Consider the following 115343-nt stretch of genomic DNA (forward strand, 5'->3'; position numbering starts at 1 on the left):
TTGTTTGTTCTGTGCTATCCACGCCTTATGTTCGGTTAAGGTTAATGGTTCAGGCTTCTCGGTAAAGAAGAGCTGCCATGTTCCTTCCTGTAAAAGGTCTTCGTACTCGTCAGATATGTACACATTGATGGAGTTGTCGCGGTCGGCACGGCGTATTCCGTCTTTAAAAGGTAGGTTCATGACCTTAGGACACTGACGCAACCACCATTCGTCTGCTTTATTGCCTGCCAGACGCGTGCAATGAATACGACTTTGTTGTCCAGCCCCTATACCAATGGCTTGTCCGTCTTTAACATAACACACAGAGTTGCTTTGCGTATATTTTAGCGTAATAAGTGCTATGACAAGATTACGACGAGCCTCTTCCGGGAATATCTTGTTTGTAGTAGGAATATTCTCGAAGAGTTTAGGCTCATCGAGTCGAATTTCGTTTCTGCCTTGTTCGAAAGTTATGCCGAACACTTGCTTGCGTTCTATGGGAGCTGGTTTATAGGTAGGGTCTATCTTTATGACATTATAGTTGCCTTTGCGCTTCTTCTTCAGTATATGGAGAGCCTCTGGTGTATAGTCAGGGGCTATGACACCATCGCTTACCTCGCGGTTGATAAGTCGGGCGGTAGCTTCGTCGCAAGTGTCGCTCAGTGCACAGAAATCACCATACGAACACATACGGTCGGCACCTCTGGCACGTGCGTACGCCGAAGCGAGCGGAGTAAGTTCGAAGTCGTCTACGAAGTATATCTTCCTTAATGTATCGCTCAATGGCAGACCAATGGCTGCTCCAGCCGGGCTGACATGTTTAAACGATGCTGCGGCAGGCATACCTGTGGCTTCTTTCAGTTCTTTCACTAATTGCCAACTGTTGAGTGCATCAAGAAAGTTTATATAGCCGGGACGACCATTCAGCACTTCGATGGGCAACTCTCCTTCGTCTACGAATATGCGCGAAGGCTTTTGGTTGGGATTGCAACCATATTTAAGTTCCAATTCTTTCATAGTTCAATGATGTATATATGAATGACAGACCTTTATTGAAGTTGCAAAGATAGACAAATAAAACGATATTTCTAAACTATAGTTCCATATTTTTATAGATTGTTTGTCAGGCGACTAATATAAAAGAAATTAAACTATTGTTTAGTTTTTTTAGAAAGCAATCTGCCACAGTGTGGGCATTTATGTATATCTTTGCCGACAAAATGACTTAAACATTACGATATGCGACGAAGAATATTGCTTGATTATCTAATGTCCATGCTTCCTGTAGGCTCCATGTTGCTTGTAGGTTGCGCAGGGTTATCCAAGAAAGGCGGTGCAGCAAATGACGATACCCTTAGTGTGATGGGTCGCTGGACTACCGAGATGCCTGCTGACTCGGCAGCAGAGATGGGCATCGAGCTGAAGGCAGACGGCGTGGCAGCCTCTGTCAATATGCCGACCTTGCCTTACGACCGTTGGCAAAAGGTGAACGACAGCACCGTTGCCATTCACGGAACAAGTATCTTCGATGGCGAGAGGACAGAACTTACCGACACTTTCCACATAGACAAGGAAAAGCAGACACTTAATCAACAAGGTACCGATATAGTGTATAAGCGTGCAAATTAATTAACAACAATAATATAGAAACGATGAAGAAATTATCTAATTTTGTGTGGCTCCTGGCGATAGCCTTAGGTGCTGCAATTGCATTAACAGCGTGTAGTAAAAACAGCGATGGTCCGGACGGAGGCGAAGACAAAGGTAAAGTAGAGGTAAACCCTACAAAGGTCTTTGTCAATGGTATGCCTAAAATAGTTGACGGCAGCGTCTTCACACGGGATTTCAAGGGGCGGTTGTCTTCCATATACAACAGAGAGGAGAATGTCTTAATTGCATTTGCCTACACCAGCAGCATCTTAGGTACCAAAGATGTGCCTAACGTGGTGATGACAGTAACCGATGCCGATGAAAGAACCGTGTACAACTTGTTCCTGAACAAAGATGGATTCGTGAAATACTGCGACGAAATCGACTACGAAAAAAAGGGCAATACTCCCAAGACGACAACATGGAACTTTGAGTACAATTCTGACGGACAGCTCATTAAGGCAGTGGAGTCAAAAGATGGCGTTAAGACATCGTCTACCATTGCTTACAATGACGGCGACGCCGTAGAAACAGTAACCATGTCGGAAAAGGACGGCAAGGAGACAGACCATTACAGGATTTACTATACTTCTAAAAAGGTAACTCTGCCTATCGAAAACAGAGGTTGCATAATGTCTTTCGACGTAGCTTTGGGGTTAGACCTGGACCATTTGCATGGTGCCTACTATGCAGGAATGTTGGGAAAAGCTACCAAGCATCTGCCAATATACAATATGGATAAAGACAACGACAAGACTACTTTCGATTGGATCCTCAACGGCAACGGATTCCCAACCAAGATTGTGGTTAAGGACGATGAAGGAAGAGAAGAATCAAACATTGTCTGGTAGAGATATATAAGGCTGAAGTCGTATAGAAAGAACCAAGGGCAACGAAGCGAATGTTTCGTTGCCCTTGTCGTTGTGTGGAGCCGAGTGGTACGTTTTGTTCTGCAAGCGGAGTCTTTGTCAGCGTTCCTTGTCGCCTCCCTTCCTGATTACGCGGAGTTCCACCGAGTTGGCAGCGGCGCGCATGGCTGCCTTTGGCGTGAAGATGATTTTGGGCGTCTTCAGGCTTTCGGCTGTTACTTCCTTCTCGCTGTCCATCATCTTCGATGGTACCATGATGCGGAACGAGCCAAGGTCTGCCAGGTCTACGCTCTGCCCCGATTCGAGTGCATCGCGCACGACTGCACTGAGACTGATGATAGCGTTGCTCACGTCGCCTGCCGAGAGCGATGTCTCGCGCACAATGCGGTCTATCACCATATTGCTTGTCAGGTGTTGTTGTGCTGTGGCTTGGGCGAAGTACACCGTCTGTCCCTTGCGCTTACCGATAAGTTGCATCTTTGACTTTATTTCAAATTCAATCATAGCTCTTAGTTGTTTATGTTATCACTTACTTAACGTTGTTCTTTCCCGTTTATTGTTCTCGTTCCTGAATACCCTCACGAGGGTATTGGTTGATACCCTCACGAGGGTGTTGATTGATACCCTCGTGAGGGTGTCCTAAGTCGCTTCCCCGTATGGGCAATCGGAGGTGTTATGTGTTTGCAACTGGAAGTCCCTCGTATATCTGTAGTCCGAACTCGTTGGCATAGGCATAGATGTGCTCGAGAATGTCGGACGTCTTCTGCTCGTAGCTCACCCAGTCGGTAGTACCGATGAAGAAGTATAGCTCTATGGGCACGCCGCTTTGCGTGGCTTCCAGCTGGCGGACAAGGAGAGTTGCCGACTTGCTTACGTCGTCGCGCTTCCTCAGGTAGGCTTCTATGTAGTGGCGGAAGAGTCCGATGTTCACCACTTCGCCCTCCGTTTCTTCCGGCGCGACCATGTTCTTGTCGGTCAGGTTCTGCCTTGTCTCACTGTTGAGGAGCCGGATGCTGTGCACGTCGAAGTATATTCTCTTGACTACCTGTCGCATGCCGCTGTCCGTCATTCCCTGCCAGTTCTTGAACGAGCCATTTACCAAGGTGAGGGGCGAGACGGTAGTATAGGTGTTGTCGAACTGCCGCACCTTCACCGTTGTAAGGGTAATGTCCACCACGTTTCCGTCAACGGGTGTGCCGGGCACGGTAATCCAGTCGCCCACGTGCACCATCTCGTTGCTCGTAAGGCGTATGCCGGCCACGAGCCCCTCTATGGTGTCCTTGAATACCAGCATCAGAACGGCTGACGTTGCACCCAGACCTGCGAACAGCGACATGGGGTTCTTGTTGAGCAAGATGCTGATTACCACGATGACGGCTATGAAAATGACGATGATGCGGAGCACGCCCAGAAACGAACGGAGGTACTGGCTGCCAGCACTGCCTTCTGACTGTCGCAGGTCGCGAAGGCGGTCTACAATCTGAAGGACCAGACGGGTGGAGTTGATGGCTATATAGACAGCCGTCAGCCGCAGCAGGGCGTCTTCCACAAAGGGATACTGGAAGAACACCTTGGGCAGCAGTTCCCAGATGACTACGGCAGGGACAATGCTGCAGGCCGTGTACAGGACGGTCTTGTCGAACAGTACGGAGTCCCACTCGAGACTTGTCTTCGAGGTGAGCTTTGTTACCAAGGGCACAAGCACCTTGCGGCAAAGGAAGCCCGCAAGGAACGCAAGGAGGAAAACGATGATTACTAACAACGCGTGGCGTATGACGTAGGCAGTGGTGTGCTCTACGTTGAGCGAAAGCAATGCGTGCTCTATAAATCTGCTGATGGTATGCATGACGTTATGTTTTGGTTGTTTGTTTTATGTTTGTTCTTTTCTGTGTCACTGGCTCAGTGCCACGCACACCTTGTTCTGCAAGTTGCGCATTGGTCTCTGGCGCATGCCGCCATTTACGATGATGGAGAAGCAGAGCCTGTGCCCGTTAGATGCTGTAAGGTAGCCTGCCAGCGAGCTTACGCCAAACACCGTGCCCGTCTTCGCATGCACGTTGCCCTGTGCGGGCGTGCCACGCATGCGCTTTCTCAGCGTGCCGTCCATGCCTGCAACGGGCAGTGCAGGCAGCAGGGTGTTGTAAATGTCTGGCTGGCTGTAGGCGAAGCGCAGCAGCTGCACTTCGAGCTCGGCACTGACATAGTTGTAGAGCGAAAGCCCGGAGCCGTCGGCTATGTTGTAGTCCGACGGCGACAAGCCCAACTTGCGTATCAGTGCGTTCACCTCTCTGCGTGCCTGCCTTGCCGAGTTCCATCTGCCTCCGTTGGCGGCTGCCAGCTGGTAGAACATCGACTCGGCATAGAGGTTGTTGCTCTTCTTCATCATGGTGTCCATCACCTCGCCGATGCTGTGTGTGCAAGTAGTTATGAGCGTCGTGCCGTCGGCAGGCAGTGTGCGTTCGCCCATCACTCCACCGGGTTCTACGCCTGTCTCGCGCAGCCGGCGGTAGAGCGTGCCGACAAAGTTGTCGTGGCTGCCCAGAAGCAGCGGGACGAGCTTGGGGTTCTTGTCGTCCCAGCACCAGCCGCTGCCTAATTCGTCTCTGTCCTTAAACGACAGGTCGGCGTAGATGTTGCCATTTATCCTGGTTATGTTCAGGGCTTTTATGGCCTGCGCAATGGCTGTGATGTCGGTGTTGGAAACCAGCGGGTCCATGCCCCCGACGCAGTAGATGTCGCCATTGAGCACGTGGGTAGAGTCGTCTATGCTGCCCGTATGGTATATGTCTGTGCGGTAGTTGTAGTTCGGTCCTAATCGGTAGAGGGCTGCAATTGCCGTTACGCACTTCATGGTTGAGGCTGGTCGCAGGTGCACTCGTTCGTTGGAGGCGTAGAGCAGTTTGTCGTCGGTCAGGTCCCATACCATCAGTCCCACCTGCATGGTAGACGCAATGTCTGCCTGCAATATGCTGTTCAGGCGTGTCGTAATGTTCTCTTGCCACGACAGGCCATTGTCTTCTTGAAAGGGGAGTATCGTGTCTTCTCCTTCGTCGTCGCTGTCGTTAGGCTGCTCGTTGCAGATAGTGGGCGTCTTGGGCGGCACACCTTGCAATATGCGCGCCACTTCTGTGCTGTCTATGTGCACTTGCGCCTGCAGCGGGAGTGCCAGCAGCGCACCAAGCATCAGGAGCTGTAAGTGTTTCAGTTTCATAACAAATTGTGTATTGTGGCAATGAAGGCTCTGCAATTGTCGGGTTGCAAGCTCATCACCTTGCCGTTCTTTAGTTCTATCAATATATAGCTGCCGAGATGGAAAGCCAGGGGAAGTTCGCTTATGTTGGCAATCTCTGCAATGTCTATGTACTTGGTCTTGGACACTCTGCCCTGTTTTACAGTCAGACGTTTGTCCGCCACAACATAGGTGGTGTGCAATGCGCGGTCTAAGGCAGTGGTTGTAAGTACAAGGAAGAGTACTCCCAGAACCACCAAGGCTGGATTGCTGCGATGCCAAAATCCGTAGAGCGTACCCATCAGGAATAACAGAATGGCACACCACTCTAACGGCATCACACGATGATTAAATGTTCTTGTCATTGTCTTAAGGGGCACGATATGCCCATCTTGAACAGATTATAACACTGCAAGCGCTCTGTCGAACCTGCGTTATTGAATAAGTTTCTCTTGCTTTAAGATTGTTTCGATGACACGAGGGAAATGCTCCATTTCCAAGATGTGTTCCTTGCCGGCAATATCGTCGGGTGTATCGTCGGGTGTAATGGGAGTACGGAACTGCGCAATGATTTCGCCACCATCGCACACGGTGCTTACCCAGTGGACGGTCATTCCGGTCTCGGTTTCGTTTGCCTTTCGCACAGCTTCATGTACATGATGTCCGTACATGCCCATGCCGCCAAACTTAGGCAGGAGGGCAGGGTGTAGGTTTATCATGCGACGTTGATAGACGGAAATGAGCCAGTCGGGTATCATCAGCAGAAATCCAGCCAGAACAATGAAGTCTATTCGATAGTCTGCCATAAGCTTCAACACTTTGTCCTTGTTGTTAAAGTCGGCTTTCGGCAATACAGCCGTTGGTACATTCAGCTTCTTGGCACGTACGAGTGCATACGCATCGGAACGATTGCTGACCACTAAGGCAATATGAACTTGTTTGTTGTGCTGGAAATACTGAATAATGTTTTCGCAATTACTGCCACTACCTGATACAAAGATTGCAATGTTCACCATATTTATATATATAATCTGTTTGTTTACTCTTCCTCGTCGTCGAAGTCATCGAAGCCGAAGAGTGCAGGGTCTACAAAAGCATCGAGCTTCCGCCTGTCTTTCTTGGTGGGACGACCGGTGCCACGTGCACGGTCTACGAAACCACTGATGCGGCTCATCTCTAAAAGTTCGTATTGCTTGGCATCGGTAACGTTCTTATATACTTCGGACACCAACTTAGCCCCGACGCGTTTCTCGATAGTCTGCAAAACCTCGAACGAATAAGTAATAGGAGGTTTCTTGACGCTTATCACTTCGCCTGCCTTAATGGTGTGCGACGGCTTCACATTAATGCCTTTAATGGTAACGCGCCCGTTCTTGCATGCGTCAGCAGCTATGCTTCTTGTCTTGAAAATACGTGCAGCCCAAAGCCATTTGTCTATTCTTGCAACGTCTGTCATTACTTTTTTCCTAACTTGTTGTATTGGTTCATTGTGATGTTGATACCAGCGAGAACGAAACTTTTAATGATGTCCACAGCGAGGTCTATGCTGGGTTGAAGTATTTTCATGTCGGCTTCGGTGTACTTTCCTAATACCCAATCAACCTGACCTCCTTTGGGATAATCGTTTCCGATACCCATACGGAGGCGCGCATAATTCTGACCAATTAGCTGCTGAATGTGCCCCAGACCGTTATGACCGCCATTAGATCCATTCGCTTTCAGGCGAAAAGCACCTAACGGCAGGGCAAGTTCGTCGGATACGACAAGCAAGCGGTTTTCGTCTATCTTCTCGTTGTTGAGCCAATAGCGCACGGCATTGCCCGATAAGTTCATGAATGTGGTTGGCTTCAGTAATATTATCTTGCGCCCTTTGAGGGTAGTTTCTGCAATAAAACCGTAACGCTTATCCTCAAAAACAATATTGGACGCCTTGGCAAAGGCGTCCAATACCATAAATCCTGTGTTGTGGCGAGTTCCCTCGTACTCACGCCCGGGGTTTCCCAAGCCACATATTAGAAACTTGTCCAATATTGTCTGTTCTGTTTAAAATGTATATTCAGATAGCCACAGTCTTGTCCCACATCTGTTATTCTAAGTTGCTATCCAAACTTGATGTAGCCTTATTCAGCTGATTCGCTTGCTTCTTCTTCCTCGTCGGTAGATGCAGAAGCAATGGCATTACGTGTATTCTTAATTGAACAAACGACTACGTCTTTAGGCGTTACAAGTTCAAGACCTTCGAAGCTCAAATCGCCAACCTTGATGCTCTTGCCAATACGAAGATTAGTAACGTTGATATCAAGAGTTTCCGGAATTTGTGCGTATGGAGCCTTAACATTGATCTTGCGGATAGACTTGTTCATACGACCACCATCGCGAACACCTTGTGCAAGACCTACATACTTAACAGGAACCCCCATAACAATTGGCTTAGTCTCATTTACTTCATAGAAATCGATATGCAAGACGGCATCAGTTGTTGGGTGGAACTGTATCTCCTTCATGACAGCTGCATGGTTCTTACCATCGATGTTCAACTCCACAAGGTAGATGTGAGGGGTATAAACCAACTTGCGAATCTCTGACATCGGAGACGCAAAAGACAAAGCGACTGGCTTGCCGTCTGCAGTAGCCTCACCATAAAGATTACATGGAATCATTCCTTCCTTACGAAGTTCCTTTGAAGCTTTTTTGCCTGTAGCTTCACGTTTCTTACCTGAAATAAGAATCTGTTTCATTTTTCTGTTTGTGTTACTCTAAATTAATAAATCATTTAATTCGCCATCACACACTGATATTGCTAAAATAACAAGTCGAAAGACCTTAAGTTTGCCATTATCAATTTGCAAAAAGCGTTGCAAAGTTATATTATTTCGATGAAATGAGCAAATATAATAATAAAAAACAAGAAAATAATGGCATTCTCTTGCAAGTAACAAGGAATTTTTCTACATTTGCAGAACATAATAGATTCACACAAAACACAACTTTAATACGGTAATGGTAAATAGAGATTTAATAAGAATAAAGGTCGTTCAGCTAACCTACGCTTACTATCAAAATGGAGAACGTAATATTGATAAAGCTGAGAAGGAACTGCTTTTCAGTCTGTCAAAGGCGTATGGACTTTATAATTATCTGTTATCTCTCATTGTTTCAATTACACAGGAAGAGCGCCGTCGTGTAGAAATATTGACGAATAGAGCACGACGCGAAGGTACAGAAGTTCCTTCTGACCGTTTTGCTTACAATAAGTTTGCTGTACAACTTGAAGAGAACAAACAACTAAATTTGTTTATTGATGGACAGAAATATCGTTGGGAAGACGATATGGAGACCGTAAGAAAACTTTGCGACCAAATAGAAGAAAGCACTATATACAAGGAATACATGGTAAGCGATGATGTCTCTTACGATGCCGACAGAGAGATATGGCGGAAGATATATCGTACACTTATACAGGGGAATGAGGACTTAGATGCTGTCCTCGAAGAAAAAAGCCTGTATTGGAACGATGATAAAGAAATTGTAGACACATTCGTTATTAAGACCATCAAACGTTTTGATCCTGTAAATAAAGCTAATCAGGAATTGCTGCCAGAGTTTAAAGATGAAGAGGATAGAGAATTCGCTGTAAAGCTTTTCCGTGCTACGATATTGAATGCTGATGTCTATCAGCGATATATGAGCGACACTAGTAGGAATTGGGACTTCTCACGTTTAGCCTATATGGACGTTGTTATTATGCAAATCGCCATTGCCGAAATGCTTACCTTTCCAAACATTCCACTCTCGGTTACTATAAATGAGTATGTAGAGCTTGCAAAGCTTTATAGTACTTCACGAAGCGGCGGCTACATCAACGGAATGCTCGATGCTATTGCACGTTATCTTATTGATACGGGTAAGTTATTGAAACAGATACCTGGACATAGACAACAACGTCGAAATAACGATCGGTGGGAGCGGAATAATAATTCTCGGAACGAAGACAATATGCGAAACGATTACCAGGAAGGACAGTTCCCACAAGGTGAGCATGATAAAGACCAATAATATAATAGGTAAATAAACGAAATTAAATAAAATAAGAAGAAATGAATACAGCTATTTTACTCGCTGCTCAAGCTGCAGGCAAGCAAGGAAGTGCAATGCCGATGATTGTTATGATGCTTTTTATCGGAGTTATTATGTGGTTTTTTATGATTCGTCCACAACAGAAAAAGCAAAAACAAATTCGCGCGTTCCAAAACGCACTTAAAGAAGGAGACTCTGTTGTTACAGGTGGTGGAATCTTTGGCAAGGTGAAGCGTATAGATATTAACTCTAATAAAATTGAAGTGGAAATTGCACGTGGCGTGGTTATCACTGTAGATAAAGGCTATGTGTTTGCCGATGCAGAGGCTATGCGTATGGGGCAGAATAAGTAATTGCTTGCAAATTAATAGTGGTAGATTCCATAAATGATAGATAGGAGACTACATATAACAAATTTAATCAGATATTTCTTGTCGAAATTAATCAACAAGGAATTTCTGGTTTTTTTGTTTTTCCTCCTATTGAGCGGATTGTTTTGGCTTACAAATGTGCTCGATGATTATTATGAACACGAATTTACCGTAGGTGTTAGATTGACCAAAATACCTAAGAATGTTGTTTTGACAAGTGAAATGGACTCTGTTGTCCGGGTTGTTGTACGCGACAAGGGGTATGTCATAGCCAGTTATATGTTTTACGGTGCCTTTCGACCATTGTCTTTCGATTTTGAAGCTTGTAGTCGGTCAGACAATTCGGGCGAGATTTCTGTTACCGATATACAACGATTGCTCTCTCAGCAGATGTATTCTAGCACGAAGGTAGTAAGCGTAAAGATGAATAATCTTACTTTTACTTACAATCATGGAAGACATAAGAAAGTACCTGTACGATTTCATGGGGTGGCAACTCCTGCAGAAGGCTATTATCTTGCTCGAATCCAGGTCGTACCAGAGAGTGTTACTGTCTATGCCACAAAACAAAAGTTAGATAGCATTAAATATGTGTCTACCGAACCATTAACGATATCTAACTTTGCTGAACCGAAAGCACAACAAGTTAGGATTGCGAAGATTAAAAATGTAAAGCCATTGCCTAATCATGTGAAGGTGCAGCTTTTCCCAGACATTCTTACTGAAGAATATGTAGAAGTGCCTATCCATGCCATTAATGTTCCAGCTGATAAAACTATGCGAATATTTCCAGGTAAAGTGAAAATAAGATTTGCCGTGGGAGCACAACGGCTGCGAACAATGCCTATAAACATTGAAACAAGGGAATTGTTACCCGAAGGCTTTAAGCTTATAGTAGATTATAAAGAGGTTGCCGACCGTAGGGCAGATAAATGCCATGTGTATCTTCAAGCTGCACCAAATGGAATACGCAATGCCCGTCCCATTGTAAATGTTGTAGACTATCTTATTGAACAAAAATGAAAGTTGCAATAACAGGCGGTATTGGTAGCGGAAAATCGTTTGTTTGCGAACGATTGCATAAGTTCGGCATTGCTGTTTATGATTGCGATGAGGCTGCAAAACGATTAATACGTACTTCAAATGATATCCAGGAAAGACTTTCTGATTTGGTAGGAGCAAAGGTTTTTGTTGGAGGAAAGCTGCAAAAAGCTGTGTTAGCATCTTTTCTTCTGCATGATAAGGCAAATGCACAAGCCGTTAACGATATTGTCCACCCAGCTGTCGCTGCCGATTTTGAACATTCAGGCTACGACTTTATTGAAAGTGCCATACTCTTTGATAGTGGTTTTATAAACCGTGTATCTATAGATAAGGTAATATGTGTAACGGCACCAATAGAGGTTAGAGTGCAACGCATTGTATATCGCGACCAGATAACGCCAGCAAAGGCTCAAGAGTGGATAAATCGTCAGTTGCCACAAAGTGAGATGTTGAAACTTAGTAATTATGAGATAGTAAACGATGGACAGCGCAACTTAGACTCACAAATACAAGCAATTATAGATGATATGGCGAAATTGAGTAAGTAATATATTTAATAAAAACATAATGAAACAAACAATTCTTTCGATTGCGGGCAAACCAGGACTCTACAAATTGGTGAGCCATGCAAAAATGAACTTAATAGTTGAGACTATTGATGAAAAGAAAAAGCGTATTCCAACTTTTGCAACCGACCGAGTAACGAGCCTTTCTGATATTTCAATGTTTACTGAAGGCGACGATGTTCCTTTGTACGAAGTATTAGTAAAAGTACGTGAAAAGGAGGGAGGAAAAGTTTCTTCGCTCGATTGGCGTAAGGCATCTGCTGAGCAACTGCAGAACTATTTTGCAGAAATTCTTCCCGATTACGACCGCGACCGTGTGCATAACAGTGATATTAAAAAGCTATTGCAATGGTATGATATTCTAATAAAGGGTGGTATTTCAAACTTCGAAGAAATTCTGAAGTCCGATAATGGAGACGGTACCAACGAATCCCAAGGTGACGAAAAGAAGGAAGGTTAAGAATATTTCTTCAACAGAGTTATAACAACGTTGTCTCTGCACTTTTCGCACAGAGACGACGTTGTTTTTTGTGATAAATCTAACATTTTGAATAATTTAGTGTAACTTTGTACTATTAAACTTAAACACATAATTATTATGGCATCAAAAACAGATAAAGTTCTATTTGGTTTAGTTATGTTGTTGCTTAGTAGTTGCAGCGTTTTCCGTGGGCTCACACTCGATGGTCCTTCTGGTCCGGATATATACGAATATCAGAAGTTGGAACGAGACACTATTTTCAAAGGAGACAATCCGTTTCATTTTCCACTTGCTGCATCGCATCGTTGCATAGATAGAAGTATGCATATAACTTACAAAAAGGCAGGAAATATAGGGAAGGCACGAATAGACTCTCTTGTTGAACAATGGTTTGGAAAAGATGGGCAATTGCTTATTATTCATAACGACAGTGTTGTTTACGACCAATGGACAGAGCCTTTTTATCCAGGAAAGAATGCTACCATTTTCTCTGTTTCCAAATCATTGACGGGTCTTCTTTGTGGTATTGCCGTAGACGAAGGTTATATCAAGAGCGTAGACGACCCTGTAACCGATTATATTCCAGGATTGGCGAAATACAATGCGACATTCAAAAAGTTACGGATTGTCCACCTGCTGAATATGCAGGCTGGTTTCGATTTTTACGAGGACTATGAATTGACTCTAAAAGGTTTGTTTAAAATATTCAAGATAACTCAACTGCAATATGGGCACGACTTCACCCGACTTTTCCGACACATAAAGTTTAAAAATCAACCTGGGGAGAAGTATGAATATAACAGTCTGACAACAGCCTTGCTCTCTTGGATTATTGAACGAGCTACGGGTAAAACCTATGCGGACTATATGAGTGAGAAGGTATGGAAACCATTAGGTATGGAACGCGATGCATGGATTACAATAGACAGCCGTAAGCATCATCACACACAAGGCTTTGGAGGTATTGCTACAAATGTATATGACCTTGCAAAAATAGGAAGATTATATTTGAATGGTGGTACGTGGGATGGGAAGCAGATTGTCAGCAAGGAGTGGATAGACAAGAGCTTAGAAAAGACTACCGAGAATAAAGGTTATCATTATTGCTGGTACCATCAGTATCACGATAACGATGCCGATAACTCTTCTTTCTATGCGTTTGGTGTCGGACACCAATTCATTTATATTAATCAGAAGAAGAATGTGATTATTGCCCGAATAGGAAACAACTACAATTGGATGGGTTGGGAAATGACATTCTTTGACTCCTTGTGCGATAAATTGTTCTGAAGCAATAGAATATACTAAGTTAAAGTCCACGAGCTTTGAAAATTTGCTCTTTGGCATTGTTTAATTCTTGGAACTTCTTTTCGGCAGCTTTGCGAACATCTTCGCCCAAGGTGCTAACGCGGTCGGGGTGGTGCTTTAATGCCATTTTGCGGTAAGCAGCTTTCACTTCATCGTCGGTTGCATTGGGTGATATGCCGAGTACTTTGTAGGCTTCGTCGAGTCCCATTTGCTGGTTAGGCGCTGCTTTCATATTCAGCATAGAGTCTACGTCTTGTGCTGAAAGTCCAAGATAAGTTGCCACTTCTTTAAGGGCAGACACTTCTTCAGGACTTACGGTGCCATCTACCTTGGCTATTATAATAAGGTAGTCGAGCAGTTGCAGTCGCTGACCAGTATTCATGTGGAATTTCATTTCAATACAACTCTTGCGTATCGTTTCTTTGAACGTTATGGAACCTTGTTGCTTTTGCATTTCGAAGAGCTTCAGCAAGATGTCTTCACCCTGCCGGACGGCTTGTTCGCCAAAGTTGTTGCGTAGGAAGTTTCTTACAAATTCCATTTCAGAATGCATGATTCTTCCGTCGGCTTTTATAATATACGACGAGAGTACGAGCATTGAGAAAAGGAACGAGTTACGGTCTTCTTCGAATGGACGATGATTGAATTGAGTGCCGGAGTAATCGTTTCGGAATGTACCGTTGTCTCCGTTGAACCCGTTTCCTTCGTCTGATGCGTTGAATGCATCACCCAACAAACTTCCAATGCAGTATCCTGCAATTGCGCCTAACACGTTACCACCGGACAATATCCAGCCGAGTGCACCGCCAATCCATTTTCCTAATGCCATAATTCTGTGCTGTTGATTTGCTTTTATGTATGTGCTAAAAGCGTGCCAACTTGCTAAAATCCTATTGTGTTCTTAATTTCTATGTACTTTTTGAATAGCCATAGATGACTATCGTAGATTACGTTGGTAAGTACAGACAGCAGATACAAGCCAACGAATACAAGTATGATAAAGACGAAGCTGCCAACAAAGAATATCCACAAATCGCCGTCTTTGTATTTCTCTTGGAATGCTTTTAGTTTCGACGATGACCTGGCTATATATTCAGAAGTAGCAGCTGTGGTACTTGCAGCCAATGCTGTCATTTGGTGCGACTGATTGTTTAGTCTGTTCTTTGCCGCCTGAAGCATTTCGGCTGTTGCCATTTTAAGGAATTTCGCCTTTGCTGTTGGTTGTGTCTCTGCTGCTTTTGCGGTAACCGTTCGTGCTTCTGTGATGGGGACAACTGCTCTGGCTCGTGTCCGGAAAGGTTTACCATCGCCCAATTGGCAGTTCAACACACTGCCGCAATAGGGGCATCGCACTTTCTGCAAGCCTTGGCGTTCTGTGCTTGCTTTAAAAACATCGCCACATTTGTTACACCTTATCTTATATTCCATGATGCCGCAAAATTATAAAAAAACTTTTATTTAAGAAAGAAAGCAGGCAATAAGGTTACAATCTTGTGCACCGACAGTTTCAAAACTTTGCTCTACTGCGGAATATTCAGACATAAAATAGCTGTATATAATTGTTTTATTCTAAGTAAATAAGTACCTTTGCACCGTTAAATTACAATTTATGGACTGGTTAATTAAATTATTTACTACTGACGATAGTGTAGCCCATGTTGTGTTACTCTATTCTTTGGTTATTTCGTTAGGTGTTTATCTTGGTAAAATAAAGATAGGCGGTATCTCTCTCGGTGTAACCTTTATTCTTTTCGTTGGCATTCTGGCGGGTCATGTTGGCTTTACAGGACCAACGGGAACGCTGAACTTCTTGCAAGACTTCGGTCTTATTCTGTTCGTATTCATGATAGGTCTGCAGGTAGGACCGGGCTTTTTCGAGAGTTTCGGCAAAGGCGGACTGAAGCTGAACATGCTTGCCTGCCTTGCCATTCTGCTGAACATTGTGGTGATGTTTGCCTGTTACTACGTCTTCTTCGACACTGCCGACCACAAGAACTTGCCCATGATGGTGGGCACGATGTATGGTGCCGTAACAAACACACCTGGTCTTGGTGCAGCTAAAGAAGCTTTGCACAGCGTGTTCCCTGACGGAATGAACTTCGATATAGCTTCAGGCTATGCTTGTGCCTACCCTTTGGGCGTTATCGGCATCATCGGAGCAACATTGGCGATACGCTTTATCTGCAAGGTAGATATTGATAAGGAGAACGCCATATTGACCGAAGCTGAGGCAGAAAACCCGAATGCCAAGCCACACATTATGTATCTCCGCATTGAGAACTCATACATTGGCGGTCGCACTTTGCAGGAGATTACCGACTTCCTGAACCGCGATGTTGTCTGTACGCGCTTGATGCACGACGGTGTGGTGTCGCTTCCTTCAAAAGACACCGTGCTGCACCTTAACGACGAGGTGCTCATAGTGTGTGCAGAGGCTGATGCTGAAGCTGTTTCTGCATTCATTGGTCCTCAGATAGAGGTGGACTGGCACGAGGAAGACCAACCGCAGCAGATGGTGAGCCGCCGTATTGTCGTTACGAACAGTTCTATGAACGGCAAGGTACTGAGCAAGTTGCACTTCCGTTCTGTATATGGCGTGAATGTTACGCGCATCAGCCGCCAGGGCATGGACCTGTTCGCGAGCAACAACTATCGCTTCCAGGTGGGCGACAGAATTATGGTTGTAGGTTTCGAAGAGAATGTGCAGCGTGTTGCAGAACTGATGGGTAACTCCGAGAAACGACTGAATGCACCGAACATAGCCACCATTTTCGTTGGCATCGTGGTAGGTATTCTGTTCGGAAGTCTGCCCTTTGCAGTTCCTGGAATGCCCGTTCCATTGAAGTTAGGTTTGGCAGGTGGTCCGTTAATCATTGCCATTCTTCTTGGTCGCTTTGGCCATCGCATGAGGCTTGTAACCTACACCACCACATCTGCCAACATGATGCTGCGCGAAATAGGTCTGGCACTGTTCCTCGCATCGGTCGGAATTAAAGCCGGAGCCGGGTTCTGGGATACCGTTGTGCAGGGCGATGGCTTGAAATATGTGTACACGGGCTTCTTGATAACCATCATTCCTATTCTTATTGTCGGAACCCTTGCCCGCATGAAGTATAAGCTCAACTATTTCATCATCATGGGTGCAATATCAGGCGCCTACACCGATCCTCCTGCATTGGCATACGCCAACTCTGTCTGTGCGGTTGAAGCCCCTGCTCTGGGATACTCTACGGTTTATCCGCTGAGCATGTTCCTCCGAATACTTGCAGCACAGCTTATTATACTTTTCTGCTGCGGAGCTTAGCCAGATGCTTTCGTTAAGCCTGCTGGCAATGCCGGAATGGTTTGAGTATTGCTGCGGCACGATGGGACAAGTTTCGGGAAAACGATAGAGAAACTAATTTTTTTCATTTTTATATTGATTATCAGGGTATGCTGGACAAATGTCTGGCATGCCCTTTCTTTTTGTAGATTTCATATCCTTCTTCCGCTTTACAGTATTCGTATTCAGTATTCTGCCATCAGTTGTCCGCAATTGGTTCATGACTTCGTGCCGAAACAGACCACACAAATTTGGAAAAGCTTATAAGCTATTTATAAAAAGCTTTAAGAGCTTTCTTAAATAAATCATGCCTGAAACGGCGACAAGTCCATGCAGTTCGCTCTGTTTGTCTGGCACAATGCGTCAATGCGCAGGGAGCAATGCGTTTGCATGCCATTATAAAACCGTTGGGAAGGCATGCCTTATGGGCAACTTATAGCACGTGTCTGCATGCCTTTCTGCCATTGTTCTTGCCGATTGGTTCTTAGCCAATATTTGCAAAAAAATGGGCTATTATATCGCAGTATAATATTTTTTATCTAAATTTGCACACCGTAATGCACGTGCGCATTACATATTTTGGACAAGAACAAGAAGAAAGAATAAAGTATAAAAGATGGCAAAGAAAATTCAATTTAGTCTCATTTATAGAGATATGTGGCAGAGCTCTGGAAAGTTCCAGCCACGCAAAGACCAATTGGTACGCATTGCTCCAGTATTTGTAGAAATGGGCTGTTTTGCCCGCGTAGAGACAAATGGCGGTGCATTCGAACAAGTAAATTTGCTCGCAGGAGAGAATCCAAACGAATCTGTCCGTGCCTATACAAAGATATTGCACGATGCCGGCATACAGACACACATGCTCGACCGCGGTTTGAACGCACTGCGTATGTATCCCGTGCCCGACGATGTCCGCGCTTTGATGTATAAGGTGAAGCACGCACAAGGCGTAGACATTCCTCGTATTTTCGACGGTTTGAACGATATTCGCAACATTGCACCTTCCATTAAATGGGCTAAGGAGGCAGGCATGATACCGCAGGCAGCACTCTGCATAACCACTTCGCCCGTACATACCTTGGAATACTACTGCGAACTCGCCGACAAGGAGATTGAGGCAGGTGCCGAAGAACTTTGTTTGAAGGACATGGCAGGTATCGGACAGCCCGCTTTCCTTGGAAAGCTTACCAAAATGATTAAAGACAAGCACCCAGAAATCATCATCGAATATCATGGTCATTCAGGTCCGGGCTTGTCAATGGCGTCTATGCTCGAGGTAGCAAAGAACGGAGCAGATATACTCGACGTAGCCATCGAGCCACTGTCATGGGGTATGGTGCACCCAGACCTTATCTCAGTGCAAAGTATGTTGAAGAACGCAGGCTTCGATGTGCCCGAAATAAATATGGACGCATACATGAAGGCGCGTGCCATGACACAGGAATTTATCGACGAATGGTTGGGCTACTTCATCAATCCGAAGAACAAAATCAGCAGTTCTCTGCTTCTCGGTTGCGGTCTTCCCGGCGGTATGATGGGTTCTATGATGGCAGACCTCGGCGGTATTCACGCCACTATCAACAACCTTCGCAAGAAGAAAGGCGAAGTAGAGCTTTCTCTGGACGACATGCTGGTGAAGCTGTTCGACGAAGTTGCTTACGTCTGGCCACGTGTAGGCTATCCTCCATTGGTAACACCGTTCTCTCAATACACCAAGAACATTGCCTTGATGAACCTTCTTACCATTGAGCAAGGTAAGGGTCGTTTCGTTATGATGGACGATTCTATGTGGGGTATGATACTCGGAAAGAGTGGTAAGGTGCCCGGCAAGATAGCCGACGAGATTGTTGAACTTGCCAAGCAGAAAGGTCTTGAGTTTACAGATGCCGACCCACACACTTTGTTGCCTAACGCATTGGACGACTTCCGCAAGGAAATGGACGAGAACGGTTGGGACTACGGACAGGACGACGAAGAACTCTTCGAGCTTGCCATGCACCCAGAGCAGTATCGCAACTATAAGAGCGGTCAGGCTAAAAAGAACTTCCTGGCAGACTTGCAGAAGGCTAAAGACGCCAAGTTGGGGGCGAAAGTAAGCATGGAAGAGGCAACAGCGTTCAAGCACGCAAAGGCTGACGCCATCGTTTCTCCCGTTAAGGGACAAGTGTTCTGGGAGTTCCAAGGTGATGGCGAAGCTGCTCCTGCAGTAGAACCGTTCATTGGCAAGGAATACAAAGAAGGCGAGAAGTTCTGCTATATTCTTGCTCCGTGGGGCGAGGTTGTAGAAATTCCTGCTGCATTGGGTGGTAAATTGGTAGAGATAAACGCAAAGCAAGGCTCTAAAGTCAGCAAGGGCGACGTGCTTGCATACATTCAAAGAGACGAAAAGTAAGGACTTTAGTTAAATAAGATAACTACGATTCATTCACGAATTATAAGACTTAAACGCTTTCATGTTCTGTGAATGAATCGTTTTTCTTTTTATACGAGCAGGGAAATAGCATTGTAGACAGGAACGGATACAGGTCTGTTGGAAGCCAAGTTTTCTGCCCTTGTTGTTTTAAGAGTATGGATTTACGCAGTCGGTTAATAAAAAGAATACACGAAGAAGAGGTCAGACTCTTTGCCTCTATGGCTCAATCTTCCTTTGACGACCGTGAATTTGGCGAGTTCTTCCAACTCTTATACGATGAAGAAACAAGAGTTGCAGAGAATGTAGCTTGGATAATGAGCCATTTTAACAAAGCAGGACGGGAACGGCTGAATAGCAGAAAACAACTCATTATGGCAGAAGCAATGCGTACTTCCAATGCTACGAAACTGCGTTTGTTGCTTGCAATTATTTTAAGACAGCCTTTTTCGGAAGAGGAAATAGCAACCCCTTTCCTCGATTTCTGTTTCGATAACATCACAAGTTCTGCTCAACCTATAGCCATAAAGTCGCTTAGCATCTATCTTTCTTTCCAGCAATGCAAGTTCTTCCCCGAGCTTTTGCAAGAGTTGGAAGCGACATTGCATTCCTGCGATGGTATGCCTTTGTCGCCAGGACTGAAGAGTGCACGGACAAAAGTATTGCAGGCAATAGCAAAAACAAGAAAAGACATAGACCGCAATGAATTACCAAGATATCATAGACAAGTATTATCCTGAAGAAAACGAACTCAAGCACATCTTGCTTGTACACAGCAGAAGTGTGGCAGACAAGGCTCTCTCTATTGTAGACCGACACTCCGACCTGCATCTCGACCGACAATTCGTGGAAGAGGCTGCAATGCTGCACGACATAGGCATATTCAAGTGCAATGCTCCGAGCATTCAGTGCTTTGGCGAAGAACCTTATGTGTGCCATGGACGCATAGGTGCTGAACTGTTAAGGCGCGAGGGCTACCTACGCCACGCACGTGTCTGCGAACGCCATACAGGTGCAGGACTTACCAAAAAAGAGATAGTAGAGCAGGGGATACCCTTGCCTCCGCAAGACTTTCTGCCCGAAACGGAAGAAGAAAAGCTGATTTGCTATGCCGACAAGTTCTTTTCCAAAACCCATTTAGATGTAGAAAAGACATTCGAACAAGCTGTAAAGAGTTTGGAGAAGTTTGGCAGCGATGGGGTAGAACGGTTTACAGCTTGGCATCATTGCTTTGAGTCCTAAGCGTTCCTAATGGTCGATTGAGGTTGAACCCATGAAAAGTTAAAATAAAGAAATAGCCCCTATTTATTCTATTATTTGCTTAATTTTGCAAGCTATTAGGCAATGAAGGCAAAGTTTCTCATATTCGTTTTTATGTTTGTCATCGCGTTTGCAATGGCAACTTCTTTTGTATCTGCTCTTTTTCCGCCTTTCGTCGGTGTTGCCGGTGATGCCAATGTTGCCACTGTGCAGCAGACAAAACCAGCGAAAAGGGGTGGCGATACTGTGAGGACGACGGTAGACACCACGCAGATGGACTCGTTGCAGCTTGCCATCTTTAAGCACAATAAGGCGGTTGATGACTCTATTCGTGTGGATAGCATCATGAAATCGAAGTCGAACGGTTTTGAAGCACCCGTAACTTATTCGGCTGAAGACTCTCTCGTCTACGATGCAAAGACACGTGTTGCGCATCTGTACGGTTCGGCAAAGATGGACTATCAGAACATGAAACTCAGCAGCGACAACGTTTCTATGAACTTGGACAGCAACCTTGTGCGTGCCAACGGAACAACCGACTCAACTGCCGAGGGTGGCATAAAAGGTAAACCGGAGTTTTCGCTCAGCGGACAAGAATATACCAGCGACTCAATGGCTTTCAATATCAAGTCGAAAAAGGGAATGATTAAGGGCGTCTACACGGCACAAGACGATGGCTTTCTTACGGGCGAAAGAGCCAAACGCGACTCGTCGGGCATTGTCTATATCCAGCATGGACGATACACAACCTGCGACAAGCCGCACCCCGACTTCTACATTGCGCTTTCGCGTGCAAAGGTCCGTCCCGGGAAAGACGTTGTCTTCGGTCCTGCCTATCTTGTCGTTGCCGATGTTCCGCTACCTTTAGCCATACCCTACGGCTTCTTCCCATTCTCCAAGAAATATTCCAGCGGCTTCATCATGCCGAGCTATGGCGAGGAGAACGACCGCGGCTTCTATCTTCGCGATGGAGGTTATTACTTCGCCATCAGCGACAAATGGGACTTGAAACTCTTAGGCGAAATCTACACACGCGGCTCGTGGGGTGTGAGTGCAGCCAGCAATTACCGCAAGCGATACAAGTATTCTGGCTCTTTCCTTTTTAGCTATCAGAACACCAAGACGGGCGACAAAGGTTTGCCAGACTATGTTTCTGAAAGAAGTTTCAAGCTGCAATGGAACCATCAGCAAGACCCAAAGGCAAACCCTAACAGCACTTTGGCTGCCAGCGTGAACTTTGCTTCGTCCAGTTACGAACGCAACAACCTGAACAGCATGTACAATCCGCAGACCCTAAGCCAGTCTACGCGTACGTCATCGGTTAGCTGGTCGAAGCAGTTTCCGAACATTGGTCTTTCTCTTAGCACGACAATCAACCTGTCGCAGAGCATGCGCGACTCTACCATCAACCTTACTTTGCCCGACCTGAACATTAGTTTGAGCCGCCTCTATCCGTTCAAGCGCAGGAAGGCTGTGGGCAAAGAGCGTTGGTACGAGAAGATAGCAATGAGCTATACGGGGCAGTTGTCCAACTCCATTGCAGGGAAAGAGAACCGCATCTTAAAGGCTAACTTCGCCAAAGAGTGGCGGCACGGCTTCCAGCACAACATTCCTGTGCAAGCCAACTTCACGTTGTTCAACTACATCAACCTTAATCCATCGTTCAGTTTCACCGACCGAATGTACACCAACAAGGTTATGCGCAGCTGGGACAACGTGCACTCGAAAGAGAAACGCGACACCATAACAGGCTTCTATAACGTCTACAACTGGTCGCTGAACCTTGCTGCCAGCACGAAACTATATGGCTTCTGGATTCCGAACAAGAAACTCTTCGGCAATAAAATACAGGCAATACGCCACGTTGTTACCCCACAGATAACCTTGTCGTACTCGCCCAACTTCGGGGCACGACGCTACGGATACTACGACAGCTACCAGTATACCGACGCAAGCGGCAATGTGAAACTTGTTGAATACTCTCCGTTCCAGGAGGCTATGTTCAGTGTTCCCGGCAAAACCAAGACGGAGATGATAACGTGGGACGTCAGCAACAACATCGAAATGAAGATACGCAGCGACAAGGACTCTACAGGGTATAGGAAGCTCAGCATCATCGACGAGCTTGGAGCCTCCATGTCGTACAACGCTGCTACCGACTGGCACAGGTGGAGCGACCTCAGCGTGCGCCTCCGACTGAAGTGGTGGAAGAACTATACCTTCTCCATGAATGCCCAGTTTGCCACATATGCTTACGAGTTAGATGCGAACGGAAAGCCTTTTGTGGGCAATCATACCGAGTGGGGGTACGGTCGTTTGCCACGCTTCCAGGGCATGTCGCAGAACTTCTCGTTCACGCTTACGCCAGACAAGATAAAGAAATGGTTTGGTGGCGGCAAGAATACGTCTGACAGGAAAGAACAAGACGACGACGGACCCGATCCTAAGATAGAGTCGAATATGGACGACACGATGGAAAAGGGCAAGCATGCAGCCAAAAAGAGCAGTGGAAGCATTGCCGAAACCGATGCCGACGGTTACATGCGCTTCAATATGCCGTGGTCGCTGACCTTCGGTTATGGCATTACGATGCGCGAGAACCAGCAAGGAACATTCAACAAGAAGCGTATGCGCTATCCCTACAAGTTCTCGCAGACGCTGAACGTAAGCGGCAATATCCGCATCAGCGACGGTTGGAACATCAACTTCTCGAGCGGTTACGATTTCGACAACCATGCCATGAGCATGACGACGGCAAGCCTTTCGCGCGACCTGCACTGCTTCAACATGAGTGCTTCCATCGTGCTTGCACCTTACACATCGTACAACTTCACCTTCCGTTGCAACGCAGCAACGCTTACCGATGCTCTTAAATACGACAAGCGGAGCGGCATTACTCCAGCCGTCCAGTGGTATTAGGCATTCTCCTGCGACACACTCCTGACCTTTTTTAACGTGAGTTCGGCGAATTGTCTATGTGCGAACTCACGGCTCTTCAAGCATCAGAACATGGTTTTTCGCTGTATCAGAGAACAGATATTTTTGTCTGTTCCGAAGCGGCATTTGCCGTAACCCCGAAGCGGCATTTGCCGTAACCCCGAAGCGACGATTGCCGTAACCCCGAAGCGACGATTGTCGTAACCCGAAGCGACGTTTGCCGTAACCCCGAAGCGATGATTGCCGTAACTCCGAAGCGACATTTGTCGTAACTCCGAAGCGACGTTTGCCGTAACCCCGAAGCGATGATTGCCGTAACTCCGTTGCGGTTTTAGGACTCATTCTGAAGATGGTTATCGCTGAACCTGCATCATCTTAAATTCATCGAACTGACACTGCTTAGGTTGGATTTCTTTATAAAAAGAAAGAACCTTGTTGAACATGTGCATTCAACAAGGTTCTTCCTGTATGGGTTGGAACTGTTTATTTGTAAATCTCTGCCAACCTCTTCTGCAAGTCTTCGCCACGTAAGTCGCTTGCAACAATCTTGCCTTGTGGGTCTAACAAGATGTTTGAAGGGATAGAGCGAATGCCATAAACCTTTCCGGCTGCACACTGCCAGCCCTTCAGGTCGGACATTTGTGGCCACTCCATGCCAAGGTTCTTCACTGCAGCAGTCCATGCATCTTTCTTCTGGTCGAAGCTGACACCTACAATCTCCAGACCCTTTGAATGGTATTTCTTGTAAGCCTCTACTACGTTTGGCATCTCTGCACGGCATGGACCGCACCAGCTTGCCCAGAAGTCTACAAACACATAGTTGCCTTTGCCGGCATATTGGCTCAGCTTAATCTCCTTGTCGTTCATGTCCTTCATGACCAAATCGGTGTACATCAGACCCGGACGGCGAAGCTCCAACATTGCAAGATACTCTTTGGCTGGCTTTAAAGACTCCTCTTTATAGTAGCCGCTTGTTGGTGCCAGCGCGTCTTTCAGTTGTTCGTAAGTGAATCCCGAGAATGCGTCGGCAATATACTTGGCAGGATATTTCGTGTCTCTGAAGTTCTTTACAATCTCAAGCGTAAGGGCGGTATGTACCTCGGAGAGCGAGTCGCCTTTAGCCATGATGCGTTCAATGTTCTGCTTGTCGGCATCGGTCATGGTCTTCGGGTCCTTTTGCCGCAACGCTGCATACTCGTTGTTTAAGGCGGTAAACTCTGCATAAAGCTTGTTCATTTTCTCTTCGTAAGGCTTGAAGTCTTGCGACTGGGCAAAGCCTGTAAGTACTTGTGCAGCTAAAAGTGCAGCTAAAAAAATTTTCTTCATATAGTCTTTATCGTTTAATGGTTTGTAAATAACACTCTAAATAGACTGGTGTGTCTGTGCAATTCTGTTGCAAAAATAAAGAAATGTATTGATAAAACAGCTATCCTTTAAGATTTTTTTGTACCTTTGCCGCACTTTTTATGGACAGGGGTACTTGCTAAACCCTCTTTAACAAAACAAGGTAATGATAAAGACAAGACAACAAGTGAGTGTGCTGTTTATGCTTTTCAGCATTCTCTTCTGTGTTTGCTTGATAGCAGCAAACATTCTCGAAACAAAGCAAATCTCTGTGTTGGGTATCTCATTGACGGGCGGGCTCATCGTCTTTCCAATCTCCTACATCATCAACGACTGTGTCTGCGAGGTGTGGGGATTTCGGAAGGCACGACTGCTGATATGGACGGGGTTCGCCATGAACTTCTTCTTCGTGTCCATGGGAGCGTTGTGCGACTGGATTCCGGGTGCCCCCTATTGGACGAATGATGCAGGTTTCCACGCCATCTTTGGTCTTGCACCACGCGTTGCCGCAGCTTCCTTCGTGGCTTTTATAGTAGGTTCGTTTGCCAATGCCTACGTGATGAGCAAGATGAAGATTCGCGACGGCGGCAGACATTTCTCGTGGCGAGCCATCTTGAGCACCATTGCAGGCGAGGGCTTGGATTCTCTTATCTTCTTTCCGCTGGCTTTAGGTGGGGTTGTTCCAGCCGAGGAATTGCCAAAGTTGATGCTCTGGCAGGTATTGCTGAAAACCCTTTACGAGGTCATCGCGCTGCCTTTGACCATACGTGTTGTGAAGAAGCTGAAGCAACACGAAGGCGAAGATACTTACGACAATGGCGTGAACTACAGCATTTGGAAGATATTCAGCTTAGGTTAAGGCACCTTGCACAGACAGCAACCCTATAAAACGAAACGTTAAGAAGATGGAAAGAAACAACGACGGACTTACCCAGTTGGGTAAAAAGACGACTTATCGTATGGACTATGCACCCGAAGTATTAGAAACGTTTGAGAATAAACATCAGGAAAACGACTACTGGGTGCGCTTTAATTGTCCTGAGTTTACGAGTCTCTGTCCTATAACAGGGCAGCCGGACTTTGCCGAAATACGCATTTCGTATGTGCCTGACGTGCGAATGGTGGAGAGCAAGAGCCTGAAGCTCTATCTGTTTAGCTTTCGTAACCACGGCGATTTTCACGAAGATTGCGTGAATACCATAATGAAAGACCTTATAAAACTAATGGAGCCGAAGTACATTGAGGTAACGGGCATCTTTACGCCACGTGGCGGCATCAGCATTTATCCGTATGCAAACTATGGCAAACCTGGTACGAAGTACGAACAATTGGCAGAGCATCGTTTTGCCAATCATGAGTAAAGTAGGGTAGAAACAATGCGAGTTAGTAACGAGAAATCCCCGAATGTGTGAGCATCCGGGGATTTTTCTATTCCTAACAATAGTCATTTATTATACTATGAACAAACTTCTTGTCATTTTTCTCCATTCATCTTATGTAAGACTACTTCTGTCGTGAAGCATCGAAGTGATTGCTGAAATCATATCATGGTATGGAATTAACCAACCTCAATTTGTCTTGCTACTTTCTGAACGCTCTTGTTTAGCTTCGGAAGAGTAATGTTCAGCACGCCATCATTCATCTTTGCACCAACCTCGTCTTTATTCACGTCGTCTGGCAAAATAAGCGTCTGCTCGTATTTGCTGTATGCAAACTCTCTGCGCAAGTAGTGTGCTTTCTCGTCTTTCACTTCGTTTTTCTTCTCCATCTTAATAACTAAGTCTCCGTCGTTATTAATGCTAATGTCGAAGTCTTCCTTTCTCAAGCCTGGTGCAGCCAGCTCTACAGTATATTCGTTTTCGTTCTCTAATACGTTGATAGCTGGTGCAGTTGCATTTGCCTTAGGCATATTGTTGTTGTAGAAGAAGTCGTTGAATACTTCCGGCAACCATGAATTCTTATACATCATAATCTTTTCTCCTATTTTTGTTTATTTATTTTTATGTTTACATCAGGTATAATACAATACTTATGCCAGTACAGTATGAATGACATTATGTCATAGATACATGACAATATGTCTTGTTCTATGCGATGAGTTCCTTCTCGTTGGTTAGAATAAGCAGGGTGTTACAGACTATACCGAAATGGGTTGATTAATAGTTGGTTAGCATTTTATGTTACGATACCCATTGTTTCGCTCATCAAAACAATGGGTTTTACACGGTAAAAGGGCTTGTTTTACCCGACAAAAGAGCCTGTTTTGAAAAGCAATAGCGGCTACCTTGCATCACAAGGCAACCGCTATGGTGGAATTGAACCAGTGTCATAACTTCTTTGCAGTTGTCTTTTACTGCCATTCAGTGCATTTCCGTTTGTTTATGCATGGCTTATTAGATAAGCAATATATCCTATGAAAGTGGCGCTAAGAATAAGTCCTTCCCATCGTTCGATGATGTATTTGGTGAACGAAAAGAACCAAATCATGATCATGGATATAACCAACATAGACAGGTCGGTATCGGTAATGCCTTGCAATTGCATGGGGCAAATAAGTCCGGTAACGCCCAATATGCCGAGAATATTGAACACGTTAGACCCCAGTACGTTGCCAATGGCTATACCACTGCTGCCCTTCCGGGCCGAAACAATACTGGTGGCAAGTTCGGGCAGCGATGTTCCACCAGCTACAATGGTTAGTCCTACGACGGCTTCGGACACTCCTAACGAGGTTGCAAGCTTTGAAGCACCTTCTACAAACAACGTACTGCCACCTATGAGGCAAGCTAAACCTGCCAAAATCCATACAACCGACATGGCAGGACTCATTTTGGGAACACTCTTTAGTGCTTTTTCGGCAAGCTTGTTCTCCTCTTCTAATTCCTGCTTATTAATCTTTGCACTTTTCAAAGTCATGAACATAAAGATCATGAAAAGCGAAAACAGTACTGCTGCATCTATGCGTCCGATGCGTCCATCGAGGCACATCATCAGCAGTATGACCGATGCTACAAGCGCAAACGGAATGTCTTTCATTACGGTAGCGCGCAAAATAGCCATGGGTGCAATGGCTGCTGTAATGCCAACTATGAACAACGAGTTGAAGATATTGGACCCTACGACATTGCCTACTGCCAAGTCTGGTGTGCCTTTTAGTGCCGATATTAGGCTGACACAGAACTCGGGCATACTCGTTCCCATGGCTACGACGGTGAGACCGATAACGATTTGCGGAATATTCATGCGTTCTGCAACTGCTACAGAACCTTCGGTTAGACGGTCGGCTCCCCATAATACGAGAACGATACCTACAATAATGAAGATTAAATTCAATAACATACTTGTTTTATATTAGCTTTATAACACATTGGGAAACATCTTCCAACCTATTCGTTAGTGCCCTGAATTTGTTTTATATTCTCTTTTTCACCTACCACCCACAATACGTCGCCTACTTCTAAACAATGCGATGGACTGATAAGCGTAATGTGCATTTGTCCTTCGTCTATACCAACAACCAAACAGTTGTATTGGTCGCGTATGCCACTTTCTTTTAATGTCTTGCCTATAAATGGGCTTTTATCTGATAGAACAATCTGGCGTAAAATCATTTCGCGTTTCTCTATATCGTTGTCTTCGGGACGAATTTCGTTGCGAATGGCTGTCGAAATGGCTGCTAACTGCTGGTCGTTGCCAATAACTTGTATCTTGTCGCCAGGGAAAACCACAGTATTGCCACGTGGAATGTTCAGCCGGTGCGACCCACGGAGTATGCTGCTGACGTGTGTGCCAAAGCGATTGCGCAGCTTTAGTTGGTGAAGCGTCTTGCCGGTCCATAGCGAATCTTCTGGAATGTCGAACTCGCCAATGTGTATGTTCCTGTCTAATAGATGTCCTTCGAAGAGTGGTTTTCTGTTACCACGTACCTGTGCGGCAATCTCACGGCTGTGAAGATTTTGCACAAACAACCGTTCCAGTCGGATACTGCGTTGTTTCATGCTGCGCGACAGTATCATTAGTGCGAGCAAACCAATTGCAATAACTATCATCAGGGCGTTAGTGAAGCGGGTAAGATAGTTGCAGATGTAGAAAATAAACGTTAAGGCAATGACTATTCGTACCAGAATGGTGAAAACAAGCGGCAAACGGTTCATGCGATTGACGGTCCACAAGGTCTTAAACTCTTCAGAATGGTTTTTCTTCATTACGAAAGCACGTAGGAATGGAGCTATAAGGAGAACGGTAAGCAGTCCGCACACCACGTTGCCGGTCCAGTGCGTACCAGTTATCTGCACCGATAGACGGCGCATAATAGGCAATGCAAGCGAAAACATGATGGTAATGGTTGCAGCCGAAAGTATGCCATAGATAAGCGTATTGGCTATCATCGCCTTGATAAGAGAACGCCAAAGGTTTTCGGACGCCATGTTTTGTGGTGTTCCAACATCGATATGCGAAATCCGTCGTGCCCATTGTTTGGGCAAGTGTCGTAGCAAGAACTCGTAAGTAGGCTCTGCAGCGCGTATCATATAGGGGGTAAGGAAAGTTGTAATAACCGAAACCGCTACTACAACAGGGTAAAGAAATTTGTTGATGACACCCAGCGAAAGACCTAAAGTGGCTATAATGAAAGCAAATTCGCCCACTTGTGCCATAGAAAAACCACATCGCAATGCGTTTTTAAGCGATTGTCCGCCAAACATATATCCCATTGTGCCAAACACAGCCTGCCCAACCAGAATAGTAATGACAAGAACAAGGATTGGTACGGCATAGCTGACAAGAATATGTGGGTCTACCAACATTCCCACAGAAACAAAGAATATGGCACCAAACAAGTTCTTAATAGGTTCTACAACCTTTATAATCTTCTCGGCTTCTATGGTTTCAGCCAAGATGCTGCCCATAACAAAAGAACCAAAAGCAGCACTGAAACCCACCTTCGTGGAGATTACTGCCATAAGAAAGCAAAGTCCTAACGACACGATAAGCAAAGTCTCGCTATTTAGAATGCTCCGGGTTTTACGCAAAAAGGAAGGAATGGCGAACAAACCAATAACGAACCACAAGACAAGAAAGAACCCTATCATGAGCACGCTTTCTAATAGTTGTCCACCATCAGGGCTATTTCCGCTGGCTATTGCACTGAGCATTACCATCATGACAATGGCGAGAATGTCTTCAAGAATAAGAACGCTCATGACGGTAGAGGCAAAACCTTGTTGTAAAAGCCCCATGTCGGCAAACGCTTTATATATAATGGCGGTAGAACTCATGGCTAACATTCCACCAAGAAATATACAATCCATTTGTTTCCAGCCAAAGCCGTGTCCGACAGAAACACCTAACGCCATCATGGAAAATACTATCGTACAAGCAGCAATAATGGGAGAAGCCCCCATTTTCAATATTTTTTTGACCGAGAAATCTAATCCTAACGAAAATAAAAGGAAAATGACGCCAATATCTGCCCATGTTTTTATGTCGGACTCATCTATCACGCTCATGATGTAAGGCATGTGTGGAGATACCAAGAAGCCCGCAACGATGTATCCTAAAACAAGTGGTTGCTTGAGTTTCTTGAATAGCAAAGTAACGAAACCTGCCACAACAAGAATCAGAGCAAGGTCTTTTACGAGTACGGGAAGTTCTGACATAAGCAGCGTTGTAAGTGTGTGGGTAGTTTGAATTGATGTGTTAGCTAAATCTTAAATGCATTGATGCAGTCTCGCTAATGCGTTGATATAGTCTCACGAATATGTTGATATGATACTGCAAATACGCTATTATAATAAGGTACAGATATTACAATACCATTGAAAGCATGAATGCTTCTATAAAAAAGAATGAACACTATAAGCGTTCTCTTATTTCTTTCGGACTAATTGAAGCATAGAAAGAATGAAAGAGCAAGCCTTATAGTGTTCATTTCTGTTTTTATAAATAATCGAAAGCCGTTAAATTAACATCTAATTAATCGTTGTAGCCTGCTGTAAGGCGACTGATATTAATGATTACCTGCATGGCCTTTTCCATTACTTGGATAGATACAAACTCGTAGGGACCATGGAAATTGACGCCACCGGCAAAGATATTAGGGCAGGGAAGTCCTTTAAAGCTAAGTTGTGCTCCGTCCGTTCCACCACGAATAGGTTGTACCAATGGTGTAACTTCTGCTTCCTGCATAGCCTTTACAACAAGGTCAATAACATGAAAGTTAGGGTCTATCTTCTCCTTCATGTTGTAATACTGGTCGTTCATCTTTATTTTAACCGTACCTTCGCCATACTTTTCGTTCATTGCTTTTACGCACTTCTCCATTATTCTTTTGCGTTCTTCGAACTTGTCTCTGTCGTGGTCACGAATAATATAGCTTAGTTTAGCTTCTTCGCAACGGCTTTCAATTCCGAGTAAATGGTAAAAACCTTCGTAGCCTTCGGTTGTTTCAGGAATCTCGTCTTGTGGTAACATCTGGTTAAACTCAATTGCTAAGCGGCTTGCATTAACCATTCTGCCCTTCGCATAACCTGTATGAACGCTCAAACCTTTGATGTAAATCTTTGCACCGGCTGCGTTAAAGTTTTCGTATTCCAATTGTCCAAGATCGCCACCGTCCATAGTGTAAGCCCATTCGCAGCCGAATTTCTCTACATCAAAGTGATGTGCACCGCGTCCAATCTCTTCATCAGGGTTGAAACCAACACGAATTTTACCGTGTTCTATCTCCGGGTGGTCGCGCAAGTAGCACATAGCCTGTACTATTTCGGCTATTCCAGCCTTGTCGTCAGCGCCAAGCAAGGTAGTTCCATCGGTAACAATAATGTCTTCTCCTTTATGTTTTAGCAACTCTGGGAACTGTTTAGGCGACGAAACCATATTTTCATTAAGTTGTATATCGCCACCATCGTAGTTCCTGACAATGCGTGCCTTAATGTTAGCACCACTTGCATCGAGGGCTGTATCATAGTGTGCGATAAATCCAATGGTAGGAACTTTCTTAGTTGTGGTAGCTGGAAGCGTTGCGTAGATATAACCTTTCTCGTCCATTTCTACTTCTTTCAATCCTTCACGCTCGAGTTCTTCCTTTAAGTATTTAGCGAAAACGAGTTGTTTCGCAGTACTCGGCACAGTTTCAGATTCGTCTGCCGACTGTGTGTCAAATTTGGTATAGTTAATAAATCTTTCTGCTATTTCCATGTTTAAATTTTATTTTATTGAACTATTAGTTGCAAAGATAGCTAAAAAGCAAGGTTTATCAAAACTTGCAAAGCTCTTTTTTGTAATTGTTATGTTTTTTCTATGTTTTAATAAATAAAAGCAAATAGCACGAACATAAATAAAAGAAAACGTGCTAATTTAGGAAGAATTATAACTTGATATATTGTTCTTTAAGTTTAATTTCGTATCTTTGCAACCTAAATTTATGCGTAGCGTGAAGATTAAGGAAGTTATTGATGCCCTTGAGAAGTTCGCGCCTCTGCCCTTGCAGGAGAGCTATGACAATGCTGGCTTGCAGGTTGGATTGACAGAGGTGGAAGTGTCAGGGGCTTTATTGTGCCTTGACGTTACAGAAAAAGTTTTAGACGAAGCGATAAAACTTGACTGTAACTTGATAGTTGCACACCATCCACTTATTTTTAATAAGCTTTCGCAGATATCCGATAAGGATTATGTGCAGCGAATTATTATTAAAGCAATTAAGAACGATGTTGTTATTGTGGCGATGCATACCAATATTGATGCGGCAGCAGGCGGCGTGAATTTTAAGATTGCAGAAAAGATGGGCTTGCAGAATGTACGTTTCTTGGGTGATACTCAGTCTGTTCAGACAAGTAATGGAGAGGTTGTTGGTGGATTAGGGGTAATTGGTGAGTTCGCTGAACCGTTGGCTGCTGATGATTTCGTTTTACTATTGAAACAGAAATTTAACGTAGAATGTGTGCAGGCCAATCAATTATTACGTCGTCCAATTAAGCAAGTTGCACTTTGCGGGGGATCTGGTGCATTCCTGTTGAAAACAGCTTTACACGAAGGAGCAGATGCTTTTGTTACTGGAGAAATGCATTATCATGACTTTTTCGGTTACGAACAGCAAATACAAATATGCTCTATCGGACACTATCAAAGCGAACAATTCACAACAGAAGTTTTTAAAAGTATCATAGAAAAACAGTGCAAAGGTGTTGTGTGTCATATAACACAAATAAACACGAACCCTATTATGTATATATAATAAGGTGTAATTTAAAACGAGATATAAGATAAATATAAAATAAAAGTATAACAATGGCAAAGAAAGACCCTAAAAACTTATCGGTTGAAGACAAGTTGAAGCATCTTTATCAGTTGCAAACAACGCTTTCGGCTATAGATGAAAAGCGAGCATTGCGTGGCGAATTGCCCCTTGAAGTGCGTGATTTGGAAGACGAAATTGCAGGTTTAAATACACGTATTGATAAAATACGATATGAAATAGACGATTTCCAACATGCAATCTCACAACGCAAAGGCGATATAGAACGTGCAAAAGCAAGTTTAGAACGTTATAACCAACAGTTGGAACAGGTTGCAAATAATCGTGAATACGATATGCTGACGAAGGAAATAGAGTTTCAGACGTTGGAAACGGAACTCTGTAAAAAGAAGATGGATGAGGCTCAGGCCAAAATAAAAGAGTGTCAAGACAATCTCGTCAACACCGAAGAAGTTTTAGACGACCGTTACAAGGCACTCGAAGAAAAACGTACAGAGCTTGACGAAATAATGCAAGAAACACGCGATGAGGAGAACGATCTGAAAGAAAGAGCTGCCGAGATTGAGACAAAGATTGAGCCAGGTTTGTTGCGCAGCTTTAAACGTATTCGTAAAGGAGCAAGAAACGGACTCGGAATTGTGTATGTACAGCGTGATGCTTGTGGTGGTTGCTTTAACAAAATCCCTCCCCAGCGCCAGTTAGATATTAAAATGCACAAGAAAATTATTGTGTGCGAATATTGCGGACGTATTCTTATCGACCCGGAATTGGCAGGCGTTAAGGTTCAAGAGGTAGAAGAAAAACCTAAGAAACGTCGTACAACCCGCAAGAAAAAGGAAGAAGAGGCTGAATAAGGCTGTAATTTCCTTATTGAATTCTGAGAAAAATAAAATCCATCAATATTGCTTCCCTGCAATGTTGATGGATTTTTTGTGTATAATGCGTTTCTTAAGTATATTTCTGCATAGTTATATGCCAAGCATAAAGCTACTGTTATAAGTTTTTAGGAATAAACACAGAAACATAAAGAGACAAAATATAGAATACGATCATTAAGATAGAATATATATATGTTACTTTTTTATATTTTGTTTTTAATAGCTTGTATATTGCTATTATACAAAATATAGAGGTTGCGTAGGTTATAGATTCTATTTTAAAAAGATAACCTATAGACGTTCCTAAGAAAATGCAACCATTTATTGAATATATACTCATTTACTTTGCTATGTCATATATGCATTTTCCGAATTGATAGGTAGCAATAGCTAATGAAATATAACCAAATGCATATCTTGCGGCAACAGATTTTAGAATTTGTAATCCTGTTTTCGCAGTTACCAAACTGCCAGTTCTTAATCCTAACGCACCACCTGGTATTCCTAATGCTGCGCCTATGCAACCTATAATGTCTCCTGTAGATAAATTACTTATCGCTCTTGTTTTTGTAGACTGTTTATTTGTAACAGAAATCATCGATAAGATGATTAATTCTTGTTCTGACATCTTAGAATATTGTTGATATTCAGGACTATCTTTGCTAATGGTATTCAGTACTTTTTTCTGAATATTTTTTCCATCTTCTAAAACAGGACGGAGAAGGACTTTTGCTTCTTCTTCTGTTAAGAAATTATCAGTACTCCTTGTTTTTGCAAATTGTTTTTCTATGTCATCAGATAAGTTGCTGAACGTAGAAAGGGTTAGATTACTTTTTAAAGTAAATTCACTGGGATTAACTTTCGGTTGGTCTATCTTTTCAGATTCAGACGAACAAGAAACAAATAAAGCTACGAGAGAGAAGAGGATAATAAACGATAAAAATGTTCTTTTCATAATTTAAAATTTAAATTTTTATTAAGTTTTTCGATTGTCGGTTACAAATATAACTATTTTATTATGAATGCGGCAAGAAGCATCTCTCGATTCATATAGATAATAACGATATTTAACTTTTTTTGACTTCATTCTATGTTATATAATAATTGTGTTTGGTAACGAGATAAATAGGAGATAGGTTCAAAATAACAACAAAACACTTTATTTTTAGGGGGGTGATATAGAGGAAATATTTACAAAAAAATCTTTTAAAGGGCGGAGAAACAGAGTGTGTTTTTATTAATTTAGTAGAAATATTAGCAATTGACTTGTTTTAATTTGTTGTTCGAAGAACTGCTTTATATTAGGCTAATTCGATGTTTACGAAGTTCGATTGTAATTAATTTTAAACGTGCAGCGTATGATGCCAAATGACGACCGTTAATTGAAAAAGTAAAGTAACCAGAGTTAGAATTTGCTTATTGTTTCGCAGCAGAAGCTGGCTTTTTCTAAAATAAAATAGTGTGGATAACCGTAAGGTTATAGAAAAAATAGTATATTAATGGTGCTGGTAACTTGAATAATTGGTTGAGCTTACATTTTAATCTTCGAAACGTCCATTGTATTTTTCTGCTATTATTAGGGGGGGCTATTTATTTTTATACGGGTATTCTAATTTTGTAATTGTAATTCTCCATTTTTCTTATTACATTTTTTTATTTTGTTATTTAAAAAAAATATTTTCTTATTATATTTTTTCTATGTATTGTAACTAGCAGGAAACCTGCTTCTTATATAGTGGCACAAGTTTAAAATTTATGATGAAATAATAGGCATTTTAATTGTCTTTATATTATCTGGCGTAGTTGTTTTTGAGTTTCTATTATTTACGAACTTATTTTTATATGGCAATATTCCTGCATCTGGCTTGTTTTTTCTTTTTGGTAGAATCGATTTTTTTGTAGTTTTATGTACTAAGATAGGAACTAAATAATAAAAAATGGAATTATAATTCTTTATAATTAGGTATCGAAGACAAGAAAGTATAAGTTTGATGCTCGTAATCCATCTTGCAAATGTAGGTGTCTATTCCGTTAGAAACAATGAGATAGTCTACATGAAGTAGGAGGTTGTAGGCAGAAATTTGGTCGAAGACTTTTTGCGTAAGCTGAATATGTGGTGCTTTGTATTCTATTATCATTCGTGGACGCAGACGACTGTCATATAAAACACTGTCGGCACGGATAACTTTTTCGCCAATAGAAAGTGGAATTTCGTTGGCAAGTAGACTCATCGGATAACCTTTATAGTCTATGAGATAGTGGATAAAATGCTGGCGGACCCATTCTTCGGGTGTAATTACAAGATATTTTCTGCGCAAAATATCGAAAATTTTGCGTTGTCCGTTCTCGTTTTTTACCTTTATATTATAGGGTGGGAGATTTAATTGTTGCATTATTTTCCTGTTTTTTTCTTTTTGCAAGCGATATTTAAGGTCTTGTAATATTTTGTTATCTCTTATTAATCAACTAACTTTGCAGACGATAGAATTTCGCTCAGAAGTTTTTAAGCAAACCTTTTTGACAGAAATTGAGTACAAATATAGAAAATTTTTTCTGATTGTATGCACCTGTTAATGCTGAAAATGATTGATGGTGCAACAGAAATATTAATAAAACAATAAATGCCAGCAAAACAAGGAAAAACTTTTCAGGAGATAATGAAAGACCTGAAAGCACGACGGTTCTCGCCTATATATATATTGATGGGCGAAGAATCTTACTATATAGACCAGATTACGAATTATATCGCAGAGAATGTACTTACGCCAGCCGAGCAAGATTTTAATTTAAACGTGTGCTTTGGCGCAGATGTTACAGCTGTGCAAGTAACCGATATGGCGAAACGTTTCCCTATGATGGCAGAATATCAAGTAGTCATTGTAAAGGAAGCGCAAAATATTCGTTCGCTCGATGCATTGGAGAAATATTTAAAAAATCCAGCAAAAACAACAATTTTGGTTTGGTGTCATAAAAATGGGAAGATTGATGCAAGAAAAAAAGTGATAAGTCTGGCAGAAGCTAATGGGGTGGTGTTTGAAAGTAAAAAAATAAGAGAATATCAACTTGCAAGTTTTATGCAGAATTATTTGGCAGCAAAGAAAATAATAATTGAACCTAAAGCTGCACAAATGATGGCAGACCATATTGGAACCGATTTGAGTCGTCTGACATCAGAACTCGATAAGGTTGCCCTTTCATTATCAGAAGACGATAAAAGAATTACACCAGAGATAGTGGAAAAAGAAGTTGGTGTGAGTAAAGATTTTAACACTTTTGAATTGCGCGATGCTATAGTAAATCGTAATGTTTTTAAAGCTAATCAGATTGTAAATTATTTTGATAGTAATCCAAAGGCGGGTTCTCTCTATTCTTTTTTGCCTTTACTCTTTTCTTACTTCCAAAATTTAATGATAGTTTTCTATTCGCCAAAGAATAAATTGGAAAACGATATAGCACAAATATTAGATTTGAGAAGCAGCTGGGGAGCGAAAGATTATAGTACAGGAATGAGAAATTTTACTGCGAGAAAAACGATGGACATCATAGCAAAAATTAGAGAAATTGATGCGAAAAGTAAAGGCTTGAATAATATAAGTACTGGGGCAGGGGATTTGATGAAAGAATTAATCTTTTTCATTCTGCACTAATAAAAATATAAATCAAGCATTAAAAATAGAATATAAAACGTCCATTTCTGGGTATCGAAAACCCTAAAATGGACGTTTTTAATGCAAAAAGCACAAGAAGAAGCCTCTAAAAACGCTAAAAAATGCTGTTTTCTGTATTTTTTAGCGTCTAAAAAAGTATTTCTGTTTATCTATATTTTCCTTTTAATTAGCTGAATATATGCAACTTATACTATTTTAACTCCTCTGTAATTCGCTTATTTGAAATGTATCTCTACTTTGCCCCGAAATATTAAAATTACGCTGTTTTTAGTTCTTTTCTAAAGCCAAAAATTTATCATTACAGCTTATTAACATTTACCCTAGTAAAGAATACATTTGTATATTTAAAATATCTCCGTTATTTTTGGTTTTGCACATTAAAATTTAAATTATTATAATGTGCACACGAAGATTTAAATTTGCAATTACAAATCCAAATTTCATGATATTAATTTGTAAACGTTTAAATATTCATTAAACAGAAATAACATATAATACATTTATAATCAATATTTTACAATATAACATTAAGAGAACTGCGACAAAAAAAGGAAATATTTTAGGTTAAACGATACATATACGGTATAAACCTTATATATTTGTTCCAACACACTGTTATGAACTAAGATAATATGTAAAAAGGTTGTTTTTAAGCTTTAACGATACAAATCTCTACTAATTTACATTTGTATATGTAAACCAAAGTTGCACATAATTTTGTAATTTAGGTTTGTGTTTTTTATATCGAAATTTAAAGTTTAAAGAACAAAATATTTTCTTTTTAATTTGTTTTTATAAATTATTTGTTTTACCTTTGTAAAATCATTAAAATCTACTCGAATAAGGAGAATTTGGTACTGACAGCTTATGAAAGATAGAATAAAACGCTTGATGGAGAGTCAGCATATGACTCAACAAACATTTGCAGACTTCATTGGAATTTCGTCTGCTTCGCTTAGTAGTATCTTTAACGGAAGAACAAAACCTACATTGAATACTGTTGAAGCCATAAAAGGAAAATTTCCAACTATTAGTCTTGATTGGCTGATGTATGGCAGCGAACCTATGTTTAAAGATGAAACAGTTGAGATAAAAAATGAGAATCCTATTACGACATTACCACCGAATTTAAATCTCTTTGATGAAGTGCCTTCTGCTGCTCCTTCTTTCTCTATTAATGAACCTAAAAACGATAGGAACGTTCCTCCACAACCTAAAGATATAGTAAAAACGGAGGTAAAATATATTGACAAACCACAGCGGAATATTACTGAAATACGCATCTTTTTTGATGATCAGACATGGGAAACATTTGTCCCTAAAAAATGATTTCTACTTCTAAGAATTAACATTTCATTTTCCGATATATGTAATTATCTTTTATATTGGAGCTCCTTATTGATTGTAAAATCATCAGGGAGCTTTATTCTTTTGTTTTGTTTTCTGACAGATTGACTTCGTAAATAGGATTTCCTTTTTAAATCTAAAATATCTATTTCTTATTTATATCTATAAGAATAAATATGTAATGTAAATGTGTATAATAATCCAATTAAATACCTTGTTCTATTGCTTTTCTCTTACATTATATATAATAATATCGCTAATTTTATGAAACAGTACGACAGAAATTATTCTCTTCTTATTGGCTTCCTTCTATACTCTATTTCTTGTTGCTTCTATTTTACTTGCTAAAAGCAATCGAAATAGTAGTCTGCTGTAGTTTTTTTGTGTATCTTTGCAGCGAGATTTCCTATAATATCATTATGAAACAGAAGTTTATTCTCGACCTAAAGGTTGTATCTGCAGATCGTTTGAATGAGAAGAACGTGTTGATAAAGCTCACTCACGATGCTGAATTGCCCGATATGATGCCTGGTCAGTTTGTCGAAGTAAGGGTTGATGGTTCGACTTCAACCTATCTTCGCCGCCCTATTTCCATCAATTTCATTGATAAGGAGCGCAACGAGTTGTGGCTGCTTGTGGCTGAAGTTGGAGATGGAACACGTACTATTGCAGCTGTAAAGTCAGGCGACACGCTTAACTGTGTGCTTCCGTTGGGCAATGGTTTCACCTATCCTGCTTTGTCTTCCGACAAACTTCTGCTTATAGGTGGCGGCGTTGGTGTTGCTCCTTTACTTTATTTTGGTAAGCTTTGTAAAGAGCGTGGTATTTCAGTAACCTTTTTGTTAGGTGCTCGTACAGCCTCCGATTTGTTAGAATTAGATGAATTTAGAAAATATGGAGAAGTCTTTGTTACAACAGAGGACGGTTCTATGGGCGAAAAAGGGTACGTTACCAACCATTCAATATTGAGTAAATATCATTTCAATCAAATCTCTACTTGTGGTCCTAAACCTATGATGATTTCTGTAGCAAAGTATGCACAAGCAAACAATATTCGTTGTGAAGCTTCTTTAGAAAATCTTATGGCATGCGGATTAGGTGCATGTCTTTGTTGTGTTGAGAAGACCTCGAAAGGTAATCTTTGTGTTTGTACAGCAGGACCGGTGTTCGATGTAAATAAATTGCTGTGGTAGTTGTATTCCCAATGGCAGATAATTGATGTTTGCATATTATAAATAGCGAATTAGAAAAATAGGTAAAAGCAATGGCAGATTTAAGTGTAAAGATAGGCAATCTACGATTAAAGAACCCTGTAATGACCGCCAGTGGCACTTTTGGTTACGGTATTGAATTTCAAGATTTCGTTCCTTTAGACCAACTTGGAGGCATTATAGTGAAAGGAACCACCCTTAATCCTCGTGAAGGTAACGATTATCCGCGAATGGTAGAAACGGCTATGGGTATGCTTAATTGCGTGGGACTTCAGAATAAGGGCGTTGATTATTTCGTAGAACATATTTACCCAGAAGTCAGCAAGATAGATACCAACATCATTGTAAACGTCAGTGGCAATTCGCCAGAGGGCTATGCAGAGACGGCTGAAAAGCTAAACAACCTCGACCATATTCCTGCCATCGAGCTGAACATATCGTGTCCGAACGTGAAAGAGGGCGGAATGGCATTCGGAGTAACTTGTTCTGGAGCTTCGGCTGTAGTTCGCGAGGTTCGCAAACGTTACCATAAAACTCTTATTGTAAAGCTTTCGCCCAACGTTACTGACATTGCAAGCATTGCTCGTTCGTGCGAAGAAGAAGGTGCTGATGCGGTTTCGCTCATCAACACCCTCATGGGTATGTCTATCGACATCGAGAAACGTGCCCATCGTCTTAGTATTCGCACTGGTGGATTAAGCGGTCCAGCCGTTAAACCCGTAGCCCTTCGTATGGTTTACGATGTAGCTCACGCCGTTAAAATACCAGTTGTAGGACTTGGTGGTATATCTACGCCTGCCGATGCCATAGAGTTTTTGATGGCAGGTGCAATGGCAATACAGATTGGTACTGCCAATTTCATCGACCCACAAGTTACGTTGAAGGTGCGCAACGGTATCAACGAATGGTTAGACAGCCACGGCTACAAGTCGGTGAACGAAATCATCGGTTGTGTAGAATAATATACTCACTTTTGCTTGACACTTTTGTTTTTTAGAAAAAATGATATCCTATTCGCACAAATATGATGTCATATTTTAGTAGATATGACGCCATATATTTTTATTCCGTCCAATTATATTGGTGTACCTTATGTAGACTATAGCTGTTGAATGCAAAAGGGATTAATCTTCTGCTTTTACTAAGTTCTCAACAAATTCGCTATAACTTTCTGCCAAATATTCAATGCAGTCTTCAGTAAATTCTCCTAAATCCATAAACAATAAAACAATATTTCCAGACTGTAAATCTATGGCAAAGTAGTTTCCTCCCCAATCAACTGCAAATGGTAAGTAGTGAGATGGAACATTTACTGAAGTAAGTTTCGCATAGCTTTTCTCTATTTTCATCTCTCCTAAGTCATCGCTATAATGCTTTATTGGGAGGTAAAAACTAATCTCGTAGCCTTCTTCCTCATCTTCTGTATCGCAGAAAAGCGACTTGTCAGGCATTCCACCATTAAAAGTTATGTACTGAGAAATAAAGTCTTGGGGTAATTTGTACCCTGTTATTCGTTCAAGATTTGCTATATCTTCTTGTACGATTGCTTTTGCTGTCTTTGTGAACATATTTGTTTTTTATCGATAAAAAAATAATATTGTTTAATGTCGCTTTCTGCTTCAAAACAAGCTGTTGTTATTGCCATTCGAGCGTTTGCTCAAAAAAATCTAAGCCCGTTATTTTCGCTTCTTTTAAGTAGTTGATAAGTCTTTCTGAGAAGAATAGCCCCACTGTTGGGACTTTTAAGACGTCAAAATCGTATTTTTCGGTAAGGAAAATGTGGCGCATTTCTGTGAACTTATTCTCCCGATTTTTATATTCTTCAAATGAATTAAATGTCAAACGTTCCCTTGAGATAGAGTCGATAATGACGCTTTTCGTGTAATCTATCTGTTCAAGAGGTATGCAAGGGAAAGCTAAGAGATAATAATTCTTTACAGTGGAGAACTCAGGAATGCTCACTTGAATTTCTGAATGTAAGGGCAATTTGAATTGTTCTATCACATTTTTAGTCTCTTTAGAAACAATAAAATCGAGCATTCCAAAGGAGTTGTCCGTCATATTCGATATGAAATCTGTTTCCTTTACTCGTTTTTTAGTTTTATAATATACTATCTGCTCAAGCTTGGAAACATCAATTATAGGAAAGTCTTGTATACCAGTATTAAACCTTCCTTCCCACAAATGCTTGCAATATTCCATAAGATAGTTTTTGTCTGCTGCGTTAGCAAAGGAACATTGAGTTTTCTTTAGTCGTATTTCAACTTGATTGGTAACACCGTCCGTTATTCCCGTTACAGAACTTTCTGTTGACGGACACACTCTGAAATACCTTTTGTAAATTTCCATTTATTTGCCGTTAGTTTACGATTTCGTCCCAATAATGCGGACTATAAACCGTTACAGTTCTATCTCCTTCATCTTCTTGAAATCCACTAAAGGCAACACCTATGCTATCAAATATCGTGAAACCATTGTATATATGAATGGCTTTCTTGCAGCTTATCAATTATATTTGTGTAGCTGAACAAATCGTATTCATTGTAATACAATTCAACATCTTTATTTGCTATAACAGAAATCTCCACCAACTTATTATCTTTGAAAACTAAAGATAAATTGTCTAAGTATAGTTTTATTAAACCATTATTGTCTACTCGTTTAAAGTTATTTTTTATTTTGCTTAAAATGTCTTCCAGTAGACATCCGAATTTATATTCGTTTACACCTTCATAAGGCTTTATTATGTATTCCATCTTTTTAATTTTCTAATGCGGATAAATTCTATATAACCGATACAAATATACTTAATATTATTGTAACCTTGTTATTTTATCGTTCAGTATTATCCTTATTCTGTATTTTAGTTGTTTCCACAATAAAAATACACCGTTTCTTTTCTTTCTGTTTAGCTACAATGATACGATGTAATAGTGTTTATTTTCTATAAAAAATTTGAGAGCGTTCAACCGAACGCTCTCAACCAACACAAAAACTAAACTAGACTTAACTAAAAGTTTTCGCACTATTTTCTCAAACGGTTACGAAATATGTCGCAAATGTACGATAAAATAATTACAAAAAAGCATTCCTGCCGTATAAATTTTGCATTTTACCGCAATATATTATATTCTTCTGGAATTATTGACTAATATAGCGTCCAATATTGTCATGGCTGTCATAGCTTCAACAATAGGTACTGCTCGCGGAAGAACACAAGGATCGTGCCTCCCTTGGACCGTTATCATCTGTTCGTTCCCATCAAAGTCTACAGTTTTTTGTTCCATCAGCAAGGTTGCTACAGGTTTAAAAGCCACTCTGAAGTATATGTCTTCTCCATTGCTTATACCTCCTTGTATTCCTCCGCTGTGGTTTGTTTGTATTGCAATTCTGCTTTTTTCTTTTTCTGTTCTTTGTGTGAAACGGTCGTTTTGTTCGCTTCCTCGCCACGAGCTTCCATCAAATCCTTCTCCATATTCAAATCCTTTTGCTGCATTTATGCTTAGCATTGCAGCACCGAGTTGTGCATGAAGTTTGCCAAATTCTGGATCGCCTAATCCTATTGGGCATCCTTTCACCACGCAAGTAATAATCCCTCCTATGGTATCGCCCTCGCTTTTCACTTTCAAGATGAGCTTTTCCATTTCCTTAGCTTTCTCTTTATCTGGGCATCTAATGGGGTGTAGTTCAGTTTGCGACAGGTCGTACTTATTGTAATCCTTGTCCAATGCGATGTTACCCACCTGGGAAGTATAGGCCTGAATGGTTATATTGTATTTTCGAAGCACAAGTTTTGCCAATGCTCCAGCCACTACTCTTGCGATTGTAATGCGTGCCGAGGCCCGCCCGCCACCTCTATAGTCGCGTATGCCATACTTTTTATAGTAAGTGTAATCAGCGTGTGACGGTCTGAAGAGCATGCTTATGTTTTCGTAATCTTTGGATTGTTGATTTTCATTTCTGACCATAAAGCCAATAGGTGCACCTGTAGATTTTCCTTCGAAAATACCACTTAGCAGCTCCACCTTGTCGGTTTCTCTCCTTCTGGTAGTTATTTTGTTTTGTCCTGGCTTGCGTCTATCCAGCTCGTCCTGAATAAAATCGTGGTCAATATCTATGCCGGGTGGCATACCGTCTACTATGCCTCCTATAGCAACCCCGTGGCTTTCGCCAAAGGTTGTTAGTGTGTAAAGTGTTCCAAACGCATTAGGCATATTGCCATTCTCCTCGTCCGTGTTTTGTTATAAATATTTTTCTAATGTTTTTTTTGAGTTTTAGTTGTTGCAACAACAGCAGCCTTCACCATTGCTTTCGTCGCTTCCGTGACAACTGCATTGGTTGTTTCCATCTCCTTCCCCTTTGTGGCAACCACAATTTCCGCCACAATGGTGATTGTTAAGTTTCTCAAAGAACTCCTTTACTTCCTCTTCGGTAGCCTCACGGTTCTCTATCACGTGTCCTTTAAACTTCAGTTCTTTACCTGCCAATGGGTGGTTGAAGTCAACTTTTACCTTGTCTTCAGTTATATCCATTACACGAGCGATAAAGCGTTGTCCCTCTTGGTTCTGCAAAGGAATGGTTGCTCCGATATAGACGTTACTACTATCGAATTCTCCTCCTTGTGAAAATACTTCTTTGTCAAGGTCTAACACGTTCTCTTCGTTATAGTCTCCATAGGCTTGTCCTTTGGCTAAATCGAATGAGAAATCTTGTCCTGCTGGTGTTTTTATTGCAATTTCTTCGAATTGGGGTAGTGCCATTTCGCACCCTGTATAGAATGTTAGCGGACGGTTTTCTTCCGTTTTCTCTATCAAAACTTCGTTTCCGTATTCCATACTGTATAGTTCGTATTTTGCAGAAATGAATCTATGTGTTTTATTTTCCATTATTATTATAGTGTTTTTTTGTTTCTTTGCAAAGATACTATTTATTTATGACAAACCTACGAACTGTCTGTTGTTTTTTGATTGTGCTACCTCTCTCAATAGAAAGACCTTTCTGCTCGCCATGCAATTTCGTCTGTATTCCTTTTTACAGACGGAAAGCGGAAGGTAATTATGTTAAATTTGGTAGTAAGTAAGAACATTATAAACAACGTTCCTACCTATTTTGCAACCAAAAAGCTGCACACCAATGAAATATTGGTATGCAGCTGATATTTTTATTGTACAGGTTTCTGTGTGCAACTTGCACATTTTGCCTTTCTTTTAATACATATCGTCTACTTCTGGGTCTTCTTCCCCATCATCGGTTTGTCCACCTACTGGAACCTTAGACTGTCCGCCGAGTGATCTTTCAAGATATTCACTGTTTAACTGTAATGTAACCACTTCGCAAGTGGGCATTTCATATTTTGTCTTTTTCATTTTGTTTCCCTCCCTACTTAATAATTACTTTCTTACCATTTACGATATAAATACCTCTGACAGGGTGGTCTACACGGCGACCTTGCAAGTCGTAGTAAACTGCATTAGCGTCTGTCTCTACGGTTGCTGTGGTAACTTCATCAATACCGTCAGCTGTTCCTTCTTCCTCCATATCGTATCCGTCCAACTTCGAACCAGATGCATTTGCATCTACCAACAAGAATGCTCTGTTGCCTTTAATGGTAGCACCCTTGTAGCGATAGAAACCTAATGGGTTACGAACAGCTGGTTTCGGATTTATATTAAATACCCGAACTGTTTTTCCAGCAGTCTCAATAGTGTTCTTTGCTTCGTCGAAGAAGACGGCTTTAAGTATATTGTTAGTAGGAGCAGGCGTCGTATTGGCTAAAGGTAACAGGCGGTTTGAAGCACTTGCAGTGGTTTCGCATTCGAGCACAATAGGTGTCTGAGCAGGGATAATATCGTTTTTCGATGCAATCTTTTTACACTGTGCATAACCCTTTTCAGCGCCAGTCGTGCCAATAGATTCTACAATATAGGCATTTATATTATCTACTACTTTCATTGGGAAGTCGGTATAGAGAGTAGTAAAGTACTTGCCGTTCTTGCCTTTCATCTTATTAGCAGGAGCTACACCGAAGTAATTCGTATTGTCTTCACCCACTAACTCTAAAATCCATTTAGCGGCATCGCCTACAGCAGGACGCTCTGGACCATACCATGCTGTGGCATTATTATTGCAAAAATTAAACTTTGCTTCTCCTTCGCGATACTTGTTTACACCTTTTCCATTCTCTTCTACACGGTCAATCGCACCTTCCATTAAATAGTAAGTTTTCCCATGGTTAATGCGTTTGTCCTTTACGTAACCTTTGACCAGTATAACCAAATCGCTACTTGCACCAAAACGGCTCTCAAGAGCTTGCACTGCGTATTTTTCTACAGCTTCCCAAACTTCATCAGCATTGTCATGTTTCAACCCATCACGGATATCTGGATAATTGGCAAGAGCACTCTCAATTCCTGATTTTACCAAATTACCATTATTATTATAAAAATCTACAATAGGTTGCATAGATGGTACTGTTGCATACGCATAATAAGCCTCTGCTCCATTTGTAGTAGTTGTTTTCTCTAAATGCATATCTAAGTCCCATTTATTAAGCACTTGGGTTTCTAAATAAACCATTGCAAAAGGAGCAAATATAGTAAGCTTTTCCTTCAATTTCGCATATATTTTATCCTTTACCATAGCTATGCCCTTCAATAAGTAACCATTAATTACATCTACACCTTGTGAACGTAAAGTGGTTACAATGTATCTGTTTTTAGCATTATCCCACTTAGCTTCCAATTGGATAACACTTCCAGGCTGTGTTTTTACAGCATCAACAGTCTGGTTTGGCTGTGCCTGATACTTCCCTGTTACTTGTACATACTGCTCATAAAAAATCTGCATATCAACCTTTTCATTGATACACAGATTTCTTTTTCATTCTACACAAACTTTATATTAAAGATGCTTGTCTCTATTTTATGATATTTGATTTATATTTACACTTTTGAATTTCGATTATATACGTAAGGTATAACTATTATGAAGTATGATAAAAGTTATTTTACAAATACCTTTTTTACATTTATAGACATATCCTTATCTATTGTCTTCATAATATAAATGCCTGGCAATGCTGGACGAATATTGCCCATATACCGCCCATCAAGTGTATAATAGCAGCATTTAGATACTTCTGTATTCGATTCAATAGGCGTTACAGACGTGGCAGGATTGAACTCTGAAGCTCCAATGTCAATGCTTTTGCCCATTATGCGGTTGTTGCCGTAAATGTCTTTTGTGTAGTTCTCAATGCTAATAGGCGTACCTTTGTCTATGAATTCGCTGCCCTGCTGTAATTCCCAGCTGGCAAACAGAATATCGCCAATACCTTTTTCATCGACAGTAAAGCCTTCGAATGTTGTTGGAGCCACAAAGTTCGACTTGGCAACAGTGGTAGCACTGATAGTATTTATTACATCTTTTTCTTCGTCGGTATAGGTAGAATAGTCTATATTAGTGCTGGTAGTAGCCTTGCGCGACTTGTTATTTTGCACCGTACAGTTTATGATTTTACCACCATCGGCAAATATTCCACCTCCATGAAACGATGTACAATTGTAAACAAGCCCCCCTACAAAAGTACCTTTATTATACACTCCACCACCAGCACCGCCTTTGTCATCGCCTAACAAGGTATAATCGGCAAAGCAATTTGCCACAACGTTATTGATTGCAGTACCCAAATTGTAAATTCCTCCACCAACAAGGGCACGCGAACTTACTATTTCGTTATCATGTAATAAGCCCGTTGAATAGATAGCACCGCCCTCACGAGCATAGCAACCTTCGAAATTGCAATCTGTCACTGTGCCTTTCACATTATATATAGCACCACCTGCATCTAAAGCGACGCAATCCAAGAAGAAACAATTGCTTATTTCGGCGTTCTCGGCATATACTGCTCCACCTCGAGCTTGTGTGTTTGGCGAATGTGCATAGGTACGTTCGAAATAGCAATCAGAGATTTTTGCATTGCCTTTACCTGTTAAGTAGACTGCAGCACCATCGGCATACTTGTTTCCTTCGGCAGTAAAGTAACAAGAGTTTTCTATAAATCGACAGTTGGTAATGGTAACATCACCCACAGCATAGATAGCTCCACCCGAACATTGCACGTTATATACCATGGCGTTTGCCCCTTTCAAAGTAAGTCCGTCAATCGTTATCGGAGCCGTCAGTTCCTCTTTTTTATATAATATATGGTTGGCATTATTCGCCGTTCCTGGTATTATGTTGTTATCAACCTTCCACCCATACATGTAGGGATTCTCGGGATTAGCCTCTCTCACCCATTCATCGGGCACATCATCATCGGCACTTAGTATTGTCGTATTCACATAATCGTAGGCTTCTCCATCTTCTACTTTCATGCGTTCTTCCTTGCTTTTCTCTGTACCGGCAAAGCCGCCATAGAGCGATACGCCATCTTTTAATGGAAAGTGGCGTGAGTTTTTCTTCGATGATTTAATGAGTTGCGTAGGCTTATAGGTGCCTGCTGCAATCCAAATCTCGTCGCCCGAAGTTGCTTTTGCCAAGGCATCGTCTAAACTTCCCATAGCTTTTTCCCACGAAGAGCCGTCGCCTGTACTCTTTATAGAAACGTGATATACTTTCGCTTGTAACGGTGCAGCCGCAAAAAGCAAGCTGATTCCAACCGCAAAAAAATAAGAATGCTTCATATCTCAATATGTTTTGGTTAATGTAAATCGGGACAAATATTATCTCATATCAGTGCAAATACCCTCATTTTCCTTTAGAAACCTTGATAAGCAACAGCCCTATGGCTGTCCAAATAAGTTCTCTAAGACGCACGATAAGGGCTACAAAGATGCCTGCATTGGCTGTAAGTCCTAAGCCAGAGACCGACATCAGGAAGCCACCTTCGCGCCCACCGAGTTGCAAAGGCATAAAAAACAGCATGTTGGCAAACAGTGTTGTAAAGGAAATAATGAGAATACAGTTCAGGTAATTCACGCTTGGAAACAGCACAAGCAATATGAAGAAAACTTCAAGAGCACTGCAAACACGGCACAGAAGTTCGATAAACACCACCGAAAAGAATGTCTTTGGGTCTTGATTGTGCAGTGCTGCCACCTGTTTATCGATGTTTTCCAACCGTTCGCGGTTCTCTTCGATGTACCGGCACGCCCATTTCTTAACGCCAGGGATATGTCGCAGGAGATTCATACCGCGGACAGCAAGTCCCTTTTTATACCCGGAGAAGAAGAACCAAATAGCTGTCAGACAGAAAACACAGCCCACAGAGAGCATAATAGCCATAAAAACACTGACGTGCTGCGTAAGAATGAAGAGCGGAATGGAAAGCAACCAGAACCAGAAATGACTGAAAATATGCGTCATAACAAACAAGAGCACCGACGAGGTTGCACGTTCTACGCCTATATGGGGCGACAATTCCATAATGCGATAAGGCTCGCCACCCATCAATCCACCCGGTGTGGCATAGTTCAGGGCAAACCCTGAGACGCTGATTTTATAGAGATACCAGAACGGAACCATACGTTTGTCGTCGCCTTTGGTCTGACTTTTGATGATGATATACCAAGAGGTAGTATTGAAAATATAAAGAAAAGCCCACAATACCACCACCGCAAAGAACCAATAGCCTGCGTGTTGCAGTCCACGCCATACTTCGGCAAAGTCCAATTGTGTTACCATTATCACCAAGACTACAATACCGAAGAGGAAAAAACCGTTCTGATATTTCTTTTTCATAGGCTTTTTTCTTTTATAGAAAATAGAAAACGAGGCAACTCCGTCCGTACAAAGCAGCACCGAAACTCCGAGTTACCCACGCAACTATTTCTCATTTCAATTATTCTTCCTTTCGTTTTGGCACGGCAAAGCGCACCTTCTCGCTGTCGTCGCGACGTTCCTTGTAGAGTTTTGCCAACGGATTGCCCATCGGTTCATCGTATTCCTTGCGATGACGGAAGATGTCTATGGCAAGGAAAATGGCGTGGCGCATTGGCATAGCATCGGCAACGCCCTTGCCTGCAATACTGAAATTGGCAGGTGTTTCGGGTGCAGTGCGCACCAATGGCAGCCCTGCAAGATAGTTTACGCCCCCTTCTACCGTTAGCGAACGGAAAGGAGTGAGTCCCTGTTCGTAGTACATAGCAAGCACACCATCGAACTGTTCCCAATCGCTACCACCGAAAAACTTATCCGCAGCGTATGGTCCGAAAGCCTGTATGCCCTCTTTTTCGAGTGCTGCAATGGCAGGTTCAATCACCTCTTGTTCCTCTGAACCGAGCAAACCATTGTCGCCTGCCTTCGGATTGAGTGCCAAAAGGGCGATGCGCGGATTAGAAATGCGGAAGTCGCGGCGTATGCTATGGTGCAGCAAACGTCCGTTTTCGGTAAGCCCTTCAATAGAAATAGACTCTGCAACTTGCTTCAACGGCAGGTTGCGAGTAGCCAAGGCAATGCGCAGTTTCTCGCTTACAAGCATAGAGAGCGTTGGTTCTTCAGCCGGCAGATGGTCTTCAATGTATCGGCTCTGCCCACTGAAATGGAACTGCTCACTGTTTTCTATCGGTGCAGTAACCAAGACATCGAAGCCCCCTGCACGGTAATCAGCCAATGCACGGTCGATTGCAAGCAAGCCAGCGTTGCCCGATTCCTCAGTAGGAACACCAAGTTCCACCTTTATTTCCTCGTCGAAAACAGGTATAAAGTTTATTCTATTGTCTTGAATCTCGCTTATATCATTGATGATAGTGAAGGTTGCCTCCAACCTTAAGGCATTGCGATGATACGTAGCAACCTTTGGAGAGCCATATATAATAGGTGTGCAAAGCTCCAACATCGTTGGTTCCTCAAAGGCTTTGAATATCAGTTCGTATCCTATTCCGTTCGTATCGCCGTGCGTAATGGCTACTCGGACTTTTCTATTGTTGTTCATAACTTATTCTGTATATATGTGTTTCTTGTTTTTATTCTTGCTTGTTTCTTGTATAGAGGGCAGCCTCCAATCGGCGCACAAGGTTCCGTTTCTTGGTTTCGGGCGCATATACAAAGGCTTCTGTCACTACTATGCGATTGCCTTTAGGCTGCCAATAGGCTACGAAAGCACCGCCCATGGCGTCGTTCTTCATTTCCCAAAGCCCCCGTACCGTAACGGAGTTGCCCCGTCCGCGTGTTACTGAAGCGATGGAAGCGGTTCGCATGTACATTCCTCTCTGCTCTCCGAGAATGTTTCTTCGCATCACACTGTCGCGCTGATGGCGGAAATCGCCCTTGCCAATGCTGTACAGACAGATATTAACCATACCTGACGGTGCATTGTTCGACAGCCAAAGGAAGTCCTTCCCAACTCTGCTGGCAGTTAAATCGGCAGGCACTCGCATAGCAATGCCAAACATCTTGCGTATCGTTGCTTCTGCCTTTGCATTCGGTTGCTTCGCTATATCCGCCTGCGTGCGGTGCAGTTCAACCTTCGTAAGGTAGTTTCGCAACGTTTGCCCCTGCTTTTCCAAGAATGCTTTCAGCTTCGGCAACGACGGAGCGGCAACGGTTACGATAACCTGTGGCTGTGCATACACGTTCTGCCTACTGCTTATGCTCACGCCTTTTTGACGTTGATTGATGGACAGCACAACTATGTTGCGCACCATTTTGCTATCGCCCTGCAACTTTTCGGACGCTATTTCCACCACGTCGAACGACGGTTCTGCCTGCGGTAGTCCCACTATCGGTGCCGAAAGCACGTTGTACAGAAGGCTGTCGCTATCGCCCACCACCACAACTTCGTAGGCTTTGCCGTAGCTTGCTGGGCGAAACATGCTGTTCTTGCAACTCGTCAGCAACAGCATTGCCACGAGTGCAACGAGCGAAAATAGCCTACGCACGTTCATCAGCAATCTTCTTTGCCGTGGAAAGCAAGCCGCAAGCTGCAAAAATATCTTGCCCACGACTGGCACGTATGGTTGTAAACACGCCATGCTGGGTGAGGTAATTGCGGAACTCCTCCATCTTCTTGTCGTCTACGCCGTGCAGCGGAACGTTGGGAATGGTGTGGAAGCGAATCAGGTTAATCCTGCAATCCAACCCCTTCAGCAACTTTATGATTTCCTTTGCGTGGCGTTCCGAATCGTTCACACCTTTGAAAACGATGTACTCGAACGACAAGCGGCGTTGGTGCGAGAAGTCGTAATTGCGCAACAACTCTACGATGTCGGCAATCGACATACCACGCTCGCCGGGCATAATCTCTGCCCGCTCGGCAGGAATGGGCGAGTGCATGCTTATTGCAACGTGGCAGTCGCTCTCTTCGAGAAACCGTTTCAGCTTGGTCTTCACACCGATTGAACTCACCGTAATGCGCTTTGGCGACCACGCATAACCATAGTCGGCAGTCATTATCTGCGTTGTTCGCAATACATTGTCATAGTTGTCCATCGGTTCGCCCTGTCCCATAAACACGATGTTGGTTAGCTTTTCGCGCTCGGGCAGCGAGTATATCTGGTTCAATATGTCGGTGGCAGAGAGGTTTCCCTCGAAGCCTTGCTTGCCTGTCTGACAGAAAAGGCAGTTCATTTTGCAGCCCACTTGCGACGAAACGCAGAGCGTGGCACGGTCGTCGTCGGGGATATACACCGACTCTACAAACTTTCCGTCGTCCGTTGGAAACAGATACTTGATGGTTCCGTCCTTCGAATACTGTGCGTCGATGTGCTTTTTGCAACCTATGGTGTAAGCCGCTTTCAGCTTTTCGCGATTGGCTTTCGACAGGTTTGTCATCTCGTCAATCGATGTTATATGCTGCGTATAGAGCCACTTTGCCATTTGTCCGCCCGTAAAGGCAGGCATACCGAGTTCCTTTGCAACCGTTTTCAGTTCCAAAAGGTTCATTCCCATAAGTGGTTTCCTTGCGACTTCCATATCTTGTTCTCTGTATATAGATGCTGCAAAGATAACGAAAAAATAAGGAATAACCACGTTTTTCTGTCGAATAATAGAGGAATTAGCGACAAGAAAACGTGGTTATTCTTTAGCGAAAGCAATGTTTTCTAAATCGAAGGCTTCGAAGTGCCGCGCTTGAAAAGCATAGTTTCGTTGCCCGTGCCGAAATATTTCAACACCAATTCGTTCTGATTTACATATTCTAAACAGTGAAGTTGCACTACACTGTGTCCTTTACCGTCTTCCTCAGATGTAGAAAGATACATCTCGCCATACTCTTCTTTCCAGCCTAAGTCCCATTTTCCTTTACTTATGGAATCTTCTTCTATTTCCCAATCACCATAAATTACTTCATCGCCTTTTTTAATACGCTTGCGAGTAAGAAACTTTTCATAGGTTTCTAACTTGCCTTTTTCCATAAAATTGTAGGCTATGTAGCAATATCTGGTGTCGCTTTGTTCTTCATAATACCATTGTCCCAACACTCTTTCATGGTAGAGTTTGCGCACGGCAATGGTCTTTTCTCCCTCTGGGGTAAGCTCTGGTTCTCTGTGGCACGACATCAGCGACATTGCCATAGCGCAGCAAGTCATAAATAAAAATACTACTTTCTTCATCGTTTAATTTCTTTTTATCATTTTTATATAGCTTATAACGAAAGCATAAACGCTTTATTGTGAAGCCCGAACAAGAAAAATACACACTTTTAGGTATTGCCAAAACACTGTGTTCTTTCTACTTTTGCCTTGTCATAATAAACTAAAAAACAAACAGGACAATGGAAACAAAACAACTTTCGAGCATACCTGAAACGATGCTGATAACGCTTTGGGCAAAGGCAACCGAAACGGAAGAGGGCAACGGACTGCTCCACGACGAAATAGCAAGACAGATTATCAGCAACATCGACTACGATTTCACGAAGTTCAAACACGGCAAACTCTCGCAAATAGGTTGCTGCATTCGTGCCAATCTGATAGACGAAGAGGCGAGAAACTTCCTCAACAAACACCCCGACGCCATAGTTATACAGCTTGGTGCAGGTCTTGACGCACGCTACCAGCGTATGGGCTGCCCGCAAGTTACGCAGTGGTTCGACCTCGACCTTGAGGAAGTAATCAACATAAGAGCGCATTTTATGCCCGAAACCGAAAAGAACAGCTACTTGAAAATGTCGATGTTCGACAGCCAATGGATAGAAAAGGTGAAGGCTTACCACAAGCCTGTGCTGATAATAATAGAAGGTGTGCTGATGTATTTTAAGCCCGAACAGGTTAAAAGTTTCTTCCAAATGGTTTGCGAACAGTTGGGCGAGGCTACCATCTTGTTCGATATGCTTGCCTTCTTCGCACTTAAACACAGCAAGCAGCACGAAACCGTGAAGAAAATAAACGGCAACGTACAGTTCCTGTGGTCGGAACTGAACACGAAAATAATGGAAACGTGGCACGACAAGCTGCACGTTGCCCACGAATACTATATGAGCGACTACGACCAAGGGCGTATACCGCTCGTCTTGCGCTTACTTTACAAGCTGCCTTTCTTCTACAAACGTTTCAATCAGCGCATTGTTCGGGTAGAAGTAAAATAATGGAAGAAAAGGCAAAATAGGTGTAAATATTTTTTATAAGTATATCTATTGCATAACACCCTTATTATCAGCGCATTGTAAAAACCGTTGTTTCGCATCACAAAAGCGGCTCTTTTGCACGGCAAAAGAGTGGTTTTTGGCGCACCAAACAATGGTTTTTGAGCCGCAAAACAGCCTCTATCGTTTTTCGTTAGAATTATCTTTACAAAATAAGAAGTGTGCTGCGTTATAGAAATCATAGGAGTCCTAAGTATCCTATGGCATCTAATAAAACAACTCATCGCGCCCTAACCTTCGCAAATTACCAATGAAATAGCGAGAAGATATGGGGCGAGATGAGTTGGACTATGGTGTTGCGAGGGGGTTATCCAAATGCAAAGTTGATGATGAAGAGGAGGGAAAGAATACAAAGTGTCCAGTTTAAGTCTTTCCAACGACCTGTACAGAGTTTCATAATGGCAAAAGACAGAATGCCAAGACAAATACCATCGGCAATGGAATAGCATAAAACCATCGTTATCATTGTTATGAAAGCAGGGAAAGCCTCGGTCATATCCTGCAGGTTTATCTTCTTTACAGAGTCGAGCATCAGCACACCTACCATGATAAGCGCACCACTTGTGGCTGCACTTGGTATGAGCAAGAAGATAGGAGAGAGGAACAAAGAGAGTAAGAACATACCGCCTACAACAAGCGAAGTTACACCCGAACGACCGCCTTCGGCTATTCCGCTTGCGCTTTCTATATAGGTAGAGATGGTAGAACTGCCGAGCATGGCTCCGCAAGTAGTACCAATGGCATCGCTCATCATCGCTTCGCTGACACGTGGAATGCTTCCGTCTTCGCGTACGATACCCGTTTTTTCAGCCAAACCCATCAGGGTTCCGATGGTATCGAAGATATTGACGATTAGCAATGAGAAGACAACGAGAACTGTTTTAAGGTTCAATAAGCCAGAAAAGTCGAACTTACAGAAGATGGGTGAAATGTCTTGAGGAGCAGAAACAGGCAGCCAATGGTCGGGAAACATTGTAACACCCATTGGAATACCAACAATTGTGGCAACAATAATGCCCCAGAACAGTGCACCTTTCACCTTGCGTGCCATAAGAATACCGCTAAGTAAGGTGGCGAAAATGCCCAATAGGCAAGGGGCAGTGAAAGCACCCAAGCCCACGAAAGTACCTTCTTTAGCAACAATTATTCCTGCATTTTTAAGACCAATGAAGGCAATGAACATACCGATACCTGCCGAAATGGCATAGCGTAGGTTGTTTGGAATGGCATTGAATATCATTTCCCGCACGTTGAAGAACGTTATCAAGATGAATACAATGCCCTCGATGAGCAGAATGGCGAGCGAGTTTTGCCACGAATAGCCCATTGCCTGGCAAAGCGTATAGGCAAAGAATGCGTTGAGTCCCATTGACGGGGCTTGTGCAAAAGGCAACTTTGCCATGAAAGCAAGTAGCAAGGTTGCAATAGCCGAAGCCAAAGCCGTTGCCGTAAATAGAGCACCTTGACTCATGCCGGTGGACATAAGGATTGACGGATTCACTGCCAGAATGTAGCTCATCGTGAGGAATGTCGTAACACCAGCTATCAGTTCGGTGCGCAACTTCATTGTTTTAGGGTCGAAACCTAAGGCTTTTTCCAAGATTTTCATAGGTCTTTAAAGTTTTTATTTTGATTATTATTTGTTGTCGTTCGTGTTCTTAAGCCAATTGTCTATCAGCATTCGGGCTATTGAAAGCTTCTCGGGCAAGGTGGGCAGATTGTCTTTTCTGAACCAGCTGCCCTTGCAAAGCTCGCTCCATTGCAAATGTATTTCGCCTCCGGCGTAGTCGGCGTTGTAGCCCACCATTACGCCACTGGGGTACGGCCACGGCTGCGAACCGAAGTAACGGAGATTGTCTATTCGTATTCCCGTCTCTTCCATAACCTCTCTGTGCACGGCTTCCTCGAAGGTTTCGCCTGTTTCCACGAAGCCTGCAACTAAGCCGTAGTGGTTGTCTTTAAAGTTATTGGCACGCACCAAGAGTACTTCATCGCCACGATGAACCAAGACAATGACGGCTGGCGATACCTGTGGCCACACCTCTTTGCCGCAGTTTGTGCAGCGTTTGGATATTCCGCTGTTCAGCTTCATCGGTGCTCCGCAAACGCCGCAGAAGCGTGTGTTCTGGTTCCAGTATAGCAGTTCGTGGCATTTTCCTGCTTTCAGATAAAACGCTTGCGGCAGTTTGTAATAGCTGTTGCGCAGTCCGCACATCTCGAACGAGGGGTTATCGGTCAGCGGCATGTCTATGTTCACCGCCTTAACGTCCGTTCCGTCGGGCATGAGGTCTATATCCAATACTTGCGACCATGCTTTCAGTGGGGCAGGACAGTGCTCTGATAAGGGGATAGTATAACCGTCGGCGGTCTTTTCCAATACGATGTCGGTCTTGCAAAATACAAACCAATATGACTTCATCTTCGTATTTTTTCCTTTCCTTGTTATGTCTTTGGCTTATTCTCCGAACAGTATTTTGCGGTCTCGGGCAGCAGCCTTGTCGGTCCATTCCGTAGGTACGAACTTCCAGTTATGATTGGGTTGTGGATTCAATGTTCCCGCTTTCTTGATTTCTTCCATAAGATAATGGCGTTGGTCGCGCTCGCTTCGCCATACAATGCGGCTCTTCAGCTGCTCTTGCGGAATGCCTGCGCCCTTGGTAAGGAGCTCTCCTCCGCCATTGCCGCGATAGCTGTTTACGGCTACCTTATAGTATTTTGTTTCGTCGAAAGGCTGTCCGTTGCTCATTCTTAGTATGTTTACCTTCTGCCCGTAAGGCTTTGTAACGTCCACTTCGTAGTCAATTCCTGCAGCAGAGTCGAAGTTGAACGAGAAGTTTTTAAAGCCCAAGCGTTGCGAATCGTCCCTTGTGTCTTCCGAAAGCAACAGCAAATGGTCGTCAGCCGACTTCATTGTGTTCACCCAAAGGTTATAGCTCATCTCCAAATAGTTCTTGATTTCCTTGCCTGTCAGCTTCATAATGTAGAGCTGGTTCTCGTATTTGTAAAGGCTGAACATATCGCCTACGGTGATTGCACCAGCTTTAATGGACGAGTTGAAGCCCAAAGGAGCATTGAAAGCAATATCTGCTTTCGTGATTTGAAGCTCTAAATTAAGGATTAAATCGTTGAAGGCAGAGTTGCCAAAGAAGCAGTCTTTCGTGCTGATGGTGTTTTCAAAGCGTCCGATTTCGGTGTTTGCCCAACCCTTTACTTCGTTTATTTCGTTCTCAAAATGCGCCATAAACGGCTCGTCTATTGCCAAATCAGTTACATTGACTACCTCTCCCGACTTCTTGATAACGTTGAAACGTTTGCCATTCTTCGCTTTTTCCTTTGCAGGCGATAAGGTTATGGTTGCCACAGCAACCTTTTGTGCATTGTTGGCAGGGTCGAGACACAACACTTCCTTGCCGCTCTTGTTGGTTACAGTTATATTGCGTGGCTTGTGGTCGTGGCCGAAAAACACCACGTCGAAGCCGTCTACCTCTTCCGCAACCCTCTTTGAAGCGTCCTCAACATAGTTGGGTGTCGTTATTCCACCGTCCCAACCAGAGTGGAAAAGTCCTACGACAACATCGGGGTGCTCGTTTGCCTGCAATGCTGCAACGGTCTTTTTTGCCGACGAAACTATGTCTTCGAAGTGCAGTCCCTTCCATAAACCCTCTTCCAACCAATTGGGAATGGCAGGCGTAAGCATACCTACGACAGCCACTTTCACGCCGTTTTTCTTCTTGATAATGGTGTAAGGCAGCACGTATGGCTTTTGTGTTTTCGTGTCAATGATGTTTGCTCCCACCACCGGACAGTTCAGTTCGCGTATCCATTTGTCGTAAACGGTGTGCCCAGTCTCTATATCGTGGTTGCCAACGCTCGATGCATCGTACTTCATAAAGTTCAATACGCTGGCAGCAATGTTTTCCTTTTGTGTCTGAATGTAGTTGTAGTAATAACTTATGGGTTGTCCTTGCAGAATGTCGCCGTTATCCAAAAGATACACATTTTCTGCGCCTTGCTTCTGTCGTAAATCCTTTATAAAGGTAGCAACCCTTGCCATTGACCCTGCTTTTGGCTTGCGCGTGATGAAGTCGTATGGGAAGAACGAACCGTGAACGTCCGATGTTTCTACCAATGTTATTGTTATATCCTTGTTTTGAGCCATTGCTCCAAAACTGCTTAATGCTAATGCCATAAATGCAAATAAAACTCTTTTCATATATATATGTTGTTAAAACGTGCTGCGGAAAAGTGCCGATAACGATGTTACAGCCTATCTTGCTTTAAACTTAAACGACGTGTAGCCCACTAATTTGTCGGTTCTTCCGCCTTGCTCACGATAGTAAACCAATGCCTGATAAGTGTTTTCGGTTTGATAGTAGCTGCCTTCCGTAGGCATGATTTCGGTTTTGCCGTTTTCGTTCAGTACAATGTATTGATAGCTGTAATAGCCCAATTTCAGTGGAATAACAGTCTGATAGCTTTTCGATTCTTCATCGTAAGCCATTTTATATTGCGGTAGAAATCTGTCATAAGTCCAATCGCCATTCACGTAAACATCGCCTTTGACAGGTTGCGGACAGCTTAACTGGAAGTGAACCTTCATATAGTCGCTTTCCGTATTTATGTGATAGTTGTTCGAATTGCGTATCAAGAACGCTCCGTTCGCATCTTCGTCGTACAGATAGTTTAGCCTTGGCAATGCGATAAAGGGATAAGCGTGGAAGTCTGAGCCGTCCCAACGTATGCGTTCGATGCCTGTTGAGGCTACATCGGTAGACAAAATCTCGAACTTCCTGTATTCGTTGCCTGCCCAGAATATGTAGTTGGCATTGTGGCTCCAGCGCAAACCGTCGCTCATAACATATTGCGGCTTTGCATTCCACCGTGCATTGTCCCACCGTTTGTTCTGCAACAGCACCGTCTTTATTTGTGCCTGCGGGTTCGTTACGTTGTAACTGTTGTACTTCAGTTCCATTTCCACCTGCTGGTGTGCCGTGTTTATGGTGGCATCGGTATTGGTTACGACGTTCAAACCTATGCCCATCGACTGCGTGAAAGGCTCTTTCACCATAAAGCAAACCTTTATGGCATCGTTGCCGTCGTCATCGTAAATTGTAAGCAGATAGTTTCCGGAAATCTTCGGACGGCATACTTCGTTCGGAATGCTGAGATGATAGTGCGTGTAAATGGTATTTGTAAGCAGCGATTGTTGTACATCGTCTATTGTGTTTCCGTTTGCAAACCCTTCCACATAGTCGCTTTCAAAGAGCGAAGTCGTTGGTCTCCAATCGGCTTCGCAATGTTCCAGCTTGTAGGAATAGCGATGATATTCGTGTGTCAGGTCGTCGAAATCGATGTCCAACATGCCGTTTCCCAATTCCATAATGGGCAGAGCGAGCCAGTCTTTGTTCGCCACGACTTGCAACGACCGTATGTTTTTGTTCAGTATTTCGTGGCGTTGCGCTACGGCAGCCATAGAAAACAGCAATGACAACAGCAGCAAGACAGTGTTTCTGCCCTTTCTCATACGCATATATCCTTTCCTTTAAGGTAACAGTTTCTTCAAGAACTCGTCGAGGTCTTCCTCTAAACCTGGCAACAACTCGTCTCCAGCGATAATCGTATCATCGTCTGCCACATAGAGTTCGGCAATGTTTTCTCCTTCTTCGTCCTCTAAAACCAAGCTATAAGGCTTCATGATGCCAAGCCCGTCTATAACATCTTTCAGGTTCAACGCCTCTGCACGGAGCAGTGCAGTAATGTTTTCGTTGAAATTGTTGTCGTTGTTTTCAATCCATTCTTCAACGACACAGCGTGTTATTTCTTCCCCTTCATCGTTGAAAGCCATAAGGTCTCCACTGAATTGCGACACCCTTAGATGAATGTCGGTCATGGTTGTTGGTGCTTCCGTAGTAGGAAATTTCTGCGCAATCTTCTTTAGAAAGCGTTCAATTTGTTGCTTGGTCTGTTCCATGATAAAAACATTTAAAGAACTTTTGAATGCTGTTTTAAACTATGGCAAAGTTAGTAAAACTTTTTATTTATAGGGGTACAATCGCACCTTTTTTAATAAATTAAACCACTTTTATAGCCTTAACTGCCAATTTCTCAGTATCTTTGCAGGCATAAAAACAGAAAACTCTCTCGTTCTTACCGTAAGAAACGAGAAAAAGTTACTTGCAAAACATTTATAAAAAGGTATGAAACAAACAATTTTAGTTACAGGTGGTACAGGATTTATAGGGTCGCATACGACCGTAGAACTGCAGGAAGCAGGCTACGATGTAGTAATAGCAGACAATCTTTCAAACTCTAAAATAGAAGTGCTCGACGGTATCGAGAAGATTACGGGCATACGACCTGCCTTTGAAAAGGTGAACCTCGAAGACAAGGAAGCTACCGAACGTGTATTCCAAAAATATCCCAACATAGAGGGCATTATCCATTTTGCCGCATCGAAAGCAGTGGGCGAAAGCGTTGAAAAGCCATTGATGTACTATCGTAACAATGTTGTTTCGCTCATCAACCTGTTGGAAATGATGCCTAAATACAACGTCAAGGGCTTTATTTTCTCAAGTTCCTGCACGGTCTACGGACAGCCAAAACCGGAAAATCTGCCCGTTACGGAAGATGCTCCACACCAGAAAGCCACATCGCCCTATGGCAATACGAAGGAGATAAACGAACAAATTATTTACGATTACATACACAGCGGCGCACCCATCAAGAGTATCGTGCTGCGCTATTTCAACCCGATTGGCGCACACCCAACGGCACATATCGGCGAATTGCCCAATGGCGTGCCCAACAATCTTATCCCTTACGTTACGCAAACAGCAATGGGAATACGCAAGCAACTCACCATTTTCGGCAACGATTACAACACCGAAGACGGCACTTGCATACGCGACTACATCTATGTGGTAGACCTTGCAAAAGCCCATGTAGCTGCTATGGCACGTGTATTGGACAAGGAAACCGACAAGATTGAATACTTCAACATTGGCACAGGCAGCGGAAACTCTACCCTCGAGATAGTAACCACCTTTGAAAAGGCTACGGGTGTAAAGGTGAACTGGAAGTTCGGACCTCGTCGTGAAGGCGATATCGAAAAGATTTGGGGCGACTGCACCAAAGCCAACACGGTGTTGGGCTGGAAAGCCGATACGCCATTGGAGGACGTACTCGCCTCAGCGTGGAAGTGGCAGCAGAAGCTTCGCGAAGACGGCGTAATGTAAACGCTGCCGAAAAGCTCTTCTGCAGGTTTGCTTCCGATGCGTGGTTGCTTCGGTATAACTATGAAAAAGTCGTTATTTATCGGTGGAAACGGTTTTAATTTGCTTGCTCAAGACAGGTGTAAAGCGACTCTTCAAAGAATAGATAATATAGTAAGAGTATAGATTTATCGCGTTCCTGACACCGACAAAGAAGCAGTCTTGCTTAGAAAATATAGTATTCCCAGAAATCTTGTGAACTTTAAAGGGAGATATAGAAAACAGTCTCGGTTTTGTAAAGATAATTCTCTTGAAAAATAATAGCGGCGGTTTCGTATCGTAAAAGCGGTTGTTTTGCATTGCCAAACAACCGCTTTTACGAAGTAAAACAGCCACTATCGGAATGCAACACAATAGATTTTGCAACAATATTGACAACAAGTAGGTTACAGAAAGTGCTGCCATCATTTTATAAGAAAATTATCTTTACAAAACTATAGCCATTTTTCTGCTGAATCATTCTATGTATGCTACGAATATACAGACGAGTCGTAGGTGTGGAATTCCTTCCGTTCTTCATCGCCACGTTACTTTCTCTTCGGCGTCAGGAACGTGATAAATCATGCCCCTACACGTACAATCCACTCTTTTTCGTGGCTTTTAGCACCTGCCATAAGTAATCAATGAGAAAGCCGTTTCCCTAATAAAGCTCTGCTGGACCGTCTTTGCACCGAAACAAAACAGAAAAGGTCGCAGCCCCGAAAGGTTGCGACCTTTTATTCCATGCATATGTTTTGATTATCCGAAGACGTGCAACTCGCCCACGAGGAACAAGAGTCCGTAGCCCAGTATGATGGAAATGAGACCGCAGGTAAGACCTGCTTTCAACATATCTTTCTGTTCTATCAAACCTGTAGAGTAAGCTATGGCATTTGGAGGAGTAGAGATTGGCAAGCACATAGCAGTAGAAGCGGCTATCGCCACACCGATAAGCACGGTGCTGGTGCCACCGATAACATCGAGCTTGTTGCCCATTGCACGGCAGACTACCGCCAAAATAGGCATCAGGAGAGCTGCTGTAGCAGTGTTGGAAATGAAGTTCGACAAGAAGTAACAGATAAGACCAGACACGATGAGAATGACAATAGGACTCCAACTGCCGAACGGAATGCTTTCAATGGCAACATCAGCCAATCCGGAACCGTTCATACCAAGACCAAGTGCAAAGCCTCCGGCTACCATCCAGATAACACTCCAGTCGATTTGCTGCAAGTCTTTCGCATTGATAACGCCTGTTATGGCGAAGATTCCCATCGGTATCATCGACACCGTGTTTGTGTTGATGCCTGTAACTTCCTTCGGAATAATCCAAAGCAAAATCGTTATGATGAAGGTGGCAATTACTACGTACATACGCCAACCACGGTGTATTTCACCCTTAATCTCCAATTCGATGGTTTTCTTGCTGAATGGGAAGAAGTAAAGAATTACGCGCCAGCAAATAAGAAGCAAGATAATGACAAGCGGACCCATGATGAGCATCCACTGACCGAAGCTGATTCCTAAGTTCAAACCATCGGGGTCGTTCAGGAATTTCATCGCAATCATATTCGGAGGAGTACCGATAGGCGTTCCGATACCGCCCAAGTTGGCAGCCAACGGAATAGACATTGTGAGTGCAATGCGTCCCTTTCCGTTTGCAGGCAACGATGCAAACACCGGTGCCAGGAACGTCAGCATAAGGGCAGCAGTCGCTGTATTTGAAATAAACATCGAGAAAATACCTGTTATGAATAGGAAACCGAGCAGCACATTCTCGCTCTTGTTTCCGAAAGGACGTATCATATTCTTAGCCAACAGCGTGTCGAGCCCCGACTTCGACGCAGCAATGGCAAGAATAAAACCAGCCAAGAACAACATAATAATAGGGTCGGCAAACGATGCCATAATATCTTTCGACTTCAACAGTTCCCCTATTCCATCGCCTTTGAACACATTGAACGAGTTCTCCGACACGGTTACACACATTATAGTCATAATAGCCAACGACGTTGCCCACGCGGGAATGCACTCGGTTAGCCAAGAAAGCGTTGCAAAAACAAAGATGGCAATGATACGTTGCTGCACAACGGTGAGTCCATCAATATCGAACACTGAGATGGGAAGGTTCCAGACTATGGCTGTTATCAGCACAATTCCTAAGAGCTGCCATACTTTCTTCATCTCGATGTGGGTAGACAGCGTGTTTAAATTACTCTCTGACATGATAAAAATCTACTTAAATTAATAATGATTGTTTATTATAGTTACTTAAATTGGCTACTAAATTACGAAAAAGTTTCTATTTTTACAAAAATCGAAACATTTTTTGTACTTTTGTCGAAAATATTCTTTCACTATGCGAAAATCATTGGTTCTATACCTCTTATTATTAAGCTTGTGCTTCGGTTGTGGCAACAACAAAGCCAAAATGGCGAATACCAATGCTCCAACAGACAGCACATTGATATTGAAATATGCCGAGAATATAAAAATGGAACGTACTCCCGACGGCATTAAGGTAACGCTTGCCAACCCTTGGAAAAAGGGAGAGACACTGCACACCTACTATTTGGTGGAAGATGCAAGCAAGGCCGACAAGCCTGCAAACGGCACTCTTGTGCAAATACCTATACGTCGAGGCGTCTTCTTTACTACAGCACACGCCAACCTAATGGAAATGTTGGGCGCACAAAAATCCATTGCCGGCGTTGCCGATGCGAAGTACATGCTGATACCCGACGTACAAAAACGACTTCAGATAAAGACGATTACCGATTGTGGCGACGGTATGAAGCCCGACATAGAGAAGATAATCGACATTAAACCCGACGGTTTGCTGCTCTCTCCGTTCGAGAACAGCGGTGGCTACGGCAAATTAGACGAACTTAAAATCCCTATTATCGAATGTGCGGAATATATGGAAACCTCTGCATTGGGGCGTGCCGAATGGATTAAATTCTATGGTATTCTGTTCGGTTGTCAGCAGTCTGCCGACTCATTATTCAAGGTAGTGGAAAGCAACTACCTTGCTTTGAAAGCCAAGGCAAAGAGTTCCAAGCAAACGCTTTCGGTGCTACCCGACCGCAAGACAGGCAGCGTGTGGTATATGCCGGGCGGCAAAAGCAGCGTGGGCTTGCTCTATAAAGATGCCAACGGCAAGTATGCTTTTGCCGACAACAACAAGAGCGGAAGTCTTGCACTGCCTTTTGAAACCGTGCTGGACAAAGCCGGGCAGGCTGACTTCTGGATTTTCAGCTACTACGGCGACTTCAATAAGCAGCAACTCCTATCCGAATACCAAGGCTACACGGCATTAAAGCCTTTCAAGACAGGCGAAATCTACGGCTGTCAGGTAGACAAAACACCCTATTTCGAGGAGGTTAGCTGGCGTCCGGACTGGCTTTTGTCAGACCTTATCCAACTCTTCCACCCCGATTTAAGGTCTGGTTCAATGCGTTACTACCACCGTTTATAAAGTCGGCAGAATCCTTTCTGACAATGAAAAAGAATTCTTGGGCGTTTGTTCTGCTGCCACTTGGCATCGTTATTCTGTTCTTACTGAACCTCTATATCGGTTCGGTACGCATTCCGTTTAACGACATTGTGGATATTTTCTTAGGGCGATTTGAAGGCAAGGAGAGTTGGCGTTTCATCGTTTTAGAGAACCGTTTGCCGCAAGCTATTACGGCAATGTTCTGCGGCGGCGCACTTGCAGTAAGCGGTTTGATGCTGCAAACCGCCTTCCGAAATCCATTGGCAGGTCCCGACGTGTTCGGTATCAATGCAGGAGCAGGCTTGGGCGTGGCACTCGTAATGCTGCTTTTGGGCGGCAATGTGTCTACGGTTTTGTTCTCGGTATCGGGCTTTATGGCGGTGCTGGTTGCAGCTTTTGCAGGCGCAATGGCAGTAACGGCACTGATATTCTTCTTCTCGCTTATCATCAGAAACAGCGTCTTGCTGCTCATCATCGGCATTATGGTAGGCTATATGTCATCGTCCGTAGTGTCGTTGCTCAACTTCTTTGCCACCGAAGAAGGCGTAAAAAGCTACATGATATGGGGTATGGGCAATTTCGGAGGCGTATCTATGGAACACATTCCTGTGTTTATGGCGATTGTCAGCATAGGCATTTTCTGCTCTCTGCTACTGATGAAGCCGCTCAACGCCTTGCTGCTTGGAGCGCAATATGCCGAAAGTTTGGGCATCAACACACGCCGAACACGCAACTATCTGCTCGTTGTTACAGGTTTGCTGGCAGCCATTACCACTGCTTTTTGCGGTCCAATAGGTTTCATTGGCTTGGCTGTTCCCCACATTGCGCGCCTCTTGCTGACCACCGAAAATCATCGTTTGCTGCTGCCTTCTACCATTCTCAGCGGTGCGTTGATAGCTCTTTTCTGCAACCTTATTTGCTATTTACCTGGCGAAGGCGGTATTATTCCACTCAATGCGGTAACGCCTTTAATCGGTGCACCCGTAGTAATTTATGTACTTATGAAGTCGAAAGGTTAGCAAAACCCACAGAAAAATAATTCAATAGCTTTTAGCAGTTGGATTATTTTTTGTAGCTTTGCAAACAAAATCGGTAGTGGAAGCTATGCGGTTAATCTAATTTAATAACAATGAACACAACTAATTTATCACCATTCAGACGAACAGTAGTAGGCGTACAATTCCTTTTCGTGGCTTTTGGCGCAACTGTCCTCGTTCCGTTGCTCGTTGGGCTCGACCCTGCCACAGCCCTTTTCACGGCAGGTATCGGAACTTTCATTTTCCATTTAACCACAAAAGGCAAGGTGCCTATCTTTCTTGGGTCGTCGTTTGCTTTCATTGCACCAATCATTAAAGCCTCGGAGCAGTGGGGAATGCCTGGCACATTGGCAGGTATCATTGGCGTTTCGCTGGTCTATTTCCTTATGTCGGCACTCATTAAATGGCAAGGCAGGAAGCTGCTAAACAAACTTTTTCCACCTGTCGTGATAGGTCCTGTCATCATCTTGATTGGTCTTTCGCTCTCGAGTTCGGCAGTAGATATGGCTAAGAACAACTGGCTTTTGGCTGGCATCTCGCTTACAGTGGCTATCTTGGTGCTTACTTTGGGAAAAGGACTCATCAAGCTCGTGCCCGTAGTTTGTGGCATTGTAGTGGGCTATATCGCAGCGGTTTGTATGGGAGAAGTAGACTTCACGAACGTGGCAGCTGCACCTTGGTTTGCATTACCGCCTGCATTGGCTGACTTCCACTTGCCACAATTTGCCTGGGAACCCTTCCTTTTCATGATTCCAGTAGCCATTGCACCCGTTATTGAGCATATCGGCGACGTTTATGTGGTAGGAGCTGTGGCACAGAAAGACTTCGTAAAAGACCCCGGACTGCACCGAACAATGCTCGGCGACGGCTTGGCTTGTCTTGCAGCAAGCTTCTTCGGTGGTCCTCCTGTTACGACTTACAGCGAAGTTACAGGTGCTATGAGCATCACAAAAATCACTCAACCACAGGTAATTCGCATTTCGGCAGCCACTGCCATCATCTTTTCGGTAATCGGAAAGCTCAGTGCCTTGCTGCAAAGCATACCTGCAGCCGTGCTTGGTGGCATTATGTTGCTGCTCTTTGGTACCATCGCTTCGGTGGGCATACAGAACCTTATACAGCACAAAGTGAACTTGAACCACACCCGAAACACCATCATTATTTCGGTAACGCTGACCATTGGTATTGGCGGTGCTATCCTTACTTATGGCAATTTCGCCATGAGCGGCATCGGTCTGTCGGCTATTGTAGGTGTACTTCTTAACCTTGTGCTTCCACACCCAAAAGAAGAAGACATATAAAGAATAATGGTTTATAAAGGTTTGTTTGCCACAAATAAAAAGTAACCTTGCGGGACAGCTGTGCAAAAACACGGTTGTCTCCGCTTTTTTAAGACACTACCAAGTTTTTATCGGACATCAATAATCCTGATAAACCAGTATGCGGTAGATGATTTGGGTAACGAATACGATTGTACAATACAATTTTCATCAATTTTTTGTAATAAAGAATTGTACTGATATCTATCAGTAGATTGAGTTTTAAAGATGTGAAATTCTTGCTAAAGGGGGGCTTTGTTAGAATCGGGTATAGATAAAAGGTTGGATGTTGTTTTGGCTTAGATTAATGACAAGCTGCAAGACAAACAGGAAGATTACCAATTTTGCCAGCCACGGTAGTGAGATGAACTTTTGCCGGAGCCACTTGTAGTCGTTCTGGCGAATGGAATGCAGTTCCAAGCTTACTGTTAATAGCATTATCCACAGTAGGCGAGCGTTAATGAAATTCTGGAAATCTACGAAATGCAAGTCGGTAAAAATCTTGCCGATAATGCTAAAAGCCGTGTGAACGTCGTACGAGCGGAAGAATATCCACGCAACAGATACGTAGGCGAAAGTTATTGTCCAACAGAAAATCTTCACATATATTGTGTCGGGAACTTTATTGAGACCTCTGTTGCGAGCGAACTTATGGACTGCTAAACCGATACCGTGCAGGATTCCCCACAACACGAACATACCCGATGCGCCGTGCCACAGTCCTGCCACTATCATTGTTATGAAAGTGTTCCGATAAGTCTTTAACTCGCCTTTTCGGTTTCCACCCAATGGTATATAAACATAATCGCGGAACCATTGCGAAAGCGTGATGTGCCAACGATGCCAGAACTCCGTCAGATTCAGACTCTGATACGGAGAGTTGAAGTTGTTAGGCAGCTGGAAGCCCATAAGTGCTGCAATGCCAATCGCCATATCGCTATAACCCGAAAAATCGCAATAGATTTGCAAAGTAAAGCCTAAGACACCCATTAAGTTCTCGAAACCCGTGTAAGCCAATGGGTCTGCAAATATCCAATTGTTATATTGCGCCAAGTAATCGGCTACCAATGCTTTCTTCAGCAAGCCACAGATAATGAGCCACAGACCCGTATTTATGAGTTGCTTATTGTTTGGTTGCGGTGCATCTATTTGTGGAATTAAAATCTTGGCACGTGTAATTGGACCTGCTATCAGCAACGGAAAGAAAGTAAGATAAAAGGTGTATTCCAGCAAACCCGTCGTCTTGGGGAAACGCTCTTTATACACATCGACCGTGTAGCTAATGGCTTGGAAGGTATAGAACGAAATACCGATGGGCAACAACAGCTGCAAAGGCGCGAAATTGCTTTGCAGCAGATGATTTAAAATATCGAGTGTGAAATTGGTGTACTTATAGTAAAGCAGCGGTAAAAGTTCAATCAGGATAACGAGCGAAAGCCCTATTCTGCGTGGTTTTCCACGCCGTAACCGCATCATCTTCTTGGTCAGGAACCATGAAAGTAATGTTGTTATGGGCAGCAAAACCATCAGAGCACCGTTCGCTTTATAGGCAAAAAGCAATCCGAAAAGTACGACATAGGCTTTCAGCCACGCCTTTCTATAATGGTTTATATAGAGATAAACCGCAAAAAAAACAAGAAAGGCAACCATAAACGACAGCGTGCAGAACGACCAATCCTTATTGGGGGTAGTCAAAAAGGAAAGCAATGCGTTTATTGTCTGCTGTAAATCTATCATTTATCCTACTAAAATCCCTTGAAAGAAGGTTGTAAAAGTTTTGTATTCGTTGCCTTATGGTGTTGTTGAGGAGTTTTCAGCACTACGGGATAAGCCGCTTTTGAACTTCCCATAAATGCAGCAACCTTGTTCAACCACAACGCAGCAGCCTTCCAAGTTGGGTGATAACGGTCGGGACCGCGCTTCAATTTCAATCCTCTACTGTCAAAGAAGCAACCTTGTCTCGTATGCTTCTTCATCAAATTGATAATTCCTGTGTCGCCATTCCAGCTTGCAGGACTTATCCAAACGTAAGGATAGTTGCCCAATTTCGCTACTATCGCCTTTATATTCGCCTCTCTTGCATCTAAATCGTTAATGAAAAGCTCGTTGCTACCCAAGCAAAGCAAGATGTAAGTAGGCTTATACTGCTTTATGAAATGCTCTATCGTTTGCGAATTTGCCCACTTTTCGGTGGTAGAACCATACCAAATAACGGTGTAGAGCTTGTGTCCGTTCGCTCCAGCATAGTCGCCGAGTTGTCGAGACAAGCCTTCTACCATCGAATCGCCTATGAATAAAAACGTCTGATTGCGCCTATACTGCTTCTTTTCCTTTCGCTTAGCAAGTGCAACCGAATCGGTTTTATCAGCTTTTCGCAGTTGTGTAAGGTTGATTTTCTTCAGCGAGAACTTGCCAAAAGATACTTCTCCCGGCACAACTGCATAGCCTATGACGATTGCCAACACGACAACCAACAGCAGAAAAATCTTGCTTTGCTCGCGCACTCTGCCTACAAATTCAGTTCAACCTCGACAGGGCAGTGGTCGCTACCATACACTTCCGTGTGTATTTTAGCATCGACAAGCTGCTCGCGCAAACGGTTCGACAACAAGAAATAGTCGATGCGCCACCCTGCATTCTTCTCTCTTGCCTTGAAACGGTACGACCACCACGAATAGGTAACCTGCTCTGGGTAAAGTGTTCGGAAACTGTCGATGAAGCCGTTGCCAAGAAACTGCGTCATCTTTGCTCTTTCCTCATCGGAGAAACCTGCATTCTTGCGGTTTGTCTTAGGGTTCTTTAAGTCGATTTCCTCGTGTGCAACATTCAAGTCGCCGCACACTATTACAGGCTTTTTCTCGTCCAATCGTTTCACGTATGCTTGGAAGTCGTCTTCCCATTGCATTCTGTAATCCAACCGTTTCAAACCATCTTGCGCGTTGGGAGTGTAGCACGTAACGAGGTAGAACTTCTCCATTTCGAGCGTAATAACCCTGCCTTCGTGGTCGTGTTCATCTATTCCTAATCCATAAGAAACACTCAAAGGCTTGTGCTTCGTGAAGATTGCCGTGCCCGAATAACCTTTCTTGTCGGCATAATTCCAGTACGACTCGTAACCGTCGAAGGCTATATCGAGTTGTCCTGCCTGCATCTTTGTTTCCTGCAAGCAAAAGAAATCTGCATCAATCTCTGCAAAACTTTCTTTGAATCCCTTTGTAACACAAGCCCGAAGACCGTTTACATTCCATGAGATAAACTTCATATTCGTAGTGTTTCTTTTGTTTTTATTCTGTTTGGATTGCCCTCTCAGGCTACCATTCCTTTATATTCGCATTGTATCAGAATGCACAAGATTCATAAATTCCTCACGCGTTTTCGCCTGATTGAATGCTCCGCTGAACGCACTTGTTGTTGTAATAGAGTTTTGTTTCTCTATGCCACGCATCTGCATACACATGTGTTTCGCCTCTACCACTACCATTGTGCCGAGCGGGTGTAATGTATCTTGTATGCAATCCTTAATCTGTTGTGTCAATCTTTCTTGCACTTGCAGACGATGACTGAATATATCTACCACGCGTGCAACCTTGCTCAAGCCTGTAATATATCCGTTGGGAATGTATGCAACGTGCGCTTTGCCATAGAAAGGCAGCATGTGGTGTTCGCACATAGAGAAGAAATCAATGTCTTTTACTATTACCATCTGGTCGTATTTTTCAGCAAACAGTGCATCGGTAAGCACTTTGTGTGGGTCTTGTGTATAGCCTCGTGTCAGCACTTGCATTGCTTTTGCCACACGCATAGGCGTCTTTTCAAGTCCTTCTCTGTTGGGGTCTTCTCCTAAAAGTTGCAATACGTGTCGGTAATGTCCTGCGAGTTCGTCGAGACCTTCGCGGAATTCTATATTTAATGTCATTGTTGTTCTTGATAAATCTTATAAAACTATCTTATAATAATGTTTGTTCTGTCATTTAAGACGAACTTATCCGATTGGTGAAACCTATTCATTCGTCGGTTAAGGCTTATTCAACTGTCTGATGAAAGCTGCCCTCTCGTCTGATAAAATAAAATCAGTCGACTGATTTTTAAAATTGGTCGACTGTTTTTTCCAAATTAGTCGACTGATTTAAAGTGCCCGTTCGGCAATTGAGAATGAAGCAGATTAGTAATCCATTCCGTATGCATCGCCAAGCACTTCAGTTGTTTCTATCGTTACCATCGTTCTGATAATGTTGGCATGGGTAAATCCTTCCTTCTTCAACTTCCTCATTACTTTCTGCGCCTGTTCGTAGTTTGTGAAGTTTCCTACTTGACACATCCAGCGAGGAGAATAGAAATGAACGTATATGGGCTCTGTTTGTAATATCTGTTTAGCCTTCTGTCCCCATCTTTCAGCTTCCTTTCGGGCTTCTCTTGTATTGCCTCCTGAATAAGCCAACACGCGAAATCCCCTTACTTTCCTTACACCTTTTGCCACACGTTTCGTTACCGTCTGCCTGATTGTAGTACCATCAGTGGGGTCGATAAGTGGGCGGCGAACCTTCTTTCGTACAAGTTTCGTACGCGTAGACGCAGTGCGCGGTGCCGGAGATGGTGTCGGTGCTTCGATACGAGGCTCTACTCGTGGAAGAACTGCCGAAGGTACAGTTAGTTTTTTCACCGCTCCTTGTGGCTGCGGTTGTGGTTTCTTCTTGTTCGCTTTAGTATTTTTCTTTCCGTTCACCAACGCGTCAATATCCTCACTCTGCGTTACAGTGACAGTACCTTGTGCACCAACAGCCAGACAGCTAAGGAGTGCGACGACCAATATGGTAAGGAATTTCTTCATTTTTCTTGTTTTTATAAAGTCCCCAAGAGCTGCCACCGCTTACGGTTAGCAGCTCGCAGGACTTTTCGTTTATTTGTTTTTACTTCTTCCAAGCGTCGATGATACCCTTGAAATCGGCAGCTTTCAACGAAGCACCACCTATCAAACCACCATCAATATTAGGCTTTGAGAATAATTCAGGTGCATTGCTTGCCTTGCAGCTACCACCATAAAGAATGCTTGTATCTTCGGCAGCCTCTTTGCCATACTTCTCTGCTACGATAGAACGAATGTATGCAAGTATTTCCTCTGCTTGGTCAGATGTTGCAGTCTTTCCTGTTCCGATAGCCCAGATTGGCTCGTAAGCAAGGATAATGTTCTTCCAAGCCTCTGCGCCAAGATGGAAAACAGAACCTTCGAGTTCAGCCTTCACCACCTCGTTCTGCTTGTTTGCCTCACGCTCTTCCAATGTTTCGCCACAGCAGAAAATAACCTTCAAGCCGTTTGCGAGTGCCAATTCTACCTTTTCTTTCAATATTTCGGCTGTTTCGCCATAGTATTGACGGCGTTCAGAGTGTCCGAGAATAACATATTCAGCACCTGTACTCTTCACCATTGCAGCAGAAACCTCACCTGTGTAGGCACCTTTTTCCTTGTTGGCACAGTCTTCTGCACCAAGCTTTACCAAGTCCTTGTCCAACACGTTGGCAACGCTTGCCAAGTGAATAAAAGGAGTGCAGATTACAACATCGCAGTTAGGCTTGTCTGCCTTCAAAGCGTTATTGATTTCTGTTGCTAATGCAACACCTTCTTGCAGGGTTTCGTTCATCTTCCAGTTACCTGCTACAATTTTCTTTCTCATATTTCTTTTACGTTTTAAAAGTTGATAAAGTTTCCTTTTCTGTTCATTCTTTACGAGCCATTGCTCCTTTTCCTTAATCCACTGCTCGCGCTTCTTCACCCATTTTGTCCACGCCCAGAAGCGGTCGGCAATAATGAGCAACACGAGTGGCAGCAAGTAGCAAAGCACTATTGTCAGTATTTTCTTCCACGTACTGCTTTCAGGTTCGTGCCCGATGGTGAGCAGCGACAAAGGTGCGTTCAATTCTTCCACCTTTGGAATGTCGTTGTGGTTCCACTTGTTTATTATCGTTCCCTTGTACAGCAACACGAGTCCGGGGTTGCTTCTTATCACGGTTTTCAGCGTCGTACCGTCGGTAGTGTAGAATGGATATTCCGCCCCCGTTATGTCGCGCCAGTGCTTTATGCCCTTCTCGGTGCTCGATGTCAAGCCGTAGAAAGCATAGCCGTTTTCCTTTGCATATTCGTATATGCCTTCAATATCGCCGAAATTCCTATCTTGTGCTACTTCGAGCAAGGGAGAAACCAGCAGGAATGTATATCCATCTTTGCTCAATATCTGTTCGGTAAGGTCTTCCCCTGTTTTTTCGTCCGTGATGGAAAAGTCGTGAATGGGTGGTTCGTATCCTTTCTCTACGACCTCTTGCTTTGTGTCTACAAACACCCATGTGCTGTCGTTGTAGGGATAATTGTTTTCGTTGAACTCTTTCTGAACCCCATTCTTGGTACAAATAAATGTTGTTTTATATTTGGTTTGCTTCGCACCTTTGGGTATCTGCATTCCTTTCAGAATGTTCTGACCGATATAATAAGGACGAAAATCGAACAAAGGTAAATGGTAAAGACTTAACAATGATACTACAACAATGAATATCATCGTGAAGTAAGTAGCTATCCACTGGTTGGTTTTCGAGATGAAACGAACTTGATAGAGTGGCCACCGCATAACGACAACAACCGCAGCGAGCAGCACCAAATTCTTCGCAAAGGTCTGACTGTTTGTCAGATGTATGGCATCGCCAAAGCAACCGCAGTCTTGAACAGGATTGCTTATGGTGAGCCAGAGCGTTATCAGTGTCATTCCGAGCATCAGCACGAACGACAATTTACTTACCAGACGGCGGCGGATTGCCAACAGAAGTAATATTCCGATTGTGAATTCGGCACCCGAAAGCGAGATGGACATCATGAGCTGCACCCAGTCCGGTATCTTTCCTGCCATGCCCAGTGCCGTCAGGTAGTCGCCTATCTTGTATTGTGAGCCGAGTGGATCTATTGCTTTTACGAAGCCCGAAAAGATAAATGTCAGGGCAAGCAGGAACCGGCAGATATTTACTAATGTTGATTTTAGTTTACTCATTACTTAGTTTTATAGCTCCAAACACTGCATAGATAATAATGTCCATATAGTTTGCGTCGATGCCTTCGCTCGCCAATGTTGCACCTTTTATATTCTCTATTTCCTTCACGCGTTCTATTTTCGTGAGGATAAAGTCGGTGTAGCTGCTCACGCGCATATCGCGCCATGCCTCTCCGTAGTCGTGGTTCTTCTTCAGCATTAGTTCGTAAGTAGCCTTTTCGTATTGTTCGTAGAGCGCAGTAGCCTCTTCCGGAGTAATGTCCACTGTGTCTGCGAATGGGTGTGCAAGTTGTATCAAACCAATTATTCCGTAGTTGATGAGGGCGATGAACTCTCCCCTGACACTTTCGCCCACGTGGTTTTCGCCTGTTATTTCTATCGAACGAATGCGCTTTGCTTTTATAAAGAGCTGGTCGGTAAGCGACGATGGGCGCAGTATTCGCCACGAAGCACCATAGTCGTGCAGCTTCTTCGAGAAGAGCGACTTGCATTCGCTCAGAACTTCTTTAAATTCTTGCTTGGTCTTTGCTATCTGTTCCGGCATAGTGGATATTTTATTTACAATGCAAAAATACTGAAAATATACGAACTAACAAAATCATTTATATAATATATGTATACGAACAAGTTTTTGGATCTACGGTTATTGCGTACTGCCATTGTTGTATCTAAGTAGCCTTTAAACTATAAAAAGGAAGTAGAACAATAGCGGAACAGCAGTTTTAGTATGTATGCGCAACATTTCTTTCGGGTTCTCGCCTTATTTTCTCTATGGTTTCATATTATTTTTATACACACTAAATAGTAGTACTTAAGTTTAAGTATGTTTGTATTTAATATTAAGTATAATAATTTTTAAATTTAAGTATAATTGTATTTAATTTTAAGTACTGCTATTTGACGCCTATAAAAATATGATTAAACTGTGGTTGAAATACCATTTAAACGGCTTCTGAATTATGAATATCTATTCTATCGCATTTTTCTTACCGATAATGGGCTATTGATAAGAATTTATAGCTATTCCAAAAGATAAGCCAATAGGGACTGTCTAATATAGAAAAAAGCTGTACCTTTGCGTTCAGAATACGTAAAAGCAGGTTGCCTTGCGTGTTATTTACACCTTATTATATATAAAGAACTATCAAAAAGAAACCAAATGGACTGGAAAAAACTGCAGAACGGCTCGGATATAAGAGGCGTGGCACTCGAAGGAATTGAAGGCGAAAGCGTAAACCTCACCAACGAAGTAACAACTGCTTTGGCACAAGCATTTGTAGCTTGGCTGGGCGAAAAGAATGGAAAGACGGCGCAAACCATTGCCGTAGGCAGCGATTCTCGCATTTCCAGTCCTACACTCCTACAAGCCTTTGCCAATGGTGCAGCTGCTGTTGGTGCAACGGTGCTTAGCTTTGGTATGGCATCTACGCCAGCAATGTTTATGGCAACGGTAGATGAGCAGCTCAATGCCGACGGTGCAGTTATGATTACAGCAAGCCATTTGCCTTGGAACAGAAATGGACTGAAGTTCTTTACAGCAAAAGGCGGATTGGAAAAGACAGACATTGCGCGCATCTTGGAGCTTGCACCGCAGTTTATGGGTGCTGAAAAGAAAGGCAATGGCGAGGTGAAAGCCATTGATTTTATGGCAACCTACTGCGACATACTTGCCAACTATATTCGCCGTGGCGTGAACAACGGCGACCAACCGCTGAAGGGTATGCGTATCATCGTAGATGCAGGCAATGGCGCAGGCGGCTTTTTTGCCACCAACGTGTTGAAGCCATTGGGAGCAGACACTACGGGAAGCCAGTTCCTTGAGCCTGACGGGTACTTCCCCAACCATATTCCTAACCCTGAGAACAAAGAGGCAATGGCTTCTATTTGCAAAGCCGTTGTAGACAATAAAGCCGATTTAGGCATTATCTTCGATACCGATGTAGACCGTTCTGCCATTGTAGACAGAACAGGAAAATCCATCAACCGCAACGCACTCATTGCGTTAATAGCAGCCGTAATATTGCGCGAGCACCCCGAAAGCACCATCGTTACCGACTCGGTAACGTCCGATGGCTTGGCAAAGTTTATTGCCGACCGCAACGGAAAGCATTATCGTTTCCGCCGTGGCTACAAGAACGTCATCAACGAGTCGCTCCGTTTGAATGAAAACGGCGAGGAATCGTGGCTTGCAATCGAAACATCGGGACACGCTGCACTGCGCGAAAACTACTTCTTGGACGATGGAGCGTATCTTGTGGCAAAGCTAATTATAGAAGCAGCTTGCCTGCGCAAGGAGGGAAAAGAACTCCAAGACCTTATCGCCGACCTTCAGCAACCTGCCGAAAGTAAGGAAATACGCTTTAAAATCGACACCGACGACTTTAAAACCTATGGCGAACAGGTGTTGGAACACACCAAGGCGGCAGCCGAAAAAGAACACGATTGGCAGCTGGTAGCACCCAACTACGAAGGTGTGCGCATCGCTTGCACGGACGAAAAAGAACAAGGTTGGTTCTTGCTTCGCCAATCGCTGCACGACCCAGTGCTGCCTTTGAACATCGAGTCGAACGTTGAAGGCGGCGTCAGTCGTATCACCGACCGAGTTCTTGCTTTACTTTCCGACTTTAAAGCATTGAAGCAGTAACATACGAAATGGAGGTAAAAATAGTTTCAGCACGCCTTGAGCAGTCAGCCGTCATAGCCGAAATGATAATGGAAGCTATGAACCACGAATGCTGCCAATGGTTTGCAGGACCGCAACATACGTTAGACGACTTTTTCAATCTTATGAAAAAGCTCGTCGAACGTACCGATTCGCAATATTCTTACCTTAACACCCTCGTTGCCACTACGCCCGAAAACAAAGTCGTTGGCGTATGTGTCAGCTACGACGGAGGCTTGCTTCGCACGCTCCGTAAGGCGTTTATAGATGGTGCAAATGTGGCTTTCGGCCGCGATTTCTCCGATATTCCCGACGAAACATCGGCAGGCGAACTTTATATAGACTCACTTTGCGTGGCAAAAGAACATCGTGGCAACGGCATCGCCAAGCAGCTTCTGCGTGCAACCATAGAGAAGGGAAAGCGCATGAACCTACCCTCGGGACTGTTGGTAGACACGAACAACCCACAGGCAGAAGTGCTTTACAAAACAGTAGGCTTTGTTTATAAAGACGATAACCAATGGGGCGGCCACGCTATGCGCCACTTGGTACATTCGATATAGGGATTTATGTGTAATAAAGAAGTTTTCAGCTGTCATGAAATCATTGTTATTAATACTATTTTCTGCCCTTGCAGTGAGCGCAAAAGCGCAAAATTCACAGCAGGATTCTATCCATACCATTAAGGAAGTAGTGATTACGGCACGGCTCACGCAGCGAGAAATAGTGTCGGCACAAAGTTTGGAGGGAGCAGAACTGCAGCGACTAAACAGTCAATCCGTAGCCGATGCCCTGCGTTACTTCTCGGGCATACAGCTGAAAGACTATGGCGGAGTGGGTGGAATCAAGACCGTGGACATTCGTAGTATGGGTACGCACCACTTGGGAATATTCTACGACGGCATAGAACTTGGCAATGCGCAGAACGGACAGATAGACCTTGGACAGTTTTCGCTCGACAACATCGAGGAAATATCGCTTTACAATGGACAGAAAAGTGCCATTTTTCAGCCTGCTTCCGACTTCGGCAATGCTGGCAGTGTGTATATCCGAACACGCAAACCCCGTTTTTTCAATGGCAAGAACTACAACCTAAAGCTGAAAGCCAAGTATGGCTCGAGCGACCTCGTGCGCCTTTCTGCCTTATGGGAACAGCACATTCTGCCTACTGTTTCGACTTCGCTGAATGCAGAACACCTTACTTCGAGCGGCAAATACAAGTTCAATTACCGCCGTGTAACGCCCAATGGAGAAGTTGCTTACGATACAACGGCAATACGCCAGAACGGCGATATACGCGCCGACCGTATCGATTTCAATGTAAACGGTATCTTGGAGCGTGGCTATTGGAACACAAAAGTTTACTTCTACAATAGCCAACGCGGCATTCCCGGTGCTATTGTGAACAACGTTTGGCGCAGAGGCGAACGGCAAGGCGACCTCAATTTCTTTGTTCAAAATCGTTTTCAAAAAGACATAAGCGACCGTTTTTCAACGCAATGGTTGGCTAAATATGCCTTTTATCGCACACATTACGTAAACAAAGATACCACACAGCTGCCTGCCGACAACCGTTTCTGGCAGCAAGAGTTCTACCTTTCTACTGCCAATGCCTACGAAATATTGCCCAACTGGAGTGCTTCTGTGAGCTACGACTTCCGTTGGAACAAGCTCAATGCCGATACTTATCGATTCGTTTTCCCCACTCGCTATTCAAATTTGATTAGTTTTGCCACCGCTTTCGAGACTCGTTTCCTGCGTGTGCAAGGTTCCGTATTGGCATCGTTCATACACGATAAGCTCCACCCCAAGACCCGTTTAATGGACGGAATGAAAGCAAGGGACAACATAACAAAGTTCACTCCCGCACTGTTCATAGACTTCCCATTGGTCGATAAATATGCGAATGGCGCAACAACCAAGTTCTCTGTGCGCACTTTTGCTAAGCGCAGCTTCCGCATGCCTACGTTCAACGACCTTTATTACACCGATTTGGGCAACTCAAACCTAAAGCCAGAGAGTGCGACACAGTACGATTTAGGTATGGTTTTCCACAAACAGTACAACCAAGGCTTTGTTCGGAACTTGTATTTTCAAGCCGATGGCTACTATAACACCATACACGATAAAATCATAGCGTACCCCAAAGGACAGCAATTCCGATGGACGATGCTCAATCTTGGGCGTGTTCACATTACGGGAGTAGACGTTATGGGCTCGATAGCGTTACAACCGCTCAGCGATTTCTTGATTACGGCACGCCTGCAATACACTTACCAAGACGCACGCGACGTTACCGACGCTTCCGACACGTTCTTCAAGCACCAAATTCCGTATATTCCGTACAACAGCGGCTCTGCTATCGTGAACCTTGCTTACCGCAATTGGACGCTCAACTACAGCTTTATCTATTCGGGTAAACGCTATAACCAGCAAGAAAACATACCGAACAACTATATGCAACCGTGGTACACGAGCGACGTAAGTCTGCAATACGACTTCAAAATCTTCGGTACAAAGTGCAGGACGATGTTGGAAATAAACAATATTCTTGACCAAAAGTACGACGTTATCCTCAATTATCCAATGCCAGGCATCAACGGCGTGGTTGGATTACAAGTAGAACTATAACAAAACGAACAGACTACGATGAAGCTAAAACATATTATTTACGGTTTACTGGTGGTTCTTTTAGCAGTTTCTTGCCGCGAAGACGATACCATTATCTACCCTTCCGAGCATAACATCGGTGAAGTAACGCACACGAAATATGCAGGTCTTTACATCTTGAACGAGGGCAATATGGGGTCTAACAAGGCAACGTTAGACTTCTTGGACTTAGATTCAGGAAAGTATTATCGCAATATTTATCCTTCGCGCAACCCCAATCAAATCAAGGAACTGGGCGATGTGGGCAACGATGTTCAGATTTATGGAAACAGCTTGTGGATTGTTATCAACCAATCGAACAAGGTTGAAGTTGCCAATGCCCACACTGCGGTAAGCAGAGGGCACGTAGATATTCCCAACTGTCGCTATCTGGCATTTCAAGGAAAGTATGCCTACGTCAGCTCGTATGTAGGAAAGATAAGCGAAAAGAGCGTTTTGGGTGCCGTTTATAAAGTAGACACTGCCACATTGAAGGTTGTGGACAAGTGCACGGTGGGCTATCAGCCCGAAGAACTTGTAGTGCAAGACGGCAAAATATACGTTGCCAACAGCGGAGGCTACAACGGAATGTCGTCGTTGGGCTACGACCGCACCGTGAGTGTGATTGATTTAAACACCTTCAAGGTTACGAAAACCATTGATGTAGGCGTCAATCTGTTCCACCTTCGCAGCGATAAATACGGTAAATTGTGGGTTTCGTCGCGTGGCGACTACGACCAAACACCTTCAAACCTCTATGTTATCGACAACGACAAGGTGGAAGATGTGCTGAATATAAAGATAGACGGCTTCGATATGATAGGCGATTCGCTCGTTTCTTATACCAACCAGCAGGGCAAACCCATATTCAAGGTGGTAGATATACGCACCCACAAGGTGGTGAACAGCAACTTCCTGAAGGTGCCAGAGAAGTATCCGATAAAGATTGCCTACGGTTTAATAATCCACCCCATTACCGGCGACATCTATGTTATGGACGCAACCAACTATGTTTCAAGCGGAAAACTATTCTGTTTCGATAAATATGGAAATTACAAATGGCACACGCTCACGGGCGATATACCGGGGCACGGGTGCTTTTTATTAAGAAACTAAAAGTATATAAACAATGAGAAGATTTTATTTATCAATGGCATTCGTGTCATTATCAGCACTTGGATTTGCTCAGAACTCACCTTACATAAAGGCAGTAGATGAGTATGTGCCCGCACCGGGACAGTTTGTAAACGAGTTGCCTAAACTTACCGAGAACGATACGCCCGAAACGGCAGCACAAGCCTGCACCAAAGAACTTGCAGGCGATAAGCAAAAAGGTCTTATTACGTTAGGTGCTTACGGTGGTTACATCACTTTTCACTTCGACCACCCTGTGATAAACGTCGAGGGTGCGCCCGATTTCGTTGTCTATGGCAACGCCTTTGACGGTAGTTCAGAGCCAGGAATAGTAATGGTAATGAAAGACGAAAACGGCAACGGAAAGCCCGACGACACGTGGTATGAACTATCGGGAAGTGCCGATGTAGACAGTGTAGGCAAGGTAATATACAATTACGAAATCACCTACACGCCAAATCCGATGCAGCCAATACCTTGGACCGACAACCAAGGCCATAGCGGAGCAGTTCAGAGAGTAGGCGGCGACTATGGTCATTTCCAAGAATATTACCCACTTTGGATTAACAAACCGCTCACCTTTAAAGGCACGTTGCTGCCCAAAAACAGTTATTTCAACAGCCAAGGCTGGTGGGTACAGAATGCCTTGCGCTATGGTTATGTAGACAATCTGCCTAACGAAAAGACCGAAGGTTTTAACATAGAGAACGCAGTAGATGCCAACAGAAAGCCTGTAAAGTTAGACCAAATAGATTTCGTGCGTGTATATTGTGCCGTAAACGACCAATGTCCTAAGCCAAACTGGGTGGGAGAACTTTCTACTGAAGTAAAAGGTGCGGAAGACTTGCACCCTACTGCTGACAAGATTGATGCACCACTCAATTCAAACGAGGAAACAACCGTAATGGCTATTTACACCATTGAGGGCAAGCAAATAAAGGAATTACAACGCGGACTGAACATCGTGAAGTTGGCAAACGGCAAGGTAAGAAAGGTTTTAGTGAAGTAAAACAAGCATAAAACGATTTACATAATGAAGAGGAAACGGCAATGTCGCTAAAGCAGACCTGCGACTTGCCCTTCCTCTTTTTTGTTTCTGCTTTCGTGTAAATGTGGTTTCAAAAAGCAGAGATTGCATAAATGTTTTGGTAGGCGAAACATGTGCATAGAAACAAAAAGACACAAAGGGTAAACATTGCTACAGTTATCATTCACACGGAATTTATAGAATAAGCGGTCTGATGCCGATTTAGATTTAAGGTTTCAAAAATCTGTTCCCCTACATTTTCTCACTACTTTCTCACCCGATTGTCAGCTAAAAATATAGAAAAATAGTTTGCAATTTTAAGTTCTGATACTACCCGCTTTTTGAAACGATACTACTTTTTTGCAAGAACAATATTTTTCTTTTAAGTAAAACGATAGTACTTTTTTCAGAGAACGAACTGTGGATTTGTAAATAACTGGATATCAGTAGTGTGTGTCTGTCGAAACAATCTCGGTTTTATGGTAAGATTATGCGTTGCAAAGATATTATTCGACAGATAGCTCCTTTCAAGGAATATAATCATCGGATAAGAATTTCCATCTATATTTTATAATAAGAAAGCATGCCATATTGTCGGCGAATAGAGTCGGTAGAGTCTTTATCTGTCTTTATTGGATACCGATGAGGAAAGCCATATATCTTTTTTGTATAATGTGGGGAACAGAGAAAGCCAGAAATACCCTGGAACCATCGGAAACGATATTCATGGGCATGAGGATTTTGTAAAGTCATGTTCATAATTGTTTCAGCTCTAACAATCCTTAAAATATTGTTTTTTTTCGGTTTTACGAGTTTGTATGTCGTTTTTTCTTTGTACTTTTACACCCTAGAATAACAGCCAACAAATGCTTAAAACGAAAATAAATGCCGTTTAAAGCAATTTTCCTTAGATTTTAAAAGGTTGTTGAACAACAAAAGCAATAGATAAAAGTACAAATAATAATGGACGAAAATCAGACAATAGACCAAGATCGCATCTTGAAGATAAACATTGAGGAGGAGATGAAGAGTTCTTACATCGACTATTCCATGTCGGTGATTGTGGCTCGTGCGCTTCCTGATGTACGCGATGGTTTTAAACCTGTGCACCGTCGTATTCTCTACGGTATGCGCGGCATAGGTAACTTTAGTAATCAACCCTATAAGAAGTGTGCACGTGTCGTAGGAGAGGTGCTCGGAAAATACCACCCACATGGCGATTCTTCGGTCTATGGCGCATTAGTACGCATGGGACAGGAGTGGAACATGCGCTACAAGCTTGTGGACGGACAGGGAAACTTTGGTTCTGTCGATGGCGACTCACCGGCAGCTATGCGTTATACGGAGTGCCGCTTGGCAAAGATGGGCGAGCACGTCATGGACGACATAGAGAAAGATACGGTGGATATGGTGAACAACTTCGACGACACGTTGAAGGAGCCCGCCGTGATGCCGACCAAGATTCCAAACCTGCTTGTAAACGGAGGCAATGGTATTGCCGTGGGCATGGCGACGAATATACCTACCCATAACCTGAACGAAGTAATAGATGGGTGCTGTGCTTACATAGACAATCCCGATATAACAGTCGATGAATTGATGCAGTATATACCTGCGCCAGACTTTCCTACGGGCGCTTACATCTACGGATTGCAAGGTGTAAAAGATGCTTACGAAACAGGTAAGGGACGCGTCGTGATGCGCGCAAAGGCAGAAATAGAAAGCGGAGACCAGCATGACAAGATTGTTGTAACCGAAATTCCATACGGTGTAAACAAGCAACAACTGATTGAATACATTGCCGACTTGGTGAAAGAAGGTAAGTTGGAAGGCATTTCAAACGTGAATGATGAAACCGGTCGCCAAGGAATGCGCATCGTAGTAGACGTGAAACGCGATGCCAACGCCAACATTATCCTGAACAAACTGTTCAAGATGACAGCCTTGCAGAGTTCATTCTCTGTAAACTGTATTGCTCTTGTAAATGGTCGTCCACGCCTGTTGAGTCTGTACGATTGCGTAAAATACTTTGTAGAGCATCGCCACGACGTAACCATTCGCCGTACAAAGTTCGAGTTGAACAAGGCAAAAGAACGTGCCCATATCTTGGAAGGACTGATTATTGCCTGCGACAACATTGATGAAGTGGTACACATCATTCGTGCAAGTCAGACTCCTGCAGAAGCTCAAACCAATTTGGAAAAGCGCTTTGAGCTGGACGAACTACAGTCAAAAGCCATTGTAGACATGCGCCTGTCGCAACTCACAGGCTTGCGTATGGATCAGTTACATGCCGAATACGACGAATTGATGCAGACCATAAAGGACTTGCAGGAAATTCTCGACAACCCAGAGCGTTGCAAGGAAGTGATGAAGGAAGAACTCCAAGAAGTGAAAGAGAAGTATGGCGATGCCCGTCGTACCGAAATCATTCCAGACGAGCACGAGTTCAATGCCGAAGACTTCTATCCTAACGATCCTGTAGTTATCACCATCAGCCACCTTGGCTACATCAAGCGCACACCGCTTGCCGACTTTAAGGAGCAAGCACGTGGCGGCGTAGGGTCGAAAGGTGCACGCACGAGAGATAAGGACTTCACGGAATTCATCTATCCCGCAACCATGCACCAGACAATGTTGTTCTTTACGAAGAAAGGACGTTGCTTCTGGATGAAGTGTTACGACATTCCTGAAGGCGACAAAACATCGAAAGGACGTGCCATTCAGAATATGTTGGCACTCGACCCAGATGATAGCGTAAATGCATTCTTGCGTATAAAAGGCTTAGACGACGAAGAGTTCCTCGACTCACATTATGTAGTATTCGTTACAAAATGCGGTTTAGTAAAGAAGACGTCGCTGCGCCACTACTCGCGTCCACGTACCAATGGCGTGATAGCCATCAACATAAATGAAGGCGACGAAGTGGTAAATGTACGTTTGACAAACGGTCATAACGAACTCATCATAGCCAATCGCAACGGTCGTGCGTGTCGTTTTAACGAAGAGGCAGTACGCACAATGGGACGTGTGTCTACGGGGGTGCGTGGCATGCGCCTCGACGAGGACGGCGACGATGCAGTGGTAGGTATGATTGTTGTAAACGATGCTGAAACTGAAACCGTAATGGTTGTATCGGAAGAAGGCTACGGAAAGCGTTCAGTCGTGGAAGACTACCGACTTACAAACCGTGGCGGTAAGGGTGTGAAGACTCTGAACATAACCGAAAAGACGGGAAAATTAGTTGCAATAAAGAATGTAACCGATGAAAACGATCTTATGATTATCAATCAAAGTGGAATCGTTATCCGTCTTTCTGTAGCTGAATGTCGTGTTATGGGACGTGCTACACAAGGTGTTCGTCTTATCAACCTTGCAAAGAAAAACGATGTTATAGCATCGGTGTGCAAAGTTATGAGTGCCGAAATGGAAGAGCAGGTTGAAGAGAGAGGGCATTCGCAAGCAGATCAACAGAATGAGACTTCTTGTTCAAATGAAGCGGATGTAGCTGATGACGACAATCAGACAATACCGCCATCGGTAGATTTCGAATAAAATAGAGAGGGTCTTAAGCGTTATTGAAGAAGTGCATATATAAAATAAACATAAAGCAGGAGACTTAATAACGAATATTAATCTTTAAATTATAAACTAATATGAAAAAAATGATTTTGGCAGTAATGATGTTAATAGGAGCATCTGCTGCATTTGCTGGCGACAGCGAACCATTGAAAGCTATCTTAAAAGCTCAGAACTACGCTGAAGCTGCTAATCTTTTGCAATCTACTTTAGAACAACTCGCAGGCAACGAAGAGAAGGCTAAAGCGTATAATCACCTTTACGAATTAGCAATGAAGAAGGTAAATTATGAGCAAGGCATTCAGCTTGAGAACGAAACCCAGAAGCAAATGGGTAAAGAAGGCAACAAACCTGTAGACGAAAAGGGACTCTATGCTGCCGTAGATGCTGCTTTTGATTCTGGTGTTCAAGCCATTAAATACGATAATATGCCAAACCAGAAAGGCAAAGTAAAGCCAAAGTTCACTGCCTTAGTAGAACGCGTGTATAAACTTCGTAACGATTTGATTAACGGAGGTGTCTATTATCAAAATAAAGATGATAAGCAGGCATATAAGTATTTGGCCGAATATGTAGAGTCAGCAGATTATCCTGAATTCGTAAAGTTTAAGGAACAAGACCAAAATCTGTCTGAAATAGCTTACTTCGCATCTGTTTATGCTTATCAGAACAACGATTTTGCAAAAGCAGAAAAGTATATTGAATATGCAAAAGACAACAAGGAACGTGCAAAAGAAGTGCAGAACTTAAAATTAGCAATCTTAGGTTCACAACTGAAGACACGTCAAGACTCTCTTGCATACGCAGACAAGCTCGCTGCCATCTATGCACAGGACGAGTCAAACGAGGCGCTTCTCTCAACATTGGCTTCTACTTACAATGCACTGGGTTTGGGCGACAAGGCAATGAAAGTTATCGACGACCACCTCGCAAAGGACCCGAACAGCTACAGCGCACTCGTATTGAAAGGTCAGTTCGAAAGTATTAAGAGAAATTACGACGGTGCTGTTGAAGCATTGAAGAAGGCTCTTCCATTGGCAAACGATGAAAGTGCGCAGATTGCTATCAACGCTTCTATCGGTCAGTGCCTCTTCTACAAAGCGCAGGAACGTGTGATGGCTGTGAAGAATTTGACCAAAGAAGCACGTGCACAATTCAACGTTGTTTACAATGAAGCCATCTCTTATTTGGAAAAGGCAAAGGCTCTTGATACATCAAAACAGAATAAAAACTTGTGGGCATCTCCTCTTTATGGAAGCTATTACTTTGTAAAGGGGCCTCAGGCTCCAGAGACAAAGGCCCTTGCTGCCGATGCCGGTTATGCTGAATAACATAATGTGTCTCCCTTTTTGGTATCTCTTCATACCAGAGAGGGAGATTTATTGTAAATCTCATCTTGTTCTTTTAGTAAGATGAACTGGTCTCTAATGAAAGAATATGAGATTGTATTATTAAGATGAAGGCTTATGGGGAAATTAACAATATATGTTTTATTTTTATCTTTCTGTTCTTTGTCGGCACTGGCACAAAACAATAAAATAAACGCTGAGAAGTTTAATAAACAAGCTGAAGCTGCATATCAACGTGTACAATCGAATACGGATAGGGATTCACTCGCAATCTATCGTGCTGTGGTAGATGGAATATTATCTTCGTTAAAATGCGATGAATACGATCGGATGCCTAATCGTAAAGGTAAAGTGAAGCCAGAGTTCAGTGAAGAAAATTTGCAACGTGTAACAACATTGTATCCCATGTTGATAGATGCAGGGCTGTTCCTGCTAAAAAATAATTATACAAAGATGGAGGGGCAGAAAGCTTTAGAGCTTTATCTGACAACGAGAACTAATCCTTTGGTAGCAGATATTCCTGATGAAAGCGGTATCGCCGCCTATTATCTGGCCTACGACTATTTAAAATTAAGAAACTTCAGATTAGCAGAAAAATATGCTAATATAGCCATACTATATGATGAAACAGCGCAGCCTGCTGTAGAAGTGAAAACAGAATGTATGGGAGAACAGATGAAAAATGCCGACGATTCGTTGAAATATCTTGCTGTTTTGGCTAAGTTATACGAGACAGAACCCACCAATACCAAATATTTCTCATGGTTGATGAAGTTTTATCAACATTCCACAGCTCGGTTTAATATAGAGAGTTTTATAGATCATCAGCTGGTAAACGACTCAAAATCTGCCATTCCGTGGATACTGAAGGGAGAAATAGCCATGCAAGCGGGAAGATGGGACGAAGCTATTGAAGCTTATAAAGTAGCTGATGAACTTTCACCAAACTTAATTCCTGTGGCTTTTAATATAGGTGTCTGCCTAAATATGCGAGGATTAGAGATAAGGAATGAAGTGTTGGAGAAACAGAAGGAAGGAATGCCAATACAGGAAGATGAATATATGTTATATTTCGCTGATGCCCGAAACTATCTTGAAAGGGTAAAAGCAAAAGATCCTCGACGTAATAAAGTGGACTGGGTAAATCCTCTGTACATGGCCTACACGATGTTAGGTGATAAGATAAAGGCGCAAGAATTAGAGGGCTTGACTAATAAAGGTAATAAGTGATAAGAGATAATTTAAAGAAAATATTGCTTTTTGTGTTTATATTTAACTCTGTGTTATTATATGCACAAAAGAAACAGTTAGCAGTAGCGCGCGAATTACTGAAGAGTGGGAAGGAGCTGGCGAAGGCCGAGAAGTCTATGCAAACTTTATTAGACGATTCAGTAAACCGGACCAATACAAAGATTTGGGTAATGCTTTGTGATGTTTTGACAAAGCAATACGAGCAAGGCAACGAGAAATTATATTTGAAACAAAAATACGATACGGCGGCTTTTTTCTCTGTAACGAAACGAATGTATGAAACAATGGCAAGTTTCGACTCTGTAGATGCCCGTTTAGATACGCCCACTCCTGTGTCCCCTAAATATAGGGAACGCCATGCCCAATTGCTCAATTCTATTCGGCCAAATCTCTTTAATGGGGGCACATACTTCCTCCATCTGAAGAATTACAAGACTGCTTACGACTATTTCGATAACTATATACGGACCGACAAGCAGTCGCTTTTTACTGGTTACGATTATGAACACAAGGACGCTTTGATGCCACATGCGGCATATTGGGCAATGTATTGTGGCTATAAGCTTAAAGATACCGAGAAAACAATGCGTCATTTGCGTTTAGCCGAACGTGATACTTCTATGTTGAACTTTGTACGACAGTATGAAGCCGATGCTTATTTGGTACAGAAAGATACCGCAAGATATCTTAAGGCTTTGCAGGAAGGTTTCAAAGAATATCCCAAATTCGCATTCTTCTTTCCTCGTTTAGTAGAGTACTATGTTAAAAAGGGAGATAATAAGGTCGCATTACAAATAACTGATGAAGCTTTAGATACGGATTCTACAAGTGTGTTGTTCCGTTTCACAAAGAGTACAGTACTGCTTAATCTTGGGAAATATAAAGAATGCATAGACATTTGCCTGCAACTTGTAAAAGAGAATGCTAATTTTGCCGATGCCTATTGCAATTTAGGATTGGCGTATTTCGACCAGGCAATAGAATTGGCCAAAACTCAACAGAGTCGCTCTAAACGTGCAAGAATAAATAAACTGTATGAAACGGCATTGCCCTATCTTGAGCAATACAGAAAGTTGGCTCCGAAAGCGCGAGATAAATGGTTGGCACCGTTATACACAATTTATTTGAATCTGAATATGGGAAAAGAATTTGATGAAATAGACAAACTACGAAATGAAACAAAATGAAATAATAAAGAAGTTAGGTTTAAAGTTAAATCCGATGCAGGAAGATACTTCAGAAGCCATCTTGCATTCAAACCGAGATGTTATCGTGTTATCGCCGACAGGTTCAGGGAAAACCTATGCTTACTTGTTGCCATTGATACAAATGTTGGATTCTACAAGCAACGATGTGCAGGCTGTCGTTTTAGTACCAGGGCGAGAGTTGGCCAGGCAATCGGCAAATGTAGTTCAAGATATAAAATCAGGATTAAAAGGAATGGCACTCTATGGTGGCAGGCCAACTATGGACGAGCATCGGGAAATGCGCAGCGTAAGACCGCAAATCCTTTTCGCTACTCCAGGCAGGCTGAACGACCACTTGGACAAAGGAAACTTAGTACCAGAAAGCATTAAATGGCTTGTTATCGATGAGTTCGACAAGTGTTTGGAAATGGGATTCCAAGATGAAATGCAAGAAATTGTCGGTAAGTTGCCAGCCATAGAACGTCGCATCTTGCTTTCTGCGACCGAGTCTGAAACCATTCCTAAGTTTGTTCATGTTGGCAGAAACATACGTGTGGACTACAGAGACGAGGACGAAGAGGTGTCAGAACGCGTCCGGCTGCACATCGTCCGCAGTGCGGAGAAAGACAAACTGGAAACACTTTCCAATCTGTTAAGATACTTGGGCGATGAAAGCAGCATCGTGTTCTTGAACTATCGGGACGCCGTTGTCCGCACTGCCACTTATCTGAAGGAAGCAGGTTTCGATGTATCTATGTTCCATGGAGGTTTGGAACAGAAGGGGCGCGAAGCTATGTTGTATCGCTTTTCAAATGGTTCAACAAACATTCTTGTAAGCACCAATTTAGGCTCAAGAGGGCTAGACATTCCCGATGTAGATAATATCATTCAGTATCATCTTCCCGAGAACGAGGAGGAGCATGTACACAGAGTAGGTAGAACGGCGCGCTGGGACAAGCAGGGCAATGTCTTCTTTGTGCTTGGCCCAGACGAACAACTGCCTGATTATGTGCAACAGAAGGTAGATGTAATGGAACTCCCTGATGTGTTACCTGCCATAAAACAGGCCCGAATGACGACATTATACATAGGCAAGGGAAAGAAAGACAAGATATCAAAAGGCGACATAGTTGGCTTCTTGTGCAAGAAAGCAGGGATAGAACAAACAGACATAGGCAAGATTGATGTGATGCCACGTTACTCTTATGTGGCTGTCTCTCGTACGAAAATATCTCAAATATTGAAAATGACGAAAGGGGAGAAAATAAAGGGGATTAGTACCGTTGTGGAAGAAGTCCACTAATAGTTGTGTTATAATGTAGTGTTATTTGCAGTTTATAAACAAAATAGAATGACCAGACTATAAAGTATAATACAAAAATATGCTTAAATATTTGTCTATGTCAGATAAAATCTTTAATTTCGCAGACGTATGACTAAGTCTATACACCCTTTTGAGGAATATAATGATATAATAATAAATAAGTTCAACTAAAAAATTAAGACATCATGAAGAAGTACAATTTTGGTGCTGGTCCTTGTATTCTTCCACGCGAAGTAATAGAGAAAACAGCAAGTGCTATCTTGGATTTTAACGGGATAGGTCTTTCAATCGCTGAAATTAGCCACCGTTCAAAAGATTTCCAACCTGTAATGGATGAAGCAATGGCTTTGGTAAAGGAAATATTAAATGTTCCTGAAGGCTATTCAGTGCTGTTCTTAGGTGGTGGCGCATCGCTTGAGTTCTGCATGATTCCTTTCAACTTCTTGGTAAAGAAGGCTGGTTATTTAAATACTGGTGTATGGGCAAAGAAGGCAATGAAAGAAGCTAAATTGTTTGGCGAAGTCGTTGAAGTTGCATCGTCTGCAGACGACAACTATACATATCTTCCAAAGAACTTCAATGTTCCAACAGATTTAGACTACTTGCACGTAACAACCAACAATACAATCTATGGTACCGAATATCATAAGGATTTAGATGTGCCTGTTCGTTTGATAGGTGATATGTCTTCAGACATTTTCAGCCGTCCAGTAGATGTTTCTAAATACGACTGTATTTATGGTGGTGCACAGAAGAATCTTTCAATGGCTGGTGTAACATTCGTTATAATCAAAGATGATGTACTCGGGCGTGTACAGCGTGAAATACCTACAATGTTAGATTATCGTACACATATTAAGAAAGGTTCAATGTTCAACACTCCTCCTGTTGTTCCTGTTTATACCGCATTAGAGAATCTTCGTTGGATTAAGGCTAACGGTGGTGTAAAAGCAATGGCTAAGCTTGCAAAGGAGCGTGCTGATATTGTTTACGGTGAAATCGACCGCAACAAGTTGTTCCGTGGTACTGTCAAGTGCGAGGAAGACCGTTCTTACATGAACATCTGCTTCGTTCTCAACGATGAGTATGCAGAACTTCAGGACGAGTTCTTCAAGTTTGCTACCGAAAGAGGTATGGTTGGTATCAAGGGACACCGTGATGTTGGTGGATTCCGTGCAAGCTGCTACAATGCAATGACGATAGAAGGCTGCAAGGCTCTTGTTGAAACCATGAAAGAATTCGAGGCTAAACACTAATTAAGGTTAATATAGCAAATGCACGGATAGACCCATGAAAGGTTATATCCGTGTACTTGCATTATAAAATTTATTACTATGAAGGTTTTAATTGCAACAGAAAAACCATTCGCAGCAGCAGCTGTTGAGGGTATCAGAAAAGAAATTGAAGGAGCAGGACACGAACTTGCGCTTTTAGAAAAATATACAGAGACAGCTCAGTTATTAGATGCTGTTAAAGACGTAGATGCACTTATTATTCGTTCAGACAAAGCTACAGCAGAAGTTTTTGATGCAGCCAAGAACTTGAAGATTGTTGTTCGTGCTGGTGCTGGTTACGATAACATCGACCTCGCTGCAGCTACTGCACACAACGTAGTTGCTGAAAACACTCCAGGACAGAACTCAAACGCAGTTGCCGAACTTGTTTTAGGTCTCCTTGTTTATGGTGCTCGCAACTTCTACAACGGTAAAAGCGGTTCTGAATTGATGGGCAAGAAGCTCGGTATTCTTGCATTTGGTAATGTTGGTCGCAACGTTGCCCGCATTGCAAAGGGCTTCGGTATGGAAATTTATGCTTACGATGCATTCTGTCCAAAGGAAGTTATTGAAGCTGCTGGTGTTAAGGCTGTTGATAATCAGGACGCTTTGTTCGAAACTTGCGACATTGTTTCTCTCCATATTCCTGCAACTCCAGAAACAAAGCAGAGCATCAACTACGCTCTCGTAAACAAGATGCACAAGGGGGCAACTCTTATCAATACTGCTCGCAAGGAAGTTATCAACGAGCCAGAACTTATCAAGTTGATGAATGAACGCGAAGACTTGAAGTTCATTACCGACATCAAGCCAGACGCTGACGCAGAATTTGCTAAGTTTGAAGGTCGTTACTTCAGCACACCTAAGAAGATGGGTGCTCAGACAGCAGAAGCTAACATCAATGCAGGTATTGCAGCTGCAAAGCAAATCAATGCTTTCTTTGCTAACGGTGATACCAAATTCCAAGTAAACAAATAATATTTAAACCCATATTGCAGATTATTAGGAACTATGCTTATAAAACGGCAGAAGCCCTGATAGTCTGCTTTTATTTTATATCTATAATATATTATGGCAATAGTAAAACCATTTAAAGGTGTTCGTCCTCCAAAGGAGTTCGTTGAACAAGTAGAAAGTCGTCCATACGACGTATTGAATTCAGAGGAGGCACGCGAAGAAGCTAAGGGCAACGAAAAGAGCCTTTACCATATCATTAAGCCTGAAATAGATTTCCCAGAAGGTACAAGTGAATATGACCCACGTGTCTACGAAAAGGCTGCAGAGAACTTCAAGATGTTCCAAGAAAAAGGTTGGTTGGTACAAGACGACAAGGAACATTACTACATCTATGCACAAACAATGAACGGCAAGACACAGTATGGTATCGTTGTCGGTGCTGCTTGTCAGGACTATGTAAACGGTGTCATCAAGAAGCACGAGCTTACACGCCGCGACAAGGAAGAAGACCGTATGAAGCACGTTCGTGTAAACGATGCCAACATCGAGCCAGTATTCTTCGCTTATCCCGATAATCCAGTGTTGAAGGAAATCACTACTCGTTATGCAGCTACTACTCCTGAATACGATTTCATTGCTCCTATCGACGGTTTCCGCCATCAGCTTTGGGTCGTTTCTGACGATAAGGACATCAAGACCATTACCGAAGAGTTTGCAAAGATGCCAAGTCTCTACATTGCAGACGGACACCACCGTTCAGCTGCAGCAGGTCTTGTAGGTGGCGAAAAGGCAAAGGCTAACCCAAACCACACTGGAAAAGAAGAGTACAACTACTTCATGGCAGTTTGCTTCCAGGCATCTGAGCTTACCATTCTCGACTACAACCGTGTCGTTAAGGACTTGAATGGTATGACACCTGCACAGTTCCTCGAAGCATTGAAAAAGAATTTCATTGTTGAAAAGAAAGGCACTGCAATTTATAAACCAGCTCATTTGCACGAATTCTCACTTTACTTAGAAGGCGAATGGTACTCTCTCACAGCCAAGGAAGGTACATACGATAACAACGACCCAATAGGCGTACTCGACGTTGATATCTCAAGCCGTTTGATTCTCGACGAACTTCTCGGCATCAAAGATTTGCGTTCAAGCGACCGTATCGACTTTGTGGGTGGTCTCCGTGGTCTCGAAGAACTCAAGAGGCGTGTGGACAGTGGTGAAATGAAGATGGCTTTGGCACTCTACCCTGTTTCTATGCAGCAGATTATGGACATTGCCGACAGCGGCAAGATTATGCCTCCTAAGGCTACTTGGTTCGAGCCAAAACTCCGTTCAGGTCTTATCATTCACAAGCTTTCATAAGTTTACGACATCATTAATTTTGATTTCACATCAAGTTAATTAATGACAGATAAGTACAGAACAGTACATAAAAACACAATTGGCGAGGGGTTTTATTCCGAAAAGAGGAGTAAATTCCTCGCCTTTGTGCATCATATAGATTCTGCCGAAGAGGCTTTGGACATCGTAAAGCACTACAAAAAGGAGTTTTACGATGCACGCCACTACTGCTATGCCTACCGTTTGGGTGCCGACGGTGCAGAGTTTCGTGCCAACGACGACGGCGAACCATCATCAACGGCAGGTAAGCCCATTCTCGGACAGCTCGTCAGTAACGATATTACCAATACTCTGATTTGCGTAATCCGCTATTTCGGCGGTGTAAAACTTGGCACGAGCGGACTGATTGTTGCTTATCGCGAAGCCGCTGCCGACGGAATAGCACATTCGAAAATAGAAGAAAAGTTTGTAGAACACATTGTTCGCTACATCTTTTCTTATCCGATGATGAACGATGTTATGAAGATAGTGAAGGAAATGAATGCCAACATCGTTGAACAAAACTTCGACAACACTTGCGAAATCGTCCTTTCCATTCGTCAGTCACTTGCCGAACAACTCGAAACGCGACTGAATAAACTCTCGTTTGAATAGGATAAAGTGTTGTCAAAACGGTAGTATTTTTCGTGTGAAACAATAATACTTTTTCTCTAAACCAATGGTACTTATTGATTAAAATGTATGAAGTAGATACATGAAAATAAGTTTACTTTTTTCAGGATTAATATAACTTTTTTAAAGAACTATAGTATGTTCTTAATGGAACGTCCGTATATTTTAGAAAAGAAGTCCGTACTTTTCATGAAAAACGTCCGTACTTTTTGTGTGAAAAGTATATACTTTCTTATAGGAAGTATAATCTTTTTATAAATAAATATCAGGTATTTGCGTTCATCACTTCAGTTGTCGTTTTTATGGCAAGTCTGTGTTCTGATGAGATAGTATTCGGTAGTTGTTTCCTGCTCGCGAATGTGGTAATGCCATACGAATTTTATCTATTTTTTATAATAAAAAATCGAACTAAAATCATTGGTTAATGGAGTTTCGTAGCACCTTTATTTGTTTAATTTGACTTCGTGTGTTTATCCACTAACTCCATTCATTTCTTGACGAAATACTATGGAGATTTTGCCAAAAGTTTATAAGCTTTTTGGGGGAAACTTATGAGTGCTCGGGAGGAAATGAATAGAGATACGACAAAAAGTCTATTGCTTCGGTGGAAGAATAGACTATATTTGCATCAGCAACAGATGCTGAATGAGAGAGTGATTAAGCTGTTAGGTGTTTGTTTGTTGTAATACTTCTGTGGTTTGTTATGCGGGTATCAAGAAGTTGATTATTTCCTTTTTCACAGTAACCTTGAAAGGGCCAATGGGTGTTTTCGCCATCAATCTGCCGTCGATTCCGATAAGTGTGCGTGGCTCTACATGCATTGTAACCTCTTGCGTGCGATAAGGGTGTACGCTTTTATAGTTTAAGAATTTGCCACGCAGGAACAGATAAATACCTTCGAAAAGTTGTGTAACTTCAGAATGGTATACCACCGATACGTCTAAGAGTCCGTTATAAGGTACAGCGTTTGGCGTTTGTCCGTATCCTAAAGCATTTCCTATGCAGACGGTAGTAATTCTGCGCTTTATCTCGTCGGTATTTATCTTGATGTGCATGTGGAAGTCCATGCGTTGAAAAACTAAAAGAATGAACGAGAAAATGAACGACAGACTGCGCGAACCGAACAGGTTGCGCGTGCGGCGGCGCAGGTTCATGATGGTGGCAATAAGCCCGATGTTGATGCAATTCAGGAAATAACGGTGGCAACCTTCGCCCTCTCGGTTTCTGTAACGAATGCAGCCAAGGTCTATTCTACGTACACGGCGTGCTTTCAACCACTCGATGGTCTGTTCTATATTGTCTTCGTTGAAGCCCCAGAAGTGGGCAAAGTCGTTCATAACACCGTTAGGAATTACTCCCAATACGATGCTGTCGCGCACCTCTTTCTTCTCTTGCATCAGGCAATTGACGGTGTCGTTGAGTGCCGAATCGCCACCGAAGATAATGATGGTGCGGTAGCCGTTGCCTATCATCATGCGGACAAGACGCTCTACACCTGCCGAACTCTCGCTCTGAACCATGTCGAAAGCAATGTTGTGTGCTTTAAGGCAACGCTCTACACGTTCCCAGCGCTTCTGCGGACTGCCCAGCAATCCGCCTTTCGGACAGTAAAGTATGCCCCATTTCTTTTCGTCTACCATATATATTATCTCGTTTGAATCGTTTTTATGCTTTTTCGATGAGTGCCTGGACGTGCGCTATCTTTTCGTTTAATGGTGTTGCAGCGTCTATCCAGTGTATGTGGAACCCACGTCGCTCCATTCCTCTGAACCACGTCATTTGTCGTTTGGCAAACTGGTGAATGGCTATTTCCAAGTTGCGGTACATCTCGTCGTAGGTTAATTTGCCTATGACGTATTGTGTAACGAACTTATATTCCAAGCCATAGTAGATGAGGTCGTCGGCAGGAATGCCCGAATCGAGCAGTGCCCGCACCTCGTCGACCATACCTTCGTCCAACCTTGCCTTTAAGCGGTGGCTTATTTTGCGGCGGCGTTCGTCGCGGTCGATGTCTACACCGATAATTATCGAATCGACAGCAGGCATCGGACGGTCGGGCGTAGGGTGTTCCAGCTCGTAGGTTTCAATCTCAATGGCACGAATGGCGCGGTTGGTTGTATCAACATCGGTACGGTTGTGCATTGCCGAATGGTTTCTTTCTTTCAATGCAGAAAGAATTTCGGTAAGTTCGGCGAGTGATTTTCCTGCTAACGAAGCGCGCAGAGCGTCGTTCTGTGGAACTGGCGAAAGGGCGTAACCCTTCAGCACTGCCTCGACATAAAGCCCTGTTCCACCACACAGAATAACAGGTTTGCCACGTTCGACAATATCCGTATAGGCAGTCCAGAAGTCTTGCTGATACTGGAAAAGATTGTATTTCGTGCCCGGTTCGGCAATATCAATCAGGTGATAGGGTACTTTTATGCCATTCACTTCATAATCGGCAAGGTCTTTCCCCGTACCGATATCCATACGACGATACACCTGACGGCTGTCGGCACTGATAATCTCTGCCCCCATTGTGGCAGCTAATGCAGTGGCAAAAGCGGTTTTCCCACTCGCCGTTGGTCCTATTATCGTAAGCATTTTATCCATTTACTGCACAAAAATAATAAAAAAAAGCCATTCGGCAATAAACCGAATGGCTTTTTAATATTGTTTTCTTGTGAAATCGGAAGATTAGCCATTCACTTTCGCCATGTGCTTAATCAACTCTATAACCTTGTGAGAGTAACCGATTTCGTTGTCGTACCAAGATACAACCTTTACGAAAGTGTCTGTCAAAGCGATACCTGCCTTCGCATCGAAGATAGATGTACGTGGGTCGCCAAGGAAGTCAGAAGAAACCACTGCGTCTTCTGTGTAACCGAGAATACCCTTCAATTCGCCTTCAGAAGCTTCTTTCATGGCTGCGCAAATCTCTTCGTACTTAGCGGGTTTAGCCAAGTTTACGGTGAGGTCTACTACAGAAACGTCCAGTGTAGGAACGCGCATTGACATACCGGTGAGCTTGCCGTTGAGTTCAGGAATAACCTTACCAACTGCCTTTGCAGCACCTGTTGAAGAAGGAATGATGTTGCCTGAAGCGGCACGACCGCCACGCCAATCCTTCATGGAAGGACCGTCTACAGTCTTCTGTGTAGCTGTTGTAGAGTGAACAGTAGTCATCAAACCGTCTTTGATACCGAATTTGTCGTTCAATACTTTAGCAATAGGAGCCAAGCAGTTTGTTGTGCAAGATGCATTAGAAACGAACTGAGTGCCCTTTACATATTTTTCGTGGTTCACACCGCAAACGAACATTGGGGTGTCGTCCTTTGAAGGAGCAGACATTACAACGTACTTAGCACCAGCTTGTATATGAGCTTGAGACTTTTCCTTTGTAAGGAAGAGACCAGTAGACTCTACAACGTACTCTGCACCGATTTCGTCCCACTTCAAATCAGCAGGGTTGCGCTCTGCAGTTACACGGATAACGTTACCGTTTACGATGAGCTGAGACTTTTCAACGTCAGCTTCGATAGTGCCATTGAATATACCGTGCATGGTGTCATACTTCAACATGTAAGCAAGATAATCAACTGGGCAGAGGTCGTTAATACCAACTACAACTACGTCCTTAGCGTTTGCCTCCTCAAGACTTGCGCGGAATACGAAACGGCCGATACGGCCAAATCCGTTAATACCAATTTTAATCATTTGTCTTTATTTAAAGTGAATACTAAACTATAATACCTAAAACTTATTGTTACCTAATGTGTGGTTGTGCGAAAAGTAATATTTTTACCCCTCATATGCTGCAAAGTTACAAAAAAGTTCTTATATTTGCAACCGAAAAGAGTATTAAACATTATTAAATTAAAAGGTGTTTGCAGGATAACTTGACCTATATTAATAAATAAGATTATTGTTTTCTCTTGCAGCATTTACAAAAAGTAACTTTATGAGTTTCCTTAAAGAATTTAAAGAATTTGCCATGCGTGGTAACGTAATGGACATGGCTGTTGGTGTTATCATTGGTGGTGCGTTTGGGAAGATTGTATCTTCGTTGGTAGATGATATTATGATGCCGATTATCGGTGTGCTGACGGGCGGCATAGACTTTAGTAAAATAAGCTTAATGGTAGGCGATGCAGAAGTTAAATATGGCATGTTCATTCAGAACATCATCGATTTCCTTATTATCGCAATCTGCATCTTTGTGATGATTAAAGCCATGAATAGTTTGTCTACTAAGAAGAAAGAAGAGTCTGCAGCTCCTGCAGAACCTTCAAACGAAGAGAAATTGCTAACCGAAATTCGCGATTTGTTGAAGAATAAATAATGAAAATGAACTTATGGTAGCAGGTTGTAAAGTTGTCTGCGGAAGCATCATAAGCTTTCGGAATGGGCAATATAAAACACCAAAGGCGCATTGAATAGGATGCGCCTTTGGTATTATTTGTAGTTTGTTAATACAATATTATATTTATCGTTTCTTATACTTTAGATCGCTATTCCCACTCAATGGTTGCAGGTGGCTTTGAAGAAATATCGTAGCAAACGCGGTTTACCCCCTTTACTTTATTGATGATTTCGTTTGAAACTTTTGCCATAAAGTCGTAAGGCAGTTGCGCCCAGTCGGCAGACATGGCATCGGTGCTGGTTACGGCACGCAAGGCAACAGGGTGCTCGTAGGTGCGTTCGTCGCCCATAACGCCTACACTGCGGATTGTAGACAGCAGAACGGTACCAGCTTGCCATACTTTATCGTAGAGAACTTCGCCGTCTTCGCAAACGTAGTGCTGCATGTTCTCGATGTAAATGTCGTCAGCATCTTGCAGAATGCGTACCTTTTCGCGGGTAATATCGCCAAGAATGCGCACTGCCAAGCCTGGTCCGGGGAATGGGTGGCGCTTGATGAGGCGTTCAGGCATGCCCAATTCGTACCCCACACGGCGCACTTCGTCTTTGAAAAGCCATTGTAACGGTTCGCAAAGCTTCAGATCCATTTCCTTAGGAAGTCCTCCCACGTTGTGGTGACTCTTGATAACCATGCCCGTAATGCTTAGACTTTCGATGCGATCGGGGTAGATTGTGCCTTGTGCCAACCACTTTGCATCGGTTATTTTCTTAGCTTCGGCATTGAAAACCTCTACGAAATCGCGACCGATAATCTTGCGTTTCTGCTCTGGGTCGGTAACTCCGGCAAGGTCGGCAAAGAACTTTTCCGATGCATCAACGCCGATAACGTTCAGCCCTAAACCTTCGTAAGCCTCCATTACCTTCGCAAACTCATTCTTGCGGAGCATGCCGTGATCTACGAAAATGCAGGTAAGGTTCTTTCCGATGGCACGATTGAGCAGGGTAGCGCATACCGAAGAATCGACACCACCTGATAAACCGAGTATCACGCGGTCGTTTCCTAACTGTTCTTTCAGTTCTTTCACGGTTGTTTCCACATACGAGGCGGGGCTCCATTCTTGCTTGCTGCCGCAGATATCCACTACGAAATTCTTTAGAAGCAGAGTTCCCTGTGCAGTGTGGAAGACCTCCGGGTGAAACTGGACTGCCCACAAAGGTTGCGTCGTTGAGGCGTAAGCTGCAAACTTTACATCACTTGTTGAGGCGATAGTCTTGCAGTCGGAGGGAATGGCAGTAATGGTATCGCCGTGGCTCATCCATACTTGTGAGTTCTTGTCGAAGCCGTAGAACAACGGATTTTCCGTATCTACAGTTGCCAAGTTAGCGCGTCCATACTCGCGTGTACCCGTTTGTTCTACCTTGCCACCGTTCTTGTGCGAGATGTATTGTGCACCGTAGCAGATACCAAGTACAGGAACTTTGCCTACAAACTGGCTTAAATCCACTTGGAACGCTTCTGGATCGTGAACCGAATAGGGCGAACCTGAAAGGATAACGCCTATCACCGACGGGTCGTCTTTGGGGAACTTGTTGTATGGAAGTATCTCACAGAACGTGTCTAATTCACGCAATCGGCGACCAATTAGCTGGGTTGTCTGTGAGCCGAAATCCAAGATGATGATTTTTTGCATATTCTGTATGTTGTTGTTGTTTCTGTTCTTTTGTTGTTGTTATTGCCTAATAGCCTAATTGTTGTGCAAAGGCGTCGGCTTCGGAGAGCGTGTCCAACTTGCCGACGTCCATAAGTTTAAGGTCGTTTTTCACCTTTCCAACGAAGTGTAAGTCCTTTGCGTACTTCAGATAAAAGTCCATTATGGGGAACTTTTCGGGACATTCGTTCATCGTTTCGAATATTTTGTTTCCCACAACGTGTATTCCAGAGAAAGCAAAAAGCGTGTAGCCGTGTTGTTCGTTGGTAGCTTTGTCGTTCTTGTAAGGCTGCGTAAAGGTGAGTTCATGCAAGGTTTCGTAAGGCGATTTCACTTCTCCGGTGTCTACATTTGTCCACCCCACCAAGCGCATATCTTTATTGAAGATAAGATAACGCTTTGTTTTTCTTGGGCTTACAAGTAGAACTGCATCAACCTTTTGCTCTGTTTCTGCTTCGCAAGCGTAATCGTATAACGCGCGTAAGTCTACGTTGCTAAGTATATCTACGTTATGAATGAGTACAGGTTCGTTCGTATTGAAAAGCGGTGTTGCCTTTTTTATTCCGCCACCTGTATCGAGCAGCATTTCCGATTCGTCGGAAATGCGAATGTCTGCACCGAAATTGTTTTGTCGTAAATATTCAATGATTTGATTGGCAAAGTGGTGTACGTTCACTACAATGCGCCGGCTGCCTGCTGAAACCAGTCGTCTGACAATGTGTTCAATGAGCGGTTTGCCCCCAACCCTTACCAATGCTTTGGGCATTCTGTCGGTAAGTGGTTTCAGACGTGTGCCAAGTCCGGCGGCAAAAATCATTGATTGCATTGTCTTCTGGTTTTAATGTGTGCAAATTTACTAATTAAATCTCAGACAGCAAAGAAATAAACTTATAACCTTAGCTGTTCTTTTCAGTTGCCATGGTGAAGTTTTACCTTCGCCTAAGTACGCTTAGTTTTCGCTTCCAGTACTTGTTCTATGCCTTGTTCGCGATGCGTAATGCGCACTTCGATGCCGTATTTCTTATTCAGATGTTCTGCTAAATGCTGGGCACAGTACACGGAACGGTGCTGTCCGCCCGTACAACCGAACGAGAACATTAGGTTGGTGAAGCCACGTTGCATATAGCGTTCCACGTGGTGATCGGCGAGTTTGTAGACCGGACGAAGAAATTCCAAGATTTCGCCATCGTCTTCCAAGAAGCGGATAACAGCCTCGTCAAGTCCTGTTATCTTCTTATAAGGTTCGTAACGACCGGGGTTGTGCGTGCTGCGACAGTCGAAAACGTAGCCGCCGCCATTGCCCGAAGTGTCTTCAGGAATGCCTTTCCGGAACGAAAAGCTAAACACCCGCACCACCAAGGGACCTTTTCCATCGTACTTGGAGAAGGTTGCGGGACCGTCCAATGGGTTTGCCTTGTACACATCTTTCTCAGCAACCTTGTAACCGTCGGTTCTGTTCTTTGCAGGTTGTTCGATAAGAGCGAACTGTGGTAGCTGTGTCAGCCTGCGCAACATATCCAGCAGGTACGGATAAGGGAACATTTTCTCGCCCAAATCCAGTACGTCGCGGAGGTTCTGAATGGCTGGCGGAATGGAATCGATAAAGTGTTTCTTGCGTTCAAAATAGCCACGGAAGCCGTATGCACCCAATACTTGCAGCAAACGGAAGAGCACAAACAGCGAAAGACGGTTTACAAAATGGCGTTTCGACGGCACTTCGGTAAAATGCTTCAGGCTGTTATAATACTCGAAAACCAACTCGCGACGCAGTTTGAACGAATATTTTGCACTTGCCTGCCACAGAAACGAAGCAAGGTCGTAGTAGTAAGGACCTTTTCGTCCACCTTGGAAATCAATGAATTGTGGCTTTCCGTTGGCATCGAGCATAATGTTCCGTGCTTGGAAGTCGCGATAAAGAAAGGCGTCCATCTTCTCCGATGTAAGGTCTTTTGCAAACATTCGGAAGTTGGCTTGTAGCTTTAGTTCATGAAAGTCAAGTTCTGTTGCTTTCAGGAAGCAATATTTAAAGTAGTTCAAATCGAAGAGAACGCTTTCTTCGTTAAACTCTGCTTGCGGATAGCAATAGCTGTAATCCAGCCCACGTGAACCACGAAGTTGGAAGTTGGGTAGCTCTTTTATCGTCTTGCGCAACAGTTCCTGTTCGGCAAGATTGTAGCGTCCGCCCGCTTCGCGCCCGCCCCGAATAGCATCGAAAAGCGATGTTACGCCCAAATCGGTTTGCAAATAGCGTGTTTCATCTTCAGAAACAGCAAGCACATGTGGTACGGGCAGCTGTCGTTTGGCGAAGTGTTTGGCAAGATAAATAAAGGCATGGTTCTCGTCGCGGCTCGTACCGATGACGCCAATCACCGATTTCCCCTCGTCGTCAGTAAAGCGATAGTACGTCCGGTTGCTGCCTGCACCAGCCATTTTCTCTATGTTTGCAGGAACATTGCCTGCCCATTGCTTGTATAGTTCTACGAGTTTTTCCATTACTCTGTAAATGTTTCTCCTTTAGTTTGTGCCTTCTTCTTTATTTTCTTTTCCTTCTTTTGTATCCCGTTCTATTTCTTTTAAAATATCTTCAGCCTGTTTCTCACCTTGTTTTTTCATTTCGTATTCGCGTAAGAAACCATCAATAAGCAACAAGATAACCATTATACCCGAAGTTATCAAGATACTTCTTGTTAAAAAGTAAAGTCCCCCTATGATGCCGAAGAAGACTATAAACATTTTCCAATTAAGTTTTATCTTCATGCTACAAAGTTACTCAAAAGTTTTTAGAAATTGCGAAATACCCCCAGAATTATTACTATTTGCAAAGGTGAGACGTAGTAGCAAGTGTCCTGTAACATAAATAAGAAATGTAAAAAAGCAGTATAAATAAAATGATAAATATGCGTGTGCATAATGGTTTAGTTATCAACGTATTACAGTATCTACTTTTGGACATCGTAAAAAGCCTGTTTTGCAATGCAAAACCCACCCTTTGGGGCGATAAAAACCACTGTTTTAGTTCTCAAAACCCACCCTTTTGAGAAGTAAAAGCCTTGTTGTATAATTATGATACCAATTATACAAGAAATTGAACTGGAAGTGAATATATGAGAATACTGTTTCTTTTATAGTGAGATTGTAACGATGCATTATATCAGTATGTACCATTTTGAGGGGGCAAAGATGTTTGTGTGTCGGTTTGGATAAATTGAAAAGAGAGTTATTAGAGTTTGTTAAACTCTGCCAAAATTGCAGAATTTAAAAAATAAATAGGTAAATTTGTCAGCCAAATGAACAATACAGAACTTCAACGCGTAAAGCAGCGTTACAACGTTGTGGGCAATTGCGATGCACTGAACAGAGCTTTAGATATTGCATTGCAGGTTGCGCCTACCGACTTGTCTGTACTTATAGTAGGAGAGAGCGGTGTGGGCAAAGAGATTATACCTCGTATCATTCATGATAATTCGCCACGAAAGCGGGAGAAATACTTTGCCGTTAACTGCGGCTCCATACCCGAAGGAACGATTGACAGCGAACTCTTCGGACACGAAAAGGGCTCGTTTACGGGTGCCATCGGCGAGAGCGATGGCTATTTCGGCATTGCAAACAAAGGTACGATTTTCCTCGACGAAGTGGGCGAACTGCCTTTGGCAACACAAGCCAAGCTGTTGCGTGTGCTGGAAACAGGCGAGTATATTCGTGTGGGAGGACAGGAAGTGCGCAAGACCGATGTGCGCATAGTGGCTGCAACCAACGTTAATATGCGCAAGGCGGTGAGCGAAGGAAAGTTCCGTGAAGACTTGTTCTACCGCCTGAACACCATTCCTATTCAGATGCCGCCGCTTCGCGACCGTGGCGAAGACATTCTTTTGCTGTTCAGGCTCTTTGCCATGCAAATGGCAGAGAAGTACCGCTTGCCCAAAATAACGCTGGACGACGATGCAAAACAAATAATGCTGCACTACAAATGGCCTGGAAACGTGCGGCAGCTGAAGAACATTACCGAGCAAATGTCGGTGCTGAGCGAGCAACGTGAGATAACGGCAGACATGCTGACCGACTTTATTCCGCGCGACCCCGATAGCACACAGCTTGCCATTATAGAAAAAGGAGGAAAGCATAGCTACGAGAGCGAACGCGACATACTGTACCAAATACTTTACGAACTGCGTGGCAATGTGAGCGAATTGCGCCGCGATTTAAATACTGTTCGCAAGCAACTGGAAGAAACACGTGCACTGAATGGAGCACGAGGATTTGAGCCTTTGCCCGAGAAACATGATGAGACAATGTCCGTTCCTTCCAAACACGCTGTCCCGGGGACATCACTTTCCGATGGCATGGTAGAATTTGCAGATGCCGAAGAAATATCCGAGCCTGAGGTTTTGAACCTCAGCGATGTGGGAAGACAGATGGTGGAGAAGGCTTTGGAACGCAACAACGGCAACCGAAAGAAGGCGGCACAGGAGTTGGGCATCAGCGACAGAACGCTTTACAGAAGAATTAAGCAATATGGCTTGGATAGCAAATAAAACAGAAAAAATACACCTTATATATATAGTAGTGGCGTTGATGTGTCTCACCGCTTGTTCGGTGAGCTATAAATTCAATGGTGCAAGCATCGATTACAGCAAGGTGCACACCATTCAGATAGCCGATTTCCCAATCCGTTCTGCTTATGTGTGGGGACCAATGGGACCTATGTTCAACAATAAACTGAAAGATGTCTTTGCCAATCATACCCGCTTGGAGCTGGTGAAACGCAATGGCGACCTGAAGATAGAGGGCGAAATAACACAGTATCAACAGCGCAACAAGAGTGTTTCGAGCGAGGGCTATTCGGCTCAGACAGAACTATCTATCACTGTAAACGTGCGTTTTGTAAACAGTACGAACCGTAATGAAAATTTTGAAAAGCAATTTACGGCAACAGCCAGCTACGATACCACAAAGAGTTTGAATGCTGTTCAGGAAGAATTGGTGGAACAAATGATAAAAGATCTTACCGAACAAATCTTCAATGCAACTGTTGCTAATTGGTAAATATAACGGACATTAACATTGTAAAGGGAATAAAACTATGGACATAGCGCATTATTTTGATAATCCTGAAGAGTTGAATAAGGAAACATTATACGAACTTCGGAATCTTATCGCGCTCTATCCGTTCTATCAACCAGCTCGCATACTGCTTCTGAAAAACTTGTTTCTGTTACACGATGCAACGTTTGACGAGGAGTTAAGGCGTGCAGCTATCTATATTACCAACCGTAGAGTACTTTTTAATCTGGTGGAGGCAGCACATTATCAACTACGTCCGGAGAAAAGCCAAGAGGCGACATTGCAGTCTGCAAAAGAAGAAACACCGACAGAAACAAATACTGACAGAACAGTATCGCTTATTGATAATTTCCTCGAACAAATTCCAGACACTCCGGAGAAAACCGAGAATGGTAACAGAAAGCCTACACCCGTCGATGCAACTGTGGATTATGTTGCCTACTTAATGAACGCTGAAAGACAGGAGGAGGGTAGGGACGAAGCACCCGAATTGCGTGGACAAAGTCTGATAGACAATTTTATCCATAATGAAGGAGGGAAAATTGTCCTGCAGGAAGAAACAGAATACGAGCCAGAAAATATAGATGAAGGCGATGAAAAAATAGCTACAGCAGAAGAAAATGGCTATTTTACAGAAACTTTGGCACGAATATACATAAAGCAAGGGAGATATTCTAAGGCCTTGGAAATAATTAATCGATTAAATTTGGTATATCCAAAAAAAAGTCGTTACTTTGCAGACCAAATCCGGTTTCTACAGAAATTGATAATAAACAATAATAAAAAATAACATAGAAAATGTATACGCTTTTAGTAATACTTATCGTTATTGCGGCTATCTTGATGATTGGTGTAGTTCTAATCCAGGAATCTAAGGGTGGAGGACTATCATCAAACTTCTCCTCTTCTAATGCCATTATGGGTGTTCGTAAGACAACGGACTTTGTGGAAAAACTCACTTGGGGTTGTGCAATCTTTATGATTGTTTTGAGTATAATGTCAACACGTATCGCTCCACAAGCTGAAACAGACCAGAGTGTAATTGAAAAGGCTGCTACGGAAAATGGTTCTGTAAATCCAAATAACTTGCCTAACTTTGGTGCAAGTCAACAAAAGCAAACAGCTCCAGCAGCGCAAGGACAGGCGGCAAAGACTCCTGCAACCCCTGCAAAGTAATGAAGAGAGGTAAGAAAGTATAATTTTTATTTGTACAGAAAGAATAAAGTTCGTACCTTTGCATTCGCTTTTGAGAAGCAAAAAAATATATGGTGGACGTAGTTCAGTTGGTTAGAGCGTCAGATTGTGGTTCTGAATGTCGTGGGTTCGAGTCCCACCTTCCACCCCATAAAGTGGACGAGGAGTTTCTGTAAAGATATTCCTCGTCTTTGTTTTTTAGTAAAAGATAAGTAAAAACATCGTTCTGAACGATGTAAATGATTAAGATGAGGACACAAAGATGGTACATGGACACGAGGTTCTCCACATGATGGAGGGTAACAACTATAGCACTAAAGAAGGTTTAGTACAGGCAATTATAAGTAAATTTGGTCCTGATGAGCGTTTCTATACTTGCTCTGCAGAGGGAATGACGGCTGAGGAATTAGTTGATTTCCTTGAAGTCAGGGGAAAGTTTATGCCTTCTGGTAACGAAGATTTTACGGTAGATACAACTAAAATCTGTAATCACTAAGGCTAATTGTTATGATAAAGATTTATGGAATGAAGACTTGTCCGGATTGCATTGCAATAGATGAACAAGTAAAAGATAACAACCGTTTTGCGGTAATAGATATCGGCGAACACGTTAGATATCTAAAAGAGTTCTTGCGCTTACGCGATAATGACGCTGTATTTGCAGAAGTTCGGAAGAAAGGTTATGTAGGTATTCCTTGTTTTGTGCTCGAAGATGGCACTGTAACGCTGAACCCCGAAGATGTAGGCTTACAGAAGAGACAGGAATACAAGACATCTTGTAATATAGATGGGAGCGGTTGTTAAGGGAAAGAGTTACCAACGAGTAACTCTTTTTTTAGTGTGCTTAACAAAAACGAATCCATTTTTCATTATAATCAGTAATTTCCGTACCTTTGTAAGGCTAAGTTTTTTTGAACGAAATTTGTGTGGAATACGATGCGGTTGGATAAACTTTCAATTATAAATTACAAGAACATCGAGGCGGCAACACTCAACTTGTCGCCGAAGCTGAATTGTTTTATCGGGCATAATGGTGAGGGAAAGACGAATTTATTAGACGCTGTCTATTACCTTTCGTTTTGCAAGAGCGCATTCAATGCCAAGGATTCGGAGGTAATGCGCCATGAAAGCGACTTCTTTGTGCTGGAAGGAGACTATACCGCGGATACTAATGCCTGCGAGCAAGTATATTGTAGCATGAAACGGGGGGCGAAGAAGCATTTCAAACGGAACAAAAAGGAATACAAGAGGCTTTCGGGGCACATAGGACTGATACCTTTGGTTTTTGTTTCTCCGTCTGACATTTCGATTATAGAGGGAGGAAGTGAAGAGCGCCGCAGATTGATGGACGTAGTTATATCGCAGTACGACCGTCCTTATATCGAGTCGCTGATGCGATACAACAAGGCTCTGCAACAGCGCAACAGCTTGTTGAAGCTGGAAGAGGAGCCTGATGCCACGTTGCTGGAGCTGCTGGAAATGCAGATGGCAGAATACGGAACGGAAATTTATAGGAAGCGTGCTGCCTTCATAGAGCAGCTTGTTCCTGTCTTCCAGTCAATCTATCAGTCAATCTCGCAGGACCGCGAACAGGTCTTGTTGCAATATGTGTCGCATGGAGAACGGGGGGACTTGCTCGATGTGATACAGCGTGACAGGGCGAAGGACCGCATTATGGGCTATTCGCTGCATGGCGTTCATAAAGACGACCTTGCCATGTTGATGAATGGTTTCCCCATGAAGCGTGAGGGAAGCCAGGGACAGAACAAGACTTTTGTATTGGCATTGAAGCTGGCACAGTTCTATTTCTTAAAGCAGGCAGGTGGGAACAGGACTCCATTGCTGTTGCTCGATGATATTTTCGACAAGTTAGATGCTGCCCGGGTAGAGCAAATAGTGAAGTTGGTGTCGGGTGATGGCTTTGGACAGATATTCATTACGGACACCAATCGTGAGCATTTAGACAGAATTCTGGGTAACGGCAGCTTTGACTATAAGATATTTTCGGTTGGAAATGGGGAAGTAACGGAAAGGAGTGCTACAAATGTTCAGGCGTAAGGTGAAGCCTCTCTCGGAAATTCTCGGCAAGCTTCTGCGTGAAGAAGGGCTTGAAGCTCCTCTGCTTCAGAAGCGTATCGTGTCTGCCTGGGATATCGTAGCAGGTCCGACAGTCGTACGCTATACGCAAGAGAAGAGTATTCGTAACCAGACTTTATTCGTGAAAATAACTAATCCTGCCCTGCGTCAGGACCTTTCCATGATGCGCACACAGCTGGTAAAGCGTTTGAACGACCACGTGGGTTCGTTTGTTATTTCCGATATCCGTATCTATTAGCTTCCTTTCCCCATATCAAATTGTTCTTTTATTCTTATCAGATGGGAACAAGGTCTCTGCAGGCTTTGTTTTCCGATGGTATGGGCATGATTTTTTATTACAGCAAACGAGGTGCTTTTCTTATCGTGCAGCTCAATGCGTTCATGGGAAATGTGCATCGCATGCCACCCTCCGGTGTATCGTCCCATACTAACGACAGTGTTTCTTGTGTGGTGCGTAAATATCTGATATACGATAATTTATAAAATCATACAATGTTCCATAAAAAACGATAGTACTTTTTACTTTAAAAGTACTATCGTTTTTTCTGGGAAGGTAGTATCGTTCCAAAAAGAAAGTACTATCGTTCTGGAAAAAAGGTAATATCGGATTAAGAAATGTAAACTATTTTCACGGCTTTTATAACCAGCGATTGAGTACGAAGGTGTAATGAGATTAGCTGAAAAAGTCGTTTTGCAAATGTGAGAAAGCCCTTATATGCCTGGTTGCATATAAGGGCTATTTGGTAAATCCGTCGGACGTTTGAGACGGAAAGTTCTGTTATGCCGGCTGAATGTTCCTATAGGACGGCATCGACCTTCTCGTCGTATTCATCTGCAGGTATGCTGTCGAGCTTCTGAAAATCGAAACAGATGCCTAACTTATAGGCTTGCCTTGCCTGTTTCAGGAAGCGGTCGTAATATCCTTTCCCGCGTCCGAGTCGGTTTCCGCTTGTGTCGAAGCTCATTCCCGGTACTGCGATGAAATCTATTTTGTCATAGTCGACAAAGGGCTCTCCGACCGGTTCCAGGATATTGAATGAGCTGATTTTCATGTCTTCCGGACCAGTATAGCGGCGTATTTCCATTTCGGTTTCACTGGTCACTACCGGCAAGAGCACCTCTTTCCCCATTTGCACCATCTCGTCTACAAAGTCGTGCGTGAACACTTCGTCAGGCAATGAATGGTAAAGCATGACGGTTTTTGCTGCAATGAGCTTAGGGTGATGGCGCAAGCGGTTGATAATTGGTTCCGAAAGTTCTTTTAATTGTCCTTGAGTGTATTGAAGTTTACGGTTGCGTATTTCCTTTCTCAGTTCTTTTTTGTTCATAGTCGTGGAATGATGTGCTAATGTTCTTTTTGTGGGAATAGGGGCCGTTTGCCTGCGGAAGTCCAGCCCCTGTTCTTCCATGTTATGTTAATTCGTTCTGTTCTTCTTTTGTTGGCGATATTTCTTTGCGGGTGCTTTTGGGAAAGCCTTTCCGCTGTCGAGTACCTTGACAGCCATCTTTATCATGTCGTCGTCGTTGTTCAGATATTCATTCCATGCCTGCTCGTCGAGCATGTTATAGATAATTCGGCTGTGAATGTATTTTTCCAACAATGAATACGACTTGCGAATGAGGTTGTTTCTTCGTTGCAACCCATTCTTTTCTGCGAAGTTCACGAATCCATTTACAAGTTTTTTACTTCTTAAATATGCTGCGAGCGTCTTCATCTCAGTATATTTATTTAAAGTCTGACGGTTCTCGTCGGTATATTTGAACGCATATTGCAAGAGAAGTCCACGCATTACAGCTTCCTTGTAATACGAGGTTACGTCGGTAGTGTCTTCCGGTATGAATATGTCCGGTGTAATCCCTCCGCCCCCATAAACTATGCGGCCGTTGCCGGTGTGATAAGCGGGACCAGTATGCTTGATGCTGTCCTGATAGAAAAATTCTCCATGTTGATAGCGTGTCAGCATGTCTTGTTCGTATGCGGCAATGCCTCCCGGTTTGAAAGGTTTCTGTATACATCTGCCCGAGGGAGTATAATAACGTGCGATTGTCAGACGAATCATGCTGCCGTCGGGGAACTGTATTTGCTGTTGAACCAGACCTTTCCCAAATGAGCGGCGTCCGATGATGGTGCCACGGTCGTTGTCCTGAATGGCTCCAGCAAAGATTTCAGAAGCAGATGCCGAACCTTCGTTAATGAGCACTACCAATGGAATTTGTTGATAGCTGCCCTTTCCGCGGCTGCGGTATTCACGCCGCGGGCTTTTTCTTCCCTGCGTATAGACGACGAGCTGGTTCTTTTTCAGGAATTCTTCAGCCATTTGTACGGCACTTTCAAGGTATCCGCCAGAATTATCGCGTAAGTCGATGACCAGTTTGTCGGCTCCTTGCAAGTTCAGCTGTTGCAACGATGAAAGCATTTCTGCGTAGGTCCGTTCGCCAAAATTCTTTATGCGGATATAACCAATGGAATCGTTAAGCATGTAAGTGGCAGAAATGCTCTTCATCGGAATGTCGTTTCGAGTGAGAACGAAATACTTTATGTTCTTCTCGCCAAAGCGTTTTATGCCAATCTTCACTTTAGAATCCTTTGGACCTTTAAGTCTGTATTGCGCTTCCTCGTTGGTAACGCTGTCTCCAACGAAAGGTTTGTCGTCTATGCTGACAATTTTATCACCTGCAAGAATTCCGGCTTTTTCGGCGGGTCCGTTCTTTATAACGTTCTGAATATGCAGGGTGTCTTGTTGAATGGTAAACTCTATACCGACACCGGAGAACGAGCCTTTTAGGTCTTCGGTAGCCATCTGTACATCTTTCGCACTAATATAGACCGAATGAGGGTCGAGTTCTGCAAGAATCTGAGGTAATGCCTTGTCGACCAATTCGTCAATATTGACCGAATCAACATACTGGTCGTCGATTATGTGAAGCAAGTTGCTCAATCTGCTACTTCCGCTATTGATGATGTTCAACCGGTTTCCAGAAAAGTGATTGGCATAGAATGTTCCGACGAGGACACCTATCACGACACATAATGCCAGCCATAAAGGCATGAAACGATTATTTTTGTTCTGACTCATTATTTCCCAGATTTAAATATTCAACCTCTATATTGGCGCGCCTAAGCAAGTCGATACCTTCAGTAAGTCTGTATTTCTCTCCATAAACCACACGTTTTATGCCTGCCTGAATGATGAGTTTGGCACATTCTATACAGGGCGAAGCCGTTACATACAATGTCGAGCCATCGCTGTTGTTACCACTCCGTGCCAATTTGGTTATTGCATTGGCTTCGGCGTGCAACACGTATGGTTTGGTAATGCCATTCTCATCTTCGCAAATATTCTCGAAACCGCTTGGCGTCCCGTTATATCCATCGCTGATGATCATTTTCTCTTTTACCACCAATGCTCCCACCCGTCGCCGTTTACAATAGGAATTTTCCGCCCAGACGCGTGCCATGCGCAGGTAACGATAGTCAAGAAGCTCTTGCTTTTCAGTCTTCATGTTGTCCAAATAGAATATGTATTGCTTGTTTTAGTTTTCTTTTGTTATGCCATTGCGTTCTAAAAGTGCGTCGATGGTAGGTTCTTGTCCTCGGAAACGTTTATAGAGTGTCATTGGATGTTCGGTACTTCCCTTGGAAAGAATATTATCCCGGAAGCTTTGGGCAGTAGCCTGATTAAATATTCCATTCTTCTTGAATAGGCTGAATGCATCAGCATCGAGCACTTCTGCCCATTTATAACTATAATATCCTGCCGCATATCCCCCCGACATAATGTGAGAGAACTGAGTTGTCATACATGTTCCATCTGTTTGTTCGCCAATAATGGCTTTTTCCCATGCCTTTTTTTCAAACGGAATGATATCTGCTTCGAACTTATCTTGCTGTGTATAGTATGCCATGTCCAATAATCCGAAACTAACTTGGCGCAGACAACCCATTGCAACATTGAAATTCTGACTGGCTATAATCTTCTCAATAAGTTCGTCAGGCATAGGCTCCCCTGTTTCATAATGGAAGGCAAAAGTACGTAAGAAGTCTTTTTCCACAGCAAAGTTTTCCATGAATTGAGATGGAAGTTCTACGAAATCCCACCATACATTTGTGCCAGACTGACTTTCGAAACGGCTGTTTGCAAAGATACCATGCAGTGAATGACCAAATTCGTGCAAGAAAGTTGTAACTTCGCCTAACCGTAATAGTGCAGGCTTCTCGTCTGTCGGTTTAGAGAAGTTCATTACTAACGATACGTGTGGGCGTATGTTCTCGCCTTCTTTCGTAATACGTTGTCCTTGAAATTCTGTCATCCACGCACCAGCACGTTTACCTTTTCGTGGAAAGAAATCAACATAAAGCACCGCAAGATAAGAACCATCTTTATCGTAGACCTCGTATGGTTTCACATCTGGGTGATAAACAGGAATGTCTTTATTCTCTTTGAAAGTAATGCCATAAAGTCGGGTTGCTAATCCGAACACGCCTTTTATAACGTTGTTTAATTCAAAATAAGGTCTCAACGCCTCTGGGTCAAGATTATATTTTGCCAACTTTAATTGATGTGCATAGTATGCTGTATCCCACGGCATCAGCTTAAAACTATCTCCTTCTTGTTCTTTGGCAATAGAGCAAAGTTCGTTATATTCTTTAATTGCAGCTGGCTTGTAGGCTTCGATAAGGTCGTCAAGCAATTTATAGACATTCTTGACGTTACTTGCCATACGATATTTCATAACGAAATCGGCATAAGTGTCGTATCCCAATAATTGTGCCATTTCTCTACGGAGGTTCACTAAGCGTTTGCAAACTTCGATATTATTCTCCGAATTTGCTTTTATGCATAGCGTGTTGTGCGCCATGTATAGCTCTTTCCTTAGGTCTCGTTGAGTGCTATACATTAGGAAAGGACCGTAACTCGGCGCATCTAACGTGAATATCCAGCCTTCAAGACCTTGTTCTTTGGCAGTTGCGGCAGCGGCTTCACGGATAGAGTCTGGTAATCCTTCAAGTCTTTCCTCATTGGTAATATGAAGTTTGTATGCTTTGTTCTCTTTTAATACATTTTGCGAGAACTTCAATGCGAGCATACTTGCCTCTTCTGTAAGCTTGCGTAGTTTCTCTTTATCAGTTTCATTCAGCAGTGCGCCACTACGTACAAAGCCATCGTAACTCTCCTCCAATAGTTTGTTTTCCTCAGGAGTAAGTTCCCTATGGTTATTGTAAACGGCTTTTATGCGCTCAAAAAGTTTGGGATTGAGACTGATGTCGTTTGCATGCTTAGTGAGAATGGGATTCATTTTTTGCGCCAAAGCGTCCATTTCGTCGTTTGTTTCTGCACTAAGCATGTTGAAGAAAGCACTTTCTACACGCGAAAGTAAATCGTAATAATGCTTACGTCCTTTTACTTCGTCTTCGCGAATAAGCGTATTTTCAAAAGTAGGTTCTTCCGGGTCGTTTATTGTTTTCTCTATTTGTTCGTCCTCACGGCGTATTCCTTCTAACATTGCCTCTTCATAATCGGCAAGTGTTATTTTGTCGAATGGAATAGTTTCGTGTGGTGTATTATACAATCCAAAGAAAGGGTTCAAGTGTTGTTGTCCCTTTCCATTAATATT

Annotated in this window: 108 protein-coding genes and 1 tRNA gene (2 of these 109 only partly in view); 51 read left to right on the forward strand and 58 right to left on the reverse strand. The window is 43.2% G+C overall.

Going from position 1 to position 115343, the window contains the following annotated elements; translation table 11 throughout:
• Nucleotides 1-996, reverse strand: partial view of a phosphoribosylaminoimidazolecarboxamide formyltransferase gene (locus RDV52_RS06425; protein WP_004366448.1) — the 5' portion only. 180 nt of this gene lie to the left of the window's left edge; the window shows 996 of its 1176 coding nt (coding positions 1-996); the start codon lies at nt 994-996; the stop codon falls past the left edge of the window.
• A 222-nt stretch (nt 997-1218) separates the two neighbouring features.
• Between RDV52_RS06425 and RDV52_RS06430 the strand changes: the two genes are divergently transcribed.
• The gene (locus tag RDV52_RS06430; RefSeq protein WP_115098568.1) at nt 1219-1608 is read left to right on the forward strand and encodes a lipocalin family protein; all 390 of its coding nucleotides are present in this window, start codon (nt 1219-1221) and stop codon (nt 1606-1608) included.
• A gap of 23 nt (nt 1609-1631) precedes the next feature.
• On the forward strand, nt 1632-2480 hold the full coding sequence (locus RDV52_RS06435; protein ID WP_004366446.1) for a DUF4595 domain-containing protein: 849 nt from the start codon (nt 1632-1634) through the stop codon (nt 2478-2480).
• Nucleotides 2481-2597: 117 nt separating this feature from the next.
• Here the strand turns inward: RDV52_RS06435 and RDV52_RS06440 are convergent, their stop codons facing one another.
• From RDV52_RS06440 to RDV52_RS06475, 8 genes are all read right to left on the reverse strand, one after another.
• Nucleotides 2598-3002, reverse strand: coding sequence for an HU family DNA-binding protein (locus RDV52_RS06440; RefSeq protein ID WP_004366444.1), 405 nt, complete (start codon nt 3000-3002; stop codon nt 2598-2600).
• A gap of 169 nt (nt 3003-3171) precedes the next feature.
• Nucleotides 3172-4344, reverse strand: coding sequence for a mechanosensitive ion channel family protein (locus RDV52_RS06445; RefSeq protein ID WP_004366443.1), 1173 nt, complete (start codon nt 4342-4344; stop codon nt 3172-3174).
• Nucleotides 4345-4389: 45 nt separating this feature from the next.
• Entirely contained in the window at nt 4390-5709 is a 1320-nt protein-coding gene (gene dacB, locus RDV52_RS06450; RefSeq protein ID WP_004362144.1) for a D-alanyl-D-alanine carboxypeptidase/D-alanyl-D-alanine endopeptidase, read from the reverse strand.
• Complete coding sequence (locus RDV52_RS06455; RefSeq protein ID WP_040556833.1) at nt 5706-6092, reverse strand: PH domain-containing protein; 387 nt, start codon at nt 6090-6092, stop codon at nt 5706-5708. The genes dacB and RDV52_RS06455 overlap by 4 nt, the downstream gene beginning before the upstream one ends.
• 69 nt (nt 6093-6161) lie before the next feature.
• Nucleotides 6162-6743, reverse strand: coding sequence for a phosphoribosylglycinamide formyltransferase (gene purN / locus RDV52_RS06460; protein ID WP_004366441.1), 582 nt, complete (start codon nt 6741-6743; stop codon nt 6162-6164).
• A 23-nt stretch (nt 6744-6766) separates the two neighbouring features.
• Nucleotides 6767-7183 carry an RNA-binding S4 domain-containing protein gene (locus RDV52_RS06465; RefSeq protein ID WP_004362141.1) on the reverse strand — a complete coding sequence of 139 codons (417 nt, stop codon included), beginning with the start codon at nt 7181-7183 and terminating at the stop codon, nt 6767-6769.
• Entirely contained in the window at nt 7183-7755 is a 573-nt protein-coding gene (gene pth / locus RDV52_RS06470; RefSeq protein ID WP_004366440.1) for an aminoacyl-tRNA hydrolase, read from the reverse strand. Before pth ends, RDV52_RS06465 begins: the two co-directional genes overlap by 1 nt.
• Before the next feature lie 92 nt (nt 7756-7847).
• Nucleotides 7848-8465, reverse strand: coding sequence for a 50S ribosomal protein L25/general stress protein Ctc (locus tag RDV52_RS06475; protein ID WP_004366439.1), 618 nt, complete (start codon nt 8463-8465; stop codon nt 7848-7850).
• A gap of 262 nt (nt 8466-8727) precedes the next feature.
• Here RDV52_RS06475 and nusB point away from each other — a divergent pair, with 262 nt between their 5' ends.
• The 6 genes from nusB (at nt 8728) to RDV52_RS06505 (ending at nt 13556) form a co-directional block, all read left to right on the forward strand.
• Complete coding sequence (gene nusB, locus RDV52_RS06480; protein ID WP_004366437.1) at nt 8728-9783, forward strand: transcription antitermination factor NusB; 1056 nt, start codon at nt 8728-8730, stop codon at nt 9781-9783.
• A gap of 41 nt (nt 9784-9824) precedes the next feature.
• A complete protein-coding gene (gene yajC, locus RDV52_RS06485; protein ID WP_004366436.1) occupies nt 9825-10157 on the forward strand; it encodes a preprotein translocase subunit YajC in 333 nt (110 codons plus the stop codon).
• Between the two features lie 33 nt (nt 10158-10190).
• The gene (locus RDV52_RS06490) at nt 10191-11198 is read left to right on the forward strand and encodes a CdaR family protein (RefSeq protein WP_004366435.1); all 1008 of its coding nucleotides are present in this window, start codon (nt 10191-10193) and stop codon (nt 11196-11198) included.
• On the forward strand, nt 11195-11767 hold the full coding sequence (coaE, locus tag RDV52_RS06495; RefSeq protein WP_004366434.1) for a dephospho-CoA kinase: 573 nt from the start codon (nt 11195-11197) through the stop codon (nt 11765-11767). The genes RDV52_RS06490 and coaE overlap by 4 nt, the downstream gene beginning before the upstream one ends.
• 19 nt (nt 11768-11786) lie before the next feature.
• Nucleotides 11787-12245 carry a DUF5606 family protein gene (locus RDV52_RS06500; RefSeq protein ID WP_004366433.1) on the forward strand — a complete coding sequence of 153 codons (459 nt, stop codon included), beginning with the start codon at nt 11787-11789 and terminating at the stop codon, nt 12243-12245.
• A 138-nt stretch (nt 12246-12383) separates the two neighbouring features.
• Nucleotides 12384-13556, forward strand: a complete 1173-nt coding sequence (locus RDV52_RS06505; protein WP_004366432.1) for a serine hydrolase domain-containing protein — start codon at nt 12384-12386, stop codon at nt 13554-13556.
• Between the two features lie 19 nt (nt 13557-13575).
• Here the strand turns inward: RDV52_RS06505 and RDV52_RS06510 are convergent, their stop codons facing one another.
• On the reverse strand, nt 13576-14403 hold the full coding sequence (locus RDV52_RS06510) for a DnaJ domain-containing protein (protein ID WP_004366431.1): 828 nt from the start codon (nt 14401-14403) through the stop codon (nt 13576-13578).
• Between the two features lie 53 nt (nt 14404-14456).
• Entirely contained in the window at nt 14457-15002 is a 546-nt protein-coding gene (locus RDV52_RS06515; RefSeq protein WP_004366430.1) for a TFIIB-type zinc ribbon-containing protein, read from the reverse strand.
• 181 nt (nt 15003-15183) lie between these two features.
• On the opposite strand from RDV52_RS06515, the gene RDV52_RS06520 reads away from it, so the two are divergent.
• From RDV52_RS06520 to RDV52_RS06540, 5 genes are all read left to right on the forward strand, one after another.
• Nucleotides 15184-16878 carry a putative transporter gene (locus RDV52_RS06520; RefSeq protein WP_004362129.1) on the forward strand — a complete coding sequence of 565 codons (1695 nt, stop codon included), beginning with the start codon at nt 15184-15186 and terminating at the stop codon, nt 16876-16878.
• Nucleotides 16879-17512: 634 nt separating this feature from the next.
• Complete coding sequence (locus RDV52_RS06525) at nt 17513-19288, forward strand: biotin/lipoyl-binding protein (RefSeq protein ID WP_004366428.1); 1776 nt, start codon at nt 17513-17515, stop codon at nt 19286-19288.
• A 176-nt stretch (nt 19289-19464) separates the two neighbouring features.
• On the forward strand, nt 19465-20046 hold the full coding sequence (locus RDV52_RS06530) for a hypothetical protein (protein ID WP_004366427.1): 582 nt from the start codon (nt 19465-19467) through the stop codon (nt 20044-20046).
• Entirely contained in the window at nt 20009-20548 is a 540-nt protein-coding gene (locus RDV52_RS06535) for an HD domain-containing protein (protein ID WP_004366426.1), read from the forward strand. The genes RDV52_RS06530 and RDV52_RS06535 overlap by 38 nt, the downstream gene beginning before the upstream one ends.
• 102 nt (nt 20549-20650) lie before the next feature.
• Entirely contained in the window at nt 20651-23485 is a 2835-nt protein-coding gene (locus RDV52_RS06540; RefSeq protein ID WP_004366425.1) for a putative LPS assembly protein LptD, read from the forward strand.
• Between the two features lie 66 nt (nt 23486-23551).
• Here RDV52_RS06540 and RDV52_RS06545 read toward each other — a convergent pair whose 3' ends face one another.
• Together RDV52_RS06545 and RDV52_RS06550 are read right to left on the reverse strand one after the other, a co-directional pair.
• Complete coding sequence (locus tag RDV52_RS06545; protein ID WP_147278293.1) at nt 23552-23845, reverse strand: hypothetical protein; 294 nt, start codon at nt 23843-23845, stop codon at nt 23552-23554.
• A gap of 141 nt (nt 23846-23986) precedes the next feature.
• The gene (locus tag RDV52_RS06550) at nt 23987-24829 is read right to left on the reverse strand and encodes a TlpA family protein disulfide reductase (protein WP_004362124.1); all 843 of its coding nucleotides are present in this window, start codon (nt 24827-24829) and stop codon (nt 23987-23989) included.
• A gap of 184 nt (nt 24830-25013) precedes the next feature.
• Between RDV52_RS06550 and RDV52_RS06555 the strand changes: the two genes are divergently transcribed.
• Together RDV52_RS06555 and queF are read left to right on the forward strand one after the other, a co-directional pair.
• On the forward strand, nt 25014-25706 hold the full coding sequence (locus tag RDV52_RS06555; protein ID WP_004366424.1) for a queuosine precursor transporter: 693 nt from the start codon (nt 25014-25016) through the stop codon (nt 25704-25706).
• 46 nt (nt 25707-25752) lie between these two features.
• The gene (gene queF, locus RDV52_RS06560) at nt 25753-26208 is read left to right on the forward strand and encodes a preQ(1) synthase (protein ID WP_004362122.1); all 456 of its coding nucleotides are present in this window, start codon (nt 25753-25755) and stop codon (nt 26206-26208) included.
• Between the two features lie 197 nt (nt 26209-26405).
• Here the strand turns inward: queF and RDV52_RS06565 are convergent, their stop codons facing one another.
• The 5 genes from RDV52_RS06565 to pepT form a co-directional block, all read right to left on the reverse strand.
• Nucleotides 26406-26813 carry an Hsp20/alpha crystallin family protein gene (locus tag RDV52_RS06565; protein WP_036875406.1) on the reverse strand — a complete coding sequence of 136 codons (408 nt, stop codon included), beginning with the start codon at nt 26811-26813 and terminating at the stop codon, nt 26406-26408.
• A gap of 253 nt (nt 26814-27066) precedes the next feature.
• Nucleotides 27067-27207 (reverse strand): hypothetical protein, encoded by a 141-nt coding sequence (locus RDV52_RS06570; RefSeq protein WP_004366423.1) that lies wholly within the window; start codon nt 27205-27207, stop codon nt 27067-27069.
• A 19-nt stretch (nt 27208-27226) separates the two neighbouring features.
• Entirely contained in the window at nt 27227-28186 is a 960-nt protein-coding gene (locus RDV52_RS06575) for a calcium/sodium antiporter (protein ID WP_004362120.1), read from the reverse strand.
• Nucleotides 28187-28233: 47 nt separating this feature from the next.
• Nucleotides 28234-30504 carry a cation:proton antiporter gene (locus RDV52_RS06580; protein WP_004366422.1) on the reverse strand — a complete coding sequence of 757 codons (2271 nt, stop codon included), beginning with the start codon at nt 30502-30504 and terminating at the stop codon, nt 28234-28236.
• Nucleotides 30505-30820: 316 nt separating this feature from the next.
• Nucleotides 30821-32044, reverse strand: a complete 1224-nt coding sequence (gene pepT / locus RDV52_RS06585) for a peptidase T (RefSeq protein ID WP_004362118.1) — start codon at nt 32042-32044, stop codon at nt 30821-30823.
• 226 nt (nt 32045-32270) lie between these two features.
• On the opposite strand from pepT, the gene RDV52_RS06590 reads away from it, so the two are divergent.
• Together RDV52_RS06590 and RDV52_RS06595 are read left to right on the forward strand one after the other, a co-directional pair.
• Nucleotides 32271-33080 (forward strand): Nif3-like dinuclear metal center hexameric protein, encoded by an 810-nt coding sequence (locus RDV52_RS06590; protein ID WP_004366419.1) that lies wholly within the window; start codon nt 32271-32273, stop codon nt 33078-33080.
• A 53-nt stretch (nt 33081-33133) separates the two neighbouring features.
• On the forward strand, nt 33134-33955 hold the full coding sequence (locus tag RDV52_RS06595; protein WP_004366418.1) for a zinc ribbon domain-containing protein: 822 nt from the start codon (nt 33134-33136) through the stop codon (nt 33953-33955).
• A gap of 364 nt (nt 33956-34319) precedes the next feature.
• On the opposite strand, the gene RDV52_RS06600 is transcribed toward RDV52_RS06595, so the two are convergent.
• Together RDV52_RS06600 and RDV52_RS06605 are read right to left on the reverse strand one after the other, a co-directional pair.
• Nucleotides 34320-34934, reverse strand: coding sequence for a hypothetical protein (locus tag RDV52_RS06600; RefSeq protein ID WP_004366416.1), 615 nt, complete (start codon nt 34932-34934; stop codon nt 34320-34322).
• A gap of 988 nt (nt 34935-35922) precedes the next feature.
• Nucleotides 35923-36372: a type I restriction enzyme HsdR N-terminal domain-containing protein gene (locus RDV52_RS06605; protein WP_004366415.1), complete on the reverse strand. Its 450-nt coding sequence runs from the start codon at nt 36370-36372 to the stop codon at nt 35923-35925.
• Nucleotides 36373-36600: 228 nt separating this feature from the next.
• Between RDV52_RS06605 and holA the strand changes: the two genes are divergently transcribed.
• From holA to RDV52_RS06625, 4 genes are all read left to right on the forward strand, one after another.
• Nucleotides 36601-37626: a DNA polymerase III subunit delta gene (gene holA / locus RDV52_RS06610; RefSeq protein ID WP_004366413.1), complete on the forward strand. Its 1026-nt coding sequence runs from the start codon at nt 36601-36603 to the stop codon at nt 37624-37626.
• Nucleotides 37627-38514: 888 nt separating this feature from the next.
• On the forward strand, nt 38515-38976 hold the full coding sequence (locus tag RDV52_RS06615; protein ID WP_004366412.1) for a helix-turn-helix domain-containing protein: 462 nt from the start codon (nt 38515-38517) through the stop codon (nt 38974-38976).
• A 437-nt stretch (nt 38977-39413) separates the two neighbouring features.
• On the forward strand, nt 39414-40187 hold the full coding sequence (locus RDV52_RS06620) for a dihydroorotate dehydrogenase electron transfer subunit (protein ID WP_004366411.1): 774 nt from the start codon (nt 39414-39416) through the stop codon (nt 40185-40187).
• Between the two features lie 71 nt (nt 40188-40258).
• Complete coding sequence (locus tag RDV52_RS06625; RefSeq protein WP_004366410.1) at nt 40259-41167, forward strand: dihydroorotate dehydrogenase; 909 nt, start codon at nt 40259-40261, stop codon at nt 41165-41167.
• A gap of 162 nt (nt 41168-41329) precedes the next feature.
• On the opposite strand, the gene RDV52_RS06630 is transcribed toward RDV52_RS06625, so the two are convergent.
• The 13 genes from RDV52_RS06630 to RDV52_RS06690 form a co-directional block, all read right to left on the reverse strand.
• Nucleotides 41330-41773: an SMI1/KNR4 family protein gene (locus RDV52_RS06630; RefSeq protein ID WP_004366409.1), complete on the reverse strand. Its 444-nt coding sequence runs from the start codon at nt 41771-41773 to the stop codon at nt 41330-41332.
• A gap of 67 nt (nt 41774-41840) precedes the next feature.
• Nucleotides 41841-42407, reverse strand: a complete 567-nt coding sequence (locus RDV52_RS06635; protein WP_223381156.1) for a hypothetical protein — start codon at nt 42405-42407, stop codon at nt 41841-41843.
• 254 nt (nt 42408-42661) lie between these two features.
• Nucleotides 42662-42961 (reverse strand): hypothetical protein, encoded by a 300-nt coding sequence (locus RDV52_RS06640; RefSeq protein WP_004366407.1) that lies wholly within the window; start codon nt 42959-42961, stop codon nt 42662-42664.
• 369 nt (nt 42962-43330) lie between these two features.
• Entirely contained in the window at nt 43331-44419 is a 1089-nt protein-coding gene (gene aroC, locus RDV52_RS06645) for a chorismate synthase (RefSeq protein ID WP_004366406.1), read from the reverse strand.
• Nucleotides 44420-44479: 60 nt separating this feature from the next.
• Nucleotides 44480-45091, reverse strand: coding sequence for an FKBP-type peptidyl-prolyl cis-trans isomerase (locus RDV52_RS06650; protein WP_004362104.1), 612 nt, complete (start codon nt 45089-45091; stop codon nt 44480-44482).
• 321 nt (nt 45092-45412) lie between these two features.
• Complete coding sequence (locus RDV52_RS06655) at nt 45413-45571, reverse strand: hypothetical protein (RefSeq protein WP_004362103.1); 159 nt, start codon at nt 45569-45571, stop codon at nt 45413-45415.
• A 13-nt stretch (nt 45572-45584) separates the two neighbouring features.
• Entirely contained in the window at nt 45585-47051 is a 1467-nt protein-coding gene (locus RDV52_RS06660; protein WP_004366404.1) for a hypothetical protein, read from the reverse strand.
• Between the two features lie 155 nt (nt 47052-47206).
• Nucleotides 47207-48889, reverse strand: coding sequence for a right-handed parallel beta-helix repeat-containing protein (locus RDV52_RS06665; RefSeq protein ID WP_004366403.1), 1683 nt, complete (start codon nt 48887-48889; stop codon nt 47207-47209).
• Between the two features lie 64 nt (nt 48890-48953).
• Complete coding sequence (locus RDV52_RS06670) at nt 48954-49946, reverse strand: lysylphosphatidylglycerol synthase transmembrane domain-containing protein (protein WP_004366402.1); 993 nt, start codon at nt 49944-49946, stop codon at nt 48954-48956.
• A 100-nt stretch (nt 49947-50046) separates the two neighbouring features.
• Nucleotides 50047-51138 carry a PdxA family dehydrogenase gene (locus RDV52_RS06675; protein WP_004366401.1) on the reverse strand — a complete coding sequence of 364 codons (1092 nt, stop codon included), beginning with the start codon at nt 51136-51138 and terminating at the stop codon, nt 50047-50049.
• 31 nt (nt 51139-51169) lie between these two features.
• Entirely contained in the window at nt 51170-52090 is a 921-nt protein-coding gene (locus RDV52_RS06680; protein WP_004366400.1) for a DUF4837 family protein, read from the reverse strand.
• Nucleotides 52077-53117: a 23S rRNA (adenine(2503)-C(2))-methyltransferase RlmN gene (gene rlmN / locus RDV52_RS06685; RefSeq protein WP_040556828.1), complete on the reverse strand. Its 1041-nt coding sequence runs from the start codon at nt 53115-53117 to the stop codon at nt 52077-52079. The genes RDV52_RS06680 and rlmN overlap by 14 nt, the downstream gene beginning before the upstream one ends.
• A gap of 128 nt (nt 53118-53245) precedes the next feature.
• A complete protein-coding gene (locus RDV52_RS06690) occupies nt 53246-53755 on the reverse strand; it encodes a hypothetical protein (RefSeq protein ID WP_004366398.1) in 510 nt (169 codons plus the stop codon).
• A 161-nt stretch (nt 53756-53916) separates the two neighbouring features.
• Between RDV52_RS06690 and RDV52_RS06695 the strand changes: the two genes are divergently transcribed.
• Nucleotides 53917-54729 (forward strand): class I SAM-dependent methyltransferase, encoded by an 813-nt coding sequence (locus RDV52_RS06695; protein WP_004362095.1) that lies wholly within the window; start codon nt 53917-53919, stop codon nt 54727-54729.
• A 364-nt stretch (nt 54730-55093) separates the two neighbouring features.
• Here RDV52_RS06695 and RDV52_RS06700 read toward each other — a convergent pair whose 3' ends face one another.
• From RDV52_RS06700 to RDV52_RS06720, 5 genes are read right to left on the reverse strand one after another with little or no spacing between them, the layout of a single operon-like run.
• Nucleotides 55094-56395 (reverse strand): NCS2 family permease, encoded by a 1302-nt coding sequence (locus tag RDV52_RS06700; protein ID WP_004366397.1) that lies wholly within the window; start codon nt 56393-56395, stop codon nt 55094-55096.
• A 27-nt stretch (nt 56396-56422) separates the two neighbouring features.
• Nucleotides 56423-57205, reverse strand: a complete 783-nt coding sequence (nudC, locus tag RDV52_RS06705) for an NAD(+) diphosphatase (protein WP_004366396.1) — start codon at nt 57203-57205, stop codon at nt 56423-56425.
• 36 nt (nt 57206-57241) lie between these two features.
• Nucleotides 57242-58999, reverse strand: a complete 1758-nt coding sequence (locus RDV52_RS06710; RefSeq protein ID WP_004366395.1) for a bifunctional metallophosphatase/5'-nucleotidase — start codon at nt 58997-58999, stop codon at nt 57242-57244.
• A gap of 54 nt (nt 59000-59053) precedes the next feature.
• On the reverse strand, nt 59054-60310 hold the full coding sequence (locus RDV52_RS06715) for a type IX secretion system plug protein (RefSeq protein WP_004366394.1): 1257 nt from the start codon (nt 60308-60310) through the stop codon (nt 59054-59056).
• A gap of 18 nt (nt 60311-60328) precedes the next feature.
• On the reverse strand, nt 60329-60757 hold the full coding sequence (locus tag RDV52_RS06720; RefSeq protein ID WP_004362089.1) for a hypothetical protein: 429 nt from the start codon (nt 60755-60757) through the stop codon (nt 60329-60331).
• Between the two features lie 226 nt (nt 60758-60983).
• On the opposite strand from RDV52_RS06720, the gene galE reads away from it, so the two are divergent.
• Nucleotides 60984-62021 (forward strand): UDP-glucose 4-epimerase GalE, encoded by a 1038-nt coding sequence (galE, locus tag RDV52_RS06725; protein ID WP_004366393.1) that lies wholly within the window; start codon nt 60984-60986, stop codon nt 62019-62021.
• A gap of 774 nt (nt 62022-62795) precedes the next feature.
• Here galE and RDV52_RS06730 read toward each other — a convergent pair.
• Nucleotides 62796-64262 carry an SLC13 family permease gene (locus tag RDV52_RS06730; RefSeq protein ID WP_004366390.1) on the reverse strand — a complete coding sequence of 489 codons (1467 nt, stop codon included), beginning with the start codon at nt 64260-64262 and terminating at the stop codon, nt 62796-62798.
• 133 nt (nt 64263-64395) lie between these two features.
• Here RDV52_RS06730 and RDV52_RS06735 point away from each other — a divergent pair, with 133 nt between their 5' ends.
• The 3 genes from RDV52_RS06735 (at nt 64396) to RDV52_RS06745 (ending at nt 67870) form a co-directional block, all read left to right on the forward strand.
• Nucleotides 64396-65514 carry an ABC transporter substrate-binding protein gene (locus tag RDV52_RS06735; protein ID WP_172606450.1) on the forward strand — a complete coding sequence of 373 codons (1119 nt, stop codon included), beginning with the start codon at nt 64396-64398 and terminating at the stop codon, nt 65512-65514.
• 23 nt (nt 65515-65537) lie between these two features.
• Nucleotides 65538-66551, forward strand: a complete 1014-nt coding sequence (locus RDV52_RS06740) for an iron ABC transporter permease (protein ID WP_004366388.1) — start codon at nt 65538-65540, stop codon at nt 66549-66551.
• A gap of 110 nt (nt 66552-66661) precedes the next feature.
• Nucleotides 66662-67870 carry a uracil-xanthine permease family protein gene (locus RDV52_RS06745; protein ID WP_004366387.1) on the forward strand — a complete coding sequence of 403 codons (1209 nt, stop codon included), beginning with the start codon at nt 66662-66664 and terminating at the stop codon, nt 67868-67870.
• A gap of 276 nt (nt 67871-68146) precedes the next feature.
• Here RDV52_RS06745 and RDV52_RS06750 read toward each other — a convergent pair whose 3' ends face one another.
• The 7 genes from RDV52_RS06750 to RDV52_RS06780 all read right to left on the reverse strand — a co-directional run bounded on the left by RDV52_RS06750 (nt 68147) and on the right by RDV52_RS06780 (nt 75460).
• Nucleotides 68147-69625, reverse strand: a complete 1479-nt coding sequence (locus RDV52_RS06750) for an MBOAT family O-acyltransferase (protein WP_004366386.1) — start codon at nt 69623-69625, stop codon at nt 68147-68149.
• Nucleotides 69626-69633: 8 nt separating this feature from the next.
• Nucleotides 69634-70392, reverse strand: coding sequence for an SGNH/GDSL hydrolase family protein (locus tag RDV52_RS06755; protein ID WP_004366385.1), 759 nt, complete (start codon nt 70390-70392; stop codon nt 69634-69636).
• A gap of 5 nt (nt 70393-70397) precedes the next feature.
• Nucleotides 70398-71150 (reverse strand): exodeoxyribonuclease III, encoded by a 753-nt coding sequence (locus tag RDV52_RS06760; RefSeq protein WP_004362072.1) that lies wholly within the window; start codon nt 71148-71150, stop codon nt 70398-70400.
• A gap of 60 nt (nt 71151-71210) precedes the next feature.
• Nucleotides 71211-71804: a GTP cyclohydrolase I FolE gene (gene folE / locus RDV52_RS06765; RefSeq protein ID WP_004366384.1), complete on the reverse strand. Its 594-nt coding sequence runs from the start codon at nt 71802-71804 to the stop codon at nt 71211-71213.
• A 246-nt stretch (nt 71805-72050) separates the two neighbouring features.
• A complete protein-coding gene (locus RDV52_RS06770) occupies nt 72051-72716 on the reverse strand; it encodes an SPOR domain-containing protein (RefSeq protein WP_040556825.1) in 666 nt (221 codons plus the stop codon).
• Nucleotides 72717-72795: 79 nt separating this feature from the next.
• On the reverse strand, nt 72796-74916 hold the full coding sequence (locus RDV52_RS06775) for a BT_3928 family protein (protein ID WP_004366382.1): 2121 nt from the start codon (nt 74914-74916) through the stop codon (nt 72796-72798).
• On the reverse strand, nt 74909-75460 hold the full coding sequence (locus tag RDV52_RS06780; protein WP_004362064.1) for a DUF1599 domain-containing protein: 552 nt from the start codon (nt 75458-75460) through the stop codon (nt 74909-74911). The genes RDV52_RS06775 and RDV52_RS06780 overlap by 8 nt, the downstream gene beginning before the upstream one ends.
• Nucleotides 75461-76075: 615 nt before the next feature.
• Here RDV52_RS06780 and RDV52_RS06785 point away from each other — a divergent pair.
• Genes RDV52_RS06785 through RDV52_RS06805 form a run of 5 tightly spaced genes read left to right on the forward strand, consistent with a single transcriptional unit; the run spans nt 76076 to nt 82370 of the window.
• Complete coding sequence (locus RDV52_RS06785) at nt 76076-77560, forward strand: phosphohexomutase domain-containing protein (RefSeq protein WP_040556824.1); 1485 nt, start codon at nt 76076-76078, stop codon at nt 77558-77560.
• 8 nt (nt 77561-77568) lie between these two features.
• Nucleotides 77569-78141 carry a GNAT family N-acetyltransferase gene (locus RDV52_RS06790; RefSeq protein WP_004366378.1) on the forward strand — a complete coding sequence of 191 codons (573 nt, stop codon included), beginning with the start codon at nt 77569-77571 and terminating at the stop codon, nt 78139-78141.
• 34 nt (nt 78142-78175) lie between these two features.
• Nucleotides 78176-80209 (forward strand): TonB-dependent receptor plug domain-containing protein, encoded by a 2034-nt coding sequence (locus RDV52_RS06795; RefSeq protein WP_004366376.1) that lies wholly within the window; start codon nt 78176-78178, stop codon nt 80207-80209.
• 18 nt (nt 80210-80227) lie between these two features.
• Entirely contained in the window at nt 80228-81343 is a 1116-nt protein-coding gene (locus RDV52_RS06800; RefSeq protein ID WP_004366373.1) for a YncE family protein, read from the forward strand.
• Nucleotides 81344-81356: 13 nt separating this feature from the next.
• Nucleotides 81357-82370, forward strand: a complete 1014-nt coding sequence (locus RDV52_RS06805) for a hypothetical protein (protein WP_040556821.1) — start codon at nt 81357-81359, stop codon at nt 82368-82370.
• Nucleotides 82371-82949: 579 nt separating this feature from the next.
• On the opposite strand, the gene RDV52_RS06810 is transcribed toward RDV52_RS06805, so the two are convergent.
• The gene (locus tag RDV52_RS06810; RefSeq protein WP_147278292.1) at nt 82950-83147 is read right to left on the reverse strand and encodes a hypothetical protein; all 198 of its coding nucleotides are present in this window, start codon (nt 83145-83147) and stop codon (nt 82950-82952) included.
• 204 nt (nt 83148-83351) lie between these two features.
• Between RDV52_RS06810 and gyrA the strand changes: the two genes are divergently transcribed.
• The 9 genes from gyrA to RDV52_RS06855 all read left to right on the forward strand — a co-directional run bounded on the left by gyrA (nt 83352) and on the right by RDV52_RS06855 (nt 95304).
• Nucleotides 83352-85943, forward strand: coding sequence for a DNA gyrase subunit A (gyrA, locus tag RDV52_RS06815; protein ID WP_004366365.1), 2592 nt, complete (start codon nt 83352-83354; stop codon nt 85941-85943).
• Between the two features lie 101 nt (nt 85944-86044).
• On the forward strand, nt 86045-87298 hold the full coding sequence (locus RDV52_RS06820; protein ID WP_004366364.1) for a hypothetical protein: 1254 nt from the start codon (nt 86045-86047) through the stop codon (nt 87296-87298).
• Between the two features lie 135 nt (nt 87299-87433).
• Nucleotides 87434-88546, forward strand: coding sequence for a tetratricopeptide repeat protein (locus tag RDV52_RS06825; RefSeq protein WP_004366362.1), 1113 nt, complete (start codon nt 87434-87436; stop codon nt 88544-88546).
• Nucleotides 88543-89754 (forward strand): tetratricopeptide repeat protein, encoded by a 1212-nt coding sequence (locus RDV52_RS06830; protein ID WP_004366360.1) that lies wholly within the window; start codon nt 88543-88545, stop codon nt 89752-89754. The genes RDV52_RS06825 and RDV52_RS06830 overlap by 4 nt, the downstream gene beginning before the upstream one ends.
• On the forward strand, nt 89741-91057 hold the full coding sequence (locus tag RDV52_RS06835; protein WP_004366359.1) for a DEAD/DEAH box helicase: 1317 nt from the start codon (nt 89741-89743) through the stop codon (nt 91055-91057). The genes RDV52_RS06830 and RDV52_RS06835 overlap by 14 nt, the downstream gene beginning before the upstream one ends.
• Before the next feature lie 206 nt (nt 91058-91263).
• A complete protein-coding gene (serC, locus tag RDV52_RS06840) occupies nt 91264-92334 on the forward strand; it encodes a 3-phosphoserine/phosphohydroxythreonine transaminase (RefSeq protein WP_004362039.1) in 1071 nt (356 codons plus the stop codon).
• Between the two features lie 78 nt (nt 92335-92412).
• Nucleotides 92413-93330 (forward strand): NAD(P)-dependent oxidoreductase, encoded by a 918-nt coding sequence (locus RDV52_RS06845; protein ID WP_004366358.1) that lies wholly within the window; start codon nt 92413-92415, stop codon nt 93328-93330.
• 93 nt (nt 93331-93423) lie between these two features.
• Nucleotides 93424-94671 (forward strand): DUF1015 domain-containing protein, encoded by a 1248-nt coding sequence (locus RDV52_RS06850; protein ID WP_004366357.1) that lies wholly within the window; start codon nt 93424-93426, stop codon nt 94669-94671.
• A gap of 42 nt (nt 94672-94713) precedes the next feature.
• Complete coding sequence (locus RDV52_RS06855; RefSeq protein WP_004366356.1) at nt 94714-95304, forward strand: IMPACT family protein; 591 nt, start codon at nt 94714-94716, stop codon at nt 95302-95304.
• Between the two features lie 719 nt (nt 95305-96023).
• Here the strand turns inward: RDV52_RS06855 and RDV52_RS06860 are convergent.
• The 3 genes from RDV52_RS06860 to gap form a co-directional block, all read right to left on the reverse strand.
• A complete protein-coding gene (locus RDV52_RS06860; RefSeq protein WP_004362035.1) occupies nt 96024-96962 on the reverse strand; it encodes a diacylglycerol/lipid kinase family protein in 939 nt (312 codons plus the stop codon).
• A gap of 25 nt (nt 96963-96987) precedes the next feature.
• Entirely contained in the window at nt 96988-97917 is a 930-nt protein-coding gene (miaA, locus tag RDV52_RS06865) for a tRNA (adenosine(37)-N6)-dimethylallyltransferase MiaA (RefSeq protein ID WP_004366355.1), read from the reverse strand.
• Nucleotides 97918-98001: 84 nt separating this feature from the next.
• Nucleotides 98002-99021, reverse strand: a complete 1020-nt coding sequence (gene gap, locus RDV52_RS06870) for a type I glyceraldehyde-3-phosphate dehydrogenase (RefSeq protein ID WP_004366354.1) — start codon at nt 99019-99021, stop codon at nt 98002-98004.
• A 244-nt stretch (nt 99022-99265) separates the two neighbouring features.
• Here gap and mscL point away from each other — a divergent pair, with 244 nt between their 5' ends.
• Complete coding sequence (gene mscL, locus RDV52_RS06875; RefSeq protein ID WP_004362031.1) at nt 99266-99646, forward strand: large-conductance mechanosensitive channel protein MscL; 381 nt, start codon at nt 99266-99268, stop codon at nt 99644-99646.
• A gap of 169 nt (nt 99647-99815) precedes the next feature.
• On the opposite strand, the gene guaA is transcribed toward mscL, so the two are convergent.
• The 4 genes from guaA to RDV52_RS06895 all read right to left on the reverse strand — a co-directional run bounded on the left by guaA (nt 99816) and on the right by RDV52_RS06895 (nt 104132).
• The gene (guaA, locus tag RDV52_RS06880) at nt 99816-101357 is read right to left on the reverse strand and encodes a glutamine-hydrolyzing GMP synthase (RefSeq protein ID WP_004362030.1); all 1542 of its coding nucleotides are present in this window, start codon (nt 101355-101357) and stop codon (nt 99816-99818) included.
• Between the two features lie 46 nt (nt 101358-101403).
• Entirely contained in the window at nt 101404-102201 is a 798-nt protein-coding gene (locus RDV52_RS06885; protein WP_004362029.1) for a nucleotidyltransferase family protein, read from the reverse strand.
• Nucleotides 102202-102314: 113 nt separating this feature from the next.
• On the reverse strand, nt 102315-103868 hold the full coding sequence (locus RDV52_RS06890) for a RapZ C-terminal domain-containing protein (RefSeq protein WP_004366353.1): 1554 nt from the start codon (nt 103866-103868) through the stop codon (nt 102315-102317).
• A 21-nt stretch (nt 103869-103889) separates the two neighbouring features.
• Complete coding sequence (locus RDV52_RS06895; protein WP_004366352.1) at nt 103890-104132, reverse strand: hypothetical protein; 243 nt, start codon at nt 104130-104132, stop codon at nt 103890-103892.
• Nucleotides 104133-104662: 530 nt separating this feature from the next.
• Here RDV52_RS06895 and RDV52_RS06900 point away from each other — a divergent pair.
• The 10 genes from RDV52_RS06900 (at nt 104663) to RDV52_RS06945 (ending at nt 110210) form a co-directional block, all read left to right on the forward strand.
• A complete protein-coding gene (locus tag RDV52_RS06900) occupies nt 104663-105907 on the forward strand; it encodes a sigma-54 interaction domain-containing protein (protein WP_004362025.1) in 1245 nt (414 codons plus the stop codon).
• A gap of 40 nt (nt 105908-105947) precedes the next feature.
• Nucleotides 105948-106418 (forward strand): LptE family protein, encoded by a 471-nt coding sequence (locus tag RDV52_RS06905; protein WP_370445875.1) that lies wholly within the window; start codon nt 105948-105950, stop codon nt 106416-106418.
• 37 nt (nt 106419-106455) lie between these two features.
• Nucleotides 106456-107226, forward strand: coding sequence for a tetratricopeptide repeat protein (locus RDV52_RS06910; RefSeq protein WP_004362023.1), 771 nt, complete (start codon nt 106456-106458; stop codon nt 107224-107226).
• An 8-nt stretch (nt 107227-107234) separates the two neighbouring features.
• Nucleotides 107235-107612 carry a preprotein translocase subunit SecG gene (gene secG / locus RDV52_RS06915; RefSeq protein WP_004366349.1) on the forward strand — a complete coding sequence of 126 codons (378 nt, stop codon included), beginning with the start codon at nt 107235-107237 and terminating at the stop codon, nt 107610-107612.
• Between the two features lie 92 nt (nt 107613-107704).
• Nucleotides 107705-107781: transfer RNA gene (locus tag RDV52_RS06920), tRNA-His, on the forward strand.
• 111 nt (nt 107782-107892) lie between these two features.
• Nucleotides 107893-108126, forward strand: a complete 234-nt coding sequence (locus RDV52_RS06925; protein WP_004366348.1) for a YecH family metal-binding protein — start codon at nt 107893-107895, stop codon at nt 108124-108126.
• Nucleotides 108127-108137: 11 nt separating this feature from the next.
• A complete protein-coding gene (locus RDV52_RS06930; protein WP_004362020.1) occupies nt 108138-108434 on the forward strand; it encodes a hypothetical protein in 297 nt (98 codons plus the stop codon).
• A gap of 132 nt (nt 108435-108566) precedes the next feature.
• Nucleotides 108567-109688 carry a DNA replication/repair protein RecF gene (recF, locus tag RDV52_RS06935; protein ID WP_004366347.1) on the forward strand — a complete coding sequence of 374 codons (1122 nt, stop codon included), beginning with the start codon at nt 108567-108569 and terminating at the stop codon, nt 109686-109688.
• The gene (locus RDV52_RS06940) at nt 109675-109965 is read left to right on the forward strand and encodes a DciA family protein (protein WP_004362017.1); all 291 of its coding nucleotides are present in this window, start codon (nt 109675-109677) and stop codon (nt 109963-109965) included. The genes recF and RDV52_RS06940 overlap by 14 nt, the downstream gene beginning before the upstream one ends.
• Before the next feature lie 41 nt (nt 109966-110006).
• Nucleotides 110007-110210: a hypothetical protein gene (locus RDV52_RS06945; RefSeq protein ID WP_147278291.1), complete on the forward strand. Its 204-nt coding sequence runs from the start codon at nt 110007-110009 to the stop codon at nt 110208-110210.
• 314 nt (nt 110211-110524) lie between these two features.
• On the opposite strand, the gene RDV52_RS06950 is transcribed toward RDV52_RS06945, so the two are convergent.
• From RDV52_RS06950 to RDV52_RS06965, 4 genes are all read right to left on the reverse strand, one after another.
• Complete coding sequence (locus RDV52_RS06950; RefSeq protein ID WP_036874782.1) at nt 110525-111055, reverse strand: 5-formyltetrahydrofolate cyclo-ligase; 531 nt, start codon at nt 111053-111055, stop codon at nt 110525-110527.
• Between the two features lie 87 nt (nt 111056-111142).
• On the reverse strand, nt 111143-112804 hold the full coding sequence (locus RDV52_RS06955) for a S41 family peptidase (RefSeq protein WP_004366344.1): 1662 nt from the start codon (nt 112802-112804) through the stop codon (nt 111143-111145).
• Entirely contained in the window at nt 112785-113231 is a 447-nt protein-coding gene (locus RDV52_RS06960) for a dCMP deaminase family protein (RefSeq protein ID WP_004362014.1), read from the reverse strand. The genes RDV52_RS06955 and RDV52_RS06960 overlap by 20 nt, the downstream gene beginning before the upstream one ends.
• Before the next feature lie 30 nt (nt 113232-113261).
• A protein-coding gene (locus tag RDV52_RS06965; protein ID WP_004366343.1) for a M3 family metallopeptidase crosses the window boundary here: on the reverse strand, nt 113262-115343 show its 3' portion. It continues 9 nt past the right edge of the window; the window shows 2082 of its 2091 coding nt (coding positions 10-2091); the start codon falls outside the window, past its right edge; its stop codon occupies nt 113262-113264.

Source organism: Prevotella nigrescens (assembly GCF_031191185.1).
GTDB lineage: Bacteria > Bacteroidota > Bacteroidia > Bacteroidales > Bacteroidaceae > Prevotella > Prevotella nigrescens.

Bases quoted from the DNA above. Each gene is read 5' to 3' on its own strand.
- RDV52_RS06430 (WP_115098568.1), top strand. From the start codon at position 1,219: ATGCGACGAAGAATATTGCTTGATTATCTAATGTCCATGCTTCCTGTA.
- RDV52_RS06435 (WP_004366446.1), top strand. From the start codon at position 1,632: ATGAAGAAATTATCTAATTTTGTGTGGCTCCTGGCGATAGCCTTAGGT.
- RDV52_RS06440 (WP_004366444.1), bottom strand. From the start codon at position 3,002: ATGATTGAATTTGAAATAAAGTCAAAGATGCAACTTATCGGTAAGCGC.
- RDV52_RS06445 (WP_004366443.1), bottom strand. From the start codon at position 4,344: ATGCATACCATCAGCAGATTTATAGAGCACGCATTGCTTTCGCTCAAC.
- dacB (WP_004362144.1), bottom strand. From the start codon at position 5,709: ATGAAACTGAAACACTTACAGCTCCTGATGCTTGGTGCGCTGCTGGCA.
- RDV52_RS06455 (WP_040556833.1), bottom strand. From the start codon at position 6,092: ATGACAAGAACATTTAATCATCGTGTGATGCCGTTAGAGTGGTGTGCC.
- purN (WP_004366441.1), bottom strand. From the start codon at position 6,743: ATGGTGAACATTGCAATCTTTGTATCAGGTAGTGGCAGTAATTGCGAA.
- RDV52_RS06465 (WP_004362141.1), bottom strand. From the start codon at position 7,183: ATGACAGACGTTGCAAGAATAGACAAATGGCTTTGGGCTGCACGTATT.
- RDV52_RS06475 (WP_004366439.1), bottom strand. From the start codon at position 8,465: ATGAAACAGATTCTTATTTCAGGTAAGAAACGTGAAGCTACAGGCAAA.
- nusB (WP_004366437.1), top strand. From the start codon at position 8,728: ATGGTAAATAGAGATTTAATAAGAATAAAGGTCGTTCAGCTAACCTAC.
- yajC (WP_004366436.1), top strand. From the start codon at position 9,825: ATGAATACAGCTATTTTACTCGCTGCTCAAGCTGCAGGCAAGCAAGGA.
- RDV52_RS06490 (WP_004366435.1), top strand. From the start codon at position 10,191: ATGATAGATAGGAGACTACATATAACAAATTTAATCAGATATTTCTTG.
- coaE (WP_004366434.1), top strand. From the start codon at position 11,195: ATGAAAGTTGCAATAACAGGCGGTATTGGTAGCGGAAAATCGTTTGTT.
- RDV52_RS06500 (WP_004366433.1), top strand. From the start codon at position 11,787: ATGAAACAAACAATTCTTTCGATTGCGGGCAAACCAGGACTCTACAAA.
- RDV52_RS06505 (WP_004366432.1), top strand. From the start codon at position 12,384: ATGGCATCAAAAACAGATAAAGTTCTATTTGGTTTAGTTATGTTGTTG.
- RDV52_RS06510 (WP_004366431.1), bottom strand. From the start codon at position 14,403: ATGGCATTAGGAAAATGGATTGGCGGTGCACTCGGCTGGATATTGTCC.
- RDV52_RS06515 (WP_004366430.1), bottom strand. From the start codon at position 15,002: ATGGAATATAAGATAAGGTGTAACAAATGTGGCGATGTTTTTAAAGCA.
- RDV52_RS06520 (WP_004362129.1), top strand. From the start codon at position 15,184: ATGGACTGGTTAATTAAATTATTTACTACTGACGATAGTGTAGCCCAT.
- RDV52_RS06525 (WP_004366428.1), top strand. From the start codon at position 17,513: ATGGCAAAGAAAATTCAATTTAGTCTCATTTATAGAGATATGTGGCAG.
- RDV52_RS06530 (WP_004366427.1), top strand. From the start codon at position 19,465: ATGGATTTACGCAGTCGGTTAATAAAAAGAATACACGAAGAAGAGGTC.
- RDV52_RS06535 (WP_004366426.1), top strand. From the start codon at position 20,009: ATGAATTACCAAGATATCATAGACAAGTATTATCCTGAAGAAAACGAA.
- RDV52_RS06540 (WP_004366425.1), top strand. From the start codon at position 20,651: ATGAAGGCAAAGTTTCTCATATTCGTTTTTATGTTTGTCATCGCGTTT.
- RDV52_RS06545 (WP_147278293.1), bottom strand. From the start codon at position 23,845: ATGAGTCCTAAAACCGCAACGGAGTTACGGCAATCATCGCTTCGGGGT.
- RDV52_RS06550 (WP_004362124.1), bottom strand. From the start codon at position 24,829: ATGAAGAAAATTTTTTTAGCTGCACTTTTAGCTGCACAAGTACTTACA.
- RDV52_RS06555 (WP_004366424.1), top strand. From the start codon at position 25,014: ATGATAAAGACAAGACAACAAGTGAGTGTGCTGTTTATGCTTTTCAGC.
- queF (WP_004362122.1), top strand. From the start codon at position 25,753: ATGGAAAGAAACAACGACGGACTTACCCAGTTGGGTAAAAAGACGACT.
- RDV52_RS06565 (WP_036875406.1), bottom strand. From the start codon at position 26,813: ATGTATAAGAATTCATGGTTGCCGGAAGTATTCAACGACTTCTTCTAC.
- RDV52_RS06570 (WP_004366423.1), bottom strand. From the start codon at position 27,207: ATGGCAGTAAAAGACAACTGCAAAGAAGTTATGACACTGGTTCAATTC.
- RDV52_RS06575 (WP_004362120.1), bottom strand. From the start codon at position 28,186: ATGTTATTGAATTTAATCTTCATTATTGTAGGTATCGTTCTCGTATTA.
- RDV52_RS06580 (WP_004366422.1), bottom strand. From the start codon at position 30,504: ATGTCAGAACTTCCCGTACTCGTAAAAGACCTTGCTCTGATTCTTGTT.
- pepT (WP_004362118.1), bottom strand. From the start codon at position 32,044: ATGGAAATAGCAGAAAGATTTATTAACTATACCAAATTTGACACACAG.
- RDV52_RS06590 (WP_004366419.1), top strand. From the start codon at position 32,271: ATGCGTAGCGTGAAGATTAAGGAAGTTATTGATGCCCTTGAGAAGTTC.
- RDV52_RS06595 (WP_004366418.1), top strand. From the start codon at position 33,134: ATGGCAAAGAAAGACCCTAAAAACTTATCGGTTGAAGACAAGTTGAAG.
- RDV52_RS06600 (WP_004366416.1), bottom strand. From the start codon at position 34,934: ATGAAAAGAACATTTTTATCGTTTATTATCCTCTTCTCTCTCGTAGCT.
- RDV52_RS06605 (WP_004366415.1), bottom strand. From the start codon at position 36,372: ATGCAACAATTAAATCTCCCACCCTATAATATAAAGGTAAAAAACGAG.
- holA (WP_004366413.1), top strand. From the start codon at position 36,601: ATGCCAGCAAAACAAGGAAAAACTTTTCAGGAGATAATGAAAGACCTG.
- RDV52_RS06615 (WP_004366412.1), top strand. From the start codon at position 38,515: ATGAAAGATAGAATAAAACGCTTGATGGAGAGTCAGCATATGACTCAA.
- RDV52_RS06620 (WP_004366411.1), top strand. From the start codon at position 39,414: ATGAAACAGAAGTTTATTCTCGACCTAAAGGTTGTATCTGCAGATCGT.
- RDV52_RS06625 (WP_004366410.1), top strand. From the start codon at position 40,259: ATGGCAGATTTAAGTGTAAAGATAGGCAATCTACGATTAAAGAACCCT.
- RDV52_RS06630 (WP_004366409.1), bottom strand. From the start codon at position 41,773: ATGTTCACAAAGACAGCAAAAGCAATCGTACAAGAAGATATAGCAAAT.
- RDV52_RS06635 (WP_223381156.1), bottom strand. From the start codon at position 42,407: ATGGAATATTGCAAGCATTTGTGGGAAGGAAGGTTTAATACTGGTATA.
- RDV52_RS06640 (WP_004366407.1), bottom strand. From the start codon at position 42,961: ATGGAATACATAATAAAGCCTTATGAAGGTGTAAACGAATATAAATTC.
- aroC (WP_004366406.1), bottom strand. From the start codon at position 44,419: ATGCCTAATGCGTTTGGAACACTTTACACACTAACAACCTTTGGCGAA.
- RDV52_RS06650 (WP_004362104.1), bottom strand. From the start codon at position 45,091: ATGGAAAATAAAACACATAGATTCATTTCTGCAAAATACGAACTATAC.
- RDV52_RS06655 (WP_004362103.1), bottom strand. From the start codon at position 45,571: ATGAAAAAGACAAAATATGAAATGCCCACTTGCGAAGTGGTTACATTA.
- RDV52_RS06660 (WP_004366404.1), bottom strand. From the start codon at position 47,051: ATGCAGATTTTTTATGAGCAGTATGTACAAGTAACAGGGAAGTATCAG.
- RDV52_RS06665 (WP_004366403.1), bottom strand. From the start codon at position 48,889: ATGAAGCATTCTTATTTTTTTGCGGTTGGAATCAGCTTGCTTTTTGCG.
- RDV52_RS06670 (WP_004366402.1), bottom strand. From the start codon at position 49,946: ATGAAAAAGAAATATCAGAACGGTTTTTTCCTCTTCGGTATTGTAGTC.
- RDV52_RS06675 (WP_004366401.1), bottom strand. From the start codon at position 51,138: ATGAACAACAATAGAAAAGTCCGAGTAGCCATTACGCACGGCGATACG.
- RDV52_RS06680 (WP_004366400.1), bottom strand. From the start codon at position 52,090: ATGAACGTGCGTAGGCTATTTTCGCTCGTTGCACTCGTGGCAATGCTG.
- rlmN (WP_040556828.1), bottom strand. From the start codon at position 53,117: ATGGAAGTCGCAAGGAAACCACTTATGGGAATGAACCTTTTGGAACTG.
- RDV52_RS06690 (WP_004366398.1), bottom strand. From the start codon at position 53,755: ATGAAGAAAGTAGTATTTTTATTTATGACTTGCTGCGCTATGGCAATG.
- RDV52_RS06695 (WP_004362095.1), top strand. From the start codon at position 53,917: ATGGAAACAAAACAACTTTCGAGCATACCTGAAACGATGCTGATAACG.
- RDV52_RS06700 (WP_004366397.1), bottom strand. From the start codon at position 56,395: ATGAAAATCTTGGAAAAAGCCTTAGGTTTCGACCCTAAAACAATGAAG.
- nudC (WP_004366396.1), bottom strand. From the start codon at position 57,205: ATGAAGTCATATTGGTTTGTATTTTGCAAGACCGACATCGTATTGGAA.
- RDV52_RS06710 (WP_004366395.1), bottom strand. From the start codon at position 58,999: ATGAAAAGAGTTTTATTTGCATTTATGGCATTAGCATTAAGCAGTTTT.
- RDV52_RS06715 (WP_004366394.1), bottom strand. From the start codon at position 60,310: ATGAGAAAGGGCAGAAACACTGTCTTGCTGCTGTTGTCATTGCTGTTT.
- RDV52_RS06720 (WP_004362089.1), bottom strand. From the start codon at position 60,757: ATGGAACAGACCAAGCAACAAATTGAACGCTTTCTAAAGAAGATTGCG.
- galE (WP_004366393.1), top strand. From the start codon at position 60,984: ATGAAACAAACAATTTTAGTTACAGGTGGTACAGGATTTATAGGGTCG.
- RDV52_RS06730 (WP_004366390.1), bottom strand. From the start codon at position 64,262: ATGTCAGAGAGTAATTTAAACACGCTGTCTACCCACATCGAGATGAAG.
- RDV52_RS06735 (WP_172606450.1), top strand. From the start codon at position 64,396: ATGCGAAAATCATTGGTTCTATACCTCTTATTATTAAGCTTGTGCTTC.
- RDV52_RS06740 (WP_004366388.1), top strand. From the start codon at position 65,538: ATGAAAAAGAATTCTTGGGCGTTTGTTCTGCTGCCACTTGGCATCGTT.
- RDV52_RS06745 (WP_004366387.1), top strand. From the start codon at position 66,662: ATGAACACAACTAATTTATCACCATTCAGACGAACAGTAGTAGGCGTA.
- RDV52_RS06750 (WP_004366386.1), bottom strand. From the start codon at position 69,625: ATGATAGATTTACAGCAGACAATAAACGCATTGCTTTCCTTTTTGACT.
- RDV52_RS06760 (WP_004362072.1), bottom strand. From the start codon at position 71,150: ATGAAGTTTATCTCATGGAATGTAAACGGTCTTCGGGCTTGTGTTACA.
- folE (WP_004366384.1), bottom strand. From the start codon at position 71,804: ATGACATTAAATATAGAATTCCGCGAAGGTCTCGACGAACTCGCAGGA.
- RDV52_RS06770 (WP_040556825.1), bottom strand. From the start codon at position 72,716: ATGAAGAAATTCCTTACCATATTGGTCGTCGCACTCCTTAGCTGTCTG.
- RDV52_RS06775 (WP_004366382.1), bottom strand. From the start codon at position 74,916: ATGAGTAAACTAAAATCAACATTAGTAAATATCTGCCGGTTCCTGCTT.
- RDV52_RS06780 (WP_004362064.1), bottom strand. From the start codon at position 75,460: ATGCCGGAACAGATAGCAAAGACCAAGCAAGAATTTAAAGAAGTTCTG.
- RDV52_RS06785 (WP_040556824.1), top strand. From the start codon at position 76,076: ATGGACTGGAAAAAACTGCAGAACGGCTCGGATATAAGAGGCGTGGCA.
- RDV52_RS06790 (WP_004366378.1), top strand. From the start codon at position 77,569: ATGGAGGTAAAAATAGTTTCAGCACGCCTTGAGCAGTCAGCCGTCATA.
- RDV52_RS06795 (WP_004366376.1), top strand. From the start codon at position 78,176: ATGAAATCATTGTTATTAATACTATTTTCTGCCCTTGCAGTGAGCGCA.
- RDV52_RS06800 (WP_004366373.1), top strand. From the start codon at position 80,228: ATGAAGCTAAAACATATTATTTACGGTTTACTGGTGGTTCTTTTAGCA.
- RDV52_RS06805 (WP_040556821.1), top strand. From the start codon at position 81,357: ATGAGAAGATTTTATTTATCAATGGCATTCGTGTCATTATCAGCACTT.
- RDV52_RS06810 (WP_147278292.1), bottom strand. From the start codon at position 83,147: ATGAACATGACTTTACAAAATCCTCATGCCCATGAATATCGTTTCCGA.
- gyrA (WP_004366365.1), top strand. From the start codon at position 83,352: ATGGACGAAAATCAGACAATAGACCAAGATCGCATCTTGAAGATAAAC.
- RDV52_RS06820 (WP_004366364.1), top strand. From the start codon at position 86,045: ATGAAAAAAATGATTTTGGCAGTAATGATGTTAATAGGAGCATCTGCT.
- RDV52_RS06825 (WP_004366362.1), top strand. From the start codon at position 87,434: ATGGGGAAATTAACAATATATGTTTTATTTTTATCTTTCTGTTCTTTG.
- RDV52_RS06835 (WP_004366359.1), top strand. From the start codon at position 89,741: ATGAAACAAAATGAAATAATAAAGAAGTTAGGTTTAAAGTTAAATCCG.
- serC (WP_004362039.1), top strand. From the start codon at position 91,264: ATGAAGAAGTACAATTTTGGTGCTGGTCCTTGTATTCTTCCACGCGAA.
- RDV52_RS06845 (WP_004366358.1), top strand. From the start codon at position 92,413: ATGAAGGTTTTAATTGCAACAGAAAAACCATTCGCAGCAGCAGCTGTT.
- RDV52_RS06850 (WP_004366357.1), top strand. From the start codon at position 93,424: ATGGCAATAGTAAAACCATTTAAAGGTGTTCGTCCTCCAAAGGAGTTC.
- RDV52_RS06855 (WP_004366356.1), top strand. From the start codon at position 94,714: ATGACAGATAAGTACAGAACAGTACATAAAAACACAATTGGCGAGGGG.
- RDV52_RS06860 (WP_004362035.1), bottom strand. From the start codon at position 96,962: ATGGTAGACGAAAAGAAATGGGGCATACTTTACTGTCCGAAAGGCGGA.
- miaA (WP_004366355.1), bottom strand. From the start codon at position 97,917: ATGGATAAAATGCTTACGATAATAGGACCAACGGCGAGTGGGAAAACC.
- gap (WP_004366354.1), bottom strand. From the start codon at position 99,021: ATGATTAAAATTGGTATTAACGGATTTGGCCGTATCGGCCGTTTCGTA.
- mscL (WP_004362031.1), top strand. From the start codon at position 99,266: ATGAGTTTCCTTAAAGAATTTAAAGAATTTGCCATGCGTGGTAACGTA.
- guaA (WP_004362030.1), bottom strand. From the start codon at position 101,357: ATGCAAAAAATCATCATCTTGGATTTCGGCTCACAGACAACCCAGCTA.
- RDV52_RS06885 (WP_004362029.1), bottom strand. From the start codon at position 102,201: ATGCAATCAATGATTTTTGCCGCCGGACTTGGCACACGTCTGAAACCA.
- RDV52_RS06890 (WP_004366353.1), bottom strand. From the start codon at position 103,868: ATGGAAAAACTCGTAGAACTATACAAGCAATGGGCAGGCAATGTTCCT.
- RDV52_RS06895 (WP_004366352.1), bottom strand. From the start codon at position 104,132: ATGAAGATAAAACTTAATTGGAAAATGTTTATAGTCTTCTTCGGCATC.
- RDV52_RS06900 (WP_004362025.1), top strand. From the start codon at position 104,663: ATGAACAATACAGAACTTCAACGCGTAAAGCAGCGTTACAACGTTGTG.
- RDV52_RS06905 (WP_370445875.1), top strand. From the start codon at position 105,948: ATGTGTCTCACCGCTTGTTCGGTGAGCTATAAATTCAATGGTGCAAGC.
- RDV52_RS06910 (WP_004362023.1), top strand. From the start codon at position 106,456: ATGGACATAGCGCATTATTTTGATAATCCTGAAGAGTTGAATAAGGAA.
- secG (WP_004366349.1), top strand. From the start codon at position 107,235: ATGTATACGCTTTTAGTAATACTTATCGTTATTGCGGCTATCTTGATG.
- RDV52_RS06925 (WP_004366348.1), top strand. From the start codon at position 107,893: ATGGTACATGGACACGAGGTTCTCCACATGATGGAGGGTAACAACTAT.
- RDV52_RS06930 (WP_004362020.1), top strand. From the start codon at position 108,138: ATGATAAAGATTTATGGAATGAAGACTTGTCCGGATTGCATTGCAATA.
- recF (WP_004366347.1), top strand. From the start codon at position 108,567: ATGCGGTTGGATAAACTTTCAATTATAAATTACAAGAACATCGAGGCG.
- RDV52_RS06940 (WP_004362017.1), top strand. From the start codon at position 109,675: ATGTTCAGGCGTAAGGTGAAGCCTCTCTCGGAAATTCTCGGCAAGCTT.
- RDV52_RS06945 (WP_147278291.1), top strand. From the start codon at position 110,007: ATGGGAACAAGGTCTCTGCAGGCTTTGTTTTCCGATGGTATGGGCATG.
- RDV52_RS06950 (WP_036874782.1), bottom strand. From the start codon at position 111,055: ATGAACAAAAAAGAACTGAGAAAGGAAATACGCAACCGTAAACTTCAA.
- RDV52_RS06955 (WP_004366344.1), bottom strand. From the start codon at position 112,804: ATGAGTCAGAACAAAAATAATCGTTTCATGCCTTTATGGCTGGCATTA.
- RDV52_RS06960 (WP_004362014.1), bottom strand. From the start codon at position 113,231: ATGAAGACTGAAAAGCAAGAGCTTCTTGACTATCGTTACCTGCGCATG.